Consider the following 90743-nt stretch of genomic DNA (forward strand, 5'->3'; position numbering starts at 1 on the left):
CGGGAGAGTTGATGTACAGGTAGATGTCTGCCTCGGGGTCTTCAGCCGAGAGCAACAGCATCTGGGAGCAGATGAGGTTGGCGTTGGAGTCGCGCACCTCGGAGCCGAGCCAGATAATGCGCTCCTTCAGGAGGCTGTTGTAGACGTAATCTTCCTGGGCACCAACGATGGGGGTTGCCATAGACGGCGCGGGCGCCACGCCGGCTGCCTGGGAGGCGCCGATGGGCAGAGGCATGTAGCTGGACATTCTTCCTCTTCTTCTCTAATGGGTCTTCGCTGCATCTTTGCGCGATTTACGCGCCGGAGCGCACGCGAAAAGTTTCGTTGCTACTACCTTACCGATAGTTGCTCTCCCCCGCTTCCCTTCGGGTTGTTCGTTCGCCAGGGGGTGAAGCAGAGGCGAAAACCTCGGTACGGAATAACTTGAGGGCGGAATAGTTTGGGGTGAAAAGAGCCTCAGCGGGCACCCAACCGGTAATTCGGTGGATGCCCGCTGAGGCTACACGTTTCAAGCAATCAGCGCACGCCCTCTAGCGGGGTGGCTTCTTGCAGACCGTGGCGGGGATTTAGGCAGCTGCCTCTTCGCCCTCGCCCAGGTACTTGGACAGGTCAACAACGTTGCCCTTGGTGTCCTTGACCACTGCGGTCTTCAGCACTGCTGCCAGAGCCTTGGAGCGGCGAACCTCGCCGACCAGTGCGCCTGCCTGGCCGGAGCCGTCCAGCATCTGTGCGAACTGGTTGGGGTCCATGCCGTACTGGGAGCTCATGGTGATGATGTAGTTGATCATCTCAGCCTGGTCGACGGTCACTTCTTCCTTGTCCGCAACAGCGTCGAGAACCATCTCGTTCTTGAATGCGGTCTCGGTGTTCTCGCGAACCTCGGCGCGGTGCTCCTCGGTGTCGTGGTCTGCTTCAGCGTTGGGGTTGTTGAAGTGCTGCTCGAGCTGGTCCTCGATAACCTTCTCGGGGACGGGGATCTCGACGAGCTCAACGAGCTTTGCGAGGACCTTGTCGCGTGCCTGGGTGCCCTGCTCGGCAACCTTAGCTTCTGCAACCTGCTTCTTGATGTCTTCCTTCAGCTCGTCGATGGTGTCGAACTCGGAAGCCAGCTGTGCGAACTCGTCATCAGCTGCGGGCAGCTCGCGCTCCTTGACTGCGGTGAGCTTGACCTTGATGACTGCCTGCTCACCTGCGTGCTCGCCGCCGGAGAGCTTGGTCTCGAAGGTTGCGTCCTCGCCAGCGGACAGGCCGGTCAGAGCCTCGTCGATGCCGTCGAGCATGGTGCCGGAACCGATCTGGTAGGACAGGTCGTTTGCTGCATCTACCTGCTCGCCGTCGATTTCTGCGGCGATGTCGATGGTCACGAAGTCCTTGTCAGCTGCGGGGCGCTCAACGGTCTTCAGGGTGCCGAAGCGCTCACGCAGAGCGTCCAGTGCCTGAACCTCGTCCTCAGCGGTGACCTCTACCTCGTCAACCTCAACCTCGAGGCCCTCGTAGTTGGGCAGCTCGATTTCGGGGCGGACGGTGACGGTGATGGTCAGCTTGACGTCTGCCTCACGGTTCTCGGTGGAGGGCTGGGACTGAACGTCCAGCTCGGGCTGTGCCAGGGGGGAGAGTTCGTTCTCGCCCAGTGCCTGTGCGTAGTAGTCGTTCAGAGCGTCGTTCAGGGATGCCTCGACGATGTAGTCGAAGCCCGCACGCTGCTCGATGAGCTGCTTGGGCAGCTTACCCTTGCGGAAGCCGGGAACGCTGATCTGACCCGAGAGGTTCTTGTAGGTGCGGTCCAGGTAGGGCTTGAATTCTGCGAAGGGAACCTCGACCTCAATCTTTGCGAGGGTCGGGTTGAGCTTCTCGACGGCGGTCTTCACGTCCGTGATCTCCTCATATAGTTTCGGTGCGGCACGAATCGTGTGTGCCGCGGTTGCTTAGTGGAAAGAGCGCCACGACCTTGTAGCGTCGCGGCAACCGTTTCACGTCGGGGCGACAGGATTCGAACCTGCGATCTCCTGCTCCCAAAGCAGGCGCGTTAGCCAAGCTACGCCACGCCCCGTGAAACCGACCGTGTTGCGCACTTGCGTGTTTAACACAGTCAGTGCCCTAGTTTACCTGTTTTCCCGCTAAATGCCCAACACAGCAGCTCGTGCGCGGTTTATTTCCACTGAGCGCGTACTCCCCTAATAAGGATGCGCAGACCGGCACAAAAAGAGGAGGCGAGCGCCCGCAAGAACCCGCAAAGCCAGCACACAAAACCGTGCCAACACGCCAAAGAGTTTGACAGCACAGATGGAACCTCGCTACTATGGTCAAGTTCCAATTCGGGGATGTAGCTTAATGGTAAAGCCTCAGTCTTCCAAACTGATTACGCGGGTTCGATTCCCGTCATCCCCTCGCACAATCCCCCCGACGTTGTCGGGGGGATTTTTTGTGCTCGGGGATGCCGGGAATCGCTTACGGGCGAAAATGCATTCCCTCGCGCGCTCGGGATTTTCGCCCTCCAGCCCGTCATCCCCTCGAGAACTATCCTGAACGAATCGTGGGAACCGCTTCCGCATGCGGATTTGTTTCCTCGCGCGCTCGGAATCCGCACGCTCCAGCTCGTCATCCCCGACAACACACGGAGCCCCTACCGCACTTACCCCACCTAAAAACTTCACCCCAATAAAGCAATAGGAAACAGGTACGAATATTTACCCCAAAACATGGTACACTTATTCGAAAGTAATCTATTTCAGATAGGAAAATCCAGTGACCTTGAAGATTAATGAAAAAGCTTTGGAAAAGCTCGTACAGCAACAGATTGCTACAACGACTCAGAAGTATCAGCATGAGTTTGACCGCATCGCCTCAACTATGAAGGGTAAACCGGTGGAGTTGATTCTGCCGGAACTGCAGAAGTTTGTGAAGCAACAGGGTGGAAATATTGATAATGCACAGCTGAAGGAGTGGGCTCAGTGCCTCTCTAAGGGCGAGAAATTCATCTTCACTTCATAAGCCCTCACAAAATCAGAGCAGTAGAGCTAAGCGAGGAGCCCCAATTTATTATCGAGGACTCCTCGCTTTTCTCGTATCCACAGCCGTGAGTTAGAGCCGGATACCACTACATCTGGCAGCCGGGGCACCAGTAGAGTTTGCGGCCGGCGATTTCTTCCATGCGGATGGTGGTTCCGCAGCGGCGGCAGGGCTCGCCGTGGTGCATGTACACATAGTTGGCGTGGTCGGGCCACGCTTCGGTTTCGGGTACGCCGGGGCGGTCTTCGGGCTCGGTGGTGATGATGCGCCCCACGCGCACGCCGATGACCAGCAGGTGCTTATTGTCTTCCCAGAGTCGCTCCAGCTCCTCGTCACTGAGGCTCTTGCCGGGGCGTAGCGGATCAATTTCCTGGCGGTACAGCGACTCAGCGCGGAAGATATTGCCCACGCCGGAGATTGCCGCCTGATCCATCAGAATCACGCCAATCGGGCGGGAGCTCTTGCGTGCCGCGCGGTAGAACTGTTCGGGGTCGGCATCCGGGTTGAGCGGGTCGGGGCCGAGCTTGGAGCGGACGGTGCGCACCTCCTCCGGGGTGAGGGTACGGCAGATAGTAGGGCCCACCAGGTCCGCCCAGCCATGCTCCGAAACAATACGGCAACGCACCGTACCCTTCGGTTCGGGAGGACCGGCGTAGGGTTCCCCCTCCCCCGCCGCGTATTCTTTTTCGCCGATCTTGCGGGGCGCGCCAATGCTCGAAGCACCCGTGAACGTCTCATCCCCACCGAAGCTCCAGTTACCGTAAATACCCAGGTGCACGTTCAGGGTCAGGTCGTTCTCGAAGGTCACGAACAGGTGCTTACCGTGCGCGTACGCCCCGGTGATGGTGTGCCCATCCAGCAGGGCGGCACCCTCGGCGTAGCGGCCCTGCGGGGAGGAAACCTGCACGCGCTCGCCGGTGAAGACGTCACTGATTTGGCGGGCGATACGGTGGATGGAGTGGCCTTCGGGCACGGGTTCTCCTCGAAAACTTGTCGGCTAGAAATAGTGCGGATTATATAGGGTGCAAAGACGACTGAGGCGCATAGCCTGCACTATGCGCCTCAGATTTTAGAGCTTAGGCAGCGTCAATCTGCTTGCCGGCAATGTCGCCGGTCTGCTCGTACTCAGCCAGCTGACCGATACGGCGTGCGTGACGCTCCTCGTTGGTCCAGGGGGTAGCCAGGAAGACCTTGATGATTTCCAGTGCTTCTTCCTTGCTGTGCTGGCGACCGCCCACAGCTACAACCTGTGCGTTGTTGTGCTCGCGAGCCAGCGCCGCGGTGTCGTGGTTCCATGCCAGAGCCGCGCGGATACCATCAACCTTGTTCGCAGCCATCTGCTCGCCGTTGCCGCTACCGCCCAGCACAATACCCAGGGAGTCCAGGCCAGCCTCGCGGTCACGCTTCACGCCAAGGGCTGCGTTAATACAGAACGAGGGGTAGTCGTCCAGCGGGTCGTAGTCGGCGGGGCCGTGGTCAATCATTTCGTAGCCCGCAGCGGTGAGGGACTCAATCAGGTAGTGGCTCAGCTCGAGGCCAGCGTGGTCGGTTGCGATGTGTACGCGCAAGGTACTCTCCTGGTGATTTTGTCTTGGTGTGACGTGCGTTTGTGCGTTCGTGGGAGGCGCCGGTTCTCAGTTCTGAGCGCCGTTGCTAGAGTGCGCCGCGCATCCATCAGGTGGGATACGCTCCCCGTTTGGGTTTTTTCTGTCTTAACTGTATCGAATTCGCGCGGGTTCGGGTAATGCGGAGCCTTCTAGACCCCCAGCTATACGGTAGACTGTGGGGTATGGCACTTTTTGGTGTCCCGATTCGCCGCGCCCAAACTTGAACGCCTCCAGCGCTACGTATGCAGCGTCGCAGGAGCCGCGCACCTCGGGAACCAGCGCACCATGACAGGGCGTGTCAACACGGCACGCTATTCACATCTAAGGAGAGGGAGCTGTATGCCCGGCCTGAACCTAACCCGCAATGAGGCAACCGAACGCGCATCCATTATTAAGCGCGTGCACTCGTACCGTATTGAACTCGACCTGCCGAAGGACAAAGACGTCTTCTCCTCGAAGGTTGAGATTCGCTTCGACGCTCAGGAAGGTGCCTCCACCTTCATTGACGCTATCACCTCCTCGGTCAAGTCCATTAACCTCAACGGCGAAGAGCTGAGCACCGACCTGGCGGACGGCGAGCGCATCCAGCTGCCGAACCTTGCTGCTGAGAACACCCTGGTCATTGACGCAGAGATGTTCTACACCAACACCGGTGAGGGTCTGCACCGTTTCGTGGACCCCGCCGACGGCGAAGTGTACCTGTACTCCCAGTTTGAGGTGCCGGACTCCCGCCGCGTGTTCCCCGTCTTTGAGCAGCCCGACCTGAAGGCTGAATTCGAGTTTATTGTGCGCGTTCCCTCCCACTGGGTGGTTGTGTCTAACCAGCCCGAGGTGAAGGTTGAGGAGAAGGAGTGCGGTTGCGGCCGTGCGAAGACCTGGTTCTTCAAGCCGACCCCGCGCATGTCTTCGTACATTACCGCGATTGTGGCTGGCCCCTACGAGAAGGTCACCAGCGAGCTGACTAACTCTGAGGGTCGCGTGATTCCGCTGGGCGTGTACGCCCGCAAGTCCCTCATGCCGTTTGTGGATGCTGAGGACATGTTTGAGCTGACCCGTCAGGGCTTCGAGTTCTACGAGGAGCAGTTCAAGACCCCGTACCCGTTCGAGAAGTACGATCAGCTGTTCGTGCCCGAGTTCAACGCCGGTGCGATGGAGAACGCTGGCTGCGTGACCTACCTGGAGACTTACGTCTTCCGTTCCAAGGTTGCGGAGGCTCTGCGTGAGCGCCGCGCTATCACCGTTCTGCACGAGCTGGCTCACATGTGGTTCGGCGACCTTGTCACCATGAAATGGTGGAACGACCTGTGGCTGAACGAGTCTTTCGCTGAGTTCATGTCAACCCTGGCTGCTGCGGAGAACACCCGCTACGCGAAGGAGGCGTGGGCCACCTTCGCCGCATCGGAGAAGACCTGGGCGTACCGTCAGGATCAGCTGTCTTCGACTCACCCGATTGTGGCTGAGATTCGTGACCTTGCCGATGTTCAGGTGAACTTCGACGGCATTACGTACGCGAAGGGCGCTTCGGTGCTGCGTCAGATGGTGGCATGGGTTGGCCAGGAGAACTTCATGGCTGCTCTGAAGGTGTACTTCGATAAGCACAGCTGGGGCAACACCGTTCTGGATGACCTGCTGGTTGAGCTGGAGCGCACCTCCGGTCGTGACGTGCGTGCGTGGAGCGCTAAGTGGCTTGAGACCGCTGGTGTTAACACTCTCGCCGTTGAGATTGAGAATGACGAGGCTGGCAACATCTCTTCGCTGGGTATCCGCCAGTCCTACGCTGAGGGCTTCGAGACCCTGCGCCCGCACCGTGCGGTAATTGGTTTCTACAACTTGGTGGACGGTAAGCTGACCCGCACCGACCGCATCGAGCTGGACATTGACGGCGAGCTGACCGTGGTTGAGGAGGCTATCGGCAAGAAGCGCCCCGACCTGCTGCTGCTGAACGATGAGGACCTGGCGTACGCTAAGATTCGCCTGGATGAGCGTTCCATCGAGACCGCTATCAAGCACCTGGGCGACATTGATTCGTCCGTGGCTCGCGGCGTGGTCTGGGGTTCGCTCTGGGATACCGTGCGTGACGCTCAGATGCCGGCACGTAAGTACGTTGACCTGGTGCTGAACAACATCGGTAAGGAGACCAACTCCACCGCTCTGCGCACCCAGATCAACAACCTGTCCGCTACCCTGCACTCCTTCGTGGCTCCCGAGGCTCGCGAGGAGACCCGCCACCGTGCCGCTGACCGTCTCTGGGAGCTGGCATGCGTTGCAGAGCCCGATTCGGATGCTCAGCTTCAGCTGCTGCAGGCGTTCATCAACCAGACCCGCACCGAGGAGCAGTACGACAACGTGCAGCGTCTCTTCGAGGGTGAGCTGACCCTTGAGGGCCTGGACATTGACGCTGACCTGCGTTGGAACCTGGTGTGCCGCCTGGCTACCGGTGGCCGTTTCTCCGCCGAGCAGATCGTTGCGGAGCTGGAGAACGACAACACCGCGAACGGTCAGCAGTACGCCGCTCAGGCATACGCATCGATTCCGACTGCGGAGGCTAAGGCTGAGTACTGGCACAAGATCATGGTGACCGGCGAGCTGTCGAACATGATTCAGCGTTACGCTATTTCCGGTTTCAAGTCCGGCAAGCCCGAGCTGATTGCCCAGTACAATGAGCCGTACTTCGAGCAGATTGAGGGTATTTGGCGTTCGCGTTCGCACGAGATTTCCATGCAGATTATTGGTGGCATGTACCCGAGCGAGCCGACCGCTGAGCTGCTGGAGCGTACCGAGGCGTACCTGGCTTCTCTGCCTGAGGATGCTGCGGCTCTGTACCGTCAGATTGCGGAGGCACGCGACGGCGTGGCTCGTGCGCTGAAGGTTCAGGCGGCTGACATCTAACAATGCTTGTGAGCTGAGGCGGGTTCATTGCCTGCTCTCATAGGTTTTTGCTCATGGGTTTTTATTCGTCCCCTTCTACCCCGATTCGGGGTGGGAGGGGACGTTTCTATATGGGGTTTATGCCGGTTCTATTTTGAGTTGTGCCCCAAGTTGCGCACCGGTTTGCACACCGGTTTGCACACCGGTTTGCACACCGGTTTGCGCACCGAGTCTAATTCTTGTCACTGCGGTGCATATTTTTTGTTATTTTCATTTGAATATCCCTCAAAAGCTCTCTACTTGGGGTTGCGCCTATCGTATACTGTTGTGCATGCCTTCTATCAAGTCTCCTATCGCGAAAGTTTCTCTGACCGGCACAATCCTTGCTGTGGTTGCCGCCGGTTCCTTTGGCGTGTACTCCGCAGGAGGCTTCATCGCGCCCGGTGGCACCGCCGCTACCGCTGCTGCGGGCGCCGAGCCTACCCAGTCGGCGCAGGAAAGCCCCAGCGAGTCCCCCTCCCCCGAGCCGACTCCGGAACCGACCACCCCGGCGCAGAAGATGGAACGCACCGCGCAGAACGCCTTCGGCAAGGAGGGCGCGCAGGCAACCGGTGAGATTCAGGCGCCGTTCCCCACCTCCGCTGATGCCGCCGACATGCTGGTTCAGCAGTTCAAGGGTGGCGTGGTCATGTACACCCCCAAGTACGGTCCGGTTGCGGTGGAATCCGGCGTCTACGAGCACTGGTGGAAGCAGCGCGGGTACAGCGACTTTGCCGGTTGGGAGGGTCTGCCGGTGAGCTGGCGATCCAAGAAGGGCGTTCTGTACACCAAGTTTGAGAAGGCTGAACTCTACTGGGATAAGGCGAACGGTCTGCCGCGTAACACCAATGTTCTTGGCGCTAAGGATGCCCTGGTGATTGGTGACTCGCAGGTGACCGCAACCTCCTGGGTTGGTTTGGGTCTGAAGCAGGCAGGTTTCGTCCCGTACCTGTTCCGTTGCGGCGGCATCGGTTTTGTGACTGCCCGCGAGGGTGTGTGCCCCTCCTACTATCAGGGTGTGATGGGTGGCCGTTGGGCTCTGCCGAGCGGTAACCCCGGCGTGATTTACCTGGACGCCTCCGGCAATGACATTTACATTCACGAGGATGAGACGAAGGCGCGCGAGCACGTGAACGCTCACCAGACTCAGGTCATTGAGCAGCTGCGACGTATGTACCCGTCGTCGAAGATTGTGTTCGGTGGTGTGGTGTCTATGGATGAGGCGTCTGCACCGGATAAGCAGGTGGCGCATAAGCGTCACGTGGCAAACGAGGTGGCAAGGCAGGGTGCCCGCGAGACCGGCGTGCTGTTCATGGACACCTCGGGCTGGCAGAGCCTCTACCTGGCTGAGGGTGACATGGCTGATGGCGTGCATCTGAAGGAGAAGGCGCACCATAAGCTGGCGGGCCCCTTTGCGACTCGTCTGCGTGAACTGCTCGGCACCGCGTAAACTAACTGTGTAATCAGCCGAGTACATCAGCTTCGATCAACGCATATAGCATTAGAATGAGGCGCCGGGAGGATTGAATCCTTCCGGCGCCTCATTCGTTTGAGTGGGTTACCCACCGCAGCTCTCAAGTTAGTGTGCGGGTTTTATGCCGCGACGTTTGCCTGGCGTTCCTTCGCCTCGGCCTTCTGGTGTGCGAGCACGCCCTCCGCAAGGCGACGCTTCTGACGCTCACGAGCGGCTTCCTTCTCACGCTGCTCGGCAGCCCAGGCGACCGGGTCAATGTCGATCGACTCGTAGTGCCATTCGCCAATGTAGTCGCGAATCGGGGCGACCCAGGTGACGGGAATGCCGCGGCGCAGGTACACCTCGTGGTCGGTGTCTTCAAAAGCGTGGATAAGGCGGTTGCCGTCAGCAATCAGGGACTCAATGATGGAGTCCTTCCATACAGGGCTGTTGGAGCCGTCGTTGCCGGGCTTAGCGAACACGTGCTTGGGTTCCAGACCTGCGCGGGCGATGAACTGGTTCAATTCCTTCATGTAGGTGCCATCGCGGCCGGTAATTACTACGACCTCTGCGCCGGTGTCTGCCGCGATTTCGCGAACACGGTCGGCAATTTCAACATTGACCGTGGCGTTGCGGATGGCCTTGAAGAATCGGCGGTTGCTTGCGAAGAAACCGGTCAGGTACTTGTCCATCTGATCTCGGTTGCTGGCAAGGGTACCGTCAATGTCGACTGCAATCAGATCCATATAGGTCTCACTTTCGATCCGTACGGGAAGAATGCGCCTGGTGAGGGCGCGGCGGAAGAGTTCCCGTGCGGTGTGGCTGGTAATCGGTGTGTCAAAGACGCCCCGGTGAAAGGGCGTAGTCTTTCTAGAATACCCTATTTTCGTAAAGTAATGCCCTATCGAATGTCATTATTACAACTACCCCGTTGATGTCATACAGCATAGAAAACCACTGGTGGCGCAGGCAAAGAGCCCACACCACCAGCGTAAAAAATCTAGAAATGTCTCAACAAACGGTTTAGAGTAGCGAACCGGAACCGCGGCGCACCAGCACCATACCGGCGGGCGCCACAATGCGCAGCCACTCCTCCGAACCAACATGCGCAGCGAACAGCGGCAGATCGCCCGTGAAGCCTTCCGGGATGAAACCAAACACGCGCAGGGCGAATGCCGCGCCGGTCGGCACAAGCACGGTATCGAACTCAGGTAGGTACTCCAGCACCATATCGGAGGACCAAATACGCGAGCGCACCGTAGAAAGCACAGCAGCGCCGGGGTTCTCGGGCAGGGCGCGTTCTACCGCCTCCAGGCCTTCTGCGGTGGCGCGGTGGAACTCTTCAACCGGGACGGTACCAACCTCGTACCAGCCGCTGAGCGGGGCTGACTTGCCAGCCCAGCTGGCGTTGACGGTCACCGGCGGCATGAACAGCACCAGCTGCGGGTTCTCTTCGTTACCCTGTTCTTCTGCCTGCTTCTGCAGACGCGCCAGACGGTCCAGCAGCGCCTGCGCCTGTACGGTCATGTCCAGGGTGGAGTCAGCCAGCAGGTGCAGGGCGCGCAGACCCATAATGACCGGGGTGTTCGAGGAGGCGTCCTCCGGCTCCAGGGAGCAGGCGAATACCGCCACCACGCGGCCGCGTGCGGTCAGGCGGATTGCCGCGTCCGGGTTCACCGCCAGGGCGCGAGAAATGTAGGTGGCAAGGTCCTTGACCACTGCGGCACCCTGGGCGCCGCCGGGCAGAATCAGGTAGGGCTCCTCCACGCCTTCGTGGGGGTTGTACTTGAGCTCGATGGGTGCGGGCGCGTTGTTCTGGTCGGGAGCGTTGTCCTGTGCGGTATCAGGGGTAGTTTCAGACGGCGTAGTCATTTCTGCTCCTTTTCGGCGTTAGTCTGCCCGGTGGCAAGTTGGTGGGTGATATATGCGATGGTGTGTGAAATAGATGATCCGGATTGATTGTCCGGGTCAATATTTCCTAGTCAATGTTCCGAATCAACCTGTCGTGGTTGTCTCAGAGTATGCTCTCCCACTCTACGCCAGAAACCGGCTCATTGAAAACGTGCGAGAATAAAACCATGACCAAGCCCACTGTGACCCAAAACCTCATGCGGATGCTGGACCTCTCCCCCGTGGAGGCGGCGCCCGCCTCCTTCGGTAGCGATGAAGTGTCTACCGGCGTGACGCTCACCCGCGAGCAGCCGCGTACTTTCGGTGGTCAGGTTCTTGCCCAGTCGATTATTGCCGCCGACCGCACGGTGGAGGGCAAGGACATCCACTCGATTCACGCCTATTTTCTGCGTCCCGGCGATATTGAGCGTGAACTGTTCTTTGCCGCTCAGCGTCTGAATGATAGCCGTTCCTTCTCGACCCGCCGCGTGCAGGTGTTCCAGGATGAGGCGCCCATGTTCTCGGCAATTATGTCTTTCCAGGCGGATAGCCGCGGCCCGGAGCACACCGCAGTGACTATGCCGGAGGTTCCGGATCCCGAGTCGCTGCCGATGGTCAGCGACTATCTGGGTGAGTTGCCGCACCCCATTGCGCAGGCGGTCGCGTGGGAACGCCCGATTGATATGCGACACGTGGACGCGCCCCTGTACACTCAGGCGGATGCCTCCTCGACACAGCCGCGTGCCTGTGTGTGGTTCAAGACCTTTGACCGCCTGGTGCATGCTGATGGTTCTGAGGCCTCGGAGGCGGAGCACCGCGCCGCTATCGCCTACGCTTCGGATTACCTGCCGCTGGAGCCTGCTCTGCGTCGTCACGGCAAGTTCTGGCTGGAGCCGGGCCTCAAGAGCGCCTCGCTGGATCACGCGATGTGGTTCCACCGTTCGGCGCGCGCCGATGAGTGGCTGCTGTACGTGCTGGATTCCCCGAGCGCGCAGGGCGGCAGGATGCTCGCGCAGGGTTCGATTTTCAATCGTTCCGGTGAGCTGGTGGCGACCGTGGCGCAGGAAATGATGTTCCGTCTGCCGGAGTACCGCTAAAGCAGAGTACCGATAGAGTAGAGTACCGCTAAGCCGCAGGTACACCCTCTAAAGCTTCGGCACAGCGACAACTCAAAACGTTAGAGCATACAGAAAGACCGTGTGAGGTGGTTGTCTCACACGGTCTTTCTTATGTTCTAGTGTACGGTCTAGAAGCCGTTTGGAAGCTCTTATTTGGCTTCGACGTCAATCACACCGTCCGGGGAAATGTGCACGGTGCTCTTGGTGCGGCGGGAAACAAAGAAGTCACCCACGAATACCAGACCGGTCACCAGAAGACCCAGTGCTGCCATCCATACTGCCGCCACGCCGTAGATTATCGGGAACAGCACCACGAGCAAGCCCAGAATAAGGGTACCAATAGCAGAGAGCTGCAGGTGGCGTCCGGCGGCGTAGCTCAGGTATTTCACGCCCTGGGCAGTCATCAGACGAATCAGCGCCCACATAATCATCCACGTACCCACAATGGTCGGGATGAAGGTTGCCTGTGCACCCACCGAGGCAGTCAGCAGAATCAGGCCAGCCACCACGGTCAAGATGCCGTCAACCAGGTCCCAGCCGGTACGTGCCTGCTTTGGCGTGCCGAAGTAACGTACCAGTTCAAACACGCCACCAAGCCACACCGAAATGGAGAACACATAACCCAGAACTACCAGCGGAATAGCGGGATTGGCGAACATGTAGATTGCCGCTGCAATCAGCAACAGACCGGTAACCAAGGACATCCAGTTATATTTTGAAAGCATAATGCTCTTCTCTTCGTAATCACATGTGTCAGTTGCACTTACGTGCATACCCATTATAAACCGTGAATATGAAATCCGCCACGATATATCGGTCGCCACTGAGCGAACTATTTCTACCGACGAATAACCCACCACGTAGCGGAACAACACGTGAGATAGCAGGACTATACCCCTTCCCCAGCAGACACAGCGAAGCCCCACCTCCTCACGCTTCAACAGCGTCAGGAGGCGGGGCTCGTTACCGAACCAAACCCTATCGGGTCAGCTTGCGGTGCACCACGCGGTGCGGCTTGGCGGCCTCGGGGCCGAGGCGCTCAATCTTGTTCTTCTCGTAGGACTCGAAGTTACCCTCGAACCAGTACCACTGATCCGGGTTCTCATCGGTGCCCTCCCACGCCAGGATGTGGGTTGCCACGCGGTCCAGGAACCAACGGTCGTGAGAGACGACCACGGCGCAGCCGGGGAATTCCAGCAGCGCATTTTCCAGGGATGCGAGGGTCTCAACGTCCAGGTCGTTAGTGGGCTCATCGAGCAGCAGCAGGTTACCACCCTGCTTGAGGGTCAGCGCCAGGTTCAGGCGGTTGCGCTCACCACCGGAGAGCACACCCGCCTTCTTCTGCTGGTCCGGGCCCTTGAAGCCGAACGCGGAAACGTACGCACGCGAAGGCATTTCAACGTTGCCGACCTGGATGTAGTCCAGACCGTCAGAGACGACCTCCCAGAGGCTCTTCTCCGGGTCGATGTTCGCGCGGTTCTGGTCAACGTACGAGATCTTCACGGTCTCGCCGACCTTCAGCTCGCCGCCGTCGAGGGGCTCCAGGCCAACGATGGTCTTGAACAGGGTGGACTTACCCACACCGTTCGGACCAATCACACCCACAATGCCGTTACGGGGCAGGGAGAAGGACAGACCGTTAATCAGGGAACGGCCGTCGAAGCCCTTCTGCAGGTTCTCAGCCTCAATAACGACGTTACCCAGGCGGGGTCCCGGAGGAATCTGAATCTCTTCGAAGTCAAGCTTGCGGGTCTTCTCAGCCTCCGCAGCCATCTCCTCGTAGCGTGCCAGACGAGCCTTCGACTTAGCCTGGCGGCCCTTAGCGTTGGAGCGGACCCAGTCCAGTTCCTCGCTCAGGCGCTTAGCGAGCTTAGCGTCCTTCTTGCCCTGAACTTCGAGGCGGGCGCGCTTCTTCTCCAGGTAGGTGGAGTAGTTACCCTCGTAGGGGTACAGGTTACCGCGGTCAACCTCGGCGATCCATTCTGCCACGTGGTCGAGGAAGTAACGGTCGTGGGTAATCGCGATGACGGCACCCTCGTAGGACTGCAGGTGCTGCTCCAGCCAGAGCACGGACTCTGCGTCCAGGTGGTTGGTGGGCTCGTCGAGCAGCAGCAGGTCGGGCTTCTGCAGCAGCAGCTTGCACAGTGCCACGCGGCGGCGCTCACCACCGGAGAGGTGGGTGACGGGCATGTCAGCGGGCGGGCAGCGCAGCGCCTCCATTGCCTGCTCCAGCTGGGAGTCCAGGTCCCATGCGTTAGCGGCGTCGATAGCTTCCTGCAGCTGACCCATTTCTTCCATGAGGGCGTCGAAGTCAGCATCGGGCTCAGCCATGAGGGCGGAGATTTCGTTGAAGCGGTCCAGCTTGGACTTGATTTCGCCCACGCCTTCTTCAACATTGCCCAGAACGGTCTTTTCTTCGTTCAGCGGCGGCTCCTGCATGAGGATACCCACGGTGTAGCCTGCGGTCAGGCGTGCCTCACCGTTGGAGGGCTGGTCGAGGCCAGCCATGATCTTCAGGATGGTCGACTTACCCGCACCGTTCGGGCCAACCATACCGATCTTGGCGCCGGGGAAGAACGACATCGTCACGTCGTTAAGGATGACCTTGTCGCCCACAGTCTTGCGGGCCTTGATCATCTGATAAATAAATTCAGCCATAGTTACCTATTTTAGCGTGATTCTGCGGCGCGCTGACGACTTAGTCAAATATTCCCCACCTTCAAGCATGCACGATTTTTAGTCACCTTCAGCCTGCGCGCGTTTACGTTCATAGGAGCGGGCGGCTCGGATGCGGTCACCACAACGCACGCTGCACCATCTACGTCGCGCATGGGTTCGTAACATGATGCGGTCGCAGTCGGGTGCTTCGCATTCAGAGAGTTTATCTGCTTCTTCGCCAGTCAGTAATGTGATGGCATCATAAGCGATGCGGGCGATGGCGTAATCCACCTCTTGGGTGAGGGGGTCTTCAATCCGCCGCGTGTACCGCCGGTTTTCTGCATCCCACGCTAGAGCGTTCATGGTGAGCGCTTCATGCGCTGTCTTATTAACGGCGTGAAGCGCACCCGGGTAGGGAGCGCGCTGCTCTAGGTACGCGTCAAACAGTTCTTTGATGACGTATCGAAAGCTGATGAATCTGCTGGCGCAATAGGCTTGTAGCTCATACGAGTTATTCACGATGTGGTGTTCGTGCGCCCATTCAGTGGCTGTTTCTGGGGTTCTGAGCAGATCGTATTGTTCGCCACCGGGTGTTGTATAGAGCGTATTTGCTAACGCTATGCAGGGGTGTTCTTGGCTTCCGGGTGCCGCAGGAAGGCGGGCGGTTCGGTGAGATTTTTCCATACTTCTCATGGTATCACTTGTATTTTTCCGTGAATATACCTATTGTTAATCACGGCAAAAATACATTTTATCCATGAGAGGAATACTTTTATGCCTGCAATTAACGTCATCACCGGCCCCACCGTCCTCATCGAATACGCGGGTTTGCGCTTCCTAACCGACCCCACCTTTGACGCACCTCAGGACTACGACTTGGGCATTACCGTTCTCAAGAAGACTGCCGGCGCACCCATCGCCCCTGAGTCAGCCCTCCCCATCGATGCAGTCCTGCTCTCGCACGACACCCACCCCGACAACCTTGACACCAGCGGTCGCGCCCTCCTCCCCAAGGTCGGTCACGTCATCACCACCGAAGACGGCGAAAAGAATCTTCAGGCAGAAGGCCTCACCAATGTCACCGGCCTGGCACCCTGGGATACCTTCATCGTGGCAAAGGGATCCACTGAAGTTACCGTCACCGCAATGCCTGCACTTCACGGCCCGAACATCCCCGAAATTCAGGAGGTAACCGGCCCCGTTATTGGCTTCCTCCTGCAGGCCGCAGGAGAACCGACCGTATATATTTCTGGCGACAACTCCGAACTTCACGTTGTAGAGGAAATTGCTCAGCGCATTGCGCCCGTTGATGACGCTATCCTTTTTGCGGGTGCAGCACGCCCCCTCGGACCCGAGCTCAGCGTAACCATGACCGCCGAAAATACCGCAAAGGCGGCAAAGCTTCTGGGCGCCCAGCGGGTGTACATTGCTCACACTGATTCCTGGGGCCACCTGGGTGAAGACTTGCAGGATACGATTCAGGCCTTTACCCGCGAGGGAATTGACCACAAGCTCATGAATAAGTAGGGCACTAAAAAAATCTGGGGTGTATGCAAACCACTGCATACACCCCAATTTTTGTATCAGCCCTTAGGTATCAACACTGTAGAACCACCAACAACCGGATAGACTCGAAGCTATGAGTACAAGCCCCTCCCCCAAACTTCTGGCGCCCGAAGACCTCGCACATGCCGTTGACTGCCTCGCGCTCGCCATGACGCTGGCAACGCGCGATCAGCCGTTCGGACCCGAGCACACGGTGTACCGGGTGGGCGGCAAGATATTTGCCATGTACACGGAGGGCATCGGCTACCCCATCGTGAACCTCAAAACCGACCCGGAAGAATCCGAGGTGCTGCGGCGTATCTACCCGAGCATCATCCCGGCATGGCACATGAATAAGCGGCACTGGATTTCCGTGGGTGCCGGCGAAGGCATAACCGAGCGGGTGCTAGAAGAGCTGGTGGAGGATGCGTACCTGCGCGTCATGTACTCACTACCCAAGGCGAAGCGACCCATCGAGTTCCGCGAGCGCCCGGTACCCGAAAAGCACTAGACAGAGAAACATGACGAGCATAGAAGGAACGACTTACCAAAGGCAACGTTTAACAGCGGAGCGGGTGAGCACCGGTCCGGACCACCGGCTTGCTCACCCGCTTTGCAAAGCACTTTCCTATCCACGGTTAGGAGGGTCATCAACCACAATGAACGCTCGAACCACCAAGCTCCCATCCCATATATTGCGGGGTTTAGTACCATGCACCACATGTGTGAATACGTGATAGTTGAGTCGGCACCCTTGCCAGACCTCCTATGCAGAGGAGGCGCTGACCTGGGTGCACTGAATATTCCCTTGAGTGACTCAGCTACGTCATGCGATGCAGCTGAGAGGGGATCGCTGTCCCCGCCCGAACTACCGACTCGGGCGAAGCGTGCTCTCGGGAACAATAATAACCTTTTTGCACCCTGGTGTCACTTTTGGATTGAGGTATTCCACCGGTTCCTATTGAGCGTATTTCAGGTGTTTTATAGTGCCGAACCCACATATCCAATCACAGCGAAATACCTGCGGATTTTAAGCCCCGAAAAATCAAGGAGGGGCCGCCCTAAACCCTCCTTATTTTGCCTCCACATGGGCTAATACCCACTTAAAGCAATATACAGAAAAGTTAGTGCGGCCCCTCACTATTTGAGATAAAAATGAGATAAACCCCTACTCAGAGCGATTACCGATGGGGTTTACCTATTAATTCCCCAGAGTGACCGGTTACTCGCCGCGACCCGTTAGTCGCTGAACTCCACCTTCTCGAAGCTCATGGTGCCATCAGCGTGAGAAACAACAGTATTCGGGTCACGCTCACGACGAGCCGCCGCGTACGCATCATGGCTTGCCTCATCAACCCAGCGGGTCACCACGAAATAGTCGCCGCCCTCATCCAGGGGGCGCCACAGCTCAAAACCCTCAAAGCCGGGGAAAGAGTCAGCGATGTGGCGGGCAGCGGCAAAGCGCTTCTCCAGCTCAGCACGGTTGTCGCCAACGACAGCCAAACGGTGAACCTTAACAACGGACATGTGTCCTCCTTCTGTTGAGTACGTGCTTTCAACGATGAAAGCGGGTTACAACCTCGCACCAGCTATAGGTGAGCTATGTTCTTAGCGAGGTTAACCTCAGAATAACGGTTCACGGGCACAAAAAATAGGGGTTAGCGCCAACTAACAGTTATATGACGCTAACCCCCATTCAGAGAATCACGAGGCACCCACAGGCACCCGTTCGAAGCTTAGGATTCCGGCTGGATCTGCACAGTATTAGGCTGCACGGTATTAGACTGTGCAGTATCAGGCTGTGCCGCCTGAGCCGCACTATCAGCCTGTGGTGCGGGGCTCTTCTTCGCCTTCTTCTGAGCCGCCTTCGCCGGGTTCGCAAAATGCACCCCGCGCTCAGCCAAGAAGCGGCGATCCTTCTTATCCCACTGCTCCACCGGGTACGCCTCCAACAGGTCCGGGCGGCGCTCCAGGGTGCGCTCAATCTGACGGTCACGACGCCAACGCGCAATCGCACCGTGATTACCCGACAGCAGCACCTCCGGCACCTCACGCTCACGCCACACCGCGGGCTTCGTGTACACCGGATACTCCAGCAGACCGCCCGTATGCGACTCCTCCTCCAGGGAGGCGGGGTTACCCATCGCGCCCGGAATCAGGCGGGTGATAGCCTCAATCATCGCCATGACCGCAACCTCACCGCCGTAGAGCACGTAATCGCCCAGGGACACGGGCATCACGCGGAAGCTCTCCTGCGCCCAGTCCAACACACGCTCATCAATGCCCTCGTAGCGCGCCGGAGCGAAGACAATATGCTTCTCCTCCGCCAGCTCATACGCCATCGCCTGATCGAAAACGGCACCCGCCGGGGACGGGACAATCAGCAGCGGGCGAGTATCAGCGGGGGTATCAGCAGCGGGCCCAGTGCCCTCAGACTCGGCACCCTCAGACGCATCTTCGGTAGCGTTTAGCGGGGAGGCGGCAAGCACCTCATCCAGAGCCAAACCCCACGGCTCCGCCTTCATCACCATGCCCGCGCCACCGCCATACGGGGTGTCGTCCACCGTGCGGTGACGGTCAAAGGTGTACTCACGCAGATCATGCAGGTGCAGATCCACCAGACCCTTCTCGCGCGCCTTACCCAGCAGGGACAGCTTCAGCGGCTCCAGGTACTCGGGGAAAATCGTGACCACATCGTAGCGCACGGACTACTCCCCCGCCTGCTCAGTCGCCTGCTCGGTCGCCTGCGCAGAATCCGGCTCAGCGTTCTGGTCTGCGTCCTCGACCAGGTCAATCAAACCCGCCGGAGGGGTCAGCAGCACAAAGCCGGGCTCATCCTCGGTCGAGGGAACCACCTCGGGCACAATCTCCTCAACAAAAGGAATCATGATCTCTTCACCCGCGCCGGAGGCAAGACGCGGCGAACGAGCCAGCTTAATCAGCAGCAGATCCTGAACCGGCATGGTCTGCAGACCGGTCACCTTACCCAGCGGCTTGCCCACAGCCGGGTTATCCACGGGGCTCTCACCCTCGGGAACGTCCGCGAGCAGGTACACGGGCAGGTTCACCAGCTCCTGCTCGTAGAAGCCCTCTTCGTCGCCCTCATCCTCGGGAACCTCGTAGACCAGGCGGCTGCCGCGCAGCTCCTCAGCCTGGTTGCGGGTGGTCACCTCATCAAAACGGACCACCAGAATCTTCTTGTTCCAGCGGGCACCGGCAACCGTCAGCTCACCGGTAGGCGCCACCGAAGCAGCGGCAGAGCCGGGCTTGAAATTCTCGATACCGAGCACCTCACCGCGGGCAAAACGCTCCTGCGGGGCATCAGTAAAGAGCTGAACCGTCACCTCACCACGAATACCGTGCGGCTTACCGATACGAGCCACCACAACCTGCATAATTTTCCTCCGCTGGATACAAGCTAAAAACCTACGCCGCGCACGTGCACGGCTCCCACTATTCTACCGGGCACTCCGGACGGGCGCATTCTGCCGCCAGCCCCACCCACAGGCCCCGGGTACGCGAACGCCCCCGCCTCCGGAAAAACCGGAAACGGGGGCGTTTCAAACGTTACGAGCTAGCGTCGCTTCTTGTCGGTGTCGATAATGTCGATACGCATCGGCTCGCCATCAGAAATAGCGTCCATCACCAGACGGATGCTCTTGGCGGTACGACCAGACCTGCCGATAACTCGGCCCAGGTCATCCGGATGTACGCGGACCTCAAGGGTTTCACGGTGACGCTGAGTGCGCAGGCGCACCTTCACTTCCTCCGGACGATCGACAATCCCTCGAACCAGGTGTTCGAGTGCGTCAGCCAACATAATTACTCAGCTGCTTCCTCAGCCTCAGCCTCGGGTGCTGCTTCCTCAGCAGCCTCTTCAGCCTTCTCAGCCTTGGGGGTGATAGCCTCGGGCAGGATTACGGAACCCTTTTCGGGAACAACGAACTCAGCCTTAGCCTCGACGGGCAGAACCTTGGACTCTGCCTTCTCGCCCTTGAATGCAGCCCAGTCGCCCGAGAGCTTCAGCAGAGCCAGAACCTGCTCGGTCGGCTGTGCGCCGACGGAGAGCCAGTACTGAGCACGCTCAGAGTTGATCTCGATACGCGAGGGGTGCTCGGTCGGGTGGTAAATACCAATCTCTTCGATGGTCTTACCGTCGCGCTTGACGCGCGAATCAGCGACCACAACGCGGTAACGAGGATCGCGGATCTTACCCATACGCTTGAGACGAATCTTAACAGCCACTTTAGTGGTTACTCCTGTTTCATAATTTGGTGCGAGGCACGCGGTTCAGCACCCGTGGGGCGGGCCATTCACGGCGCCTCTATGGACACAACGGCGCGCGAAGAGAGGGGTCGCGCGTCGCCGGGTACTCAGTTAGGGTATCAGAGCCCGAGATTTTAAGCTAGCGACACGGAAAAATAATTGCCACAGGCACCGAACATCACTTTTAAACAGCGTTCTGTGCCCGGTAGCCCCCTGCGCAACCGCCCTGTAGCCGCCGCTAGTCGAGGTTGCTCATCTCCAGAGTCTCCCCCGTCTCCAGGGCGCGGTAGCACTCACGCAGACGCTCCACCATCGACGGACGCACGTAGCCCTCCAGGTTCTCCGGAGCAACCCACTCATAGGTCACCAGCTCAGCATCCTGCAGGGTAATCTTCGTATCCGCCGCAATCACGCCGCCGTCATACATGTAGTAGGTCGAATCGCCCCACACACCCAGCGACAAGCCGTGGAAAATCAGCAGCACACGACCCAGCTTCACATCCAGGCCCAGCTCCTCCACAATCTCACGCTCACAACCGGGCTTGGGCGCCTCGCCAGCCTCCACGGTGCCGCCGGGAAGAATCCAGCCGTCCTTATAGTTCGGCTTCACCAGCAGCATCTCGCCGCGCTCATTACGAATCAGCGCGCCCGCCGCCAAACGGCGCGTGGGCAGGGTGGCGATAAAAGCCTTCAGCTCTTCATCGCTCAGATAGGAATCCTTCATGGCTTCTTTCCTTTAGCGGTCGGTTTTCTTTGCAGCGCGCTGCCTGATGCTACGCACTATACCCAGGGCACTCTCACGCAGTCCAGAGGGTGCCTGCTCCGTGGACGGGGCGGCATCCTCCACCGTGCGGTAGTGGCCCTCACGTAGGTCATCAATCAGAGTGCGCTTGGTCGAGGGATGCTCCCCTGCGGTGTCACCCGGATGCACCAGCTCAGCATCCGCCACCGGGCGGGCATGCTTCTTCATCTGCGTCTGCTCAAATGAACGCAGAACCGTCGGAATCAGAGCCGACTCAACCGTAGCGTTCAGGGCGAAGAGTGCTGCCGCCACCGAGAACTTACGGCTCGCCTTACCCTGAGCACGGCGGCGGCGCGCCACATTCGCCAAGGTCAGAGCGATAGCGCTCTGAGCCGTCACATCTGCACCCAGGACAAGACCCACACGGCGGGTCTTCGCACGAATCTGCTCGGCGGTCAGGCGCTTGCGGCGCGAACGAGGTGCGGGACTCTGAGCGGAAGAGCCCTGAGCGGAGGTGCTCTGCGGTGCGGGGGCCTGGGGTGCAGGACTCTGATCTGCAGAGCTTGAGGAAGTATCGGGCACGGTCTCAACGCTCGGGGCGGCTTCGTTCTGAGGTGCGAGCGCGGCAGAAGGCTCGGGAGCCTGCTGGCTTACCTTTGCCTCGTGCGATGCCTGCTCCTCGGTAGGCGAAGAGTCAGCCTCGTGCAGGGCGCTGTCAAGAGACAGGTAGCCCTCTTCGATCTCCACGAAGGAATCCGGCGCAGAGCCCTCCGGCGAACCCATGTGCGTGTACTCGTAGGGGATGTGCGCGTTGTTGAGAGCGTCCATCCACTCGGAGAGGGTCACGCGGCGACCGGTCGCCACCAGGCGGTAGCTACGGTCCAGGGGCGAGGTGTAGCCGCCCGGGTAGGGTTCAATCTCCTCATCGTCAAAAGAAGCATCCTCGGCGGGAGTACTCTCGGAGAAGGTAGCCTCAGCATCAATAGATACGGTCGCATCGGCAGACTGCGCGAGCTCCTCATCCTCGTTGCCGAACACGCGAGCCGTGCTAATCGACGCCACATCAAAACCGGTGGTCGGCACCAGCGCCAGCTCGGTAGGAACGTCCAGTAGCTGCAGCACCGACTCCAGCGCCAGGATATTGCTCGTATCGCGCAGGTACGCGTTCAGGCGGCGGCCGGTAATGGAATCAGCCTCCACACCAAACATCGCCATGACATTAGCGATGCCCTGCTCGATTTCTTCCTCATCGGAACCGAAAATCTTCGAACCCGAAAGCTCCGGGGCGCTACCGGGAAGCTCCGACAGCAGATCCTCCAACACGCCGCCAAAACGTGCAACTTCCTCACGGCTGAGAGCACGGTTCAGGCGCTTAGGCACACGCTGCCAAGTGAACTCCTCCACGATATTCTCGTAGGGTTCACCGAACGCCTCCAGGTACCACTCCTCATCCGAGTAGGGTTCGCGGGCGGGCTCCTCATAGACCACCAGGTGCTGCTGGTTCGCGTTACCCTCAGCAATCAGGGCGTTGCAGTTCAGCAGGCCCAGCAGCGCCATCAAATCCACCGGGTCGGCAGAAATAAGGGTCCACTCCCCCGCCGGCGCGGCAACAACCTGCCGAGTACCGGCAGGAAGGTACGCCAAAAGAAGCCCCGTAATCATGTCAATGGGCAGGTCAACGAGCATAGCGGCGTCACCGTCCACCAGAAACTCCAGCTCACCCTGACCGTTGGGCAGCTCCTCCCACACGGTCGCCTCACCCTCAAGGGCGGCACCGGTAACCGGTAGCTGATCCACCAGCTGCGCCACGTAATCCTCAACGGGAGTACCCACGTGCAGGTGGCCGTCAGCGACCTCCAGCACGTTCATGTAGCCCTCATCATCCACGGCGCACAGCACGTAGAGCTGCACCTGATGCTCACCCATCTCGTAGGCAATCAGCTCCGGGGAGGCGGCGGTCGCCTCAATAAGGGCGGCAATCAGCTCCTCATCGGTGGTGGAACGAGCCATGATGCGGCGGCGCTGAATCTTCTCCTCCAGCTCCATGGTCTGCTCGATGCGCTCATTGCGCTGCTTCTCGGCGGTGCGCTCCTCATCCTGGGCGCGCAGGTACTCGGGGCTATCCGATTCGCCGGTTCCGGCGGGTGCGGGGGCCTCATCCCACATGCCGGTGAGCTTATCGACGGTCCACTCTTCGCTCTCCAGGGCGGCGGCGAGGCGGTCAACCTTCGTGCGGTCGTTCCAGGCGCGCTGCGTATCGGGATCTTCCGCCTTCACCTCATCGTGCATGCTGCGGGCTTCACGAATGAGGTTCAGAATGGTTGCGGCAACGTCGTCAACGGCGGGGTCGTCGCTCTCACTGGAGTAGACGAGGTCGCCCGCCAGTTCGGCGGAGTGCTCCCCGTACTCGAGGGCGATACGCGCCCAGACGGGGGTGTACCCGGGAAGGATGCTCGAATCATTGTCGAAGCCGTCCGCAAAGTCGCCCGAAAGCTCCTCTTCAAGATCCTCTGCGAGAGCATCAGAGAAGCCCAGCGAGCCCTCCTCAGTTACAGACTCAACTGCAGATTCTCCAGCAGACTCGCCGGCAGGGTCCTCTACAGCATCGTCAGCGAAGGCGCGCTGAGACCACGGCGTGACCTGCTCATTCAGCTGATCATCCGCGTTCTCTCGATCCCAATTCTGCTCGTTCTGAGCCATTGATACCTTCCCTTCACACCCAATTCATGCACCCAAACCGGGCACCATACCGGTACGGGTGCGCCCCGTCACCACGTGCGCACCCGTACCACCCCTTACCGGGGCTCATATTTGCTCTTACTGCAGGAACTTCTCAAAGCCCTTCGGCAGGTTCATGCTGGACAGATCCATCTCCTGGTTCTGAGCCTGCTGACCGAATGCAGCACCAGCGCGAGCCTGCTGCGCCTTAGCTGCTGCCGCCTCCTGCGCCGCACGCTTCTGCGGGTTGCCGGAGCGAGCCTTCTTCTTCTTGTTGTTGTTCTTCGCGTTCTTACGAGCGCCACCAGCCGCAGCCGCCATACCGGGCATCTGCATACCACCGGGCATGCCGGGCATCTTGCCCGAAGCGAGCTTCTTCATCATCTTCTGAGCCTGAGCGAAACGCTCCATCAGCTGGTTCACCTCAGACACGGTCACACCCGCACCCTTAGCGATACGGGCACGACGAGAACCGTTAATGATGCGCGGAGCCACACGCTCGTGCGGGGTCATGGAGCGAACAATCGCCTCCACGCGGTCGATCTCGCGCTCGTCAAAAGCCTCAAGCTGCTGACGCATCTGAGCCGCACCGGGCATCATCATGAGCAGCTTCTTCATGGAGCCGAGCTTACGAATCTGCTGCATCTGAGCCAGGAAGTCCTCAAAAGTGAAGTCTTCCTGATCGATGAACTTCTTCGCCATGCGGTCGGCTTCTGCCTTATCCCACTGAGCTTCAGCCTGCTCAATCAGAGTCAGGATGTCACCCATATCCAGGATGCGGCTTGCCATACGGTCCGGGTGGAACTGCTCAAAGTCAGTGACGTTCTCACCGGTGGACGCGAACATAATCGGCTTGCCGGTCACCGAAGCCACCGACAGAGCCGCACCACCGCGGGCGTCACCATCAAGCTTAGACAGCACCACACCGGTGAAGTCCACACCCTCGTTGAAGGCGTTAGCGGTGTTCACGGCGTCCTGACCGATCATCGCATCGATGACGAACAGAACTTCGTGCGGTTCAATAGCGTCACGAATGTTACGTGCCTGCTGCATGAGCTCAGCGTCAACACCCAGACGACCCGCGGTATCGACAATCACCACGTCGTGCAGCTTAGCGCGAGCCTCAGCCACACCGTCACGTGCCACCTGCACGGGATCGCCGGTGGGTACGTCAAACTCGCTGGTCACACCGGGGTGCGGCGCGTACACGGGCACGCCCGCACGCTCACCAACGACCTTCAGCTGGGTCACCGCGTTGGGGCGCTGCAGGTCGGATGCAATCAGCATCGGGGTGTGGCCCTGACCCTTCAGCCAGTGAGCCAGCTTGCCCGCCAGGGTGGTCTTACCGGCACCCTGCAGACCCGCCAGCATGATGATGGTCGGGCCGCTCTTCGCCATGTTGATGCGGCGGGTCGAACCGCCGAGGATGCTCACCAGCTCCTCGTTCACGATCTTGACGATCTGCTGGGAGGGGTTCAGCGCCTCGGAAACTTCCGCACCGAGAGCGCGTTCCTTCACGTGGGCGGTAAATTCGCGGACCACGGGGACGGCGACGTCAGCGTCGAGCAGGGCGCGGCGGATTTCGCGGACGGTTGCATCAATGTCTGCCTCGGAGAGGCGGCCCTTGCCGCGCAGGTTCTTAAAAGTTGCCGTCAAGCGGTCGGAGAGAGAATTGAACACGAGCCGTGATCACTTTCTTAACGTTGAGGTGGCCCCCAGCCGCGAAGGCGAACGGGGATGGTTAGTCAGTCTTTAAGGATACAGGATGCGCGCTTTCTCCCCCGCCTCCGCTGTGGATAAGTGGCGCCGGTTCACCCTGAGCTCAGGATTTATGCCCAGGATTTACACTCAACGTCCCCTCCCGCACCCCTCAGCAAATGTGCGGCAGGTATCAGACTTACCCCCGTGTAGAGGCGCAACAGAAACCCTCAGCAGATGTTCCGCACCCCGCCTCAGCATGCTCAACACGTCAGATAGATTAGATTTTCTAGACAGCCTGGGTTAGAATTCTAAAGGTGTTACGCACAAATGCGTGATACGCCCGAGTGGCGGAATTGGCAGACGCGCCTGACTCAAAATCAGGTTCTTCGGAGTGTGGGTTCGAGTCCCACCTCGGGCACCAACGCAAAAGCGGCGGGAAAGATTCAAGCTTTCCCGCCGCTTTTCTGTATCCGCTTCTGTACCCCACCCGCACATCGGATGCGGCAACAATAAAGGCACAAGAAAGATAAAGACACAATAAAGCTAAAGACGTAAGAAACCGCCGCCCGGCCGTGAGAGTTCACGACCGGGCGGCGGTTCTATATACCTAGCGTGCAGGCTGAGGATTACCCTCAGCTACACATCGAAAAAGATTGGTGAGCGGCTTAGCGCTTGACCTCGTCCTCCTCGTAAGGACGCAGAGCCTCGCGCTCGCCCTCAGCACCGTGGACGCGGTGTACCTGAACCATGTTGGTGGTACCTGCGCGGCCTGCGGGAGCACCGGCAGCAACGACGACCAGGTCGCCAGCTTCTGCCAGACCGTTCTTCAGCAGGTACTCGTCCACGAAATGGAACAGACCTTCCTGATCGGTGATCATCTCAACCTGCTCAGCGTCAACACCCCACAGCATGGACAGGAAGGAGCGAACCTTCGAGCTGGTGGTGAACGCAACAATCGGGGTCTCGGGACGCAGACGTGCCAGACGACGTGCAGAGTCACCGGACTGGGTGAAAGTAACGATGAGCTTTGCGTCCAGCTGGTCAGCGATGTTCACTGCTGCGCGGGTGATTGCGCCACCGCGGGTGCGGGGCTTGCGGTCCAGCTCGGGCACGCGGTACAGGCCGCCCTTTTCGGTATCCTGAACGATTGCAGCCATAGCCTGCAGGGTCAGGATCGGGTACTTACCGACCGAGGTCTCACCGGAGAGCATCACAGCGTCTGCACCGTCGAGGATTGCGTTAGCGCAGTCAGAAACCTCTGCACGGGTGGGGACGGGGTTGTCGGTCATGGACTCGAGCACCTGGGTTGCCACGATGACGGGCTTTGCCCAGCGGCGTGCCATGTCGATAGCCTTCTTCTGGACGAGGGGAACCTCGGAGAAGGGCAGCTCAACACCGAGGTCACCACGAGCGACCATGATGCCGTCGAACTTGTCGATGATGTCCTGCAGGTTCTCAACTGCCTGGGGCTTCTCGATCTTGGCGATGACGGGTACGCGGATACCCTCTTCTTCCATGATCTTGTGGACGGGGTCAACGTCTGCACCGGTACGGACGAAGGAGAGTGCAATGATGTCTGCACCCATCTTCAGTGCGAAGCGCAGGTCGTTCGCGTCCTTCTCGGTCAGCGCGGGCAGGGAGACTGCTGCGCCGGGCAGGTTGATGCCCTTGTTGTTGGAGATGGGGCCACCGACGACCACGCGGGTGCGAACACGGGTGGGGGTTACCTCAATAGCTTCGAGGCGGATCTTACCGTCGTCGAGCAGGAGCTTGTCGCCGAGCTTTACGTCGCCGGGCAGACCCTTGTAGGTGGTGCCACAGATTTCTGCGGTACCTTCAACGTCTTCGGAAGTGATGGTGAAGTCTGCGCCGGGCTCAAGGTATTCCTTGCCGTTTGCGAAACGCTCGAGGCGAATCTTGGGGCCCTGCAGGTCGGCGAGGATAGCAACGTCCTTACCGAGCTTTGCAGACTCTTCACGGATGGTGTCATAGCGTGCCTGGTGCTCGGCGTGGTCACCGTGGCTCATGTTCAGACGGGCGACGTTCAGGCCAGCCTTGATTGCCTCGGAGATCTTCTCGGGGGACTCGATTGCCGGACCGATGGTTGCAACGATTTTTGCGCGCCTCATGTACCTAACCTTTGTGTGTTGTTTTGTGTGACCCCTGAGGGGTCACACTGATTTTCCGGGGAAGACTAACGTCAAATTCCCAATTATTCCCACGTGTTCTAACAAGTAACCACATGCCGGATGCGTGGGACTCTTTCTCAATTATAGGGGTTTTGCGCCCTCTTGGGTATGTTTCTCCCAGCTCTTTCCACCGAAGAACTTGTGTTTCACGTCGCATTTTATGCACCCCTTCCCCACCTACTGTTCACCTCACCCAAACCCACTTCACAGTCCCCGTGCCTCCATGTCGCCCAGAAAGTAAATTAGGGTGCTTTTCACCTATAGAAAATGGGCACTACGCAATATTTAGTCACACTCGAGAACCTTCGGGCGTGTTTCAAAAACATAGAGACACTCAGAGTGGGCTATGAGAAGATAGATAGGGCATCCAAGGGCTGGGCGATTTCACATTTTCGCGCGCCTAGCCTATATTGGAACCCATAATTAGTATTTGAAATGCGAAATATATCTGGAAGGTTCACAGATGACTACTCGCGTGCTGATTATCTTCGGCTCCACCTACGGCTACACCGAACAGTACGCCACCTGGCTGGCAGAAGATCTGCGTGCACTCCCACAGGCTCCCGAAGTTGAGACTGTCCCCGCCTCCAAGGTCACCCCCGAGCAGGCTGAGGCATTCGACGCTTTCGTCATTGCCGGTAGCGACTACGGTGGATTCCTCAACGGCGCACCGGCACTTCGCAAGAAGATCCTGCCGATCATTGCGCCCAAGAAGAACCGCACCGCGTTCTTCACCGTTTCCTTCACCGGTGAATACTCCAAGAAGCTGCTGGACAAGGCTGTCGCCAAGAGCTACACCCCCGAACTGACCGAAGGTCGCCCCGTCTACCACCTGCGTGGAGGCATCGACTTCGACAAGATTTCGCTGGCTCACAAGACCGCCCTGAAGGGCCCGGTGCGCGCATGGCTCATGGCGAACCCGCACCCGAACGAAGGTATTCAGCAGATGCTCGAATGCTACAAGACCGGCAAGGCTGAGTACATCGACCGCGAGACCCTCAAGCCGCTGGTCGAGGACATCGCCAAGTTCCTCTAAGCCCTCGAAATTTTAAAAAATTCGAGGAAAAATAAACTTTCGCCTCTTCCCTCCCGATCTTTCAGCCGGACACCAGAACCTGAAAGAGCGGGCGGGAAGAGCCGAGAAAAACGTGCCAACAGGCACCATATACGTGGTCGATGACTCTTCATCTCTCCTGCATCGACCATGAAACTCCGGGTGCCGGTGCGAGGCCGCGCCAAATACAGTACCCGGAACATGAGGGGTGGGTCTTTGTGTGTGCGGCCCACCCCTTTCCTTATGCCCAAAAGCCGACTCAAAAGTCGCAAGAGGCACCGCCCGGCGCATCAGCACCCGACTGCATCCCGGCAACGTAGCTCTAGATGCTGCGGCCCACCCTGAACAACGAACCGACACAGCGACGCCCCAATACAGCAGTCCACAGAGTGAAATTCGCAACACCCCGGCGTGTCGCGTGCCTAAAATTTTGTCCCAAAAACTTGAGCCAATAAATGCACCAACAAGCCACAAAGTAAAACAGGCACCCCAAAGATTCTAGGTTACTGTGCACTCTGCGAAAGATATGCCGCCAGAATGACACCCCAAATCATTGCGCACATCGGTGCAGGTACCGTACGCTGTTAGCTGTGTCAGCCGCATGACATACCCGGCAGCCGACACACACATCACTTCAACTACCCCACATATTCACTCGTGTCAGAAGCCCCCACACAGGGCCACATCGACACATCCACCTCTCAAACACAGGCAAAATCTATGAAGAAACTCCAGACTGCCGCACGCTCCGCGGCAGCCCGCTCCATCATGGCGTCCGCAGGTGCGCTCTCCCTGGTCGCCGCATCCCTCACCTCCGTTCCCGCCGCATTCGCCGCCCCCAACGCGAGCGCAGCCGCAGAGGTCAACCCCAATGCCTCCTACGAGGAGCTCACCTACGCCCCCGCCCCGGATGCATCCCTGGTCGAACGCTCCAACCCCGCCATGGGTGCGGGCGAGCGCGAACGCCTGGGCACCGCCAACGCGCGAACCGGCGCCACCTCCCCCGCTTCTACCGCAACTCTGAGCGGTATTTCCGCGACCCAGAGCTCCGCGCAGGGTCTGGGAGCTGGTCGAGCTCCGGCAGCCGGTCAGGCACTGGCACAGGGCCGCTCCGCATGGACCCCCTCCGGCGGCACCCTCGGTATGGACGTCTCCTCGCACCAGCAGAACGTGGACTGGGCGAGCGCCTACGCCGCAGGTTCCCGCTTCGCCTACGTGAAGGCAACCGAGGGCACCTACTACACCAACCCCTACTTCGGTCAGCAGTACAACGGCTCGGCGCAGGTCGGCATGGTGCGCGGCGCCTACCACTTCGCAAACCCCCGCACCTCCTCGGGTGCCGATCAGGCACGCTACTTCGTGCAGAATGGTGGCGCGTGGACTGCCGACGGCCAGACCCTGCCCGGCCTGCTGGACATCGAGTTCAACCCCTACCCCGCCTACGGCAACACCTGCTTCAACATGACCCCGGCGCAGCTGACCGCCTGGACCCGCGACTTCGTGGACACTTACCGTTCGCTGACCGGTCGCGCCCCGATGGTGTACACCGCAACCTCCTGGTGGTCGCAGTGCGTGGGTTCGCAGCAGTTCGGCGCTCTGCCACTGCACCTGGCGAGCTACTCAACCGTGGTCGGTGCAATTCCGGCGGGTTGGAGCGGCTACGACATTTGGCAGTTCACCGATTCGGGCCCGTTCGTGGGTGACTCGAACTTCTTCCCCGGCACCGTGAACGATCTGAAGGTTCTGGCGAAGAACCCGAAGGCTGTGCACCGCAACTGGTCGAACGGCCAGGATCGCGTAGCGGAAGACCGTGCGGCAGAAGATCGCGCCGCTCAGGATTCTAACGTGGTGACCACCGCGACTGGCTCGATTGATATTCGCACCGGCATCGGTAACTTCTGGAATAAGAATCGTTCCTTCTACGGCAACCCGATTGGCACCGAGTACTCTCTGGGTCACGGCGTGTATGCGCAGAAGTTCACCAACGGCAAGACCATCTACTGGACGAACTCTCACGGTTCGCACTGGCTGGTCACCAACGGCGGCCTGGATTATAAGTTCCGCTCGGACGTGGCACGATTCCGCGGCCTGACCACCGACGAGGAAACCCGCTCCGACACCATCGCAGTCTCCTTCGCTAACGGTGAAGGCGCCTACTGGTCCAACGCGTACGGCACCCACATCATCAATGAGCGCGGCTCCATCTACGCGACCTGGCGTGCAGCTGGCATGAGGGGCGTGCCTACCACTGACGAGCAGAATCTGGGCAACGGCATCATCAAGCAGGAATTCACCGGCAGCACCACCTACGTGTGGTCCGCACAGACCGGCACCCACCGCCTGCACACCGGCGGCGCGTTCTACCACCGTTTCCTGCAGCACCGCGGCACCTGGGGTGCACCGGTGACCGATGAAACCGCCACCTCCACGGGTGCTCAGGTGCGATTCGCCTCCGGCAAGGTACTGCTCTGGTCGGATGCGTACGGTGCGTACGAGACCAACGGTAACGGCGCAATCTTCAAGCACTGGGAGAAGAATACCGCTCGCTACGGTGCGGCACGCGGCGACGAGTCCTACGCGAACGGCGTGTACTACATGGACTTTGAGCGTGGCACGATCCGCTGGACCGCGCGGCGCGGTATCTACTAAGAGCGTGGCATTTACTCAACGGCGCGGCAGCTAATAAACACTGCAACGCGCATATAAAAACGAGGGGCACCTGGCAGAGGTGCCCCTCGTTCTTTTGCTACAGGAAGCATCTTCTGAACAACACAAAAATCAAGATGCGTTCTGCAGCGGGTGGGTTACCGAGTGAGTAGAGAACCCGGCTATGTTACCCGTGCCGGCAGGTAAATTTATAGCGTGGCGGGCGAACCACCACGAAGTCATGCAGTGTCCTAAAAGCCCCGGATTAGTGTGGCGGACATAGTCCCCATTGACTATGTCCGTGGGGCCCACACTAATCGTTGGTGAGACCTCAATCCGAAGGTGTCTAGAGGGGCGCCTGGCCGGAATTAAGGACTCAACGGTGAATAACGGCACGGTACGAAGATGCTGAAATTCACCCGGGTATGGCGTTCTGGGAGAAGGAATCGATATCTAGGAGGGCCGAAACCTTCACACGTCATATCCCGTTACATCTAGGGTAGGTGCAGGGGCGTTCGAAACCTATCTCTTCGGCAAATATTACGCTTCAACCAGTGGTTGAATGTTTACAATACAAGTATGCATTTTGAGGCCTATAGATGTCAAACAAAATGCTATATTGAACTAATTTTGTGAAAATTTTGAGATATTCCCCGATATTTTCAAAAATAAATTCCCGCATATATTACGTTTAGGTGCCTAGTACTCACAGAGGTTTTCAGCTCCTCACGATAACGGCTCTCAAAACTCGGAACCCTAAAACGCCGCGTTAAAAACACTAAGGCGCACCCCGCGTCGTATGCACAGCAGAAAGAGTACCCCTACTCCCCCGCCACACGGGATGCGCCCTAGGCGCTATAACCATCGAAACTACCGGCAAGACCCCAGCCGAGTGAGACCTTGAAGCCCTACCGGGCGCCTCGACCCATCCGCTAGCTTAGAGGCTAGCGAAGTCCAGAACCATACGGCCGGTAATCTTACCCGCCGCCATTTCCTCGAAGACAGCCGGTGCCTCGTCAACCTCACGCAGCTGAACCACCGGAACCACGATGCCGTCAGCACCGAACTGGAATGCCTCCGCCAAATCCTGACGGGTACCCACCAGGGAGCCCACCACGCGGATGCCGTCCAGAATAATCTTCACAATGGACAGCTCCATCATCTCCGAGGGCAGACCAACAGCCACCACGGAACCGCCCGCACGAACCGACTCGACAGCCTGGTTGAACGCAACCTTCGATACCGCGGTCACCACAGCAGCGTGAGCGCCACCGCCGGTCAGCTCGCGAATACGAGCCGGAACATCCTCAACCTCACGGCCGTTGATGACGTGATCAGCACCGGTCTCACGAGCCAGAGCCAGCTTGTCGTCATTGATATCAACAGCGATAACCTTGGCGCCGAAAACCTTCTTAGCGTACTGAACAGCCAGGTTGCCCAGACCGCCAGCGCCGTAAGCAACCAGCCACTCACCGGGGCGAACCAGCGACTCCTTAATTGCCTTGTAGGTGGTCACACCAGCGCAGGTAATGGAGCTTGCCTGTGCCGGGTCAAGGCCCTCGGGAACCTTCACAGCGTAATCAGCGGTCACCAAGGTGTACTCACTCATGCCGCCATCAACCGAGTAGCCTGCGTTCTTCACCGAACGGCACAGGGTCTCACGGCCCGAGGTGCAGTACTCACAGTGGCCGCAGCCCTCGAAGAACCAAGCCACCGACACGCGGTCCCCTTCCTTCAGGGACTCAACGCCCTCACCGACCTTGACGACACGGCCGATGCCCTCGTGGCCCAGAATACGACCCGGAACCTCACCGAAATCACCGGAAGCCACGTGCAGGTCAGTGTGGCACACGCCCGAGTACTCAATCTTCACGAGCGCCTGGCCGTAACCGACAGCCGGAACGGGAACCTCACGGACAACAACCGAACCGTCAACCTTCTCAGGGACAACAACAGCCTTCATGGTTTCCTTGCACATGACCTAAACTCCTTAGTCATCGGTGGCCGCGCTCAAGCCGCAATCTGCAATCTGCGCTGTGCAACCTAGCGGGGTGAGCGCGCGTATTCTTTACATTTCCACCGTAAAATGATGAGCCGCCAATCTAAAGGACCTTCCCCGAATATGACAGAGGGGTTAGATAGAGGCGTTCTCACGAGCAAGGAGGAGCTTTCGATAAGGTCCATTCCGACCAATGCGCTAAACCGCCAAAGGTTGATATGACGCTATGACGAAACAACACAGAAGATGAGAATGCCTCCCAAACAAGCGGCTTGGGAGGCACTCAGAAAAAATTTAAATATTAAGTTTGAGGCGCATACCACCCTAAAGAAAGGGTTCAATCTGCACCTATACGATTCCTACAGGCTCACAGGAACTCTTAGCCGATGAGACTTAGCTGCCTAGAAGCAGAAAGCAACCTCAATATAACCAGCACCGCGCTCACCCGGACCATTCGGAGCATTCAACGCCCAACCCAGATCCATGATGCGCACCGTAGAATCCATGAACGTACCGCCGCCAGCGCCACCGCCAGCCAGCTGCACCGAACCCACCGCATAGCGGGCACGAGCCGAATCGTTATTCCACTTCTGCGACACCACACGAGCCGAAACGCTCAACGCAGCGCCGGAGCCGCCGCCGCCATAACCGGCGCCACCGCCTCCAGAAACCACCGACTGGTAGCCGTTAAACAGCTCACCAGCGTTCGACGGGCGGTTATCGGTACCCTCCGGAGTCTGATCCCACTGGTACGAATAGCTCGCCACACCATCGGCACCCTTCGCGCGGAAACCGCTCGCACCCGCCGCACCGGCAGTCGCAGTGCTCACCAGCTTCTGGGTGGAGGTGCTCGAAAAACCAATCACCGAACCGTCAACAGTCGGCGGGTTCAGCTTCTCACCGCCGGCACCGCCCACACCACCGGCGGCACCCGAACCCGGGTTCACCGTCAGAATCGGATTAGGCTGCGCCTCGTACGAGGTGAAACCAACAAAACCGGGCGAACCGTCGCCGTCACCCGAACCAGCGCCACCACCGGTGCTGAACTGGTGCTCGCCACCGGAGCTATCAAGCGAATAGTGCGCGGTCGGGCGCACAGCACCCGCATTCGCGGGGTTCGGCAGAACCGTCGCATACGACGCCAGAACGCCAGCACCGCCGCCGCCACCGGCAACAATCATCGGCACGCCATCCACCTCAATAGCGGACGAACCACCGCCGGACGCCGAATACAGCACAGCGCTCATGCCGCCGCGACCGGTCACACCGCCAGAAATGCGGGTCAAATCATTAATCGCAGAAACAACGTTCGCGGGAACCGGCGAAGAAGCCTTCGAGGAGCCGCCCACACCGTAGCCGTCGCCGCCCTCAGCAGGCTTCAGCTCACCATTACCGATACCACCCGAACCGGCAGTCAAAGTAATAGTCTGGCCGCCGCGCACAGCCATAGAACCCTCCACCATGGCACCGGAACCGGCATCAGCCACAGTGTAGTTCGTGCCGCCGGCACCGCCCACAGCGGTAAAACGCATACGCTTAGCGCCCGCAGGAACCGTCAGCACGGCAACCTTCTTCACGCCGTCACCGGCAGTGATCATCGTCGAATCCTCGTAAGGTCCGGTGCACTCGCCTTCCTCATCAGAAGCCGCATACGCCGGAATCACCGACGACGCCACAACAACCGGGGCAGCCCACGCCGCACCAGCCACCAGGCGGCGGCGAGACAGACCAGGGCGAGAAGAAGGAGAAACGGGGCGCAAAGAATCGCCGGCAGAAGAGCTCACGATAAAAATCCTGTACGTTGAGTGGGTGTTTCTAAACGCAGACGCGACGGGCGTTCAAAGAGCCTCATACTCCTTACGCGGAGCCTCATGCCCCTTACGCGGGCACCCGCCACACGCAATACCTCTATTATGCCTTCTCAACAGCCCAAATCCACGCAGGGCACCGGCACGTGCCACCATGAGAACATCCACCAGCAAGAAACAGACAGCAAGCACAAATAGCGGGCACAAAAAACCGCCGGACGGGGGGCGCTCCCCCGTCCGGCGGTTTTTCTATGAAATTTAGATAGAGCTAGAAGATGAAAGCTAGGAGCCCTTCGTCGAAGACTCCGAAGAGTCAGAATCCTCGGCGGGCTCTGCCTTCTCAGATGCCTTCTCTTCAGCGCCATCTGCAGGCTCATCTGCGGCAGGCTTCGGAGCAATCTCTGCAGGAGCCGGCTCAATACCCGCAGCAGCCTTCGCCACAGCACGACGACCAGCCACCACAAAACCAGCAGCACCCAGCAGAACCAGCAGCAGAGCAGTCCACACGTGAATACGAACGCCCCAGAGCATCTCCGAGGTATCAATACGCAAGAACATCTCAATGAAGAGGCGACCCACGCCGTAGTAGAACACGTACAGCCACAGGGTCTGACCCAGCTTCAGCACGCCCTTACGGCTCAGCCACAGCAACAACGCCACGCCCAGCAGGTTCCACAGCGACTCGTACAGGAACGTCGGATGGAACAGCGTGCCGGCCGGATACTGCGAGGGGAAATTACCGCTCGACGCGCTAATCTCCAGACCCCACGGCAGAGTCGTCGGCTTGCCGAACAGCTCCTGGTTGAACCAGTTACCCCAGCGGCCAAACGCCTGCGCCAGCAGAATACCCGGCGCTACCGCATCCGCAAAAGCCGGGAAATTCATGCCGTAGCGGCGACAACCATACCAGGCGCCCAACGCGCCAACCGACACGGCACCCATAATGCCGATGCCGCCCTCCCAAATCTTCAGGAAAGCCCACGGATCAGCAACATTCGGACCGAAATAGCTACCCGGGTCAGTAATCAGCACGTGGTAGGCGCGGGCACCAATAATGCCCGCCGGAATAGCCCACATCGCCACGTCAAAAACGCGCTCAGGGGTACCACCCGCCGCCTTCCAACGGCGAGAACCCAGCCACAAGCACACCGCCATACCCGCAAGAATACACAGGGCATAGAAATGCACACGGAACGGGCCCAGCTGCAGGTACGAAACGCTTGGAGAGGGAATCGAAGCCAGCACGTTAGCTACCGGCACGCTCGCCAGCGACAGCACATCAGACATTAGCCTTCACGCCCCGCCAGCTCACGGGTCAGCTTAGCCACCGCCTCAACACCGCCAGAAGCCAAAGCCTTCACCAGTGCGGTACCGACAATCACGCCGTCCGCATACTCGCCGATCTCCTCAACGTGGGCACGAGTCGAAACGCCCAGACCCACGCACGCACGAGGCGCACCGGCAGCCTTAATGTCCGCAACCAGGGTGCGAGCCGCCTCCGACACGGAGGTGCGGGCACCGGTCACGCCCATCACCGACACGGCGTACACGAAGCCGCTCGACGCCTTCGCAATAGTCGCCAGACGCTCCGGCGAAGAAGACAGAGCAGCCAAGAAAATACGGTCCAGACCGTACTCATCAGAAGCTTCAAACCACGACGACGCCTCATCAGGCACCAGGTCCGGGGTAATCATGCCCGCACCGCCGGCAGCCGCCAAATCACGCGCGAAATTCTTCACACCGTACGCCAGAACCGGGTTCCAGTACGTCATCACGACAACCACCGCGTCGGTCGCCTCGGTAATGCGGCGGACCGCCTCAAACAGCTGAGGAAGCTTGAAACCGTTCTCCAGCGCCACGCCGGTAGCCTTCTGAATCACCGGGCCATCCATGACCGGATCAGAATAAGGCACGCCCAGCTCAATAATGTCCGCGCCGTTATTGCCCAGAGCAATCGCCGCGTCAATCGACTCGTCCAGGGTCGGGAAGCCCACCGGCAGGTAGCCAATCAGCGCCGCACGGCCCTGCTTCTCGCACTCAGCCAAACGAGCCGCCAGAGGCGACTGCGCATTCGGAGCGGGGAAAGAACCATCCAGCACCGTAAAAGGTGCCGACTGAGAAATAGCGTCCTGGTAGCTCATTACTTAGCCTCACTTTCAGCCTGTGCGTTCTGTGTAGCGGATGCGGCAGCTTCCTTATTACCGGTCATCAGGGTCGAGGACGGAATCGCCTTACCCAGGCCGAACCACTTCAGTGCGGTCTCCATGTCCTTATCGCCGCGGCCCGACAGGCAGACAATCATCGTCTTCTCGCGTGCCGCCTCCGGATCCTCAGCAGCCCAACGTTGGCACACGCGCAACGCGCCCGCCAGAGCGTGTGAGGACTCAATCGCCGGGATAATACCCTCGGTGCGGCAGAGCAGACGCAGAGCGTCCATCGCCTCGGTATCAGTCACCGGCTCGTAGGTCACGCGACCAATATCGGACAGGTAGGAGTGCTCCGGACCCACACCCGGGTAATCCAGACCAGCAGAAATCGAATGGGACTCAATGGTCTGGCCGTCCTCATCCTGCATCAGGTAGGTCATCGCGCCGTGCAGCATGCCCGGGCGGCCCAGAGTAATGGTCGCCGCGTGGCGGCCGGTCTCCACGCCGTCGCCGCCAGCCTCAAAACCGTAAATCTCAACCGAAGAATCGTCCAAGAACGCGTGGAACAGACCAATCGCGTTCGAACCGCCACCCACGCAGGCAGCAATACCATCGGGCAGGCGGCCGGTCTCAGCCAGAATCTGCTCGCGCGCCTCCTCACCGATAGCGTCGTGGAAGAAACGCACCATCGCCGGGAACGGGTGCGCACCCGCAGCGGTACCCAGCAGGTAGTGGGTGTTCTCAACGTTCGAAACCCAGTCGCGCAGCGCCTCATTAATGGCGTCCTTGAGGGTGCGGGAACCGTTCTGAACCGCAATCACCTTCGCGCCCAGCAGCTGCATACGAGCCACGTTCAGCGACTGACGCTCAGTGTCTTCCTCGCCCATGTAGACCACGCACTCCATGCCGAAGAGCGCAGCCGCGGTCGCAGTCGCAACACCGTGCTGACCCGCACCGGTCTCAGCAATCAGACGGGTCTTACCCATACGCTTAGCCAGCAGAGCCTGACCAATCACGTTATTAATCTTGTGGCTACCCGTGTGGTTCAGGTCCTCACGCTTGAGGAACACACGCGCACCAGCATGCTCAGAGAACTTCGGAACCTCAGTCAGCAGCGACGGACGGTTCGAATACTCAGCAGAAAGACGCTGGAACTCAGCAATGAACTCGGGGTCGTTCTTCGCCTCGTTAAAGGTTGCCTCCAGCTCATCCATGGCGGCAATCAGCGACTCGGGCATCCACCGCCCGCCGTACTCACCAAAATAGGGGCCGGGGGCATTCTTCAACGACTCGCCGTTGAGGAAAGCATCTGCCAGGTTCTCGCTCATCACTATTCCTTCCCTGGATGGTTGCCGCCGGATGCGCACCGCGGGTAGGGCGGGGCATCAGGCCTGATCACAACGAAACACCACGCCAACCGCGAATAGGCGGGCGGTGTTCGCACATATCCCCCTATAGTACCCGGGTACAGGCGGTGACCTGTACCCCGGGGTGCACATGACCATTCCTAGGACATGTGACGTTCGCCGGGGTGGGTGTGCTCGCGGGTATGGGCGGCTCGCATGGGAAGGTTTAAACGCTGGGAAGAAGCGGCGAGGCAGGGGCGCTCGGCTGGGTCTGGCCGGGTCGGGCAGGGTCTGGCAAGCGCGGCGGGCTACAGCAGCTCGCGCAACTCCTCCATCTGCTGAGAAAGCACCGTCGACACACCACCGCGCATCGACACCCCGTACAGGGTCTCCGCAATCTGCATCGTGCGCTTCTGATGCGTCACCACAATCAGCTGCGAACGCTCCCCCAACTCACCAATCACCTGCAGCAGGCGCGACAGATTGCGGTCATCCAGCGCCGCCTCAACCTCATCGAGGGCGTAGAACGGCGACGGGCGAGACATATAAATCGCAATCAACAGCGCCAGCGAAGCAAGCGAACGCTCACCGCCAGACAGCAGCGACAGGCGCTTAACCTTCTTACCCGCCGGGCGTGCGTGAATCTCCACGCCCGAATTCAGCGGATCGGAGGGGTCGTCCAGCTCCAGGTGGCCCTCGCCTCCCGGGAACAGGGTTTCAAAGATGCGGCGGTAGTGGGTGTTGATGTCCTCCATCGCGGCGGTGAACACCTCCGCAATGTGGCTGCTGACCTCGTCCATGACCGTATTCAAGTCGCGGCGGGTCGCCTTCAAATCCTCAATCTGCTGGTTCAGGTAGGCGTGGCGTTCGGACAGCGCCTCGTACTCCTCCAGCGCCAGCGGGTTAATGGCGCCCAGCGCCTCCAATTCGGCGCGGGTTGCCTTGAGGCGAGCGCGCACGCTCTCGGTGGAAGCTTCGGTAGTCTCTGATGCCGTTTCGGCAGCAGCATTTTCGGGAGCGTCGTTTTCGGAGGCAGCATTTTCGGAAGCCTCATCTGCGGGCACGTCAACCGGCAGCTGCTCGGAGTACTCCTCCTCCAGCTGCTCCAGGGTCAAACCTGTCACCAGGCGGGCACGCTCAGCCAGCGCCTGCACACGCTCCTGCACGCGCGCCGCCTCCGTTTGGGTGCGCGCCAGCAGGGTCAGCGCCGCCGCGTGCGCCGCCTGCAAATCCTGCACCTCATCATTTGTGCTGGTCAGGCCCTCCTGGGCGTTCTTCAGGGCGCCGCTCAGCTCGTGCAGCTGCTGCTCACGCTCGCTCACCTGCTCGGCAAGCACCTCGCCCAGACGCTGGGCGCGGCGCTCAATCTTTGCCGCGGGAGCCTGCTCCCCCGTGCCCGCCAGGTAGGAATCCTCGCGGGTGCGCGCCGACTCGTAGACGGTGCGCGCTTCGGCTACGGATTCCTCCGCGGCGGTGAGGCGCTCGTTCAGTCGGGCACGCTCATTCTGAATGTTCTGCGCGGAGGCTTCCAGGGACTCCGCCTGGGCGCGGGCGCGGGCATGCTCGGCGCTCGCCACGCCCGCCGCCTTAGCTGCCTCACGTTCTGCTTCGACCGCCGCTTCTGCCGCGGTCTGAGCCTGCTGAACGGCCTGTTCGGCTTCATCTAGTTCGGCGCGGGTGCGGGTTACGACCTGGGCTGCGGCGCGGTATGCGGCGGCAAGTTCCAGGGGGCTGGCGCCCTCAGCCGGGTAGAGCAGACTGTAGCGGGTGTGCTCGGTGCCTGCGGGGTCAAAAATACGCCACATAGTGCGCTGACCTGCGAGGGTATTCTCTGCGAGCAGGTGCAGGGCTTGCTCTGCGGAGGCGGCATCCGACGCGAACAGTACGCCCGCCAGGCGCTCACCCAGCGCCGCGGTGACGCGCGCCAGGGCGTGCTCGTCGATACCGGCGAGCGCGGCGGCATCCTCGCTGAGCGGTTCAATCATCTCGGTGGCGGGGCGGATACCCAGCTCGCGCAGCTCGGCGGCGCAGGATTCGGGCAGGGTGGTTTCGGGCAGTTCTGTTGAAAGTTCCTTCGCGGCAGATTCGCTGCTTTCATCACCCCTATCACCGCGCAGCTGCGACACCTCGGCGCCCTCAACCGGCACGCTCAACGCCGCAGTCGCCAGCGAGGTCAGCGCAGCAGACGCCGCACGCGCATACTCGGGGTCAATCTGCACGGCATCCAGCACGCGCAGCAGGCTCGCGCCCTCGGTGGGAGCCTCCATGAGCTCGCCGGTCTCGGGGTCGAACACCGCCTCTGCAGATTCAGCGTCCAGTTCGGCGGGTGCTTCGCCCAGGCTCTGGCCCAGCGCCTCACGCAGGGTTGCGGCACGCTCAGCCGCCGCCGCGTAGGCGCGGGTCGCCTCCACCGCAGCGGCGCGGGCGGCATCCAGCCGGGCCTGCGCGCGGGCACGAGACTGCGCCGCTTCACCCGAGGCGCGCTCAGTCTGCGCCACCTCGGACGCTGCCTTCTCGACGTTCTTCAGCGCTGCATCGTAGCGCTCCTCAAAGCTGGCGTAGCTTTCCACCGCGCGCTCTGCCTCTTCGCGGCGTTCTTCCAGCAGTTCCAGAGCGCGTTCGTATCCGGCGCGGGCGGCGGCGGTCGCCTCGGTCAGTTCCACGCGGTAGGTGCGCACGCGCTCGGCGGCGATGGACTGCACGGTGCGCACGCGCGCAGCGGACTCGCGCAGGGTCGACACGGCCTTCTGGCAGGCGGTGACCTCGGCGTTCAGGCGGTTCTGCTCCTGCTGATGCTTCGCGGACGCTGTACGTGCCGCCTCCAGTTGTTCTTTCAGGGTTTCGGCGCGGCGGGTACCTTCCGCCTCGGAGGCGAGCGCCTGCGCCTGCTCAGCCTGCAGAACACCCAGCTGACGAGCCAAAAGAACCGCCTCCAGCTGGCGGATGCGCGCCTGTAGCTGGCGTGCAGTCGCGGCGGATTCTGCCTGCTCGCTCAGCGGCTGCAGCTGCGAATCCAGCTCGGCAACCAGGTCGCTCAGGCGGGTAACGTTCGATGCCACAGACTCCAGCTTGCGGCTGGTCTTCTCCTGGCGGCGGCGGTACTTGACCACGCCTGCCGCCTGCTCGATCATGTCGCGGCGCTGCTGCGCGGTGGCGTGCAGGACCGCATCCAGCTGACCCTGGCCGACGAGCACGTGCATCTGCTGGCCCAGACCCGCCTCCGAGAGCAGGTCCTGAATGTCGGCAAGGCGCGCCGGGGAGCCGTTAATCTCGTACTCGCTGCCGCCGGAGCGGAACATGGTGCGCGAAATCTGCACCCGATCAGCGGGAATGCTGAGGGTGCCATCAGAATTATCGAAAGTCAGGGTGACTTTGGCGCGGCCCAGGGGTGCACGCTGGGCGCCGTCACCCGAACCAACCTCGCCGGAGCCCGCGAAGATAACGTCCTTCATGCTGCCGCCGCGCAGGCTCTTAGCGCCCTGCTCACCCATAACCCAGGCGAGCGCATCCAGCACATTGGACTTGCCGGAGCCATTCGGTCCGACCACCGCATTAATGCCGGGGGTGAACTCAAAAGTGGTGGCGGAGGCGAAAGACTTGAACCCGCGCAGGGTCAGCGACATCAGGTGCACAAGGGGCCTTTCTGCAGAAGAACTGGTGTGTGCCGGGCACAGTCTGTGGTGCGTGGCGGCATCCCTCTAGTGTACGCGGTGCGGCGGGCGGGCGGCGTGAACGTGCACGGGGTGAAGAGGGTTCAAAGTTCCTCATTCTGCATCATCTTACGCGCGGGGTGAACGGGCGCGTTCATATTGGGTCTACGGATACGGGTTCGCCCGGTCGGTGCGGTAGATTGGAATGAGCATCACGAATTCTGCGGGGCCGCTGTTCGCATCCCCGCGTTTTTCTATGTATCCCACTGACTTCTATTTTCAAGGGCCACACCATTGATGAATGCATCCGCCGATAAGGTCGGCACGAACTCTGACATTCGCCACGCTAATGCAGCTCTGCTGTCTATTACCCATGAGCTGCCTCCGGAGGTCGTCACGAGCGACTACTTCGATGAGCAGCTGGCCCAAACCTATAAGCGTCTGCGCATGCCGAAGGGCCTGCTGGAGCGTCTAGCCGGTATTAGCACTCGCCGCGGCTGGGCTGAGGGCCAGACCTTCGAGGACGGCGTTGTTGCCGCAGCCGAGAAGGCTATCGAGCAGGCGGGTATTGACCGTTCCCAGATTGGCCTGCTGATTAACGCTTCGGTAACTCGCGATAACTTTGAGCCCGCCGTTTCGGTGGGTGTGCACGACCGCCTGGAACTACCGCGTCACGCCCTGAACTTCGATATTACGAATGCCTGCCTGGGCTTTGTGAACGCGATGACTGTCGCCTCCACCATGATTGATGCGGGCGCTATCGACTACGCCCTGATTGTCGCTGGCGAGGACCCCTCCCCGTGGCACCGTACCGCGGTGCGCATCCTGAACAACCCCGATTCGACCCGCGAGGATGTGCTGGCTCAGTTCGCGACCCTGACCCTCGGTTCGGGTGCGGCGGCGGCTGTGATTGGTCGCGCTGACCGTCACCCGGAGGGTCACCGCATTATCGGTTCGGTGTCCCGCGCGGGCACTGAGCACCGTAATCTGTGCATCGGTGGCGAGGCGGATCAGGGTATGAACACTGACGCCGAGGGCCTGCTCAAGCACGGTCTGGAGCTGGTGGCGCAGGCGTGGGAGCAGGCGCATCAGGACGGCTGGGAGTGGAACGACATGACCTCCTACGTGACCCATCAGATTTCTAACGCCCACACGAACGCCATTATTGAGGCGGTCGGCATTAAGCGTGAGCGTATCCCCCTGACTTTCCCGAAGTGGGGCAATGTGGCTGCGGCGGCTCTGCCGATGACTCTCGCCGAGTGCGCGCCGACCTACACGGAGGGCGACCGTATTCTGTGCATGGGTGTGGGTTCTGGCCTGAACACTGCCCTGCTTGAGATTCAGTGGTAACCCGTTAGCTATTTGCGCTAGACATTCACCGATTCGATCCGGAAGGATTCCCAGCATGCGCCATTTGAACTTCCCTAAGGCTCAGCCCCCGTATAACCCGGAGGAATGGGCGGGCGTGAACCCGCGCTACTCCCACCTTCTGGAGGTGCCCACCTCCGCCCCCATTGAGCAGCGGGCGCAGCAGGCTGGCGCGCGCCGCTGGCACTACCTGGATAACCTTCCGGTGCTGGTCGAACAGGGTTTGGAGCCGATTGGCACGATCCTGTGCGTGCACGGTAACCCGACCTGGTCGTACCTGTGGCGTACCGTGCTGGATGCGGGCGTGAATGAGCGCGCCCCGTGGCGTGTGGTTGCGGTTGATCAGATTGATATGGGTTATTCGGAGCGCACCCACCTGGATTTGGAGGGTGAGCGCCGCACCCTGACCGACCGTATCGCTGACCTGGGTGATTTCACGAAGGCGCTCGGTCTGGATGAGACCGATAAGCCGCTCGTGACCCTCGCCCATGACTGGGGTGGGCTGGTGTCCTTTGGTTGGGCGTTGGAGCATCGTGAGATTCTTTCGGGCGTGATGCTGACGAACACCGCGGTCTACCATGACGGCATTGAGAATATCCCTGCCGCCCTGCGCCTGGCGTTGGGTGTGCACGAATGGGGTACTCACGATTCGACCGCGTTTATTGATGTGACCCTGGGTCTGGCTCAGAATGAAGGCCGCCTGCCCGCACCGGGTTCTGCCGGTGCCGGGGCGCTTGATGGTGCCCTGCCGCAGCCGGTGGGTCAGCAGCCCAAGCGCCTGTACCCGAGCCCTCTGAACGAGGCGATTTACCGCACCTACCGTGCGCCGTACGCTCATTCAGCGTGGCGTGAGGGTGTGCGTAATTTTGTGGGCGATATTCCGACCGGCACCGATATTCCTTCTTATACGCCGATGCAGCGTATTGCCGAGCAGATCCGTGGCCTGGACGTGCCCGCCTTCTTCCAGTGGGGTACGAAGGACCCGGTGTTCCAGCGCCGCTACCTGTTCGACCTGATGGAGCGCATGCCGCAGGCGAAGGTGCACCGCTACGAGAAGGCCTCGCACCTGGTCATTGAGGATTACGATATTGCCTCCCCCATGATTTCGTGGCTTGCGCAGACTTTCGGCACGCTGGAGGACGGCATGCTGGTTCCGGCGCGTAATGCGGAGGCGGAGCATCGTGCCGCCCGCGCGCGCCGCCACGGTCTTACTGCCGGCGAGGGCGCTACCGCTGAGGGCGCTGTTCCCGCGGCGTTCCGCCCCATGCTCGCAGCCCTCACCGAACGCGCCAATGACGCCTCCACCGCCGTGGTGGACATGGACCCCAAGGGCGACGGCACCACCGTGAGCATGACCCTGACCTGGGCTGAGCTGAACCAGCAGGTCAACGCCGCCGCGACCCGCCTGCACGCCCTGGGTGTGCGTCCGGGCGACCGCGTGAATCTGATGGTGCCTCCGGGTGCCCGCCTGACCACCCTGATTTACGCCTGCATGAAGCTGGGCGCTGTCATTGTTGTGGCTGATACCGGTCTGGGTATTCCGGGTCTGACTCGCGCGTTGAAGGGCGCTAACCCGAGCTTCCTGGTGGGTATTCCCGCCGCGCTCAGTGCCGCCCGTACCCTGCTGTGGCCGGGTGTGCGTATTTCTGTGGAGCCGCTGGGTTCGGTGCAGGAGAAGCTGTTGGGCGTTGCCGGTTCGGTGTTTACCGCGCCCGCCGCTGACGGTACTCCGGGTGCGCCGGTGCCCACCCCGACCGTGGTGGAGTTCCCCTCCCCCGTGCCGGATGCTGATGCGGCGGTGCTGTACACCTCCGGTTCGACCGGCCCGGCTAAGGGTGTGGTGTACACGCAGCGTCAGCTGGCGGGTATGCGCGATGCCATTGCGAATACGTACGGTTTTGCGCCCGGTAGCGGCCTGGTGGCTGGCTTCGCGCCGTTTGCGCTGTTGGGTCCGGCGCTGGGTGCTACCAGCGTGACCCCGACGATGGATGTGACCCGCCCGAAGACTCTGACGGCTTCGGCATTGGCGTCGGCTGCGGCAGCTATTGATGCGTCGGTCGTGTTTGCTTCCCCCGCCGCCCTGGTGAATGTGGTGGCGACCGCCGACGAGCTGAGCGGCGAGCAGCGTGCGGCGTTGGCCAAGGTTCAGACTGTGCTGAGCGCTGGCGCGCCGATTCCCGTGCCGCTGCTGGAGGCGCTCTCCGCCCTGGTGCCGAACGCATCCCTGCACACCCCGTACGGCATGACCGAGGGTCTGCCGGTGACCGATGTGTCTTTCGAGATGATTCGCCAGGCGATTGCTGAGGGCACCCCGAATGCTGCCGGTGAGGTGCTTGACCCGTTCGCCCGTGACGGCGTGTGCGTTGGTTTCGCGGTGTACGGTGCGGCGGTGGCTATTGCGCCGCTGTTGCAGGACGGTTCGGTGGCGGATGAGCTGACCCATGAGCCGGGTGTGACCGGTGAGATTCTAGTGTCGGCGCCGCACGTGAAGGACCGCTACGACACCCTGTGGGTGACTGAGGAGCAGTCCATCAGCACTCCGGGTTGGCATCATACCGGTGACGTCGGGCACCTGGATGCTTCGGGTCGCCTGTGGGTTGAGGGTCGCCTCGCGCACGTGCTACTGACTTCGCAGGGCGTGCTGACCCCGGTTGCGGCTGAGCAGTCCGCCGAGTCCCTGCCCGAGGTGCGCCGCGCCGCCCTGGTCGCGGTGGGCCCCGCCGGTACTGCCGCCCCGGTGCTGGTCATTGAGGCGTCCGCGAATACTGCCGCTCTGGAGGCGCGCCAGTCGGCATCGGGCCTCAAGCGTGCCCTGCTCGATCGCGTGCCCGGCGCTCGCCGCTTCCCCATTGCGGAGGGCGTGGCGCCTTTCGAGCTCTCGCAGCTGGTGCGCCAGAAGGTTGCCGAGGATACCGGCGTGGAGCTTGCCGCGGTGCTGGTGGTGCACGAGCATCCGACAGATATTCGCCATAATTCGAAGATTGACCGCCCCGCCCTGGGTGAGTGGGCGTCGAAGGTCCTTGCGGGGGCGTAAGCGCCTGCCGGATCCCTAAGTCTAAGGAGTATGATGTCCCCTCATTCTTCGCGTGAGTCCTCTTCCCATGAGCCCTCACCCCGCCTGTCGACTGCGCATGCGGTGACTTCCCCGACGGCTCGGTTCCGCAAGCCTGCGCAGCCGCTGGCGGCACGCTACACCGACCCCGCCCCGCGTTCGCTGCGCCCGGTTGAGGAGCCCGATTTCGCGCCGCGTATTGGCGAGCGCATCCTCTTTACCGGCGCGAGCGGCCTGCTGGGTCGTGAGAGCGTGCTGGCGTTGCTGCGTGCCGGTTATGATGTGCGCGTTTTTCAGCGTGGTGATTCGGGTATTGCGGCGCTTCTGCCCGATTCGATTCGCCCGCGTTTTGAGCAGGTGCGCGGCGATATTACGAACGCGCAGGCTGTGGATCTGGCGATGACCGGCGTGAACGGCGTGGTGCATGCTGCGGCGAAGGTTTCGGTTAGCGGCGAGTGGGCTGACTATGAGCGCATCAACATTGAGGGCACCCGCACCCTGTTGCAGGCGGCGCTGAACCATTCGGTGGGTTCGTTCCTGTACATTTCGTCGCCGTCGGTGGCTCATGCCGGCGCGGCGATTGTGGGTGACGGTGCCGGAGTGGCGTCCCCGGAGCATGCGCGCGGTAACTATGCGCGTTCGAAGGCTGCCGCTGAGCTTCTTGCCCTGGAGGCGAACGGCACTGCCCTGCCCGGTGGCGGGGTTTTGCGCGTGGGTGCGTTGCGTCCTCACCTGATGTGGGGTCCGGGCGATACCCAGCTGGTCGAGCGTATTCTGGAGCGTTCCGCCGCGGGCCGTCTGCCGCTGCTCTCTGGCGGTACGGGTCTGATTGATACGCTCTACATTGATAACGCCGCGGACGCCGTGGTGCGCGGCTATCAGCGCCTCGACGCTTTTGCGGGCCGGGCGCTGGTGGTGACGAACGGCCAACCGCGCACTATCGCTGAGCTACTGGGTGGTTTCTGTGAGGCGGTGGGCGTTCCCGCCCCGCGTTTCTCGGTTCCGGCGAAGGTTGCGGCCCTGGCGGGTAAGGTCATTGAGCGCGTCTGGGAGCGTCTGCCGAAGAACGTGACCGCCGGTGATGAGCCGCCGATGACGGAGTTCCTCGCCGAGCAGCTGTCGACCGCGCACTGGTTTGATCAGCGCCGCACCCGCGAGCTTCTGCAGTGGGAGCCCGCCGTGTCGATTGAGGAAGGCTACGAGCGTCTGGGCTTGTTCTACGGGGACAGGTACAGCCGCTAGGTGCAGGCGATAGGTACAGCCGCCAGTTGCTTCTTGTTAGGGTGGTTTTCGGGTTGACTCCCCGGCCCCCGGTTTATACAACTGAGGTTTATACAAATGACGGCGTAGCTACATCCCCCGTACGGGAGGAACGTAGCTACGCCGTCATTCGCATATCTAGCGTGAGCTTGTGCCTGTCGTAAGCCTTTACCTGTCGTAAGCTTCTACCTAGCGTGAGCCTTTATCTAGCGAGAACGCGGCGCCCGCTGGCAGTGCGGGCAACGGTAGGACGAGCGGTTCTGGAAGGGCTCACGCACTATCAGGGAGGTGCGGCCCGCCTCCGCGCAACGGTGGCAAGGCTCCCCGGCACGCCCGTAGGCGTTCAGCGAGCGCTCAAAGTAGCCCGACTCGCCCAGCACGTTCACGTACAGGGCATCGAAGCTCGTGCCGCCCGCCGCCAGGGACTCGCGCAGCACCTGCGTGACCGCCTCCAGCAGTTCGCGGGTTTGGGCGGCGCTGAGGGTGCGTGCGGGCTTCGCGTAGTGTAGCCGCGCACGCCACAGCGCCTCGTCGGCGTAGATATTGCCCACGCCGGAGATGACCGACTGGTCCAGCAGCACCTTCTTAATGCCGCTGGAGGTGCGCAGGAACTTGCGGCGCACCGCCGCGGGGTCGAAGAATTCGTCCAGCGGGTCGCGGGCAATGTGCTTGACCGCCTCCGGTACTAGAAAACGCTCAGGTACTTCACCCGGCGCTGCTTCATCCGCCGCTGCTTCATCCGCCGCTGCTTCATTCACTGCAACTGCCGCGGGTACGTCCGGCACCAGCCGGCTAAGGAACATGCCGCCGAAGATGCGCTGGTCCACGAAGAGCAACCGCTGCCCGGTGTTTGCCCGGTTGACGCTCGCCACACCGCCGGTAGCTCCCGTGTCACCGGTAGCTCCCGCCGGTCCTAGCTCGAGCGCCACGCGCAGGTGCCGCGGCTGCTCGTCAAAGGCCGCGCGAGCCTCCGCATCATTACCCGAGTCACTGCCCGGCTCATCGCGCACGAGCAGCTGACCGCTCATGCCCAGATGCACCACGAGCGCCTCGTCGGCAAGCGTGCCATCCGACTCGCTCAGGGTCAGCCACAGGTATTTGCCGCGGCGGTATGCACCGCGCAACGTCCTGCCGGTGAGTGCCGCCTCAAAGTGGGCGGGACCGGGCAGGTGCCTGCGCAGCGAACGGGCATCGACCACGCGCACCGCCTGCACGGGCCGACCCAACGAATGGTCGGCGATGCCCGCGCGAACGGTTTCCACCTCGGGCAGTTCGGGCATGGTTCCCTCCAATCAGCGGGGCTGCAGAATCAAGAGCCCACAGAGCTAACAGACCTGCAGGATGCTTGAATGAGCCTAAACCAGAACGCGGTACGCCTGCTCAGCGGCAAGGCGCTCCGCCTCCTTCTTACTCGGACCCACACCGGTACCGGCCTGCTGGTTCGCCACAATAGCGACCGCAGTGTACACGCGCGCGTGGTCGGGGCCCTCGCCGGTGACCTCGTAGCGCACGTCTCCCCAGCCGCGGGCGGTGGCGAGGTTCAGCAGCTCAGTCTTCCAGTCGCGTCCAGAGTTCAGGACCTTCTCATCGTCGAGCAGCGGGGCAATCAGGCGCAGCACCAGGTCACGAGCCGCCTCGCGACCGCACTCCAGGTAGGTCAGGCCAAAAATCGCTTCCATGGTGTCGGCAAGGATCGAGTCCTTATCGGCGCCGCCGGTGTGAATCTCGCCCTTACCGAGCAGGATGTACCTGCCCAGATCCAGGTCGCGTGCCACCTTCGCCAACACCACCGTAGACACCACCACGTGGTGCAGCTTCACGAGCTCACCCTCGGGCAGGTCGGGGTAGCGTCGGTACACTTCTTCAGCGATCGCCAGGGAAAGCACCGAATCGCCCAGGAACTCCAGGCGCTCGTTATGCTCCACTCCGGGATTCTCGAAGGCGTAGGAGCGGTGGGTTAGGGATAGCAAAAACGTCTCGGCGTCGATATCGACTCCGAGACGTTTACGCAACTCCCTAGTATCAACACTAGGAAATTCAGTCATAAGGATTCACCGCTTCTTAGGCGTCTGCAACCTTACGGCCCTTGTACTCCAGGAACAGGGCGTTGCCTGCAGCGTCGGTTACAACCTTTGCCTGGTGGGGCAGGCTGTAGGTCACGCGACCGTTTTCAACGGTCTTAACCAGCTGGGGCACGGATGCCTTCCACTGGGAACGGCGTGCGCGGGTGTTAGCGCGGGACATCTTGCGCTTGGGAACAGCCACAGCTATCTCACAATCTCTAGTAACAACAATTTAGTTTTCGGTATCTGCACCGAGCAGGCCCTGCAGGGCCGACCAGCGCGGATCCAACACCTCGTGATGATGCCCGGGGTCATCCTCCAGGCGCGCACCGCAATCGGCGCACAGACCCTGGCAGGTGTCCCTACAAACAGGCTGGAACGGCAGTTGAAGGATTACTGCGTCCCGCAGAGCCGGTTCAAGGTCGATGGAATCATCCTCAACGGCGTACTGCTCATCTACTTCGTCTTCGGGGCCGCCAGCCGGGGCCTTCTCAAAGACGAAAAGCTCTTGAATATTGGCCGACATCTCGTAATCAATCGGATCCAAGCAGAGGCTACACTCGCCGTGTACATCCACAACGACGGAGCCGGTAACTAGGATACCATCAACAACAGACTCCATACGAATATCGAGGTCAATATCCGAACCCTCTTCCACGCCGATGAGCGTGTTACCCAGGTCTGCCGGTGCGGGCAGGACCTCAGCGAGAGTTTCCATGGTGCCGGGGCGGTGAATCAGGTTAGTAACCGATACCACCAGCGGCGATGCGTCTGCACGTGAAATGGCGTTTCTCCTTACGAAATGTATAAACCAAAGTCCCATTTTAGGGGTCATTCGCACCGTTAATCAAGATTAAGCGCCTTTTAAATCTCTTTAAGTGGCGCTCACCTCTTAAATATTCCCTTAAGGAGGCGCCGCGCGGCATTTAATCGGCCGGTCGGGGCTACTACTGGGGGACTTAAGTGCCCGGTCGGCGGTGCGAGTTATTCTGCCGGGGCCCTGCCGGTGGGCGTGTCGGATGGGTGCGCACAAGGTGGTGTGCGCCTGGGTTGATGAAGCGTTTTTCTAGGCGTTTTTCAGGGCGCGGGCGACCGCCTCCGGCACGAAGGGAGTCACATCACCACCCAGCGACGCCACCTCACGAATAATCGTGGACGATACCGCACCGTAGCGGTCCTCACCCGCCAAGAACACCGTCTCAACCTGCGCCAGGTGGCGGTTCATGCTCGCCATCGGAGCCTCATAACTGTAGTCCGTCGCCGAACGCAGACCCTTCACCAGCACCTTCGCGCCACGCTCCGCCGCATACTCGGCAAGCAGCACGCCCGGCGGAATCGGCTCCACGCTCACACCCTCAATGCCGAGCTCCTGCAGAGACTCACGCACCAGCTGCACGCGCTCCTCCAGGGAGAAACGGTACTTCTTGGAGCTATTGTGCGCCACGCCCACGATCACCTCGTCAAAGAGCTGAGCGGCGCGGGCAATGATTTCCAGGTGGCCGTGGTGCACGGGGTCAAAAGATCCGGGGCAGAGGGCAATCATGGCGGTCCCTTCACGAATAAATATCAGACGTTGGAATGAGTAGATGCGGGTGAATTTAGGATGCGGGTTAGTGGCATGCGGACGAGCGCAGGCTGAGGTAGCAAGATCGGGCGGTGAGATGCGGCGGCAATCTTAGGCGGCGAGCTCTTCAGCGTCTTCGCCGGGCTCAAGGTTCGTGCCGGGCTCGTCGCCCGCCTGCTCCTCCACCTCGTCAGGCTCCACATAGTAGAGAACCGTCTCGCCGTGCTGACGGGTCGAAAAACAGTACAGGCCCTCGCCCCACACCGGCTCGGGGTCGCGCGAAGAACGCTCCACCACGACCACGGCACCCTCGGCAAGCTTGGGGGTGAGCGCCTCCAGCAGCTCACTGACCTGCTCATTCGGCATGGCGTAGGGCGGGTCAACAAACACCAGATCCCACGGCCCGGAGGCGGACTTCACGTAGGTCAGCGCCTGAGACTGCTGCACGCGCGCCGCAGAACCGGTAGCACCAGAAGAACCGGTGCGGCCCATCGCCTTCTCCACCGCGGCAACGTTCTTGCGAATCACCGCAACAGCCTTCGGGTACGTATCCAGCAGAGTCACGGAGGCGGCACCGCGTGAGAGTGCCTCGCAGCCCAGCGCACCCGAGCCACCAAAGGCGTCCAGCACGCGGGCGCCACGAATAATGTCGTAGCTCTCCAGCTTGGAGAAGAGGGATTCCTTCACCCGGTCGGTGGTGGGGCGAGTATTATCCCCCGGAACCGAGGCAAGGCGAACGCCTCCGGCGGCACCGGAAATAATACGGCTCATAGGTCTCTCCTCTTACACTAGTGCGGTGTGTTGACGTCACGGTTTCAGCGAGTGGTGGGCAAGACAGATTGGTGGGTGGGGCTGGCAGGGCGTTCTTCCCCGTGGGCGCTTATCCCCTGCCGAGGAACGCCTCACGGTCAGCGTCCAGGGCACGGTCAATCGTACGCGCCAAAGACGGATGCTTAGCCAGCGTCGGGTCCTTCTCCACCACCGAGCGGGCATCCTCACGGGCACGCTCAATAATGTCGGCATCGGCGAGCGCCCGCAAAAACCGCAGGGTGCTCTTCGAGCCCGATTGTGCAGCACCCAGAATATCACCCTCGCGGCGCTGAGCCAGGTCGATGCGGGAAAGCTCAAAGCCGTCCGTGGTGGAGGCAACCGCATCCAGGCGCTCGCGGGACACGCCGCCCTCCTCCTGGCGGGTGACCAGCAGGCAGGTGCCCGCGTAGCCGCCGCGACCCACACGACCGCGCAGCTGGTGCAGACCCGAGATGCCGAAGCGGTCGGCGTCCATGATGATCATGAGCGTGGCGTTCGGGACGTTCACGCCCACCTCAATGACGGTGGTGCTGATGAGCAGGTCAATCTCACCGCGCTCGAAAGCGGTCATGACGGCGGTCTTCTCCGCCGGGTCCATGCGGCCGTGCAGGGTGCCGATACGCACGCCGACGAGGGCGTCCTCAGCGCTCAGGTAGGAGTACATTGAGGCGACCGAGGTCAGCTGAACCTTGCCGTCACTACTCGCGCTACCGCCCTGACCGAAATAACCTTGAGCAGAGTTGCCCGCGCCCGCACCGTTTAGGCTGGATGCCCCAAAGAACGCGGCACCCTCCTCCAGGCTGTCGCCGTCCTCCCCGATTTTGGGCACGACAACATACACCTGGTGGCCCGCATCGATTTCTTCGCGGGCGCGCCTCCACAGCCGGGACGCCCAGGCGGGCTTCTCGGCGAGGGGCACCACGTGCGTTGAGATTTTCTGTCGGCCCGCGGGCAGGGTGTCGAGCACGGATACGTCCAGGTCACCGAACACGGTCATGGCAACGGTACGCGGAATGGGCGTTGCAGTCATGACCAGGCGGTGCGGCAGGGCGCCGTTGGTACCGCGCAGGCCGTCGCGCTGCTCCACGCCGAAACGGTGCTGCTCGTCCACGACGACCAGACCCAAATCGTGGAAGCTTACCTCGTCGGAAAGCAGGGCGTGGGTGCCAATCACGATCTGGGCGGTGCCGTCGGCAAGCTCCTGCAGTACCTTGCGCTTGGCGCGGGTACCCATGGAGGCGGTCAGCAGGCGCACACGCACACGGCAGGGTTCCTCCCCGCTCCCCGCGGGGATTCCCTCGGCAGAGCCCTCAGAAGAATCGTCAGCGTCAGAGTCTTCGGGCGCCACCATATCCCCCAGGATGTCCAGCACCGAACGCAAATGCTGCTCGGCGAGCACCTCGGTCGGGGCGAGCATCGCGGACTGGCCGCCCGCATCGGCAACCTGCAGCATGGCGCGCAGAGCCACCACGGTCTTACCGGAACCCACATCACCTTGCAGCAGGCGGTTCATGGGCGATTCACTCGACAGATCGGAGGCAATTTCAGCGCCCACCTTCTGCTGCCCTTCGGTCAGCTCGTAGGGCAGAATCTGAAGCAGCCGATCGGCGAGGCCGCCCTCCACGGCGGGGCGCGGCTGAGTCAGGTGCGCGGCACGCACCGAATGCAGGCGGGCGAGCGCGCTCTGCAGCACGAACGCCTCGCGGTAACGCATCTGCGCCTGCGCGGCACGCCAAGTGTCCTCAGAGTCGGGGGTGTGCAGGGCGCGGTACGTCCACTCCAGCGAGGGCACCTTGCGGGCGCGACGAATCGTGTAGGGTACCGGGTCTTCAAGTTCTTTGAGCGGTACCTTTTCGAGCAGCTGCGCCATGTAGCCGCTAATGCGGTCGGTGGGCAGCTTCACGGGGGCGCGGTAGACGGGCACGGGGGCGGTGGCTGCGTCGGTAACGTCCGCGCCGGAGGCGTCCTTCGAGAGCAGGGCGTAGTGCGGGTTGGTGAGGGTGTATTCGCCGCGGTAGATACCGACCCTGCCGGAGAACATCATGGTTTCACCCTCGCGGATTTCGCGGGCGGCGGTCCAGGCGTTGAAGAAGGAAAGCTTCATCTGCGAGCCAATAAGCGCACCGGGGTTCGTCATGCTGGGCGCGGGCACGCCAAAGAGGCCTCCCTGCGCGAAACTGTCCTGCGCGAACGAATCTTGGCCGTAGCTGTCTGCGTAGCCGCTGTAGGAGGCGGGCTGCGCTCCCCTGCCCTGTGCCGGGTTCTGAGCAGCTGGGTTCTGAGCTACGGGAATCTGGGCAGCTGGGTTTTGCGTGGAGTTAGCGAGCGCGTTAATGCGCGGGTTGTGCATCCCGGTTGCTTGCCAGTTCTGCGCGGGCGCAGCGGAGGAACCGGGGCGGTTGGCGCGCCCGGGCACCACGGATACGGGACCGCCAGCCCCGAAGCCAGCAACACCAAAACCGGCGGGTGTATCCTGCCCGGTGGCGTCTGCGAGTCGGTCGGTGATGGTCACTTCCGTGATTTTGCCGCGGCGTGCCGCCATGGTTCGGGTGCTCACGTGCACCACGCGGGCAATAATGGTCACGTCCTGGCCTTCGACGAGTTCGGCGAAGGAGCTGAGCTCGCCGCGCGGCAGGTATTTGCGCGGGAAGTACTCGAGCATTTCCCCGACGGTGTGCAGGTCAAGGTGCGCGGAGATTGCCTTGGCGCTGGGTGCGGGCAGGTACTTTTTGAGCGGCGCATTTTCGATGCGGTCTTCGGAGGCGTAGCGCGCCAGGGCACGGCTTTTAGCCTCCGCGGCAGCTGATGCGGGCTTCTCAGCGGCAGCCTTCTCAGGAGTTGCCTTCTTCGCGGAAGCTTTCTGGGCGGGAGCTTTCTTCGGCGTAGTTTTTTGCGCAGGCGTTGCCTTCTTGGAGGGGGTTTTCGGCGTAGCAGTTTTCGATGCCGGGGTTTTAGATGCCGCGGCTTTGGAAGCGGGAGCTTTCTCTGCGGGCGCAGTCTTCTTCGCTACAGCCTTTTTGGGTGCAGGCTTTTCAGCTTCTACCTCGGGCACGCTCTTCTTCGGCGCAGGCTTCTGCTCGATTCCTTCGCTTGCTTTCGTCACCTTCTGCGGGCGCGCCGAAGTAGCCCGCGCGGGATTTTCGTTCTCCTGCGGGCTCGGTTCGTTCTGAGCAGGTTCCTTCTGAACAGTCTTCTTCTGGACAGGTGCTTTCTGGGCGGGTGCCCTGCGGGTTGTCTTCTTCCGTGCGGGCTCCTCCGGCTGAGCCGCCTGCCGTGCCGCCAACGCAATATCGACCAGCTCGTAGAGAGCATCGTCGGTCATGGTGTGCGCGGCGGGACCCAGCGAATGCTTGAGGGCCTTGAGCGCCTTACGGTAGGGTGCGCTGGCGCGCTGTGCCGCGCGTTCGCTCAGTTCGGCGCGGCTCACCTCGCCGCGGGCGTAGGCGGCAAGATCGCGCACGGTCAGCTCGGCGGTGGTGCGGAGCTGCTCATCGCTCAGTAGCGGCGCATCCTTTTTCCGCTGCCGAGCTCGGGTCGCAGAACCGGCACGGGTAGGCTCCACAACCGTTGGATCTACGGGCTCAGAATCTACGGGCTCACCCTGCACTGCCTCAGCTTTCGCGGGTTTAGTATTTGTCGGCATAGTTTTGGCGGGTGCAGGCTCAGGAAGCCCCAAGTCCAGGGCTTCCTGCTGCGGATTTACGGAACGTCGGGCGGGGCTCATGCGCCGCCCTCCACACCGCACGCGTGGTCGGCGTGACGACCATCCGCCAGGGAGGAAATACGCTCATCCGACCACTGACCGTAGCCCATAATCAGCTCGCGGGCGGGGTCAATTTCGGGAACATGCACGTGCAGCGCCCAGAGTCCAGCCGCCATGTCCAGGGGCGTGATGAGCAGGCTGTCGCCCATGGCTTCAAGTTCGGGGCGCAACTGCGCCAGGGCGAGGGGCTCACAGGTCAGCGTACCCATAAGCTCCCAGCCGCTCTGCTCCGCGTGTTCTGCGTGCTCGGCAGGTTCAGCGCCCGCCTGTTCAGAACCCACTCGTGCCGCAGAACCGGCTACAGAATTCACACCGGTAGAGGGTGCACGCAGCATGGATTCCACCTGCGCCTCATGCAGGGTCGCACCCTCCCAACGCGGGTTGGAGTGCACCACGGCAAGGTAGAAGCCGAGCGCGCCGGCATCCACGAAACCGGCAAGCTCGGGTGAGGGCGGAAACTGCGCGGTACGTTCCAGGGCGGCACGCATCAGCGCACGTCGACGCTCTTTCAGCACCTCGTCAGCAGCTTCTGCGTCCTGCGATGCTTCATAGTGTGCGTCCAGGCGGGCGAGCTCCACCATGACCGACAGCATCGTGGAGGGCACCATCTGCTCCCCCACGCTGGCGCGAATACGCTCAGCCGCGAACGCCATCGCGCGCGCCTCCGCGTGGGCGTACTCCAGCTTCACTTCGCGGTGCTTCGGCAGGGAACCGCCAGCCAGCACACGCTCGTAGTCTGCTTCCAGGGTGCGCACGAGCGGCAGCTCATCGCCTGCGTCACCGAGCTCCCGAGCAAGGTTTCCGGGCAGGAACCAGTAGCTGCGCACCGCCTCCAGCGCCCAGGCGCAAAGCAGGGTCCCGGAGTTGCCGCGTGCCGCACGGGATGCGCGCATAATCGCGTGCTCGTAGATTCCGCCCAGCTGAATCCACAGGTGGGCAAGGGTTTCTTCTTCGGAGGTACCCGCCGCCTCGGGCACGCACGTGCCCTCCCCGCCGGGATTTTCGCCAGCGGGAAGAACCTCGCTGGGCAGAACCTGCTCCATGCCCCGCTCAAACTCTTCGGTCAGGGTCAGCAGGGTGTGGGCGATATTGGAGCCGGTGTCCTTATCGGGCACGGGGAACCCGTTGAGTTCGTTGAGCGCCTCGCGGTAGCGTTCGATGGTGGTGCGGGCGGCGGTGGACCACGCTACGCCGAAGCGGTAGGCGCGCACGCAGGCGCGGCGGTAAATCTCGCGCTCTTCGGTGCGCTGGTTCTGTTCTGCGTTCACGCTACCCTCCTCGTCGGTTTCGTCAGTTTCGCGTGGTTCTCGGCTAGTTCCCGACTGATTTCCCGGTTAGTTCCCGACTGATTTCTCAGTGCCCGCGGCACGGGCGGAATCCAGCCTATTTCGTACTTCTATTCTAGGTAATTTCGGTTAAATGTACGGTATTGCCCGTCGTCTATCCCGCGGGATGAAAGCCCGGACTAAACTTACAAACTGCACGCACCTCACGGCACTCGGCAACACTCGGCGGAGCTCCTACGCGGAAGCCCCGTAGTGTTCCCAGCCCATGCCGTCCAGGGATCGGCCGTCCATGACGACCGCCGCGCCGGTCACCGCATTGTGGCGGCGCTCGGCACCGTAGAGCTCGGCGCTCAGACCTCGCTCCGGGGCGTCCGCCACGCAGGTGCCCAGGGGCACGAACTCTTCAGGCACCTCACCGGGGAAGGTCGCCAGCAGGCCGTGGTCCTCTCCGCCAACCAGCACGAAGGTGCGCGCCAGGGATGCGGGGCTCTCCCCCGCCTCGTTGCGCTCACCAATCGCCAGCAGCAGGCGCGCCAACGGTAGCAGCGGCTCGGCGAACGCATCCACGGCGGCACGGTCGAGGCGCATCTGCACCCCGGAGGCGGCGGCAACTCGTCCGGCGTCCTTGACGAGTCCGTCAGAAAGATCCAGCATGGAGCTTGCCTTATGCTGGCGCGCCACCTCACCGGCGGGGATGGGGCTGACCGGGTGGTGCTGTGATTCGACGGCGCGCTCGCAGACCGCAATCATGTGCGCGGCATCTTCGGGGGTGAGGGTGCGGACGAGCTCGATAAGCCCCTCGGGAAGAGCGCCAGCAGGAAGAGCACCAGTACCTTCAGCTTGCTTCTCAACATGCTTCTTTTCCCACGCCTGTCCCACCGCATCCAGCGCCGCTTCGACTTCCTGGCCTGCGGCGATGGCACGCAGCAGTGCCGTGGCGGGCAGGGAGAGCGGGTTGAGCAGCAGGCGCAGACCGGCATCGGACCAGGCGGTACACCCCGCCAGGGCGATAGTGTCGCCGGGGCGTGCACCGGAGCGCAGCACGGCGCGATCCGTGTAGCCGAGGGCGGTGACGGTCACCGACATTTCGGTGGAGTCGCCAATATCGCCGCCGCCAATCACACATTCGGTGGCTCCGCAGGCGTTGATTCCGTCCACAATGCCGTGGGCGAAGCCGTCAATCCAGCCGTAAGGAGTGCTACCGGGCAGGCTCAAGGAGATGAAGAGGCTCACCGGGCGCGCACCCATGGCGGCAACGTCGGCAAGGTTCTGGGTCGCGGCTTTGCGCCCCACATCGTAGCCGCTACTGCGGGCGGGTTCCAGAATGAACTCACCGGCCTCACCCGCCCGTGCAATACCGCCGGGCCAGAGGTTCATGAAGTCCTGGTCCTCGACGAGAGTGTCGGTGGTGACCACGGTACGCTGACCGGGCGCGGGCGCGGCGAGGACGGCACAGTCGTCACCGGGGCCCACCTCGAGGGGTTCGATGCGCCCCGTCTGGCGTGCCGCAGCGGCAACCTGCTCGTTGTGGGCGTTGATAATCGGCATGAAAGCGCGCAGAACGCGGGACTCCCCCAGCTTTGAGAGAGGTGTCTCTCGCATGGGGTTGTCCCGCGTTTCGCTAAAAGTCTGAGGATTCACATCCTCTATTATCGCGTATTCTTACGCGTTATGTTTGCCTTATGCTCCGCGGCTGAAGTAGCGGATTGCCAGAGCAATCAGCACCAGACCGATGAGTGAGAAGAGGATCAGCGGTGCAATGCCGGAAAGTCCGGAATCGTCCGCGTCCGCGTTCTTCACGGCCTGCTCCTGGGCGGCGTTTGCGCCGTCAGCCTTTGCCACGCTCTTTGCGGAGCGGCTGGCACTAGCCGAGGTGGAGGAGCTAGGCGATTTCGAAGCCGATACCGAGCTTGAGGAGCTCGAGGGGCTTACCTCGCGGGAGTGGTCCTCGTCGGTCTTATTGCGCGAGAGGTATCCAGCAACCCAGTCAGCCGCACCCGGAATGGAGTCATTCGAGCCGTTATTAGCTGCGATTCGTCCGAGGGTGGTGCCACCAGAACGCAACGGATCGTCATCCTCGCCATCAAGCCTGTCGCTCGGTGCCTTGCTCGGTGAAGAGCTCGAAGATCCCGAAGAGGAACTTGAGGCTTCAGAGGAGTTGCCCGGTCGCGGAAGCTCAATGGAGATGATGACATCTTCCCCAGAGACTTCCTGACGATTGCCGGGGACGGTCACCGGGTTGTTCGCCGGAGGAATCGGAGCAACAGGTTCGGTCTCGATCGGGGTAACCGATTTGGAGTCCGAGCTGTCCTTGTTATCCTCTACCGGAGCTACCGGAATCACGGGGATGACCGCGTCCTTGGTCGGCTCGTTAGTCGGCTCCTGCTTAGCTTCCTTGGAGGGCTCCTGAGTCGGATCCTGAACCGGGGCCGGAACAACTGGAACCTGAGAGGGCTCCGGGTTCGGCTCGGGAGTTACATCCTTGGTTGGTTCAGGAGCGGGCTCCGGATTCGGTTCCGGAGCGGGGTCCTGGGTTGGCTCCGGGGTCGGTTCGGGAGTTACGTCCTTCGTCGGCTCGGGAGTAGGTTCAGGAGTGGGCTCCGGATTCGGTTCCGGTGTGGGGTCCTGAGTAGGCTCGGGAGTAGGTTCAGGGGTAGGTTCCGGAGTCGGATCCTGAGTGGGCTCCGGGGTCGGCTCGGGAGTTACGTCCTTCGTCGGCTCGGGAGTAGGTTCAGGGGTGGGCTCTACCGTAGGCTCAGGAGTTGCATCCTTGGTGGGTTCCGCGGTGGGCTCCACAGTAGGCGCAACGGTCGGCTCCGGAGTGGGAGCAACAGTAGGTTCTGCCGTCGGCTGGACCGTAGGCTCCGCAGTCGGAGCTACAGTCGGCTCAGCCGTCGGAGTTGCGGTAGGAGCAACACTCGGTTCGGCACTTGCGCTAGGAGCTACGGTCGGCGTAGCGGTAGGTTCAGCGGTCGCATCCTTAGAGGGCTCTACGCTAGGACTCGCCGTAGCACTCGGGTTTGCAGTCGCACTAGCAGAAGCGGTGGGCTCGGCAGTAGGCTGCGCGGTAGCGTTCGGGGTAGGAGTCGCATCCGGGCTGGGCGTAGCACTTGCGGAAGGCTCGGCACTAGCAGTGGGCTGAGCGCTCGAAGAAGCGCTAGGCTGAGCGATGGGCTCTGCCTGCGCATTGTCAGTCTTATTGTCCCCCTGAGCGGTGGGCCATGCGCTCACGGTTGCGAGCGTGGGTACTGCCGTCTGAGAGGAAGATGCCGCGTTCGCGGTGGGGTCCAGGGTTAGGCTTGCGGTGCCGACAGGGTTGGGCGGAACCTGAGACGCAGCCTCCTGCACATCTTGAGCAAATGAGGCTACGTAGGGGCTTCCGGAAGCAACCAGTGCTGTCGCCAGACTCGCAGAGACCACCTTACGGTTTCGTTTTCCCAAAGGTTGTCCTTGACTTTCTGATACGTTGTGAGTGAATAGATACCCAATCGCTAGGGCAGATTGGATATACCTTCATCTATTCTACCGAATCGGCTTTTTCTTCATTACTCATTTTAGCGCTTTCATACCAATCTTTGAGCTTCAAGATGTGCAACGACCATCAACAACATCTTTTCATTACCTAGAAGCATCATTTCATGCACTTGTGAGCAGAATTACGTTTTGCCTTATCAATACCACTTTAAAACTTGCACTCCACCGTCCAAGCGACCCCGAGGCGAATGTAAGTGATTTTTCTCATGAGTGAAAAACGAGCGATTCTCATAAGCTTTTGGGGCTCAATACGTACCAATTACCCTTCCCACAAAGGCATTAACTTGCCCACCGCGCAAAAAGCGCCCCGGCGCGAATCCCTCAAGAATCCGCACCGAGGCGCCTTACAACAGGGGCTACTCCCCCGCCGTTACGTATTCAATTGCTAAGCGCAGTCAAAACGACGGTGCGCCCAAGAACTAGCGCTACCTCAAGAACTAGCGCAGACCCAGGGGGCGTTCCATCGCCAGGGTCAGCAGCTCGCTAATCAGGTCGGTGTAGGAAATACCGGTGCTCTCCCACATGGTCTTGTACATCGAAATCGGGGTGAAGCCGGGCATGGTGTTCACCTCGTTGATGACCAGGCGGCCATCCTCAGTGTAGAAGAAGTCCGCACGAGACAGACCCTCGCCATCCAGCGCCAGGAACGCCTTCACAGCCAGCTCGCGCAGGCGATCCTGCACATCCTGCGGCAGGTTCGCCGGGCACACGGTCACAGCGGAAGACTCAGAAACGTACTTCGCCTCAAAGTCGTAGAAGCCGTGGTCCTGATCCACAACCTCGATCTCGCCGGGGTAGGATGCGCGGGGCATCTCGCCGTGGTGGCCATCGAGCACAGCGCACTCGATTTCGCGGCCCACAATACCCGCCTCAATGATGATCTTCGGGTCGTGGCGGCGTGCCTCTTCAATCGCGGGCACGAGCTCTTCTACCGAATCCACCTTGGTAATACCGAAGGAAGAACCTGCGCGGGTCGGCTTCACGAACAGGGGGAAGCCCAGCTTCAGCACGCGCTCCAGAATCTGCTCGCGGTCCTCGTGCTCCCACTGGCGGTTGGTGACAACCTCGTAGGGGCCGACCTCCAGGCCAGCGGATTCGAAAGCAACCTTCATGAAGTGCTTATCCATACCCACAGCGGATGCAGTCACACCGCAACCCACATAGTGCAGGTCAGCCATTTCCAGCAGACCCTGCACGGTGCCGTCCTCACCGAAGGGGCCGTGCAGCAGCGGGAACACAACGTCCACCGGTGCAGTGCGGGTAACGTTACCCTCAGCATCCACCAGGGTCAGGCGGGAATCGCCGGCGCCCATCGGCAGGAACACCTGCTGGGTACCCTCGGGGAACTCTGCGGTACCGCGTGTGCCAGCAGTCAGCTCGGCAAGCTGCTGCTCATCGGTCAGGTACCAGCGGCCGTCACGGGTAATACCGATAGTGATGACGTCGTAGGCGGTGCGGTCAATAGCGCCCAGAACGCCGGCAGCGGTAATGAGCGAAATCGGGTGCTCGGAGGAGCGGCCACCGCACAGCAGGGCGACGGTCTTCTTCTCGGTCATATATTTCTCCTAGTCAATGTTCCCCTACCCTTAGGTCCGGAAGGTGGAACGGCAATGCGTCAATAATCCTAACGCACGAATACCGTCGCGGTCACTGATGCGTTTCTCACGCACCGGTTTTCCGCAACGGTATCCGTCCTTGGATGTTTACATTCAATCTTCTAGTATGTCCTGGCACATAACCCGAATCAAGGGGTGCCAGCACACCAGAAAGCTTCAAAATCTAGTGGCCCTCATGCTTGAGGCGGCGACCCAGCAACTGAGGCGCCAACTCCTCAATGCCAATACGGCCCGAAAGCACAGCCACCACAGCCTCAACAATGGGCATCTCCACGCCGTGACGACGAGCCAACTCAGCCACCACCGGCGCCGACTTAATCGACTCAGCGGTCTGGCTCATATGCTCGTGCAGGCGGTCAGGGGTAACACCCTGAGCCAGCAGGCGGCCCGCCGTGTGGTTACGAGACAGCGGCGAAGAGCAGGTCGCGATCAAGTCGCCCATACCGGCAAGACCGCTCATCGTCGCAGCCTCACCGCCCAACGCCACCGCCAGGCGGGTAATCTCCGCCAGACCGCGCGTCATAATGGACGCCTTCGAGTTATCGCCATAATTGCGGCCTTCGCAAATACCCACGCAAAGGGCAATCACGTTCTTCACCAGGCCACCAATTTCAGTACCCACCACATCCGTGTTGGTGTACGGGCGGAAGTAACCGCACGCAATCGCGTGAGCAACAGCCTCAGCCACCGGCAGGGTACGAGCCGCAACCACGGAGGCGGTAGGCTCCTCCCCCATGATTTCCTTCGCCAGGTTCGGGCCCGACAGCACGCACACGCGGTGCGGAATATGGCCAATCGCGCGCAGATCAGCACCGCGCAGAGCCATGGATTCTTCCAGTTCCTCGGTAATGACCTGCGACATGCGCAGACCCGTACCGGTCTCCAAACCCTTCGCCAAAGACACCAGCATGGCGTTCGGCTCAATATAGCGGGCGAAGCTCTGCAACTGCGAACGCAGAACCTGCGCGGGCAGGGCAAGAACCACAATATCCGCACCGGCAAGCGCCGCGGGGGCATCCGCCGTGAAGTGCATGTTATCCGGCAGCTTCATTCCCGGAAAATAGCGGGCATTCTCGCGGGTGCGCTCGCATTCAGCCATCACCTGCTCATCACGACCGATGAGGGTCACGCGGGTGTCATCGCCGCGCTCGCGGGCAGCGTCCGCCGCGATCTTAGCGAAAGCGGTGCCCCAGCTACCGGCACCGAGCACCGCAATAGACTGTACGGTTGCCGGAGGGGTAAATTCAGGGCTTGCTGCGGGGGTGCGTCCAAAGAAGGTCACGAAAACACCTGCCTCTCTTCCTTGCGAGGTTATTGTGCGAGTCCCTGACAGGCGCCTCAGCAAATAGCCGCGGCTTCTGTCAGGGCCTCTACGATTTTCCCAGCTGGGATGCTACTTTTCGTCCGGTTCGCCGAGCGCACCACCAACCGGACCCGAAGGGGTACCGGGGGCTTCACGACGCTTCGTGCGGGGGTTCCAACGACCCTCAGGAGCCTTCTCGCCGCGGATCTTCTCCAGCTCGGCGGTAATAGCGTCCAGCATGGCGTCGGTGACCACGCCCAGTTCGGTGCGGGTGTGCTTAGCCTCGGGGCTGGCATCCTCAACGAGGGAGGCGATATCCAGCGCTTTGCCAACCTTCACGCGAACGGTCTTGCGCGGGAACAGCGAAATCTTACGCTTCTCCTTGATGCGGCCGTCCTCGCCAGCCTCATCCACATAACCGAGAATCTGCTCGTCACCCCAGTGCGCCACCGGGTAGACGGGTGCACCAGTCGCAAGAGCCAGACGAGCCGCACCGGTACGCGCCTGCATGGGCCACAGCTGCGGATCGTGGGTGGTGGTGCCCTCCGGGAAAATCACGACGGCACCGCCAGCCTCAACAATCTTGCGGGCAGTAATCAGGGACTTACGCGCATCCACCGAACCACGAACCACAGGAATATGCGCGAGCTTGCGCATAATGTAGCCGAGCACGGGAGCACGGAACAGCGAATCCTTCGCCAAGAAGCGCGGCAGGGCGCCCTCAACGAAAGCAGGGAAAGCCACGGTCACCGGGTCAAGCTCGGTGGTGTGGTTAGCCACGATAATGTACCCGCCGCTGGAAGGCAGATTCTCGCGGCCGGTAATCTCAACGCGCGCGATGAGCTTGTACAGCCCGCGTGCGGCGTTACCGAGCACCTTGTACAGAGCGTCACCGTAAGCGGTGGGCTCAATCTCCGGCAGCGCTTGCTTTCCCTGCTGTCCGCTCATTAACCCTGAACCTCAACTTCCTCGGGCTCAACAACGACGATTGCTGCATCGGGCTTGGGAGCCTTCGACGCCTTGCGTGCCAGCACCTCAAAGTTGGCACCCAGGCCCTTGAGCTTCTCCTCGAAGTTCTCGTAGCCGCGAGCAATCAGCTCAACACCGCTCACGTGAGAGGTGCCCTTAGCGGCCAGAGCAGCAATGATGTGGGAGAAGCCGCCGCGCAGATCCGGAACCTCAATATCAGCGCCGGTCAGCGGGGTGGGGCCAGAAATAATAGCGGAGTGGCCGTAACCCTTACCCTCAAAACGGCAGGGTGCGCCGCCCACGCAATCGCGCATAACAACGATATCTGCGCCCATCTGCTTCAGGGCGTTGGTGAAGCCGAAACGCTCCTCGTACACGGTCTCGTGCACGATGGACGCGCCCTTAGCCTGGGTCAGCGCCACGACGAGGGGCTGCTGCCAGTCGGTCATGAAGCCGGGGTGCACGTTGGTCTCAAAAACGATGGGCTTCAGCTCAGCACCGGGGGTGCGCTGAGCCGGGTGGGTGAAGCGAATACCATCAGCGGTCACCTCGTACAGGCCGCCCATCTTACGGAACTGGTTTAGGAACGCAGTCATGTCCTTCTGAGCTGCGCCGCGCACGAAAATGTCGCCGCCGGTAGCCAGCGCTGCAGAAGCCCAAGAAGCGGACTCGTTACGGTCGGGCAGGGACGCGTGATCGTAGCCGGTCAGCTCGTCCACGCCCTCAATGACGATGGTGCGGTCCTCGTTAATGAAGATGATTGCGCCCATCTTCTGCAGAACAGCGATTAGGTCAATAATCTCAGGCTCAATCGCTGCGTTGCGCAGGATGGTCTTACCCTTAGCGCGCACACCGGTGAGCAGAACCTGCTCGGTAGCACCCACGGAGGGGTAGTTCAGCACAATCTCTGCACCCTTCAGACCCTCTTCGGGAACGATCAGGGTGGTGCCGGTTTCGTCGTCCTTCTCAACGACTGCGCCAAACTTGCGCAGTGCAGACATGTGGTAGTCGATGGGGCGGTCACCGATCTTGCAACCACCCAGGTTGGGGATGCGTGCGGTACCGAGGGTGTGCAGCAGCGGGCCCACCATCAGAATCGGGATGCGGGAATTACCACCGAAGAGCTGAATCTCCTCTGCGTTCTTTGCGGCGGTGGTTGCATCCTGTGCGGGGTTGAGGGTCAGAACACCAGCTTCGCGGTCGTAGTCGACCTTTGCACCGTGCAGCTCCACGAGGGTGGTAACGATTTCGACATCGCTCAGGTCGGGAACGTTACGCAGGGTCGAGGGGGTCGAACCGTGCAGTGCTGCGACCATCGCCTTGGGCACCAGGTTCTTGGCGCCTCGAACGTGAACCTCACCAACGAGCGGAGTGCCACCTTCAATGCGAAGCTTGCTGATGTTCTCAGTCATTAAAAATCCTTTGTGGAGTCGGCTGGTTTAGGCCGAACTTTAACAGTGTGCCGATGCGCCGCGTTCTGTCGTGCCGCGCCCCTGCCGGTAGCAGGGCGAAACGGGCGCATATATTCATCATTATTCTAAGCCCTGCGTAAAGGTGCTCCAAACACTGAAGAGCCTTTGGAACTCGTGACTGAGATTTTGCTCTGTTGTGTATGTGAAAAACCGCTCTGACCCCTCCTCAGAATCAGAGCTGGAAAAGACAAAAAGATACACAAATATTCACACTAATGCAAATATTTTCTGGTTCTTCGCCAAAATTTGACGTTAGTTTCTTCTTTTTGACGCACAAATTTGAACTTGAGAGCAACCTCGCCCCTACAATAACGTGCACACTCGTGCCCGCTGAGCGGTGCCTCCACTCTCAAGGAGAAACCCACCAGCTCTCAACTGCGGCATCGGCGCCGGCATTGCCGTCACTCCATGCAGTACGGAGCCTCACGGCAGGGAACGGGCGTACATTCACTGCATACAACCTTGCGATAACGCCCAACTAAAACGGTTCGGCTTCCTGCTTCACTTCAACTTCAAAAATTCACTTCAACATCACCGTAAATATTCGAAAGTCAACCGAAAACCACGGCGTATCGCAACCAACCACAGGTCACTTCGCGGCTGCATCCGTGAACTACCGGAGGACCCCAAATATGACACATCACAACACTGCATCACGCATTTCGCGCCGTCGCCTCGTACAGGGCGCGGCATGGAGCGCCCCCGTTATCCTCGCCAGCGCAACCGTCCCCGCATGGGCGGCAAGCGGCGAGCCCACCTGCTCCCCCGCCCTCACCCTCAAGCCGACTGTAACCGGCTACGACGACAAGGCAGGCGCATACACCGAATGGCTCGTCCCTGAAGGCGTTGGACGAGTACGCTTCGACCTCGTGGGAGGTGCCGGCGGTGCCGCAACCTCCTTCACTCCCCAATACCTGACCGATGTCACGAACGCGGCCCTGGCTGGCGGCGGTGCCGGTGCACAGCTCAGCGGCGTTCTGGCGGTTAAGTCCGGCGACATCCTGCGCGTCTGGGCGGGTAACGGCGGCGTCGGCTCTGCATCCGGCGCGGAGCCCGCACTCGGCGGCGAAGGCTACGCGGCAGGCGGCGACTCCACCGGCTCCAGCAAAGCAACCGGTAGCGCGCAGGTAGTGGGCACTGATAGCGGCTACGTGTACGGCGCGTCCGGCGGCGGTTCCTCCGCGGTCGAACTCGTTCGCGACGGCGCAGTCACCATTGTTGCTGTCGCAGGTGCCGGTGGTGGCGGCGCACAGCTCGGCACCCTCACCACCCACCAGGGCGTCTTCGATACTCAGCCCAAGGACCAGCTGAACCCGGCACTGCGCGTAGCGCTGGACGGCCGTGACGCATCCACCACCGCAGGCGGTAGCGCAGGCGGCGACCTGGGCACCGACAACACCGGTCAGGGTGGCATGCTCATGGCAAGCCCCTACCAGGAGTTCAAGCCCCTCGACGAGGACGACAAGACCCTCGACATGCGCTTCATGGTCACCGGCGGTACCGCTGGCCGCTCCGGCGTGGCGGGTACCCTCGGTGAGGCGCTGGTCGGCGTTCTCGACGAGAATAACGAGCTGAAGCTCATGCCCATGTCCGACCCATGGTTCGAAACCTACGACTTCCCTCGCTACTACATGTACGAGGGTGACTCCGTGGTCGAGGGCGAGAAGGGCACCGGCGGCGCCGACGCAACCGGCTCCTACCGCGGCAAGGGCGGTTCAGGCGCCCTGCTCTCCCGCACTCACGGCAAGCTTTCTCTCACTTCCGTAGCATCCGGCGGAGGCGCTGGCTACGGCGGCGGCGGCGCAGGCCTGAACATCTGGACCATCGGTGCGTACCGCGAGAGCGTTTTCGGCCGCCAGGTACAGTTCGAGAACGAGGGCAACATCTACTCGCTCAGCTCCCTGAGCAGTGGCGGTGGCGCAGGCGGCAGCTACATTAACCACGAAGTGGTTTCTGACTTCGCACTTGCCACCGCGCAGAACGCGAACCCGACCGCGGGCGTGCGCTCCCCCGGTTCGGCTGCACTGTACAGCTGCACCGAGAACGCAACCCTGAACACCCCCATCACTGAGGGCGCGCTCTAGATAGTCAATAAATGTGCCTCCCCGGAAGTTCCGGGGAGGCACATTCATATGTGTGCCAGGTTTTTGGGTACAGAAAAGCTCGAAGGCGGCAACTGTTTCAGTCGCCGCCTTCGAGCTTTATATCTCTAGGTTTTAGAGCGCTCGGCTTAGAGTTCCTGAGTACGGGGCATCCAGGAGGGGCGCTTCGCCTCGTACGCTTCAATAGCCTCGAGATTCTGCAGGGTCAGACCGATATCGTCCAGGCCCTCCATGAGGCGCCAGCGCACGTAGTCGTCAATCTCGAAGGGAACAACCAGCGCACCCACGGTTACGGTCTTGGACTCCAGGTCAACGGTGATTTCGGTGCCGGGCTCGTGCTCCAGCGCCTTCCAGATCAGCTCGATATCGTCCTGTGCAACCTGCGCGGTAACCAGGCCCTGCTTGCCCGAGTTGCCGCGGAAAATATCGGCAAAGCGAGCAGAAATAACGACCTTGAAACCGTAGTCGCGCAGCGCCCACACGGCGTGCTCACGGGAAGAACCGGTACCGAAGTCCGGGCCCGCAACCAGCACGCTACCGTGCTTGTAGGGCTCCTGGTTCAGGATGAACTCGGGGTCCTTACGCCAGTTAGCGAAGAGGGCATCGTCGAAGCCGGTCTTGGTCACTCGCTTGAGGTAGACGGCGGGAATGATCTGGTCGGTGTCAACATTCGAAGAACGCAGCGGCACGCCAATGCCGGTGTGCTTAATAATGGGTTCCATAATGGCTCCTTAGCTATAGCGGCGTGCTAGGCCACGACGTCGGACGGGGCGGACAGGGTACCGCGCACAGCGGTTGCGGCGGCAACCACCGGGGAGACCAGGTGGGTGCGGCCACCCTTGCCCTGGCGGCCCTCAAAGTTACGGTTCGAGGTGGAGGCGCAACGCTCACCGGGCGCCAGCTGGTCGGGGTTCATGCCCAGGCACATGGAGCAGCCGGCGAAGCGCCAGTCGGCACCGAACTCCTTGAAGACCTTGTCCAGGCCTTCTGCTTCTGCCTGTGCGCGGACCTTCTGGGAGCCGGGCACGACCATCATGCGTACGTTCTCGGCGATGGTGCGGCCACGCACAATGTCTGCGGCGGCACGGCAGGTCCTCAATGCGGGAGTTAGTGCAGGAACCCAGGAAGACGACGTCCACGGGGATTTCCTTCATGGGGGTGCCGGCCTTCAGGTCCATGTATTCGAGAGCGCGTTCTGCTGCGACCTTGTCGTTCTCGTCCTCGAAGTCGTCCGGGGAGGGAACGGCGTGGCTCAGCGGAATACCCTGACCGGGGTTGGTACCCCAGGTGACGAAGGGTTCGAGCTCGTCAGCGTTGATGAAGATTTCCTTGTCGAAGACGGCGCCTTCGTCGGTGGGCAGGCTCTTCCAGTACTCGACTGCCTTGTCCCACTCTTCACCCTTGGGCGCGTGCTGGCGGCCCTTGATGTATTCGAAGGTGGTCTCGTCGGGGGCGACCATGCCGGCGCGTGCGCCCGCCTCGATGGACATGTTGCACATGGTCATGCGGCCCTCCATAGAGAGGGAGCGGATTGCGGAGCCGCGGTATTCGAGCACGTAGCCCTGACCGCCGCCGGTACCAATCTGCGCGATGACAGCGAGGATGATGTCCTTTGCGGTCACGCCGGGCTTGAGGGTGCCTTCAACGTTGATTGCCATGGTCTTGAAGCGTGCCAGGGGCAGGGTCTGGGTCGCCATGACGTGCTCCACCTCGGAGGTGCCGATACCGAACGCGAGAGCGCCGAACGCACCGTGGGTGGAGGTGTGGGAGTCCCCGCAGACGATGGTCATGCCGGGCATGGTCAGACCCAGCTGCGGGCCGACCACGTGCACGATACCCTGTTCCTCGTCACCGAGGGAGTGGATGCGCACGCCGAATTCCTTGGCGTTGCGGCGCAGGGTCTCGATCTGGGTGCGGCTGGTCAGGTCGGCGATGGTGCCGAAGATGTTGTCGGTGGGGGTGTTGTGATCCTCGGTGGCGATGGTCAGGTCGAGGCGGCGCAGGGGGCGGTTCTCGATGCGCAGGCCTTCGAATGCCTGGGGGGAGGTCACTTCGTGCAGTAGCTGCAGGTCGATGTAGAGCAGGTCGGGCTTGCCGTTTTCACCGGGGACGACGACGTGTGCGTCCCAGACTTTTTCTGCCAGGGTGCGCGGACGGGTGCCCGCGGTGGTTGCGTTCTGTTCGCTAGTCATGCTTTCTCCTGCTTGATGCGTTCCTACGGTGGATGCGTTCGGTGTGGTGCGTGCCGCAAGTTTGCGGAGTTGAGGGGCGGATTATGTACCCGATGGGACCCTCAAATCGGTATTTCCCTGCGGCGTGTCGCATATTTTTTCACGAATTCTTAGCCTGTGAGACGGCCCAGAAACACCCCGAACTAGCGAGTGTTTTTATGTGGGTTTACTCTATGACTCCAGGGTAATCTTGCGGGATTATTCGCATTTTTCTGCGGTTTTTCGCATATTTTCACCCATAAACCCACATAAACACTTATTATGAAAAGTTCATAATTTATCCCGTAGGGGGTGATTCCATCTTCAGCTCTGCACCCCAAAGAGTCCATGAAGTCCGGGGTATCTTTCATATTCTGAGATAGAATATAAGAATGACTCCTTCCGCCTCACGTTTTAACGCACACGGAATGCGTCACCCCAACGCATCCACACACCACAACGCACCGATTGTTGACCCCGTCAAGCCGCCCGAACACATGGCAGCCGACGAGCAGATGGTAGAGGTACACTCCCACGGCTCCTCCGGCGTTGGCGTGCTCGACAAGGCAACCCTCATCCTTGACTGCCTCGAGGCAGGCCCCGTATCCCTGGGCGACCTCGTCAAGGCAACCGGTTTGGCACGCCCCACCGCACACCGCCTCGCCGTGGCGTTGGCTCACCACCGCCTCGTAGCCCGCGACGTGCAGGGACGCTTCATGCTCGGACCCCGCCTGACCGAACTCGCGTCCGCCACCATTTCCGATGAGCTCATCACCGTGGCAGACCCGATTCTGCAGAAGCTCAGCCTCGAAGCTGACGAATCCACCCAGCTGTACCGCCGCCAGGGCGACTGGCGTGTATGCGCGGCAACCGCGGCACGCCCCACCGGCATGCACGAATCCATCCCGGTCGGTACTCAGCTGTCCATGCAGGCTGGTTCCGCCGCCCAGGTTCTGCTGGCTTGGGAAGACCAGAACCGCATTGTTGAAGGCCTGCGCGATGCGCACTTCAGCGCCGCCATGCTCGCGGCTGTGCGCCGCATCGGTTGGGCGCAGTCCGTGGGTGAGCGCGAGCGCGGTACCGCCTCGGTCTCTGCTCCGGTGCGTGCGCCCGGCGGCAAAGTAATCGCGGCAGTATCTATCTCAGGCCCGATTGACCGCATGACCCGCCAGCCGAACCGCAACTACCCCGAGCTGGTCGTTAAGGCTGCTCAGGCGATTACGGACGGTCTGCGTGAGCTTGCGGCGTCTCAGCAGGCTCCCTGTGCTGAGAGTACTGAAGAGGACTAAGCTTTAGTAGCGTGTAGATTTAACGAAAAGAATCCCTCCCCGCCTCGTTTGAGGTGGGGAGGGATTCTTTTGTGCACTCTTAGTCTGATGCGGCTTCTCGGATGATACGCCGCTAAATGTCCAGCGCCTTGCGGTAGGCGTTGAGGCGCTTTGCTTCCTGCTGTACCGGGGCGACCACGCAGGACTGCACCGCCTTCTCCACGCCGGTCTGCAGGCGCCCCCGCAGCTTACGTGCGTAGTAGCGTGAGCCCATGGCGGTAAGTAGCCTGCCCACACCCGCCGAGGCAATACCAAGCAGGATACCCAGCAGCAGAAGCAGGGTCGGCAGGGGCACCGGGGAGCCTTCGGGGGTCGGGGCGGGCGGCAGTTGAATCTGCAGGTACGCCATGCCGGAAATCAGGGTCAGCCAGCCGACACCCGCCAGGGCACTCAGTAGCGCGATCCACTGCAGGGCGTTGAAGATGACCCAGGGGGCGCGGGTGCGGCCCAGACCGTAGTCGATGCGCACCATGTCGCGTTCGAGCAGTTCGGGTAGCTCCGCCTCGCGGGAGAGGGCGGCTTCCTTAATGCTGCGCTTCCACGGTTCGTCGATGCGGGCCGCCATCTGCTTGCTGTATTGGCGAACAGCGTTTGCCATGCCTGCCTTCTGCGCGGTGCTCAGCGGGGGTAGCGAGGATGCCACCAGCTCGGGTGCGTTCTCGCTATCGGAACCGAGCATGCCTGCGGACTTCTCGACCTTAGACGTGCTCTTCGTCTCCTCTTGCTGCCCCAGGTGCAGACGGCGCAGGGGGTCAGCTTTCAGGCGGCTCATCCAGCGGGTGAGAATCCAGCCGGTGCGCTGACCCGCGGCGCGGCGGTAGGAGGCGGTTGCCGCCTGCAAAACCTGCTCTGCCTGGCTGGATGCGTAGCATGCCTTCACGAGCTTCTGCTCCGCGTCGAGGGCGTAGGCTCCGGCGAGCACGGTCCCCTCTCCCCCAGCGTAGGTGCGCAGCTGGGAGGCGGTGGCGTGCAGCTGCGCGTCGGTTCGCTGCAGGGACAGGCTCTTGGCGGCGGCTACCTGGGCGAGCAGGTCACGGAGCACGTCCACGCCTTCGCCGGTTCGTGCGGAGACGGCGATGGGCGCGGCGAGCAGGTGCGCTTCGGTGCCCTCGGCCTGGAGCAGGCGGGTGAGGGATGCGAGCACGGCGGGCACCTCGGCGGGTGCGAGTTTGTCCGCCTGGTTGAGCACGCAGAGCGCCTGCGCGCCGGATGCGGCAAGCGGCACCATGAAGTCGCGGTGGATGACGGCGTCGGCGTATTTTTGGGGGTCGACAACCCAGACGAGTACGTCCACGTAGCGCATCATGCGGGCGGCGAGGTCGCGGTTAGTGGTGGTGACCGAGTCGAAGTCGGGCATGTCCAGCAGGATGAGGCCGCCGGTGCGGGTGCGCATTTCGCCGCGTCCGCCTACTGCGCGGCGGATGCGGTTGAAGAGTCCGGGTGCCGGTTCGGTGACGGCATTGGGCGCAGCCACTCCCCCGGTTGCCTTATTACCCTCGGTTGCCTCTCCTTCGGCGGCGAGCGCCTGAGTTTGCGGGTAGACGCGCTTGTCGATGCCGAGCCAGTCAAGTAGCTCTTCGCTGCCTTCTGCTTCCCAGATTGCCGCCTGCACGGTGGAGGTCGTCGGGCGTGTGGGAGCAGAGAGGGCAATGTTCTGCCCGGCGATGGCGTTGAAGAGCGTGGATTTGCCGCTGCCGGTCGCGCCGAAGAAGCCGATGACGGTGTGTTCGGTGGAGAGTTCGCGACGCTGGCTGAGGCGTTCGAGGGTTTCGGCGGCGTCGAGCAGCACGGTTTCGGGGACTCGTCCTTCGCCGTAGCTGATGGCGTCCTTGAGGGATGCGACGGAGCGCGCGAAGGGCGAGGTCGCCACGGCGGGGGTGGCGCCTCGCTCGGCATGGCGCTCAGCGGCTTTGTTCTCAAGTGTGTTCTCGAGTTTGGTCTCGGGGGTAGTCATAGTGCGTTTTTCTTCGTCTGTGGTGCGGGGTGCCTGTCCGGAGTGGTTTAGCGGGCAACCGTGCCGTTAGTGTGGGCAGTTTGGCTCTGCGCACTCATTTCTGCGGCGATCGCCTGTACCTGCTCGGCGGCACGGTGAATGTCCTCGGCATCAGCCTGCGGGTCGGTTTCTTCGAGTACCACGGTGAAGGGCTGAGCGTGTTCGGTGAGCAGATCCGCCATGCGTTCGAGCAGGTCGGTGCGGGCGCGGGTTGCCATGCGGCGCACCGCGTCTTCACCGAAGATGGACTCGAGCAGTTTGGTGCCGACCACGCCGCTACCGCCAGCGATACCCGCCTCAATACCGGTAATGCCGCCGGTGAGGCTGAACGCGGCGACCATGAGCATCACGGCGGCGGCGTTCACGCCCAGGGAGAGGAAGCGGGCGCGTTTGCGCTTGTCGGCGCCTTCTTCGCGGATCATTTCGAGGACGGAGCCCTGCCAGAGGCGAATCTGTTCGGCAACGGCTGCGGAGAAGATGTCTTCGGCGGACTGCACTTCACCCTTCGCTTCGTTGCCCTTCGCCTCGCCGTTTGCGCCTGCGTTCTGTTCGGGCGCCGCGGCGGAGGCCGTCTGCGGCGCAACAGAAACAGCCTGCGGCGCATCAAGGCGCGCCAGCAGGGAGCGTCCAGCGCGGCTGGCACGCCAGCGGGTGCGGGTGTTTTCGGAGGCGCGTGCGGCCGCATCCAGCACGACGGCGTGGATGCCGCTTTCGAGGGCGTCTTCTACCTTCTGGGCGGCAGCGGGCTGACCGCGCAGGGCGGAGCCGACGCGGTCGCGCAGGCGACCGATGGTGCTGTCGAGGGAGCGGAAGAAGTCGCCGGTTCCCACAAAGTCGTGCCAGCGCGAGAGCACTTCGCCGCGTAGCAGGGAGCCGTCGGAGAGGGCACCGTCGATGGTGGTCAGCGCGTCCTCGTATTCTTCAGCGGCGATGGTGGCAAGCGACTGGTGTACCGCCTGCTGGCGTGCCTGTTCGGCGGCGAGCACCTGCAGGTTACCGGCGAGGGTTTCGACGGCACCGGCGAGGGTCTGCCGGGCGATGGCGGCGCGGGCGGGTGCGTCGGCGCCGAGTTCACGGATCCACAGGGTCAGCGGGGCGAGGCTGACGGGTGCGAGCATCCCGCTTTCGTCGCGGGGCTGTTCGGTGACGGTGTGAATCAGTACGGCGTGGATTCCGGCCTCGTCGAGCATGCGTCGCAGGTCGTTTTCGATGGCTTCTTCGTCGCCTTCGGGCACGCGGTTGAGCACCACAGCGATGGCGATGGAGCGTGCGGCTGCTTCGTGGAGCAGTTCCCAGGGCACGGCGTCGGCGTAGCGGTTGGCGGTGGTGACAAAGAGCCACAGGTCAGCGGCGGAGAGCAGTTCCTTGGCGAGGGTGCGGTTTTCCTCGGAGACGGAGTCGATATCGGGTGCGTCGATGAGCGCGATGCCCTGCGGTAGCGCCGAGGTAGTAATAGGAATGAGGGCGCGCGCGATCTTCGGGTCGAGGCCGGGTAGTGCCTGCGATCCGGCGTTCATGCCGGAGGTACGGGTGCGCGGCAGGGTGGGCAGGAAGCGTTCGGGCGACAGCGCCGCTTCGTCTTCTGCGCGGTGCAGGAGTACGGGGTGGCGGGTGGTGGGTCGAATCGCGCCGGACTGGGTGAGCGGTTCGCCGAGCAGGGTGTTGACGAGGGTGGATTTGCCGGCGCCGGTGGAGCCTCCGACCACGATGGTGAGGGGGTTGTCGACGCTGGCGCTGCGGGGCAGGATGTAATCGTCAAGTTGGCGTGCCATGGCGGCGAGCAGGGTGCGCGCGGTGGCGGTGCCGTCGTGGGTGACGGTGTAGGGGGTGCCGGGGGTTTCGCCGGCTTCTACGTCGAGCGGGAGGGGGATTCGAGTGAGCAATTCGCGGGCTGCTTTGAGCTGCGCATAGTCGGTGGTAGTCACAGCGCTATTGTCCCATAGGGTGCACCTGCTTCATGCCATGTGTGGGCGTTGCGGTGGGCGCGTTACGGCTACGGGTTGTTTGGGGGCCCATATTGAGGTGTTTTTGATAGGTGTTTGGACAACCTGAAGAGGTTGAGATACTACTTGCACACTGGGCGCAACAACTCCAATTTATGATTTATTCATAAGAAGATCAGGTGAGAAAATCCTTGATTTTCCGCAGGAAATCAGCACGTTTCAATGCGGTTACCCGGAACACATTGGTACGTTTTATAACCCGCATAAAACGGGCAAATATTAAGATTTGATAACTTTTTACGCTCAAGCGCAGATATGGTCATTGTGAACCTGAAAGTACGCTTAGAATCATTGAGCACGACAACCAGGCAGGTCATAACCCATACCGATTCCTTCAGGTGGCTTCTGACCTGCCCTTTCTATCGCATCCGCACTCACTGCGGTATGCCACACCCCTCGGGAACGCTCACCGACCCCTCACACAACTGCAATCAACTGCCGTTGAGGTTCACTGCATCCGAGCTACCCGTTACTGCCTGCCCGTCTTTACTCTTGCGAAAGGTTGCGTATGTTCGGTTCGCTGTCACGTCGCCATCTTCTTGCTCTTTCTTCCGGAGCAGCATTGAGTGCACTCGCAAGCGCTTGCAGCCCCAGCGCAGTTTCTCGCCCTCAACCACTCGCTAACCCTTCCCCTACTAAGGCTGCTCCTCAGAGCCCCCAGACCAAATCTGCGACCACCACGCGCAGCATCACCTACGCCGAGCCCCTGCCCGCATCGGCTCTGGATGGTCGCGGACCGGCTCTTTTGCCGGATCAGTTCTTTGAGCGTTCCGGAAATTTCTCAAACGGCACCCTGAGCCATCGAGCCGTCAATGTCCCCCGCCCCACCATGCCCCCGGAAGCTAAAGAGCGCACCGTCGAGGGCCTGCACGCCTTCCTGCAGTACTGGGGTGCGGCGCAGAACTATATGCTCCTCACCGGCGATACCGATCCTTTCATGGGTCTGCCCGGCCAGGAGCACTTTAACCACATGGCACAGATGTACCGCGATATCTACCGCTACAACATTGGCTGGCTGGTCTCTAAGAATAACCATCCCATGTGCATTAATCTGAGCTCCCCTCAGCCGGTGCCCGCCACCGAGCAGGATGTCTACTGCTGGAAGGCAACCCTGAAGGTGGACGAGAACGCGTTCCTGTTCAATCATGAGACCCGTCAGCGTGAGCAGCTCACCGGCATCTACGGCAGCAATCAGAAGGCGGATGCGTACGTCTACTTTGGTGAAGAGGGCTGGCAGATGCTGGAGGATCCAAAGTCTTCCCCGAGTACTACCGCTACCCCTGCGGCTACCGCTGAACCGTCCGCGAATATTCCGAGTGCGCACCCGACCCCGAATGAGAGCACCTCTTCTAAGGCGACTCGTTATATTCGAGGCTCAGCCTAAAGCTTCTTTGTATCCGTGCCTCAAAGAACCCGTCATATTGGGTGATATGAGGCACGGATGAGGGCTTTTATTTGTGTGCCACGCGTGAAATCTATAGGCTAGGGGCTAGATGAGGTCCGCCCATTTTCGCCTCAATACGCGTCTACCCGCCCTGCGGGTGACTGTTTCGCGCCCTCCTGTAGGGGCGTGATGTTAGGCTGAGAATTGGAGCGTGAGCTCTTCACTTATCACCGATACTTCCGCATCACAGCACATTCAAGGGGATCACTATGATTCACAGCCGCCGCCACTTTATTGCGCTTACGGGCACCGCCGCCCTGGGTGCGATGTTTGCCGCTTGCGGTTCCAAAAAGACTGCGGAGGCGACCGCCTCCCCCACTGCTTCCGCTTCGATTGCGGGCGCCTACGACAACCTGTCGGGCGAGCTGAAGTGGACTAAGTACATTGCGGGCAACGGTGCGGCCCCGATGAGCAGCACCGACCCGGAAACCGGTCAGGTGTACACGATTGAGCCGACTGCCGGCCCGGCAAGCGTTGATTCTAAGGCTAGTGCCGTGCCCATCCCCATTGAGGATGAGACCATGTACGAGAAGAACGCCCGTAGCCTGCGCGCCACCTTCGCGTATTTTGCGGCGGCGGTGAACTATGCCCGTATGACTGGTGACCCCGGTCCTGCTCTGCAGGTGGTTCAGGCGCAGAACTCTACCGACCGTGCGGCGCTGGAGAAGTTGCGTGCGTTCTATGCTCCCGGTACGAATTGGCTGGTGGGCGGCGAGTGGACGTTCCGTCTGACCGATAAGCAGCCGACGACCCGCGGCACGAAGTATTCGTGGGCGTGCACCGTGACTCAGGCACACGGCATGCGGGTTGAGAAGGCAACCAATACGACCAAGCCTCTGGAGGACACTGAGGCCCCGGAGATTAAGGCTCTGTACGCTGAGTACGATGAGGAAGCGAAGCGCTGGGTCGTGATTTCGCCTCAGCAGTACGATCCCGCGTTGGCTCCGAAGCCGACTCAGACTCCGCGCGCGCATCCTTCCTCGACCTATACCCCGACGGTGACTGATGACAGCACTGTGGCGGCTAATGCTGGTGCGAACGCCGGCGCGAATACTTCGGGTAACGGCGCGCCTCAGGGCACTGCTCAGAATGGTGCCGCACAGAACGGTGGTGCGCAGGCTCCTACCGCCCAGAATGGTGCAGGTCAGGGCGGTTCCCGTCAGTACACTGGTTCTCAGAATGGTGGTGCCGATCAGGGTTCTGCTGGTCAGGGTGGCGCGGCTCAGGCTCCTCAGCCTGCCGCTACCCAGGCGCCTGCGGCTACCGCTCCCGCGCAGCCCGTGGCGACTCAGCCTGCAGCTGCGACGGTTCAGCCGACCGTAGCGCCCGGTGCCCCCGATGCGGGCGGTGCTGCTGGCGGCGCTGAGGCACCTGCCGGTGTTCCCGGTGAGGGCGCCCAGTAGCCCCTAGAGACCGAGTAGCCCCTCCCCCTATAGACGATGAACGCGTCCCCTCTTTCACCCCATCCGGTGCGATGCTCCCGCTGGTTCCACTAAGTTCCTAGTCACGGTAAGTTCGCTGATGGGCGGCATATCACGCTCCTTTGAGCACTGGTACGCACGGGTGTGAAGGCGGGGGCGCGTTATACTTAGGACTGTCTCTAGAGGGATGTCCGCGTGTGATATCCGCTCGTCGAGGCGTTCTCTCACTCGTCTCTCACCTGAGATTCTCACTCGAAAGGTATTCCGTGGCGCTTTTCCCCATGACCTCCGGGCTTCCCAGTTCCACCACCGGCATCAGCCGCCGTTCTGCTCTGCGTTATGCGGGTGCGGGCGTTGCGGGCGTGTCTTTGAGCGCCCTGCTGGTTGCGTGCGGCGGTGGTTCTTCTTCTAGCGAGAACGCTGATGCGGATACCCCTCAGATTTCCCCTTCGGCTTCTGCGCGTACTGATTTTAGCGGCGAGGTCACCTTCGACAACTATGAGAAGAAGGGTAATTTCGTTCCGGCGACCGAGTCTGCGCCCGCTCAGAACGTGCCGTTCCCCAAGCGTCCGGCAAGCGCGTCGGAGAACTCGGTGCAGGGTCTGTACGATTCGATTGCTTTCGTGTATGCGGCGATCAATTACCTGGTGCTGACCGGTGATGCGGCTCCGCTGCGTGACTCGAAGGCTGATGAGAAATTCGTTGCGTCGTTCTCTTCGTTTATGGATGAGTCGAATGAGAGCTCGCAGAATCGTGATTGGTTTGTGTCGCCGAAGGTGACCATGTCTGCGTTCACTGCAGTTCCTGCGCTGGTGAAGAAGAGCGTGCAGTGGACCTTTGACCTGGTGATTGATTTGGGTCCGACCGTGGTGATTGACGGTGCTCCCGCGGAGATGTCTGAGAAGGTGCGCCGTACTGAGCGCGGTCTGGTGGTTACCGGTGTGCGCCACGATAATGACTGGACTCTGACGATTCAGGATGAGTACGAGGCTCAGGCTTCGGCTCAGCCGCAGAATGGTGGCGCTAATGGTGGTGCCGCTAACGGCGGTAATGCTGGCAATTCCGGCAACTCCGGTAATGGCGGCAATTCTAATGGTGACAACCTTTAAGCCCTCAGATGGATGAGGCATCATGCCCTAACTCGCACTCGGGTTAGGGCATGATTTGTTTTACTCTGGTAGTAACGAGCTTTCCTGGATTCAAGGTTTTTCTCTTATGTCTTCTTTTTCTCAGTCTTTCTCTCGCCGCTCCCTGATGCGCCTGGGTGTGGGCGTTTCTGCTGTTGCCGGTTCTGCGGCGCTGTTGAGCGCGTGCGGTTCGGGTGGTTCTAGCCAGCAGTCAGGTTCTCAGGGTGGTAGCCTGAATGGTTCGAAGTCGAGCGCTAACCCGAATGGGTACAGTGATGATGGTAAGAACTATTCGGGTCTGGTGGAGTACACCCACTATGAGGGTGCGCTGAATTATGAGCAGGGTACGGTGGAGCATCCGCCGCGTAATGCTCCGAAGCCGAAGGTGACTGATGCTCTGTCGGCGAATACGGTGACGGGTTTTCATGAGGCGATTGCTTATTTTGCAGCGGCTATGGATTATCTGGTGAAGACCGGTAGCACGGATGCGTTCTCGACCGGCATTCAGCTGTCGTCGAAGACCCGCTCTGAGGTGGATGCTCTGTCGGCTTCTATTCTTGCGGGTGTGGAGAAGGGTTCCTGGTATGTGAACCCGTCGGCTTCTTATGCTCTGGCGAGCGCTCAGCCGTCGATTATGAGTGATGGCAATCTGCTGTTTAAGGGCAAGTACACTCTGGACTTTGGTGCAGAGGCGGTGGCTGAGGGCAAGATTCAGCCAGTGGTTGCCTCGGCGAGTGCTTCGGCGTCTGCTGAGCCTACTGAGCCATCCGAGGATGCGCTGGTATCTGATGCGGCGTCCCCCACTGCTTCGGCTACTGCTACTGCGGCGGGTCCGGCTTCTCAGGTGACGGTTCAGGAGTGCGATTTCCGCGGCCGCTACCACGCTGATTCTAAGATGTGGGAGCTGAGCGTGGCGTACGGTGCTACTGTTCAGGGTAGCGCTGCTCAGGGTGGTGTTTCCTCTGCGAGCGCGGCAGCATCCGGTTCGGCTTCCGTGCCCTCTTCTGCCGCCGCTTCTGCTGAGGCGTCCGCCACTTCCGCGGCGTCATAGTTCGTCATAACGCTTTTATCTGCGAGGCGCTTCTCACGCTTCGTCCACTCAACTCTGTATCCCGTTGGGTTTGCGGCTAAACTGGTTGCAATCACCGACTGACTGAAAGGTATCACTATGTCCGAGAACCTGACCCGCCGCGCGGCGCTGGGTGTGCTGGGCGTCAGCTCTATGGCTTTGCTGGCGGCTTGTGGCTCTAAGGCTACTTCTGAGGCGTCTGCTTCCGCTTCTGGCTCTGAGAGCGCTTCTGCTGCTGCTTCTGAGTCTGCTACCGCGTCGCCGAGCGCTTCTGCGTCGGCTTCGGCGTCTGCTTCCCCTTCCGCTTCTGCGTCGGCTTCGGCTACTGCGACGAACTCTCCGCTGCCCAACGACAATAAGGATTACAGCGGCGTAGCGAAGCTGGAGAAGATGGAGGATCACGGCGAGTACCAGCCGGGTAACGCTGAGCACCCGCCGCAGAACGTGCCGTCCCCGATTGTTCCGGAGGCTATGCACCAGAATTCGGTGGCTGGCTTCGCGGCGGCTCTGGCGTACTTCGGTGCGGCGTTTGAGTACCTGCTGCGTACCGGCGATATGCACTACATGAACGAGGTCAGCACCGACCAGGAGACCCTGGCGGCGATGAAGAAGTACGCGGACTCCACCAAGGCCGGTATTGATGAGAAGAAGACCTGGTACGTGAACCCGACCGCTACCCTGACTATTGGTACTAAGCAGCCGGTTCTGGCTCAGGGCGCGTACAACTGGACCGTGACTCTGAACGTTGATCTAGGTGAGAAGCTGTTCAAGGACGGCAAGGAGCAGACCGTGGCGGCTGATAAGCGTCACGTGAAGATGTTTGGTGAGGCTGTTGGCCGCTACCTGAACAACAAGTGGGACCTTCACATGGACATCAACTAGTCCTCTGAGGCTGGTTTTCTCCCCCGCTTTTGCGTCTTTTCCATCTCAGGATGCGGTTTTCTACTGTTTTTTCCATTGATGGCAATAAAATTTGTGGCTCCAGCTTGCGGTGAACGGAGTTCATCACTACTCTTATATACAGAGGTTGTCTTTTGGGCTACATAATGTTTCTAGAGAGCGCCGCACATTCATCATCCTTTGTCGAGAAAGGGTTTGTGCGGCGCTTTTCTGTACCCTCTTTCTGAACCTCGTTCCTTGAGGTTTTTCTCTGGCATTATTACGAACTGTGACCGCAGGTTTAAACCTGCCGCCGGTGAGTAGTAGAGTTGCCACGTAACCGATTATTCATTGCGGAGACCCCGTCGCGGCTGGCCTCCCCCAGGCTCATGTAAGGAGCACCCCATGGCAAAGATTCTCAACAGCATTGTTGAAGCAACCGGCCAGACCCCCCTGGTTAAGCTGAACCGACTGGACGAAGGTCTTCCCGGTAACGTAGCGGTCAAGCTTGAATTCTACAACCCCGCTGGTTCGGTTAAGGACCGTATCGGTCGCGCCATCATTGACGCTGCTGAGAAGTCGGGTGCGCTGAAGCCCGGCGGCACCATTGTTGAGGGCACTTCCGGTAACACCGGTATTGCGCTGGCTATGGTGGGTGCTGCTCGCGGTTACCGCGTCATCCTGACCATGCCGGAGACCATGTCTGCTGAGCGTCGCGTGCTGCTGCGCGCTTACGGTGCTCAGATTGTGCTGACCCCCGGTACCGAGGGTATGCGCGGCGCTGTGGAGAAGGCTAAGGAAATCGTTGCGACCACCGAGAACGCTATCCTGGCGTCCCAGTTCTCCAACGAGGCGAACCCCACCATTCACTACAACACCACCGGCCCGGAGATTTGGGAAGCAACCGACGGTAAGGTCGACATTTTTGTGGCGGGTATTGGCACCGGCGGCACCATCTCCGGTACCGGTAAGTACCTGAAGGAGCAGAACCCGAACGTGAAGGTTGTTGCGGTTGAGCCGAAGGACTCCCCGCTGCTCTCCGAGGGTCGCGTTGGCCCCCACAAGATTCAGGGCCTGGGCGCTAACTTCGTTCCCGACACCCTGGACCGCGGCATCTACGATTCCGTGACCCCGGTCAGCGCTGAGGATGCTATGCGCACCTCCCGCCTGCTGGCTACCCAGGAAGGTATTCTGGGCGGTATTTCTTCCGGTGCGGCTGTGTGGGCTGCTCTGGAGGAGGCTAAGAAGTCTGAGAACAAGGACAAGCTGATTGTGGCTATCGTTCCCGACTTCGGTGAGCGTTACATCTCTACCGCTCTGTACGAGGATATCCGCGGCTAATAGGCCCCGGTCTTCGGCACCCCTCCCCGTGAGGCCGCCATCTAGAACAGTACGCAGTGTTCGACGCTCCGTCCCGGTTGCATGCCGGGGCGGAGCGTTTGCGTTTTCTCGCGATGCTCCCCCGCTGAGACCCGCCCGAGCCCGAATATTACGTTCCGCACGCAATTGTGACCGAGATGTTAAAGAGAGCACTCACTATGACGACGACAGAGTTCGGGAATAGGTGAATGAGCACCGTTGTTGGTACCTTTGGAAAGGTCGCATACACAGAGCGCGACCGATGAGGGAAAGGGAACCCATGAGTTTTATTGCGCGTCTGCGTGAAGATATTGAGAACGTCCGCCAGCACGATCCTGCTGCGCGCGGCGCTGTCGAGATTGCGCTGAACTATTCGGGTATGCACGCGATTTGGGTTCACCGTCTGACCCATAAGCTCTGGCAGAAGGATGAGACGAAGGCTCTGGCTCGTACTCTCTCGCAGTTTGCTCGTTTTCTGACCGGTGTGGAGATTCACCCCGGTGCGACCATTGGCCGCCGTTTCTTCATTGATCACGGCATGGGCATTGTGATTGGTGAGACCGCTGAGGTTGGTGACGACGTGATGCTGTACCACGGCGTGACCCTGGGCGGTCGTTCCCTGGAGAAGGTGAAGCGTCACCCCACTATTGGTGACCGTGTGACCATTGGTGCCGGTGCGAAGGTGCTGGGCCCGGTGGAGATTGGTGCCGATAGCGCTATTGGTGCGAACGCTGTGGTCGTCAACGATCACCCCGCCGATTCGATTATTACCGGTATTCCGGCGAAGCACCGCCCGCGTACCCCGGAGAAGAAGAAGCCGCTGGTGGACGCTGTGGAGTATATTGACCCCGCCATGTGGATTTAGCGCTTGGCAAGCGTTTTGAGGCGGTAGAGACGCACCTGGCGGCTCCTCACGAGGCTCCGCGCTCCTCACCGGGCTCCGCAGGTCTTCTCCCCTGCTATACGCCCCTCAAGATACCCCTGAGGCATCTCGGGGGTGCCGTGCCCCATCAAGACATAACGAAAGCCCGCCTTCGGTTGGATTCTCATCCAGCCGAAGGCGGGCTTTATGTATTCAGCTACGTGAGCTTAGTGAACGTGAATGTCCGCTGCGTTCACCTCGGAACGGTCACCGTTCCACATGGTGTGGAAGGCGCCCTCTTCGTCAATACGACCGTAGGTGTGTGCACCGAAGAAGTCACGCTGACCCTGAATCAGGGATGCGGGCAGGCGGTCGCGGCGCAGGCCGTCGTAGTAGGACAGTGCGGAAGCGAACACCGGCACGGGGATGCCCAGTGCGGTTGCCTTAGCCACCACGCGACGCCAGGAAGGAACGAGCTCCTCCATGAGGTTCTTGAATGCGGGTGCCAGCAGCATGTTTGCGGGTGCTTCGCCTGCGTAGGCAGCCATGATGTCGCCCAGCAGCTCGGCGCGGATAATGCAGCCTGCACGCCACAGCGATGCGATGGTGTCCAGCTTCAGGTCCCAACCGTATTCCTTACCTGCGCGGGTGAGCAGGTCCATGCCCTGTGCGTACGCAACGAGCTTGGATGCGAAGAGTGCGCGGCGCACATCCTCAACGAACTCGGGGTCGCCTGCACCGATGCCGGTGGTTGCAATCAGACCGGCGGGCAGTTCGCGCTGTGCCTGCTCGCGCTGCTCACGCTCGGAGGAGGAGAGGGCACGTGCGAACACGGACTCTGCGATAGCGGAGACGGGGGAACCGAGGTCCAGGCCAGCCTTAGCGGTCCACAGGCCGGTACCCTTCTGGCCCGCTGCGTCAACGATAACGTCAACCAGGGGCTTGCCGGTCTTTGCGTCTACCTGTGCGAGCACCTCTGCGGTGATTTCGATCAGGTAGGAGCTCAGGTCGCCTTCGTTCCAGGTCTTGAAGATTTCTGCCTGCTGTGCCGGCTCAATGCCTGCAATGGAGCGCAGAATGTCGTAAGCTTCGCCGATAACCTGCATATCGGCGTACTCGATACCGTTGTGGACCATCTTCACGAAGTGGCCCGCACCGTCGGTGGAAATCCATGCGCAACAGGGTGCCCCGTCCTGGGGTGCCTTCGCTGCGATCTTTTCGAGCAGCGGGCCCAGGTGCTTGTAGGACTCTGCGGAACCGCCGGGCATCATGGAGGGGCCCCAGAGAGCGCCCTCTTCGCCGCCGGAGACGCCAACGCCTACGAAGTGCAGGCCCTTTTCAGCCAGGGCGTGCTCGCGACGGATGGTGTCGGGGAAGTGGGAGTTACCGCCGTCAATAATGATGTCGCCCTCATCGAGCATGGGGGTGAGCTGCTCGATAACAGCGTCGACGGGTGCGCCCGCCTTGACCATAATCAGGATGCGGCGGGGAGACTCGAGGGAGTCGACGAGTTCCTGCAGGGACTCGGTGCGGATGAAGTCGCCGTCTGCGCCGTGCTCAGCCAGCAGTGCGTCGGTCTTCTCTACGGAACGGTTGTGCAGTGCCACGGTGTAGCCGTTACGTGCCAGGTTGCGGGCGAGGTTTGCGCCCATGACAGCAAGGCCGGTGACACCAATCTGTGCCTTCTTGTTTTCAGTCATGTATATAAGGATACGCGCTGAGGGCAGGCTATATATAGGTGGAGTGCACTTTTATGCTCTGAAGAGTCGCCCTTCTCACTCTTGGAGAAATATAGCGCGTGGAGAAAGTGCTTAGAACGGAAAAACCCCGGTACCTTGCGGTACCGGGGTAATTGGTGGGTCCTACCGGGATCGAACCGATGACATCCACGGTGTAAACGTGGCGCTCTACCAGCTGAGCTAAAGACCCGTAGTTCTCACTGTTTCGTTTGACGACCCAGTGGCGAACACAAGAAAAAACTATACGGGCTTTCGATATGACATGCAAATCCACGGAGCGTGTTCTATGTCTCAGTATTTTTTTCCTTTTCCCACTGCACCCCACACCAAGCCACACCAAGCCATAGTTGACACTCTCCCCTCAGATGGGTCGCACCCCCTCGTTCCGCGCCATTCCGCCAACCCCACCATTCCGCGCCATTTAGGTGCAAAAAGACCCTAACTAGTACTTTTGATGCGTATTTTTCCCACCCAGATAGTCACAATACGAAACCCACACCACAAAAACCCTCATTTGAGACCAAGAGCCCCAGCTTTAGGTCTAAGATAGTAGAGATAAGAAGCGATGTGGGTCTTACGGACCTATAGCGCTTAAACACAAAGATTGTTCGACAACGCAACATCGCGGGGCGGGCGATCTCACAACCGCACAGAAGAGAGGTTGGATTAGTTTGGCTAACGTACCGAACGAGCACTCCCTGAGCACCCTTCTCGATGGCTTCAAGGACATCGACGTAGAAGAGACCCAGGAGTGGGCCGAGTCCCTCGAGGACCTTATCAAGACTCACGGCACCGAGCGTGCAGAGTACATCCTTCGCGCACTGCTCAAGGAGGCTGGCGCAAAGGGCGTTAAGGTCCCGACTCTGGTCAAGACCGACTACATCAACACCATCCCCGTCGACCAGCAGCCCGAGTACCCCGGTGATGAGGAACTCGAGCGCCAGTACCGTGCATGGATTCGTTGGAACGCAGCAATCATGGTTCAGCGTGCCCAGAAGAAGGGCATCGGCGTTGGCGGTCACATCTCCACCTTCGCAGGTGTGGCTGACCTCTACGAAATGGGCCAGAACCACTTCTTCCGCGGCCGTAACCACCCCGGTGGCGGTGACCAGGTCTTCTTCCAGGGTCACTCCTCCCCCGGTGTCTACTCCCGCGCATTCGTTGAGGGCGTCCTGACCGAAGAGCAGATGGACGGCTTCCGCCAGGAGAAGACCAAGGGCGCAAACGGTATTCCTTCGTACCCGCACCCCCGTTGCATGCCCGAGTTCTGGCAGTTCCCGACCGTTTCCATGGGTCTGGGCCCCCTGAACGCTATCCACCAGGCATCCTTCAACAAGTACCTGCACAACCACAAGATCAAGGACACCTCCGAGCAGCACGTCTGGGCATTCCTGGGCGACGGCGAGATGGACGAGCCCGAGTCGCGTGGTGCACTGCAGCTGGCTGCAAACGAGCACCTGGACAACCTGACCTTCGTCGTCAACTGCAACCTGCAGCGTCTGGACGGCCCCGTTCGCGGTAACGGCAAGATCGTTCAGGAGCTCGAGGCATTCTTCCGCGGCGCAGGCTGGCACGTCATCAAGGTCCTGTGGGGCTCCGACTACGACGAGCTGCTCAAGAAGGACAAGAGCGGCAAGCTCATCCAGCTGATGAACGAGACCCTCGACGGTGACTACCAGACCTTCCGTGGCGAAGACGGTGGCTACATCCGCGAGCACTTCTTCGGCAAGTACCCCGAAACCAAGGAACTCGTTGCAGACCTGACCGACGAGCAGATCTTCAACCTGCGCCTGGGTGGCCACGACGACAAGAAGCTCTACGCAGCCTACAAGGAAGCTATGGAGACCAAGGGCAAGCCCACCGTCATCCTGGCACAGTCCATTAAGGGTGCGGAGCTCGGCCCCTACTTCGAGGCACGTAACTCCACCCACCAGATCAAGAAGTTCACCATGGAAGCACTGAAGGGCTTCCGTGACCACCTGAACATCCCCATCTCCGACGAGGAGCTGGAGAAGGATCTGTACAACCCGCCGTACTACCTGCCCGAGGCAAACCACCCGGCACTGCAGTACATGCAGGCACGCCGCAAGGAACTCGGCGGTTACATCCCCGGCCGTGCAAACACCCAGCCTGAGATTATCCTGCCCGAGTCCAAGGTCTACGCACAGACCAAGAAGGGCTCCGGCAAGCAGACCGCTGCTACCACCATGGCGTTCGTCCGCCTGATGAAGGACCTCATGCGCGTGAAGGGCTTCGGTCACCGTATCGCTCCCATCACCCCCGATGAGGCACGTACCTTCGGTATGGACTCCTTCTTCCCCTCGGCTAAGCTGTACAACCCCAACGGTCAGAACTACGTGCCCGTTGACCACCAGCTCATGCTCACCTACACCGAGTCCCCCGAGGGCCAGATCGTTCACGTGGGTATTAACGAGGCAGGCGCAACCGCTGCGTTCATCGCACTGGGCTCCTCCTACGACACCCACGGCGAGCCGATGATCCCGATTTACATCTTCTACTCGATGTTCGGCTTCCAGCGCACTGGCGACGGCTTCTGGGCTGCTGCCGACCAGCTGTGCCGCGGCTTCGTCATCGGTGCAACCGCAGGTCGTACCACCCTGTCCGGTGAGGGTCTGCAGCACAACGATGGCCACTCCCCGATTCTGGCGTCCACCAACCCGGCGTTCAAGATCTACGACCCGGCTTACGGCTACGAGATCGCTCACATCGTGGAGCGCGGTATCGAGCAGATGTACGGTACCAAGGACGAAGACCACAACGTCATGTACTACCTGACCGTGTACAACGAGCCGATTCACCAGCCTGCTGAGCCGGCAAACGTTGACGTTGAGGGCATCATCAAGGGTATCCACAAGATTAGCGAGTCCCCGCTGACCTCCGGCCCCAAGGCACAGCTGCTGGCATCCGGCGTTGCTGTTCCGTGGGCTGAGAAGGCTCAGAAGCTGCTGGCTGAGGACTGGGGCGTCTCCGCAGACCTCTGGTCTGTCACCTCGTGGACCGAGCTGCGCCGCGACGGCATTGCCGCTGAGGAAGAGGCTCTGCTGAACCCGAACCAGCCCGCTCGCGTTCCTTACGTGACCCAGAAGCTGGCAGGCGCTGCTGGCCCGATCGTCGCGACCACCGACTTCGCTTCGGATGTTCCCGACCAGATCCGCCAGTTCGTTCCGAACGACTTCGCAACCCTGGGTGCTGACGGCTTCGGCTTCGCAGACACCCGCCCGGGTGCACGTCGCTTCTTCCACATCGATGCAGAGTCGGTTGTTGTCCGCACCCTGCAGATGCTGGCAAAGCGCGGCGAGGTTGCAGCAGACGTTCCCGCGAAGGCATTCGCTAAGTACGACCTGCTCAACGTGAACGCTAACTCCGAGCTGGAGCAGCACTAAGCATTTAGCGGTAGAACCTCGGTTCTGCGTTAGACGCTAAACGATGCCCCCGGTTGATGATTCATCAACCGGGGGCATTATATTTATTGGTTTTTGAGAACCCACTCTTTATATCGGAGATTAACTTCTGATAGCTGCTTTCGCTGTTCTTCTAGTTTTGTTTCATTATCCCGGATGAGCGGTTTTTGATACGAAGCTACAAGATTAGCAAGACCTTGAGCCATTCCTGTATCTTTACTGCATTGTGCTTCAATGACGCTGAGTCGAATTTCTTCTTCTGATGCCGGGGCATTATTATCACCGCTAGCACGGGTTGCATTTGATAGTTCTTTTGTACCCCATTCTTCGTCGCCTTTTCGTGGCGTTAGACCTTTATCCGATAGGCATTTCCACCATGCTTCACGGTATTTTTTCCATTCAGGATGATTCATGGCAGCTGCATAGGATTCGCCGTGGATTCGACGATAGGCTTCTGTGAGGCCACTTTGCTCTTCGAGGCTGATGCCCGCGATCTCTTTCAACGTGGCTAAGATTTCAGGCATGCACTGTTCCATGATTTTTGTGTCATAGCCCCCGGATGATGGTGCATTCCCTCGCTTGTAGTTTCCATATTTGGCGGCGTATTCGGGGTTCCAGAGGCCAAACTCGCGACCGGACGAAAAGAATTTCCTATCTTCTACATCCGGGATATATATTTCATAGGATTGGCCGTGTTTTGCGAAACAGCGCTGCCTGAGAATTTCCAAGGCTCGAGTGTAATACTGGGAATTTTCATCTAAAAGGTCATTGTATTCTTCGAGTGGAGTAATGATTTGGTTGTTTTTATAGTCTAGAGTTGCTTGGGCTGTTTCATCACGTTCTAGTTGCGGGCCTGTAGAACAGGATGTGCAGGCTAACGTGAATGCAAACGTTATAGCCATTGCGGGTTGAAAGAATTTCTTGAGGTTCATAATTCTCCCTCCTTAATTGGATAAAGAATATGCGGTAGTAAAGAAAGCTGGGTTATGCTCTGGCGATAATCACCATGTAGTGCCCAGTAATACGGGTGCTTAGGGAATCAGTTGTCTATGCTAAGCCCTATGCTGAACCAAAGTTCAAGCAGGACTTCGGGCATGGGGGAATACCTACTAGTTTGGGAGCGCACCCATGACGAAAGGATCAAGCCGCTATGTGCAGACAATACACAGGGGGGTCTGCAGCGTCATGACTACTAGGAGAATGTTCTAGAGCTTCATCGTAAACTCCTAGTGTTTTGAGAAGGATATCCGGCTCTTCCGAGTTGAGTGTGGG

General features: G+C 60.7%; 64 protein-coding genes, 4 tRNA genes and 1 pseudogene (1 of these 69 running past the window's edge). 23 read left to right on the forward strand and 46 right to left on the reverse strand.

Annotated elements, in window-relative coordinates; genetic code table 11:
* The 3 genes from HMPREF2884_RS04290 to HMPREF2884_RS04300 form a co-directional block, all read right to left on the reverse strand.
* Nucleotides 1-247: the 5' end (the start) of an ATP-dependent Clp protease proteolytic subunit gene (locus HMPREF2884_RS04290; RefSeq protein ID WP_005505718.1), read on the reverse strand. 407 nt of this gene lie to the left of the window's left edge; only the first 247 of its 654 coding nucleotides appear in the window; it begins with the start codon at nt 245-247; its stop codon lies off the left edge, out of view.
* Nucleotides 248-566: 319 nt separating this feature from the next.
* The gene (gene tig / locus HMPREF2884_RS04295; protein ID WP_070506103.1) at nt 567-1868 is read right to left on the reverse strand and encodes a trigger factor; all 1302 of its coding nucleotides are present in this window, start codon (nt 1866-1868) and stop codon (nt 567-569) included.
* 107 nt (nt 1869-1975) lie between these two features.
* Nucleotides 1976-2050: transfer RNA gene (locus HMPREF2884_RS04300), tRNA-Pro, on the reverse strand.
* A gap of 267 nt (nt 2051-2317) precedes the next feature.
* On the opposite strand from HMPREF2884_RS04300, the gene HMPREF2884_RS04305 reads away from it, so the two are divergent.
* Together HMPREF2884_RS04305 and HMPREF2884_RS04310 are read left to right on the forward strand one after the other, a co-directional pair.
* Nucleotides 2318-2388, forward strand: a tRNA-Gly gene (locus HMPREF2884_RS04305).
* Between the two features lie 357 nt (nt 2389-2745).
* Nucleotides 2746-2991, forward strand: a complete 246-nt coding sequence (locus HMPREF2884_RS04310; protein WP_083309675.1) for a hypothetical protein — start codon at nt 2746-2748, stop codon at nt 2989-2991.
* A 106-nt stretch (nt 2992-3097) separates the two neighbouring features.
* Here the strand turns inward: HMPREF2884_RS04310 and HMPREF2884_RS04315 are convergent, their stop codons facing one another.
* Entirely contained in the window at nt 3098-3982 is an 885-nt protein-coding gene (locus HMPREF2884_RS04315) for an Fpg/Nei family DNA glycosylase (RefSeq protein WP_070615904.1), read from the reverse strand.
* 103 nt (nt 3983-4085) lie between these two features.
* On the reverse strand, nt 4086-4577 hold the full coding sequence (locus HMPREF2884_RS04320; RefSeq protein WP_005505713.1) for a ribose-5-phosphate isomerase: 492 nt from the start codon (nt 4575-4577) through the stop codon (nt 4086-4088).
* A 378-nt stretch (nt 4578-4955) separates the two neighbouring features.
* Between HMPREF2884_RS04320 and pepN the strand changes: the two genes are divergently transcribed.
* On the forward strand, nt 4956-7505 hold the full coding sequence (gene pepN / locus HMPREF2884_RS04325; RefSeq protein WP_070615906.1) for an aminopeptidase N: 2550 nt from the start codon (nt 4956-4958) through the stop codon (nt 7503-7505).
* A 310-nt stretch (nt 7506-7815) separates the two neighbouring features.
* Entirely contained in the window at nt 7816-8973 is a 1158-nt protein-coding gene (locus HMPREF2884_RS04330; RefSeq protein WP_005508134.1) for an SGNH/GDSL hydrolase family protein, read from the forward strand.
* A gap of 143 nt (nt 8974-9116) precedes the next feature.
* On the opposite strand, the gene HMPREF2884_RS04335 is transcribed toward HMPREF2884_RS04330, so the two are convergent.
* Nucleotides 9117-9722: a phosphatase domain-containing protein gene (locus HMPREF2884_RS04335; RefSeq protein WP_070615910.1), complete on the reverse strand. Its 606-nt coding sequence runs from the start codon at nt 9720-9722 to the stop codon at nt 9117-9119.
* 277 nt (nt 9723-9999) lie between these two features.
* Nucleotides 10000-10848, reverse strand: a complete 849-nt coding sequence (locus HMPREF2884_RS04340) for a DUF8185 domain-containing protein (RefSeq protein WP_070615912.1) — start codon at nt 10846-10848, stop codon at nt 10000-10002.
* A 206-nt stretch (nt 10849-11054) separates the two neighbouring features.
* Between HMPREF2884_RS04340 and HMPREF2884_RS04345 the strand changes: the two genes are divergently transcribed.
* The gene (locus HMPREF2884_RS04345; RefSeq protein WP_070615914.1) at nt 11055-11963 is read left to right on the forward strand and encodes an acyl-CoA thioesterase; all 909 of its coding nucleotides are present in this window, start codon (nt 11055-11057) and stop codon (nt 11961-11963) included.
* A 170-nt stretch (nt 11964-12133) separates the two neighbouring features.
* Here the strand turns inward: HMPREF2884_RS04345 and HMPREF2884_RS04350 are convergent, their stop codons facing one another.
* The 3 genes from HMPREF2884_RS04350 to HMPREF2884_RS04360 all read right to left on the reverse strand — a co-directional run bounded on the left by HMPREF2884_RS04350 (nt 12134) and on the right by HMPREF2884_RS04360 (nt 15326).
* On the reverse strand, nt 12134-12709 hold the full coding sequence (locus HMPREF2884_RS04350) for an HdeD family acid-resistance protein (RefSeq protein ID WP_246827923.1): 576 nt from the start codon (nt 12707-12709) through the stop codon (nt 12134-12136).
* 253 nt (nt 12710-12962) lie between these two features.
* Nucleotides 12963-14642 (reverse strand): energy-dependent translational throttle protein EttA, encoded by a 1680-nt coding sequence (gene ettA / locus HMPREF2884_RS04355; RefSeq protein WP_070599850.1) that lies wholly within the window; start codon nt 14640-14642, stop codon nt 12963-12965.
* Between the two features lie 78 nt (nt 14643-14720).
* Entirely contained in the window at nt 14721-15326 is a 606-nt protein-coding gene (locus tag HMPREF2884_RS04360) for a CGNR zinc finger domain-containing protein (RefSeq protein WP_070615918.1), read from the reverse strand.
* Between the two features lie 90 nt (nt 15327-15416).
* Between HMPREF2884_RS04360 and HMPREF2884_RS04365 the strand changes: the two genes are divergently transcribed.
* Nucleotides 15417-16169 carry an MBL fold metallo-hydrolase gene (locus HMPREF2884_RS04365; protein WP_070615920.1) on the forward strand — a complete coding sequence of 251 codons (753 nt, stop codon included), beginning with the start codon at nt 15417-15419 and terminating at the stop codon, nt 16167-16169.
* A gap of 112 nt (nt 16170-16281) precedes the next feature.
* Nucleotides 16282-16698 carry an MmcQ/YjbR family DNA-binding protein gene (locus HMPREF2884_RS04370; protein WP_070615922.1) on the forward strand — a complete coding sequence of 139 codons (417 nt, stop codon included), beginning with the start codon at nt 16282-16284 and terminating at the stop codon, nt 16696-16698.
* A 728-nt stretch (nt 16699-17426) separates the two neighbouring features.
* Here HMPREF2884_RS04370 and HMPREF2884_RS04375 read toward each other — a convergent pair.
* The 8 genes from HMPREF2884_RS04375 to ffh form a co-directional block, all read right to left on the reverse strand.
* Nucleotides 17427-17714 carry an antibiotic biosynthesis monooxygenase family protein gene (locus HMPREF2884_RS04375; protein WP_049327787.1) on the reverse strand — a complete coding sequence of 96 codons (288 nt, stop codon included), beginning with the start codon at nt 17712-17714 and terminating at the stop codon, nt 17427-17429.
* Between the two features lie 209 nt (nt 17715-17923).
* Nucleotides 17924-18892 (reverse strand): tRNA (guanosine(37)-N1)-methyltransferase TrmD, encoded by a 969-nt coding sequence (gene trmD, locus HMPREF2884_RS04380; RefSeq protein ID WP_070615924.1) that lies wholly within the window; start codon nt 18890-18892, stop codon nt 17924-17926.
* A gap of 3 nt (nt 18893-18895) precedes the next feature.
* Nucleotides 18896-19582, reverse strand: a complete 687-nt coding sequence (rimM, locus tag HMPREF2884_RS04385; protein WP_070615926.1) for a ribosome maturation factor RimM — start codon at nt 19580-19582, stop codon at nt 18896-18898.
* 179 nt (nt 19583-19761) lie between these two features.
* Entirely contained in the window at nt 19762-20007 is a 246-nt protein-coding gene (locus HMPREF2884_RS04390) for an RNA-binding protein (protein WP_070615929.1), read from the reverse strand.
* A 2-nt stretch (nt 20008-20009) separates the two neighbouring features.
* Complete coding sequence (rpsP, locus tag HMPREF2884_RS04395) at nt 20010-20432, reverse strand: 30S ribosomal protein S16 (protein WP_049358453.1); 423 nt, start codon at nt 20430-20432, stop codon at nt 20010-20012.
* A gap of 259 nt (nt 20433-20691) precedes the next feature.
* Entirely contained in the window at nt 20692-21177 is a 486-nt protein-coding gene (locus tag HMPREF2884_RS04400; RefSeq protein WP_012903358.1) for an NUDIX domain-containing protein, read from the reverse strand.
* A gap of 12 nt (nt 21178-21189) precedes the next feature.
* The gene (locus tag HMPREF2884_RS04405; RefSeq protein WP_070615931.1) at nt 21190-23895 is read right to left on the reverse strand and encodes a hypothetical protein; all 2706 of its coding nucleotides are present in this window, start codon (nt 23893-23895) and stop codon (nt 21190-21192) included.
* A 117-nt stretch (nt 23896-24012) separates the two neighbouring features.
* Entirely contained in the window at nt 24013-25593 is a 1581-nt protein-coding gene (gene ffh, locus HMPREF2884_RS04410) for a signal recognition particle protein (RefSeq protein WP_049342095.1), read from the reverse strand.
* Nucleotides 25594-25952: 359 nt separating this feature from the next.
* On the opposite strand from ffh, the gene HMPREF2884_RS04415 reads away from it, so the two are divergent.
* Nucleotides 25953-26035 (forward strand) — tRNA-Leu (locus HMPREF2884_RS04415).
* Nucleotides 26036-26279: 244 nt separating this feature from the next.
* On the opposite strand, the gene pyk is transcribed toward HMPREF2884_RS04415, so the two are convergent.
* Entirely contained in the window at nt 26280-27743 is a 1464-nt protein-coding gene (gene pyk, locus HMPREF2884_RS04420; protein WP_070615941.1) for a pyruvate kinase, read from the reverse strand.
* 523 nt (nt 27744-28266) lie between these two features.
* Between pyk and HMPREF2884_RS04425 the strand changes: the two genes are divergently transcribed.
* Nucleotides 28267-28839 carry a flavodoxin domain-containing protein gene (locus tag HMPREF2884_RS04425; protein ID WP_049327782.1) on the forward strand — a complete coding sequence of 191 codons (573 nt, stop codon included), beginning with the start codon at nt 28267-28269 and terminating at the stop codon, nt 28837-28839.
* Between the two features lie 738 nt (nt 28840-29577).
* On the forward strand, nt 29578-31506 hold the full coding sequence (locus HMPREF2884_RS04430; RefSeq protein ID WP_070615944.1) for a GH25 family lysozyme: 1929 nt from the start codon (nt 29578-29580) through the stop codon (nt 31504-31506).
* Nucleotides 31507-32440: 934 nt separating this feature from the next.
* Here the strand turns inward: HMPREF2884_RS04430 and adhP are convergent.
* From adhP to HMPREF2884_RS04460, 6 genes are all read right to left on the reverse strand, one after another.
* Entirely contained in the window at nt 32441-33481 is a 1041-nt protein-coding gene (adhP, locus tag HMPREF2884_RS04435; protein WP_005505671.1) for an alcohol dehydrogenase AdhP, read from the reverse strand.
* A 422-nt stretch (nt 33482-33903) separates the two neighbouring features.
* Nucleotides 33904-35286, reverse strand: coding sequence for a phosphoenolpyruvate synthase (locus HMPREF2884_RS04440; RefSeq protein ID WP_070615946.1), 1383 nt, complete (start codon nt 35284-35286; stop codon nt 33904-33906).
* A 306-nt stretch (nt 35287-35592) separates the two neighbouring features.
* Entirely contained in the window at nt 35593-36597 is a 1005-nt protein-coding gene (gene lgt, locus HMPREF2884_RS04445) for a prolipoprotein diacylglyceryl transferase (RefSeq protein ID WP_070615948.1), read from the reverse strand.
* Nucleotides 36597-37451: a tryptophan synthase subunit alpha gene (trpA, locus tag HMPREF2884_RS04450; RefSeq protein ID WP_049327777.1), complete on the reverse strand. Its 855-nt coding sequence runs from the start codon at nt 37449-37451 to the stop codon at nt 36597-36599. Before trpA ends, lgt begins: the two co-directional genes overlap by 1 nt.
* Nucleotides 37451-38785, reverse strand: coding sequence for a tryptophan synthase subunit beta (gene trpB, locus HMPREF2884_RS04455; protein ID WP_070615949.1), 1335 nt, complete (start codon nt 38783-38785; stop codon nt 37451-37453). Before trpB ends, trpA begins: the two co-directional genes overlap by 1 nt.
* 326 nt (nt 38786-39111) lie before the next feature.
* Nucleotides 39112-42426, reverse strand: coding sequence for a chromosome segregation SMC family protein (locus HMPREF2884_RS04460; protein ID WP_070616002.1), 3315 nt, complete (start codon nt 42424-42426; stop codon nt 39112-39114).
* Nucleotides 42427-42750: 324 nt separating this feature from the next.
* Here HMPREF2884_RS04460 and HMPREF2884_RS04465 point away from each other — a divergent pair, with 324 nt between their 5' ends.
* Genes HMPREF2884_RS04465 through HMPREF2884_RS04475 form a run of 3 tightly spaced genes read left to right on the forward strand, consistent with a single transcriptional unit; the run spans nt 42751 to nt 48115 of the window.
* Entirely contained in the window at nt 42751-43803 is a 1053-nt protein-coding gene (locus HMPREF2884_RS04465; RefSeq protein WP_070615953.1) for a 3-oxoacyl-ACP synthase III, read from the forward strand.
* 55 nt (nt 43804-43858) lie between these two features.
* On the forward strand, nt 43859-46855 hold the full coding sequence (locus HMPREF2884_RS04470) for an alpha/beta fold hydrolase (RefSeq protein ID WP_070615955.1): 2997 nt from the start codon (nt 43859-43861) through the stop codon (nt 46853-46855).
* Between the two features lie 33 nt (nt 46856-46888).
* The gene (locus tag HMPREF2884_RS04475) at nt 46889-48115 is read left to right on the forward strand and encodes an NAD-dependent epimerase/dehydratase family protein (RefSeq protein ID WP_070615958.1); all 1227 of its coding nucleotides are present in this window, start codon (nt 46889-46891) and stop codon (nt 48113-48115) included.
* 224 nt (nt 48116-48339) lie between these two features.
* Here HMPREF2884_RS04475 and mutM read toward each other — a convergent pair whose 3' ends face one another.
* The 14 genes from mutM to murA form a co-directional block, all read right to left on the reverse strand.
* A complete protein-coding gene (gene mutM, locus HMPREF2884_RS04480) occupies nt 48340-49413 on the reverse strand; it encodes a bifunctional DNA-formamidopyrimidine glycosylase/DNA-(apurinic or apyrimidinic site) lyase (protein WP_070615960.1) in 1074 nt (357 codons plus the stop codon).
* Between the two features lie 75 nt (nt 49414-49488).
* Complete coding sequence (rnc, locus tag HMPREF2884_RS04485; RefSeq protein ID WP_070615962.1) at nt 49489-50178, reverse strand: ribonuclease III; 690 nt, start codon at nt 50176-50178, stop codon at nt 49489-49491.
* A 16-nt stretch (nt 50179-50194) separates the two neighbouring features.
* Nucleotides 50195-50398, reverse strand: coding sequence for a 50S ribosomal protein L32 (gene rpmF / locus HMPREF2884_RS04490; protein WP_005505656.1), 204 nt, complete (start codon nt 50396-50398; stop codon nt 50195-50197).
* 30 nt (nt 50399-50428) lie between these two features.
* Complete coding sequence (locus HMPREF2884_RS04495; protein WP_049337938.1) at nt 50429-51037, reverse strand: YceD family protein; 609 nt, start codon at nt 51035-51037, stop codon at nt 50429-50431.
* A 225-nt stretch (nt 51038-51262) separates the two neighbouring features.
* Entirely contained in the window at nt 51263-51739 is a 477-nt protein-coding gene (gene coaD / locus HMPREF2884_RS04500) for a pantetheine-phosphate adenylyltransferase (protein ID WP_060824643.1), read from the reverse strand.
* Between the two features lie 132 nt (nt 51740-51871).
* On the reverse strand, nt 51872-52531 hold the full coding sequence (gene rsmD, locus HMPREF2884_RS04505; RefSeq protein ID WP_070615964.1) for a 16S rRNA (guanine(966)-N(2))-methyltransferase RsmD: 660 nt from the start codon (nt 52529-52531) through the stop codon (nt 51872-51874).
* 109 nt (nt 52532-52640) lie between these two features.
* Nucleotides 52641-56294: an ATP-dependent DNA helicase RecG gene (locus HMPREF2884_RS04510; protein WP_083309676.1), complete on the reverse strand. Its 3654-nt coding sequence runs from the start codon at nt 56292-56294 to the stop codon at nt 52641-52643.
* Nucleotides 56291-57601: a DAK2 domain-containing protein gene (locus tag HMPREF2884_RS04515; protein ID WP_070615966.1), complete on the reverse strand. Its 1311-nt coding sequence runs from the start codon at nt 57599-57601 to the stop codon at nt 56291-56293. The genes HMPREF2884_RS04510 and HMPREF2884_RS04515 overlap by 4 nt, the downstream gene beginning before the upstream one ends.
* A gap of 252 nt (nt 57602-57853) precedes the next feature.
* Entirely contained in the window at nt 57854-59221 is a 1368-nt protein-coding gene (locus HMPREF2884_RS04520) for a thiamine-phosphate kinase (protein WP_070615968.1), read from the reverse strand.
* Between the two features lie 78 nt (nt 59222-59299).
* Entirely contained in the window at nt 59300-61060 is a 1761-nt protein-coding gene (locus tag HMPREF2884_RS09455) for a PT domain-containing protein (RefSeq protein ID WP_070615970.1), read from the reverse strand.
* 530 nt (nt 61061-61590) lie between these two features.
* Nucleotides 61591-62709, reverse strand: coding sequence for a D-alanine--D-alanine ligase family protein (locus HMPREF2884_RS04530; protein ID WP_070615972.1), 1119 nt, complete (start codon nt 62707-62709; stop codon nt 61591-61593).
* Between the two features lie 223 nt (nt 62710-62932).
* Nucleotides 62933-64051 (reverse strand): NAD(P)H-dependent glycerol-3-phosphate dehydrogenase, encoded by a 1119-nt coding sequence (locus HMPREF2884_RS04535; protein WP_049359353.1) that lies wholly within the window; start codon nt 64049-64051, stop codon nt 62933-62935.
* A 111-nt stretch (nt 64052-64162) separates the two neighbouring features.
* Complete coding sequence (locus HMPREF2884_RS04540; protein WP_005507450.1) at nt 64163-65020, reverse strand: lysophospholipid acyltransferase family protein; 858 nt, start codon at nt 65018-65020, stop codon at nt 64163-64165.
* Nucleotides 65020-66453 carry a UDP-N-acetylglucosamine 1-carboxyvinyltransferase gene (murA, locus tag HMPREF2884_RS04545; RefSeq protein ID WP_005505632.1) on the reverse strand — a complete coding sequence of 478 codons (1434 nt, stop codon included), beginning with the start codon at nt 66451-66453 and terminating at the stop codon, nt 65020-65022. Before murA ends, HMPREF2884_RS04540 begins: the two co-directional genes overlap by 1 nt.
* A gap of 692 nt (nt 66454-67145) precedes the next feature.
* Between murA and HMPREF2884_RS04550 the strand changes: the two genes are divergently transcribed.
* A complete protein-coding gene (locus tag HMPREF2884_RS04550; protein ID WP_070615973.1) occupies nt 67146-68597 on the forward strand; it encodes a transcriptional initiation protein Tat in 1452 nt (483 codons plus the stop codon).
* A 146-nt stretch (nt 68598-68743) separates the two neighbouring features.
* Here the strand turns inward: HMPREF2884_RS04550 and leuD are convergent, their stop codons facing one another.
* Entirely contained in the window at nt 68744-69337 is a 594-nt protein-coding gene (gene leuD / locus HMPREF2884_RS04555; RefSeq protein WP_005505627.1) for a 3-isopropylmalate dehydratase small subunit, read from the reverse strand.
* A gap of 26 nt (nt 69338-69363) precedes the next feature.
* Nucleotides 69364-70807, reverse strand: a pseudogene (leuC, locus tag HMPREF2884_RS04560) (3-isopropylmalate dehydratase large subunit).
* 410 nt (nt 70808-71217) lie between these two features.
* Between leuC and HMPREF2884_RS04565 the strand changes: the two are divergent.
* Nucleotides 71218-72114 carry an IclR family transcriptional regulator gene (locus HMPREF2884_RS04565; protein ID WP_371325920.1) on the forward strand — a complete coding sequence of 299 codons (897 nt, stop codon included), beginning with the start codon at nt 71218-71220 and terminating at the stop codon, nt 72112-72114.
* Nucleotides 72115-72226: 112 nt separating this feature from the next.
* Here HMPREF2884_RS04565 and HMPREF2884_RS04570 read toward each other — a convergent pair whose 3' ends face one another.
* Nucleotides 72227-74107 (reverse strand): GTPase, encoded by a 1881-nt coding sequence (locus HMPREF2884_RS04570; RefSeq protein WP_070615978.1) that lies wholly within the window; start codon nt 74105-74107, stop codon nt 72227-72229.
* 47 nt (nt 74108-74154) lie between these two features.
* Nucleotides 74155-76071, reverse strand: a complete 1917-nt coding sequence (locus HMPREF2884_RS04575) for a dynamin family protein (protein WP_070615980.1) — start codon at nt 76069-76071, stop codon at nt 74155-74157.
* A gap of 640 nt (nt 76072-76711) precedes the next feature.
* Between HMPREF2884_RS04575 and HMPREF2884_RS04580 the strand changes: the two genes are divergently transcribed.
* The 7 genes from HMPREF2884_RS04580 (at nt 76712) to epsC (ending at nt 84313) form a co-directional block, all read left to right on the forward strand.
* Complete coding sequence (locus tag HMPREF2884_RS04580; protein WP_246827924.1) at nt 76712-77533, forward strand: DUF6318 family protein; 822 nt, start codon at nt 76712-76714, stop codon at nt 77531-77533.
* A 269-nt stretch (nt 77534-77802) separates the two neighbouring features.
* On the forward strand, nt 77803-78996 hold the full coding sequence (locus HMPREF2884_RS04585; protein ID WP_070615984.1) for a DUF6318 family protein: 1194 nt from the start codon (nt 77803-77805) through the stop codon (nt 78994-78996).
* Nucleotides 78997-79280: 284 nt separating this feature from the next.
* On the forward strand, nt 79281-80123 hold the full coding sequence (locus tag HMPREF2884_RS04590) for a DUF6318 family protein (protein WP_070615986.1): 843 nt from the start codon (nt 79281-79283) through the stop codon (nt 80121-80123).
* 106 nt (nt 80124-80229) lie between these two features.
* Nucleotides 80230-81192 carry a DUF6318 family protein gene (locus tag HMPREF2884_RS04595; protein WP_070615988.1) on the forward strand — a complete coding sequence of 321 codons (963 nt, stop codon included), beginning with the start codon at nt 80230-80232 and terminating at the stop codon, nt 81190-81192.
* Nucleotides 81193-81309: 117 nt separating this feature from the next.
* Nucleotides 81310-82092: a DUF6318 family protein gene (locus HMPREF2884_RS04600; protein ID WP_049327752.1), complete on the forward strand. Its 783-nt coding sequence runs from the start codon at nt 81310-81312 to the stop codon at nt 82090-82092.
* A 402-nt stretch (nt 82093-82494) separates the two neighbouring features.
* Nucleotides 82495-83430: a cysteine synthase A gene (gene cysK / locus HMPREF2884_RS04605; RefSeq protein WP_005505601.1), complete on the forward strand. Its 936-nt coding sequence runs from the start codon at nt 82495-82497 to the stop codon at nt 83428-83430.
* A 298-nt stretch (nt 83431-83728) separates the two neighbouring features.
* The gene (epsC, locus tag HMPREF2884_RS04610; RefSeq protein WP_005505599.1) at nt 83729-84313 is read left to right on the forward strand and encodes a serine O-acetyltransferase EpsC; all 585 of its coding nucleotides are present in this window, start codon (nt 83729-83731) and stop codon (nt 84311-84313) included.
* A 224-nt stretch (nt 84314-84537) separates the two neighbouring features.
* Here epsC and gndA read toward each other — a convergent pair whose 3' ends face one another.
* On the reverse strand, nt 84538-86010 hold the full coding sequence (gene gndA / locus HMPREF2884_RS04615) for an NADP-dependent phosphogluconate dehydrogenase (protein WP_070615990.1): 1473 nt from the start codon (nt 86008-86010) through the stop codon (nt 84538-84540).
* Nucleotides 86011-86163: 153 nt separating this feature from the next.
* Nucleotides 86164-86239: transfer RNA gene (locus tag HMPREF2884_RS04620), tRNA-Val, on the reverse strand.
* Between the two features lie 481 nt (nt 86240-86720).
* Here HMPREF2884_RS04620 and aceE point away from each other — a divergent pair.
* Nucleotides 86721-89453: a pyruvate dehydrogenase (acetyl-transferring), homodimeric type gene (gene aceE / locus HMPREF2884_RS04625; RefSeq protein ID WP_070615992.1), complete on the forward strand. Its 2733-nt coding sequence runs from the start codon at nt 86721-86723 to the stop codon at nt 89451-89453.
* Between the two features lie 83 nt (nt 89454-89536).
* Here aceE and HMPREF2884_RS04630 read toward each other — a convergent pair whose 3' ends face one another.
* Nucleotides 89537-90403, reverse strand: coding sequence for a hypothetical protein (locus tag HMPREF2884_RS04630; protein WP_070615994.1), 867 nt, complete (start codon nt 90401-90403; stop codon nt 89537-89539).
* Between the last annotated feature and the right edge of the window lie 340 nt (nt 90404-90743).

This window comes from Rothia sp. HMSC073B08 (assembly GCF_001812975.1).
In the GTDB taxonomy this organism is placed as follows: domain Bacteria; phylum Actinomycetota; class Actinomycetes; order Actinomycetales; family Micrococcaceae; genus Rothia; species Rothia mucilaginosa.

Excerpts from the sequence above, each read along its gene's own strand:
- pepN (WP_070615906.1), top strand. The coding sequence starts at position 4,956 with ATGCCCGGCCTGAACCTAACCCGCAATGAGGCAACCGAACGCGCATCC.
- HMPREF2884_RS04330 (WP_005508134.1), top strand. The coding sequence starts at position 7,816 with ATGCCTTCTATCAAGTCTCCTATCGCGAAAGTTTCTCTGACCGGCACA.
- HMPREF2884_RS04335 (WP_070615910.1), bottom strand. The coding sequence starts at position 9,722 with ATGGATCTGATTGCAGTCGACATTGACGGTACCCTTGCCAGCAACCGA.
- HMPREF2884_RS04340 (WP_070615912.1), bottom strand. The coding sequence starts at position 10,848 with ATGACTACGCCGTCTGAAACTACCCCTGATACCGCACAGGACAACGCT.
- HMPREF2884_RS04345 (WP_070615914.1), top strand. The coding sequence starts at position 11,055 with ATGACCAAGCCCACTGTGACCCAAAACCTCATGCGGATGCTGGACCTC.
- HMPREF2884_RS04350 (WP_246827923.1), bottom strand. The coding sequence starts at position 12,709 with ATGCTTTCAAAATATAACTGGATGTCCTTGGTTACCGGTCTGTTGCTG.
- ettA (WP_070599850.1), bottom strand. The coding sequence starts at position 14,642 with ATGGCTGAATTTATTTATCAGATGATCAAGGCCCGCAAGACTGTGGGC.
- HMPREF2884_RS04360 (WP_070615918.1), bottom strand. The coding sequence starts at position 15,326 with ATGGAAAAATCTCACCGAACCGCCCGCCTTCCTGCGGCACCCGGAAGC.
- HMPREF2884_RS04365 (WP_070615920.1), top strand. The coding sequence starts at position 15,417 with ATGCCTGCAATTAACGTCATCACCGGCCCCACCGTCCTCATCGAATAC.
- HMPREF2884_RS04370 (WP_070615922.1), top strand. The coding sequence starts at position 16,282 with ATGAGTACAAGCCCCTCCCCCAAACTTCTGGCGCCCGAAGACCTCGCA.
- HMPREF2884_RS04375 (WP_049327787.1), bottom strand. The coding sequence starts at position 17,714 with ATGTCCGTTGTTAAGGTTCACCGTTTGGCTGTCGTTGGCGACAACCGT.
- rimM (WP_070615926.1), bottom strand. The coding sequence starts at position 19,582 with ATGCAGGTTGTGGTGGCTCGTATCGGTAAGCCGCACGGTATTCGTGGT.
- HMPREF2884_RS04390 (WP_070615929.1), bottom strand. The coding sequence starts at position 20,007 with ATGTTGGCTGACGCACTCGAACACCTGGTTCGAGGGATTGTCGATCGT.
- HMPREF2884_RS04400 (WP_012903358.1), bottom strand. The coding sequence starts at position 21,177 with ATGAAGGATTCCTATCTGAGCGATGAAGAGCTGAAGGCTTTTATCGCC.
- HMPREF2884_RS04405 (WP_070615931.1), bottom strand. The coding sequence starts at position 23,895 with ATGGCTCAGAACGAGCAGAATTGGGATCGAGAGAACGCGGATGATCAG.
- pyk (WP_070615941.1), bottom strand. The coding sequence starts at position 27,743 with ATGAGGCGCGCAAAAATCGTTGCAACCATCGGTCCGGCAATCGAGTCC.
- HMPREF2884_RS04425 (WP_049327782.1), top strand. The coding sequence starts at position 28,267 with ATGACTACTCGCGTGCTGATTATCTTCGGCTCCACCTACGGCTACACC.
- HMPREF2884_RS04430 (WP_070615944.1), top strand. The coding sequence starts at position 29,578 with ATGAAGAAACTCCAGACTGCCGCACGCTCCGCGGCAGCCCGCTCCATC.
- adhP (WP_005505671.1), bottom strand. The coding sequence starts at position 33,481 with ATGTGCAAGGAAACCATGAAGGCTGTTGTTGTCCCTGAGAAGGTTGAC.
- lgt (WP_070615948.1), bottom strand. The coding sequence starts at position 36,597 with ATGTCTGATGTGCTGTCGCTGGCGAGCGTGCCGGTAGCTAACGTGCTG.
- trpA (WP_049327777.1), bottom strand. The coding sequence starts at position 37,451 with ATGAGCTACCAGGACGCTATTTCTCAGTCGGCACCTTTTACGGTGCTG.
- trpB (WP_070615949.1), bottom strand. The coding sequence starts at position 38,785 with ATGAGCGAGAACCTGGCAGATGCTTTCCTCAACGGCGAGTCGTTGAAG.
- HMPREF2884_RS04460 (WP_070616002.1), bottom strand. The coding sequence starts at position 42,426 with ATGTCGCTGACCCTGCGCGGGTTCAAGTCTTTCGCCTCCGCCACCACT.
- HMPREF2884_RS04465 (WP_070615953.1), top strand. The coding sequence starts at position 42,751 with ATGAATGCATCCGCCGATAAGGTCGGCACGAACTCTGACATTCGCCAC.
- HMPREF2884_RS04470 (WP_070615955.1), top strand. The coding sequence starts at position 43,859 with ATGCGCCATTTGAACTTCCCTAAGGCTCAGCCCCCGTATAACCCGGAG.
- HMPREF2884_RS04475 (WP_070615958.1), top strand. The coding sequence starts at position 46,889 with ATGTCCCCTCATTCTTCGCGTGAGTCCTCTTCCCATGAGCCCTCACCC.
- mutM (WP_070615960.1), bottom strand. The coding sequence starts at position 49,413 with ATGCCCGAACTGCCCGAGGTGGAAACCGTTCGCGCGGGCATCGCCGAC.
- rnc (WP_070615962.1), bottom strand. The coding sequence starts at position 50,178 with ATGACTGAATTTCCTAGTGTTGATACTAGGGAGTTGCGTAAACGTCTC.
- coaD (WP_060824643.1), bottom strand. The coding sequence starts at position 51,739 with ATGATTGCCCTCTGCCCCGGATCTTTTGACCCCGTGCACCACGGCCAC.
- rsmD (WP_070615964.1), bottom strand. The coding sequence starts at position 52,531 with ATGAGCCGTATTATTTCCGGTGCCGCCGGAGGCGTTCGCCTTGCCTCG.
- HMPREF2884_RS04510 (WP_083309676.1), bottom strand. The coding sequence starts at position 56,294 with ATGAGCCCCGCCCGACGTTCCGTAAATCCGCAGCAGGAAGCCCTGGAC.
- HMPREF2884_RS04520 (WP_070615968.1), bottom strand. The coding sequence starts at position 59,221 with ATGCGAGAGACACCTCTCTCAAAGCTGGGGGAGTCCCGCGTTCTGCGC.
- HMPREF2884_RS04530 (WP_070615972.1), bottom strand. The coding sequence starts at position 62,709 with ATGACCGAGAAGAAGACCGTCGCCCTGCTGTGCGGTGGCCGCTCCTCC.
- HMPREF2884_RS04540 (WP_005507450.1), bottom strand. The coding sequence starts at position 65,020 with ATGAGCGGACAGCAGGGAAAGCAAGCGCTGCCGGAGATTGAGCCCACC.
- murA (WP_005505632.1), bottom strand. The coding sequence starts at position 66,453 with ATGACTGAGAACATCAGCAAGCTTCGCATTGAAGGTGGCACTCCGCTC.
- HMPREF2884_RS04550 (WP_070615973.1), top strand. The coding sequence starts at position 67,146 with ATGACACATCACAACACTGCATCACGCATTTCGCGCCGTCGCCTCGTA.
- leuD (WP_005505627.1), bottom strand. The coding sequence starts at position 69,337 with ATGGAACCCATTATTAAGCACACCGGCATTGGCGTGCCGCTGCGTTCT.
- HMPREF2884_RS04565 (WP_371325920.1), top strand. The coding sequence starts at position 71,218 with ATGACTCCTTCCGCCTCACGTTTTAACGCACACGGAATGCGTCACCCC.
- HMPREF2884_RS04570 (WP_070615978.1), bottom strand. The coding sequence starts at position 74,107 with ATGACTACCCCCGAGACCAAACTCGAGAACACACTTGAGAACAAAGCC.
- HMPREF2884_RS04585 (WP_070615984.1), top strand. The coding sequence starts at position 77,803 with ATGATTCACAGCCGCCGCCACTTTATTGCGCTTACGGGCACCGCCGCC.
- HMPREF2884_RS04595 (WP_070615988.1), top strand. The coding sequence starts at position 80,230 with ATGTCTTCTTTTTCTCAGTCTTTCTCTCGCCGCTCCCTGATGCGCCTG.
- HMPREF2884_RS04600 (WP_049327752.1), top strand. The coding sequence starts at position 81,310 with ATGTCCGAGAACCTGACCCGCCGCGCGGCGCTGGGTGTGCTGGGCGTC.
- cysK (WP_005505601.1), top strand. The coding sequence starts at position 82,495 with ATGGCAAAGATTCTCAACAGCATTGTTGAAGCAACCGGCCAGACCCCC.
- epsC (WP_005505599.1), top strand. The coding sequence starts at position 83,729 with ATGAGTTTTATTGCGCGTCTGCGTGAAGATATTGAGAACGTCCGCCAG.
- gndA (WP_070615990.1), bottom strand. The coding sequence starts at position 86,010 with ATGACTGAAAACAAGAAGGCACAGATTGGTGTCACCGGCCTTGCTGTC.
- HMPREF2884_RS04630 (WP_070615994.1), bottom strand. The coding sequence starts at position 90,403 with ATGAACCTCAAGAAATTCTTTCAACCCGCAATGGCTATAACGTTTGCA.